General features: G+C 31.9%; 104 protein-coding genes, 6 tRNA genes and 1 pseudogene (2 of these 111 running past the window's edge). 58 read left to right on the top strand and 53 right to left on the bottom strand.

Translation table 11 applies throughout. From position 1 onward, the window contains the following. The 5 genes from murG to lpxC all read left to right on the top strand — a co-directional run. Window positions 1-488 carry the final stretch of an undecaprenyldiphospho-muramoylpentapeptide beta-N-acetylglucosaminyltransferase gene (gene murG / locus ST1E_RS02945; RefSeq protein ID WP_015389757.1) on the top strand. Its footprint begins 577 nt before the window's first position, so only the last 488 of its 1,065 coding nucleotides appear in the window; its start codon lies off the left edge, out of view; its stop codon occupies window positions 486-488. Continuing rightward, window positions 478-1,890, top strand: coding sequence for a UDP-N-acetylmuramate--L-alanine ligase (gene murC / locus ST1E_RS02940; protein ID WP_015389756.1), 1,413 nt, complete (start codon window positions 478-480; stop codon window positions 1,888-1,890). The genes murG and murC overlap by 11 nt, the downstream gene beginning before the upstream one ends. Then, a complete protein-coding gene (locus tag ST1E_RS02935) occupies window positions 1,890-2,828 on the top strand; it encodes a D-alanine--D-alanine ligase (RefSeq protein ID WP_015389755.1) in 939 nt (312 codons plus the stop codon). The genes murC and ST1E_RS02935 overlap by 1 nt, the downstream gene beginning before the upstream one ends. Before the next feature lie 266 nt (window positions 2,829-3,094). After that, window positions 3,095-4,249 (top strand): cell division protein FtsZ, encoded by a 1,155-nt coding sequence (gene ftsZ, locus ST1E_RS02930; RefSeq protein ID WP_015389754.1) that lies wholly within the window; start codon window positions 3,095-3,097, stop codon window positions 4,247-4,249. Between the two features lie 87 nt (window positions 4,250-4,336). Then, entirely contained in the window at window positions 4,337-5,230 is an 894-nt protein-coding gene (gene lpxC / locus ST1E_RS02925) for a UDP-3-O-acyl-N-acetylglucosamine deacetylase (protein WP_015389753.1), read from the top strand. Window positions 5,231-5,262: 32 nt separating this feature from the next. Here the strand turns inward: lpxC and ST1E_RS02920 are convergent, their stop codons facing one another. Beyond that, complete coding sequence (locus ST1E_RS02920; protein ID WP_015389752.1) at window positions 5,263-5,727, bottom strand: hypothetical protein; 465 nt, start codon at window positions 5,725-5,727, stop codon at window positions 5,263-5,265. Between the two features lie 207 nt (window positions 5,728-5,934). On the opposite strand from ST1E_RS02920, the gene secA reads away from it, so the two are divergent. Continuing rightward, entirely contained in the window at window positions 5,935-8,583 is a 2,649-nt protein-coding gene (secA, locus tag ST1E_RS02915; protein ID WP_041186023.1) for a preprotein translocase subunit SecA, read from the top strand. On the opposite strand, the gene ST1E_RS02910 is transcribed toward secA, so the two are convergent. The 7 genes from ST1E_RS02910 to ST1E_RS02880 form a co-directional block, all read right to left on the bottom strand. Continuing rightward, complete coding sequence (locus ST1E_RS02910; RefSeq protein ID WP_015389750.1) at window positions 8,580-9,320, bottom strand: lysophospholipid acyltransferase family protein; 741 nt, start codon at window positions 9,318-9,320, stop codon at window positions 8,580-8,582. The genes secA and ST1E_RS02910 overlap by 4 nt on opposite strands. Before the next feature lie 173 nt (window positions 9,321-9,493). Then, window positions 9,494-11,620, bottom strand: a complete 2,127-nt coding sequence (glyS, locus tag ST1E_RS02905) for a glycine--tRNA ligase subunit beta (RefSeq protein ID WP_015389749.1) — start codon at window positions 11,618-11,620, stop codon at window positions 9,494-9,496. Between the two features lie 18 nt (window positions 11,621-11,638). Next, window positions 11,639-12,526 (bottom strand): glycine--tRNA ligase subunit alpha, encoded by an 888-nt coding sequence (gene glyQ / locus ST1E_RS02900; RefSeq protein ID WP_015389748.1) that lies wholly within the window; start codon window positions 12,524-12,526, stop codon window positions 11,639-11,641. A 9-nt stretch (window positions 12,527-12,535) separates the two neighbouring features. After that, entirely contained in the window at window positions 12,536-13,024 is a 489-nt protein-coding gene (gene folK, locus ST1E_RS02895) for a 2-amino-4-hydroxy-6-hydroxymethyldihydropteridine diphosphokinase (protein WP_015389747.1), read from the bottom strand. 17 nt (window positions 13,025-13,041) lie between these two features. Further along, window positions 13,042-14,310, bottom strand: coding sequence for a polynucleotide adenylyltransferase PcnB (gene pcnB, locus ST1E_RS02890; protein WP_015389746.1), 1,269 nt, complete (start codon window positions 14,308-14,310; stop codon window positions 13,042-13,044). Beyond that, window positions 14,310-15,011 (bottom strand): HAD family hydrolase, encoded by a 702-nt coding sequence (locus tag ST1E_RS02885; protein WP_015389745.1) that lies wholly within the window; start codon window positions 15,009-15,011, stop codon window positions 14,310-14,312. Before ST1E_RS02885 ends, pcnB begins: the two co-directional genes overlap by 1 nt. A gap of 6 nt (window positions 15,012-15,017) precedes the next feature. Next, window positions 15,018-15,710, bottom strand: a complete 693-nt coding sequence (locus tag ST1E_RS02880) for an HdaA/DnaA family protein (RefSeq protein ID WP_015389744.1) — start codon at window positions 15,708-15,710, stop codon at window positions 15,018-15,020. Between the two features lie 179 nt (window positions 15,711-15,889). On the opposite strand from ST1E_RS02880, the gene purM reads away from it, so the two are divergent. Continuing rightward, complete coding sequence (purM, locus tag ST1E_RS02875; RefSeq protein WP_015389743.1) at window positions 15,890-16,939, top strand: phosphoribosylformylglycinamidine cyclo-ligase; 1,050 nt, start codon at window positions 15,890-15,892, stop codon at window positions 16,937-16,939. Between the two features lie 11 nt (window positions 16,940-16,950). On the opposite strand, the gene miaA is transcribed toward purM, so the two are convergent. The 6 genes from miaA to pdxH are packed head-to-tail and all read right to left on the bottom strand — an operon-like array spanning window position 16,951 to window position 22,566. Beyond that, window positions 16,951-17,895 carry a tRNA (adenosine(37)-N6)-dimethylallyltransferase MiaA gene (gene miaA, locus ST1E_RS02870; protein WP_015389742.1) on the bottom strand — a complete coding sequence of 315 codons (945 nt, stop codon included), beginning with the start codon at window positions 17,893-17,895 and terminating at the stop codon, window positions 16,951-16,953. Then, entirely contained in the window at window positions 17,892-19,613 is a 1,722-nt protein-coding gene (gene mutL / locus ST1E_RS02865) for a DNA mismatch repair endonuclease MutL (protein ID WP_015389741.1), read from the bottom strand. The genes miaA and mutL overlap by 4 nt, the downstream gene beginning before the upstream one ends. A gap of 47 nt (window positions 19,614-19,660) precedes the next feature. Further along, a complete protein-coding gene (locus tag ST1E_RS02860; protein WP_148283603.1) occupies window positions 19,661-20,914 on the bottom strand; it encodes an N-acetylmuramoyl-L-alanine amidase in 1,254 nt (417 codons plus the stop codon). Then, on the bottom strand, window positions 20,863-21,372 hold the full coding sequence (gene tsaE / locus ST1E_RS02855; RefSeq protein WP_015389739.1) for a tRNA (adenosine(37)-N6)-threonylcarbamoyltransferase complex ATPase subunit type 1 TsaE: 510 nt from the start codon (window positions 21,370-21,372) through the stop codon (window positions 20,863-20,865). The genes ST1E_RS02860 and tsaE overlap by 52 nt, the downstream gene beginning before the upstream one ends. A gap of 23 nt (window positions 21,373-21,395) precedes the next feature. Then, a complete protein-coding gene (locus ST1E_RS02850; protein ID WP_235043580.1) occupies window positions 21,396-21,884 on the bottom strand; it encodes a flavin reductase family protein in 489 nt (162 codons plus the stop codon). A gap of 46 nt (window positions 21,885-21,930) precedes the next feature. Next, window positions 21,931-22,566, bottom strand: coding sequence for a pyridoxamine 5'-phosphate oxidase (gene pdxH, locus ST1E_RS02845; RefSeq protein ID WP_015389737.1), 636 nt, complete (start codon window positions 22,564-22,566; stop codon window positions 21,931-21,933). A gap of 179 nt (window positions 22,567-22,745) precedes the next feature. Between pdxH and ST1E_RS02840 the strand changes: the two genes are divergently transcribed. Continuing rightward, window positions 22,746-23,528: a tRNA threonylcarbamoyladenosine dehydratase gene (locus ST1E_RS02840; protein WP_015389736.1), complete on the top strand. Its 783-nt coding sequence runs from the start codon at window positions 22,746-22,748 to the stop codon at window positions 23,526-23,528. Here the strand turns inward: ST1E_RS02840 and uvrA are convergent. Further along, window positions 23,517-29,075: an excinuclease ABC subunit UvrA gene (uvrA, locus tag ST1E_RS02835; RefSeq protein ID WP_015389735.1), complete on the bottom strand. Its 5,559-nt coding sequence runs from the start codon at window positions 29,073-29,075 to the stop codon at window positions 23,517-23,519. The genes ST1E_RS02840 and uvrA overlap by 12 nt on opposite strands. 148 nt (window positions 29,076-29,223) lie before the next feature. On the opposite strand from uvrA, the gene ST1E_RS03985 reads away from it, so the two are divergent. Both ST1E_RS03985 and ettA read left to right on the top strand, forming a co-directional pair. Then, on the top strand, window positions 29,224-29,352 hold the full coding sequence (locus tag ST1E_RS03985) for a hypothetical protein (protein ID WP_015389734.1): 129 nt from the start codon (window positions 29,224-29,226) through the stop codon (window positions 29,350-29,352). Between the two features lie 220 nt (window positions 29,353-29,572). Beyond that, a complete protein-coding gene (gene ettA, locus ST1E_RS02830) occupies window positions 29,573-31,240 on the top strand; it encodes an energy-dependent translational throttle protein EttA (RefSeq protein ID WP_015389733.1) in 1,668 nt (555 codons plus the stop codon). A gap of 45 nt (window positions 31,241-31,285) precedes the next feature. On the opposite strand, the gene minE is transcribed toward ettA, so the two are convergent. From minE to ST1E_RS03935, 13 genes are all read right to left on the bottom strand, one after another. Continuing rightward, window positions 31,286-31,546: a cell division topological specificity factor MinE gene (gene minE, locus ST1E_RS02825; protein WP_015389732.1), complete on the bottom strand. Its 261-nt coding sequence runs from the start codon at window positions 31,544-31,546 to the stop codon at window positions 31,286-31,288. 1 nt (window position 31,547) lies between these two features. Further along, window positions 31,548-32,363 carry a septum site-determining protein MinD gene (gene minD / locus ST1E_RS02820; RefSeq protein WP_041186020.1) on the bottom strand — a complete coding sequence of 272 codons (816 nt, stop codon included), beginning with the start codon at window positions 32,361-32,363 and terminating at the stop codon, window positions 31,548-31,550. A 96-nt stretch (window positions 32,364-32,459) separates the two neighbouring features. Beyond that, complete coding sequence (gene minC, locus ST1E_RS02815; RefSeq protein WP_015389730.1) at window positions 32,460-33,149, bottom strand: septum site-determining protein MinC; 690 nt, start codon at window positions 33,147-33,149, stop codon at window positions 32,460-32,462. Beyond that, a complete protein-coding gene (locus ST1E_RS02810; protein WP_015389729.1) occupies window positions 33,150-34,913 on the bottom strand; it encodes a glutamine--tRNA ligase/YqeY domain fusion protein in 1,764 nt (587 codons plus the stop codon). 60 nt (window positions 34,914-34,973) lie between these two features. Further along, a complete protein-coding gene (gene ruvB, locus ST1E_RS02805) occupies window positions 34,974-36,035 on the bottom strand; it encodes a Holliday junction branch migration DNA helicase RuvB (RefSeq protein ID WP_015389728.1) in 1,062 nt (353 codons plus the stop codon). Between the two features lie 54 nt (window positions 36,036-36,089). After that, on the bottom strand, window positions 36,090-36,668 hold the full coding sequence (gene ruvA, locus ST1E_RS02800; protein WP_015389727.1) for a Holliday junction branch migration protein RuvA: 579 nt from the start codon (window positions 36,666-36,668) through the stop codon (window positions 36,090-36,092). Between the two features lie 11 nt (window positions 36,669-36,679). Further along, window positions 36,680-37,225, bottom strand: a complete 546-nt coding sequence (gene ruvC / locus ST1E_RS02795; protein WP_015389726.1) for a crossover junction endodeoxyribonuclease RuvC — start codon at window positions 37,223-37,225, stop codon at window positions 36,680-36,682. Then, the gene (gene purH / locus ST1E_RS02790; protein WP_015389725.1) at window positions 37,225-38,817 is read right to left on the bottom strand and encodes a bifunctional phosphoribosylaminoimidazolecarboxamide formyltransferase/IMP cyclohydrolase; all 1,593 of its coding nucleotides are present in this window, start codon (window positions 38,815-38,817) and stop codon (window positions 37,225-37,227) included. Before purH ends, ruvC begins: the two co-directional genes overlap by 1 nt. 97 nt (window positions 38,818-38,914) lie before the next feature. After that, window positions 38,915-39,130, bottom strand: a complete 216-nt coding sequence (locus ST1E_RS02785) for a helix-turn-helix domain-containing protein (protein ID WP_015389724.1) — start codon at window positions 39,128-39,130, stop codon at window positions 38,915-38,917. 224 nt (window positions 39,131-39,354) lie between these two features. After that, window positions 39,355-40,512, bottom strand: coding sequence for an FAD-dependent monooxygenase (locus ST1E_RS02780; protein ID WP_015389723.1), 1,158 nt, complete (start codon window positions 40,510-40,512; stop codon window positions 39,355-39,357). Between the two features lie 33 nt (window positions 40,513-40,545). Beyond that, entirely contained in the window at window positions 40,546-40,725 is a 180-nt protein-coding gene (locus ST1E_RS03990; RefSeq protein ID WP_407636390.1) for a hypothetical protein, read from the bottom strand. A gap of 28 nt (window positions 40,726-40,753) precedes the next feature. Further along, on the bottom strand, window positions 40,754-41,293 hold the full coding sequence (locus ST1E_RS03940) for a M24 family metallopeptidase (RefSeq protein WP_148283601.1): 540 nt from the start codon (window positions 41,291-41,293) through the stop codon (window positions 40,754-40,756). A 146-nt stretch (window positions 41,294-41,439) separates the two neighbouring features. Then, window positions 41,440-41,661, bottom strand: coding sequence for an aminopeptidase P N-terminal domain-containing protein (locus ST1E_RS03935; protein WP_148283600.1), 222 nt, complete (start codon window positions 41,659-41,661; stop codon window positions 41,440-41,442). A gap of 641 nt (window positions 41,662-42,302) precedes the next feature. On the opposite strand from ST1E_RS03935, the gene ST1E_RS02770 reads away from it, so the two are divergent. After that, entirely contained in the window at window positions 42,303-43,637 is a 1,335-nt protein-coding gene (locus ST1E_RS02770; protein ID WP_015389722.1) for a DEAD/DEAH box helicase, read from the top strand. Between the two features lie 11 nt (window positions 43,638-43,648). Here the strand turns inward: ST1E_RS02770 and ST1E_RS02765 are convergent, their stop codons facing one another. The 4 genes from ST1E_RS02765 to ST1E_RS02750 form a co-directional block, all read right to left on the bottom strand. Further along, the gene (locus tag ST1E_RS02765; protein WP_015389721.1) at window positions 43,649-44,014 is read right to left on the bottom strand and encodes a thioredoxin family protein; all 366 of its coding nucleotides are present in this window, start codon (window positions 44,012-44,014) and stop codon (window positions 43,649-43,651) included. Window positions 44,015-44,079: 65 nt separating this feature from the next. Further along, window positions 44,080-45,123: a quinone-dependent dihydroorotate dehydrogenase gene (locus tag ST1E_RS02760; protein ID WP_015389720.1), complete on the bottom strand. Its 1,044-nt coding sequence runs from the start codon at window positions 45,121-45,123 to the stop codon at window positions 44,080-44,082. Between the two features lie 86 nt (window positions 45,124-45,209). Next, window positions 45,210-45,283: transfer RNA gene (locus tag ST1E_RS02755), tRNA-Cys, on the bottom strand. Window positions 45,284-45,315: 32 nt separating this feature from the next. After that, window positions 45,316-45,391, bottom strand: a tRNA-Gly gene (locus ST1E_RS02750). A 128-nt stretch (window positions 45,392-45,519) separates the two neighbouring features. Between ST1E_RS02750 and murB the strand changes: the two genes are divergently transcribed. Then, window positions 45,520-46,539, top strand: a complete 1,020-nt coding sequence (gene murB, locus ST1E_RS02745; protein WP_015389719.1) for a UDP-N-acetylmuramate dehydrogenase — start codon at window positions 45,520-45,522, stop codon at window positions 46,537-46,539. Between the two features lie 10 nt (window positions 46,540-46,549). On the opposite strand, the gene dapB is transcribed toward murB, so the two are convergent. From dapB to ST1E_RS02725, 4 genes are all read right to left on the bottom strand, one after another. Then, window positions 46,550-47,326 (bottom strand): 4-hydroxy-tetrahydrodipicolinate reductase, encoded by a 777-nt coding sequence (gene dapB, locus ST1E_RS02740; protein WP_015389718.1) that lies wholly within the window; start codon window positions 47,324-47,326, stop codon window positions 46,550-46,552. Between the two features lie 47 nt (window positions 47,327-47,373). Continuing rightward, entirely contained in the window at window positions 47,374-47,709 is a 336-nt protein-coding gene (locus tag ST1E_RS02735) for an outer membrane protein assembly factor BamE (protein ID WP_015389717.1), read from the bottom strand. An 82-nt stretch (window positions 47,710-47,791) separates the two neighbouring features. Next, window positions 47,792-49,453 (bottom strand): DNA repair protein RecN, encoded by a 1,662-nt coding sequence (recN, locus tag ST1E_RS02730; RefSeq protein ID WP_015389716.1) that lies wholly within the window; start codon window positions 49,451-49,453, stop codon window positions 47,792-47,794. Window positions 49,454-49,458: 5 nt separating this feature from the next. Then, window positions 49,459-50,358 carry an NAD kinase gene (locus ST1E_RS02725; RefSeq protein WP_015389715.1) on the bottom strand — a complete coding sequence of 300 codons (900 nt, stop codon included), beginning with the start codon at window positions 50,356-50,358 and terminating at the stop codon, window positions 49,459-49,461. Between the two features lie 287 nt (window positions 50,359-50,645). Between ST1E_RS02725 and hemH the strand changes: the two genes are divergently transcribed. From hemH to dnaJ, 4 genes are all read left to right on the top strand, one after another. Then, window positions 50,646-51,716 (top strand): ferrochelatase, encoded by a 1,071-nt coding sequence (gene hemH / locus ST1E_RS02720; protein ID WP_235043579.1) that lies wholly within the window; start codon window positions 50,646-50,648, stop codon window positions 51,714-51,716. An 85-nt stretch (window positions 51,717-51,801) separates the two neighbouring features. Further along, window positions 51,802-52,344: a nucleotide exchange factor GrpE gene (gene grpE, locus ST1E_RS02715; protein WP_407636389.1), complete on the top strand. Its 543-nt coding sequence runs from the start codon at window positions 51,802-51,804 to the stop codon at window positions 52,342-52,344. 104 nt (window positions 52,345-52,448) lie between these two features. Beyond that, window positions 52,449-54,377 carry a molecular chaperone DnaK gene (gene dnaK, locus ST1E_RS02710; RefSeq protein ID WP_015389712.1) on the top strand — a complete coding sequence of 643 codons (1,929 nt, stop codon included), beginning with the start codon at window positions 52,449-52,451 and terminating at the stop codon, window positions 54,375-54,377. A 109-nt stretch (window positions 54,378-54,486) separates the two neighbouring features. After that, a complete protein-coding gene (dnaJ, locus tag ST1E_RS02705) occupies window positions 54,487-55,611 on the top strand; it encodes a molecular chaperone DnaJ (protein ID WP_015389711.1) in 1,125 nt (374 codons plus the stop codon). Window positions 55,612-55,615: 4 nt separating this feature from the next. On the opposite strand, the gene ST1E_RS02700 is transcribed toward dnaJ, so the two are convergent. Further along, a complete protein-coding gene (locus ST1E_RS02700) occupies window positions 55,616-56,035 on the bottom strand; it encodes a DUF1841 family protein (protein WP_015389710.1) in 420 nt (139 codons plus the stop codon). Between the two features lie 254 nt (window positions 56,036-56,289). Between ST1E_RS02700 and ST1E_RS02695 the strand changes: the two genes are divergently transcribed. Next, window positions 56,290-57,723 (top strand): basic amino acid/polyamine antiporter, encoded by a 1,434-nt coding sequence (locus ST1E_RS02695; protein ID WP_015389709.1) that lies wholly within the window; start codon window positions 56,290-56,292, stop codon window positions 57,721-57,723. A gap of 65 nt (window positions 57,724-57,788) precedes the next feature. Here the strand turns inward: ST1E_RS02695 and ST1E_RS02690 are convergent, their stop codons facing one another. Genes ST1E_RS02690 through trxB form a run of 3 tightly spaced genes read right to left on the bottom strand, consistent with a single transcriptional unit; the run spans window position 57,789 to window position 59,710 of the window. Further along, entirely contained in the window at window positions 57,789-58,121 is a 333-nt protein-coding gene (locus ST1E_RS02690) for a DMT family transporter (RefSeq protein WP_041186019.1), read from the bottom strand. A 4-nt stretch (window positions 58,122-58,125) separates the two neighbouring features. Beyond that, window positions 58,126-58,761, bottom strand: a complete 636-nt coding sequence (locus ST1E_RS02685; RefSeq protein ID WP_148283599.1) for a Smr/MutS family protein — start codon at window positions 58,759-58,761, stop codon at window positions 58,126-58,128. Beyond that, window positions 58,751-59,710, bottom strand: a complete 960-nt coding sequence (trxB, locus tag ST1E_RS02680) for a thioredoxin-disulfide reductase (RefSeq protein ID WP_015389706.1) — start codon at window positions 59,708-59,710, stop codon at window positions 58,751-58,753. The genes ST1E_RS02685 and trxB overlap by 11 nt, the downstream gene beginning before the upstream one ends. Window positions 59,711-59,760: 50 nt before the next feature. On the opposite strand from trxB, the gene ST1E_RS02675 reads away from it, so the two are divergent. Genes ST1E_RS02675 through serS form a run of 4 tightly spaced genes read left to right on the top strand, consistent with a single transcriptional unit; the run spans window position 59,761 to window position 65,576 of the window. Beyond that, window positions 59,761-62,226: an FtsK/SpoIIIE family DNA translocase gene (locus ST1E_RS02675; RefSeq protein WP_015389705.1), complete on the top strand. Its 2,466-nt coding sequence runs from the start codon at window positions 59,761-59,763 to the stop codon at window positions 62,224-62,226. Continuing rightward, window positions 62,219-62,833: an outer membrane lipoprotein periplasmic chaperone LolA gene (gene lolA, locus ST1E_RS02670; protein ID WP_015389704.1), complete on the top strand. Its 615-nt coding sequence runs from the start codon at window positions 62,219-62,221 to the stop codon at window positions 62,831-62,833. The genes ST1E_RS02675 and lolA overlap by 8 nt, the downstream gene beginning before the upstream one ends. Window positions 62,834-62,842: 9 nt before the next feature. Continuing rightward, the gene (locus tag ST1E_RS02665) at window positions 62,843-64,183 is read left to right on the top strand and encodes a replication-associated recombination protein A (protein ID WP_015389703.1); all 1,341 of its coding nucleotides are present in this window, start codon (window positions 62,843-62,845) and stop codon (window positions 64,181-64,183) included. 43 nt (window positions 64,184-64,226) lie between these two features. Next, window positions 64,227-65,576: a serine--tRNA ligase gene (serS, locus tag ST1E_RS02660; protein ID WP_015389702.1), complete on the top strand. Its 1,350-nt coding sequence runs from the start codon at window positions 64,227-64,229 to the stop codon at window positions 65,574-65,576. A 6-nt stretch (window positions 65,577-65,582) separates the two neighbouring features. On the opposite strand, the gene ST1E_RS02655 is transcribed toward serS, so the two are convergent. Next, window positions 65,583-65,672, bottom strand: a tRNA-Ser gene (locus ST1E_RS02655). Window positions 65,673-65,823: 151 nt separating this feature from the next. On the opposite strand from ST1E_RS02655, the gene ST1E_RS02650 reads away from it, so the two are divergent. The 6 genes from ST1E_RS02650 (at window position 65,824) to pnp (ending at window position 73,023) form a co-directional block, all read left to right on the top strand. Then, window positions 65,824-66,591: a YaaA family protein gene (locus tag ST1E_RS02650; protein WP_015389701.1), complete on the top strand. Its 768-nt coding sequence runs from the start codon at window positions 65,824-65,826 to the stop codon at window positions 66,589-66,591. Between the two features lie 391 nt (window positions 66,592-66,982). Beyond that, window positions 66,983-68,701, top strand: coding sequence for a biosynthetic-type acetolactate synthase large subunit (ilvB, locus tag ST1E_RS02645; protein WP_015389700.1), 1,719 nt, complete (start codon window positions 66,983-66,985; stop codon window positions 68,699-68,701). A gap of 12 nt (window positions 68,702-68,713) precedes the next feature. Beyond that, window positions 68,714-69,205, top strand: coding sequence for an acetolactate synthase small subunit (gene ilvN, locus ST1E_RS02640; protein ID WP_015389699.1), 492 nt, complete (start codon window positions 68,714-68,716; stop codon window positions 69,203-69,205). A 53-nt stretch (window positions 69,206-69,258) separates the two neighbouring features. Beyond that, entirely contained in the window at window positions 69,259-70,275 is a 1,017-nt protein-coding gene (ilvC, locus tag ST1E_RS02635; protein ID WP_015389698.1) for a ketol-acid reductoisomerase, read from the top strand. A 309-nt stretch (window positions 70,276-70,584) separates the two neighbouring features. Then, window positions 70,585-70,854, top strand: coding sequence for a 30S ribosomal protein S15 (rpsO, locus tag ST1E_RS02630; protein WP_015389697.1), 270 nt, complete (start codon window positions 70,585-70,587; stop codon window positions 70,852-70,854). 63 nt (window positions 70,855-70,917) lie between these two features. Then, window positions 70,918-73,023, top strand: coding sequence for a polyribonucleotide nucleotidyltransferase (gene pnp / locus ST1E_RS02625; RefSeq protein ID WP_041185973.1), 2,106 nt, complete (start codon window positions 70,918-70,920; stop codon window positions 73,021-73,023). Window positions 73,024-73,026: 3 nt separating this feature from the next. Here pnp and ST1E_RS02620 read toward each other — a convergent pair. Further along, window positions 73,027-73,111 (bottom strand) — tRNA-Leu (locus ST1E_RS02620). Window positions 73,112-73,285: 174 nt separating this feature from the next. Between ST1E_RS02620 and ST1E_RS02615 the strand changes: the two genes are divergently transcribed. From ST1E_RS02615 to ST1E_RS02520, 20 genes and pseudogenes are all read left to right on the top strand, one after another. Continuing rightward, window positions 73,286-73,373, top strand: a tRNA-Ser gene (locus ST1E_RS02615). 93 nt (window positions 73,374-73,466) lie between these two features. Further along, window positions 73,467-74,444, top strand: coding sequence for an NAD(P)H-quinone oxidoreductase (locus ST1E_RS02610; protein ID WP_015389695.1), 978 nt, complete (start codon window positions 73,467-73,469; stop codon window positions 74,442-74,444). A 37-nt stretch (window positions 74,445-74,481) separates the two neighbouring features. After that, window positions 74,482-75,225, top strand: coding sequence for a triose-phosphate isomerase (tpiA, locus tag ST1E_RS02605; protein WP_015389694.1), 744 nt, complete (start codon window positions 74,482-74,484; stop codon window positions 75,223-75,225). Window positions 75,226-75,246: 21 nt separating this feature from the next. Next, window positions 75,247-75,579, top strand: coding sequence for a preprotein translocase subunit SecG (gene secG, locus ST1E_RS02600; RefSeq protein WP_015389693.1), 333 nt, complete (start codon window positions 75,247-75,249; stop codon window positions 75,577-75,579). 77 nt (window positions 75,580-75,656) lie between these two features. Further along, window positions 75,657-75,741 (top strand) — tRNA-Leu (locus ST1E_RS02595). Window positions 75,742-76,103: 362 nt separating this feature from the next. Then, window positions 76,104-77,291 (top strand): porin, encoded by a 1,188-nt coding sequence (locus ST1E_RS02590; RefSeq protein ID WP_015389692.1) that lies wholly within the window; start codon window positions 76,104-76,106, stop codon window positions 77,289-77,291. 150 nt (window positions 77,292-77,441) lie between these two features. Then, window positions 77,442-77,800, top strand: a pseudogene (ndhC, locus tag ST1E_RS02585) (NADH-quinone oxidoreductase subunit A). A 38-nt stretch (window positions 77,801-77,838) separates the two neighbouring features. Then, the gene (locus tag ST1E_RS02580; protein ID WP_015389690.1) at window positions 77,839-78,312 is read left to right on the top strand and encodes a NuoB/complex I 20 kDa subunit family protein; all 474 of its coding nucleotides are present in this window, start codon (window positions 77,839-77,841) and stop codon (window positions 78,310-78,312) included. 41 nt (window positions 78,313-78,353) lie between these two features. Further along, a complete protein-coding gene (locus ST1E_RS02575; RefSeq protein ID WP_015389689.1) occupies window positions 78,354-78,986 on the top strand; it encodes an NADH-quinone oxidoreductase subunit C in 633 nt (210 codons plus the stop codon). Window positions 78,987-78,995: 9 nt separating this feature from the next. Then, window positions 78,996-80,255, top strand: a complete 1,260-nt coding sequence (locus ST1E_RS02570) for an NADH-quinone oxidoreductase subunit D (RefSeq protein WP_041185972.1) — start codon at window positions 78,996-78,998, stop codon at window positions 80,253-80,255. A gap of 39 nt (window positions 80,256-80,294) precedes the next feature. Beyond that, the gene (gene nuoE, locus ST1E_RS02565; protein WP_015389687.1) at window positions 80,295-80,786 is read left to right on the top strand and encodes an NADH-quinone oxidoreductase subunit NuoE; all 492 of its coding nucleotides are present in this window, start codon (window positions 80,295-80,297) and stop codon (window positions 80,784-80,786) included. A 5-nt stretch (window positions 80,787-80,791) separates the two neighbouring features. After that, complete coding sequence (gene nuoF / locus ST1E_RS02560) at window positions 80,792-82,159, top strand: NADH-quinone oxidoreductase subunit NuoF (protein ID WP_015389686.1); 1,368 nt, start codon at window positions 80,792-80,794, stop codon at window positions 82,157-82,159. A 15-nt stretch (window positions 82,160-82,174) separates the two neighbouring features. Continuing rightward, window positions 82,175-84,511 carry an NADH-quinone oxidoreductase subunit NuoG gene (nuoG, locus tag ST1E_RS02555; protein ID WP_015389685.1) on the top strand — a complete coding sequence of 779 codons (2,337 nt, stop codon included), beginning with the start codon at window positions 82,175-82,177 and terminating at the stop codon, window positions 84,509-84,511. Between the two features lie 35 nt (window positions 84,512-84,546). After that, a complete protein-coding gene (gene nuoH / locus ST1E_RS02550) occupies window positions 84,547-85,587 on the top strand; it encodes an NADH-quinone oxidoreductase subunit NuoH (protein ID WP_407636388.1) in 1,041 nt (346 codons plus the stop codon). Between the two features lie 25 nt (window positions 85,588-85,612). Then, entirely contained in the window at window positions 85,613-86,101 is a 489-nt protein-coding gene (nuoI, locus tag ST1E_RS02545; protein WP_015389683.1) for an NADH-quinone oxidoreductase subunit NuoI, read from the top strand. Window positions 86,102-86,119: 18 nt separating this feature from the next. Continuing rightward, window positions 86,120-86,761 (top strand): NADH-quinone oxidoreductase subunit J, encoded by a 642-nt coding sequence (locus ST1E_RS02540; RefSeq protein WP_015389682.1) that lies wholly within the window; start codon window positions 86,120-86,122, stop codon window positions 86,759-86,761. Then, window positions 86,758-87,063, top strand: a complete 306-nt coding sequence (gene nuoK, locus ST1E_RS02535) for an NADH-quinone oxidoreductase subunit NuoK (RefSeq protein ID WP_015389681.1) — start codon at window positions 86,758-86,760, stop codon at window positions 87,061-87,063. The genes ST1E_RS02540 and nuoK overlap by 4 nt, the downstream gene beginning before the upstream one ends. A 5-nt stretch (window positions 87,064-87,068) precedes the next feature. Further along, window positions 87,069-89,063 carry an NADH-quinone oxidoreductase subunit L gene (gene nuoL / locus ST1E_RS02530; RefSeq protein ID WP_015389680.1) on the top strand — a complete coding sequence of 665 codons (1,995 nt, stop codon included), beginning with the start codon at window positions 87,069-87,071 and terminating at the stop codon, window positions 89,061-89,063. Between the two features lie 7 nt (window positions 89,064-89,070). Continuing rightward, a complete protein-coding gene (locus tag ST1E_RS02525; RefSeq protein ID WP_015389679.1) occupies window positions 89,071-90,561 on the top strand; it encodes an NADH-quinone oxidoreductase subunit M in 1,491 nt (496 codons plus the stop codon). A 13-nt stretch (window positions 90,562-90,574) separates the two neighbouring features. Next, on the top strand, window positions 90,575-92,050 hold the full coding sequence (locus ST1E_RS02520) for an NADH-quinone oxidoreductase subunit N (protein ID WP_015389678.1): 1,476 nt from the start codon (window positions 90,575-90,577) through the stop codon (window positions 92,048-92,050). Window positions 92,051-92,073: 23 nt separating this feature from the next. Here ST1E_RS02520 and mfd read toward each other — a convergent pair whose 3' ends face one another. Then, complete coding sequence (gene mfd / locus ST1E_RS02515) at window positions 92,074-95,535, bottom strand: transcription-repair coupling factor (protein WP_015389677.1); 3,462 nt, start codon at window positions 95,533-95,535, stop codon at window positions 92,074-92,076. 47 nt (window positions 95,536-95,582) lie between these two features. On the opposite strand from mfd, the gene ispD reads away from it, so the two are divergent. Both ispD and ispF read left to right on the top strand, forming a co-directional pair. Beyond that, entirely contained in the window at window positions 95,583-96,272 is a 690-nt protein-coding gene (gene ispD, locus ST1E_RS02510) for a 2-C-methyl-D-erythritol 4-phosphate cytidylyltransferase (protein ID WP_015389676.1), read from the top strand. Then, entirely contained in the window at window positions 96,269-96,784 is a 516-nt protein-coding gene (ispF, locus tag ST1E_RS02505; protein WP_015389675.1) for a 2-C-methyl-D-erythritol 2,4-cyclodiphosphate synthase, read from the top strand. The genes ispD and ispF overlap by 4 nt, the downstream gene beginning before the upstream one ends. 86 nt (window positions 96,785-96,870) lie before the next feature. Here the strand turns inward: ispF and ST1E_RS02500 are convergent, their stop codons facing one another. Further along, window positions 96,871-97,419 carry a peroxiredoxin gene (locus ST1E_RS02500; protein WP_015389674.1) on the bottom strand — a complete coding sequence of 183 codons (549 nt, stop codon included), beginning with the start codon at window positions 97,417-97,419 and terminating at the stop codon, window positions 96,871-96,873. A 210-nt stretch (window positions 97,420-97,629) separates the two neighbouring features. Between ST1E_RS02500 and ST1E_RS02495 the strand changes: the two genes are divergently transcribed. Together ST1E_RS02495 and ST1E_RS02490 are read left to right on the top strand one after the other, a co-directional pair. Beyond that, a complete protein-coding gene (locus ST1E_RS02495) occupies window positions 97,630-98,874 on the top strand; it encodes a bifunctional tRNA (adenosine(37)-N6)-threonylcarbamoyltransferase complex dimerization subunit type 1 TsaB/ribosomal protein alanine acetyltransferase RimI (protein ID WP_015389673.1) in 1,245 nt (414 codons plus the stop codon). A 50-nt stretch (window positions 98,875-98,924) separates the two neighbouring features. Then, window positions 98,925-99,719, top strand: a complete 795-nt coding sequence (locus ST1E_RS02490; protein ID WP_015389672.1) for a uracil-DNA glycosylase — start codon at window positions 98,925-98,927, stop codon at window positions 99,717-99,719. Window positions 99,720-99,747: 28 nt separating this feature from the next. Here the strand turns inward: ST1E_RS02490 and lplT are convergent, their stop codons facing one another. Beyond that, window positions 99,748-100,998, bottom strand: coding sequence for a lysophospholipid transporter LplT (gene lplT, locus ST1E_RS02485; RefSeq protein WP_041185971.1), 1,251 nt, complete (start codon window positions 100,996-100,998; stop codon window positions 99,748-99,750). 366 nt (window positions 100,999-101,364) lie between these two features. Here lplT and ST1E_RS02480 point away from each other — a divergent pair, with 366 nt between their 5' ends. Both ST1E_RS02480 and ligA read left to right on the top strand, forming a co-directional pair. Continuing rightward, window positions 101,365-102,312: a hypothetical protein gene (locus tag ST1E_RS02480; protein ID WP_015389670.1), complete on the top strand. Its 948-nt coding sequence runs from the start codon at window positions 101,365-101,367 to the stop codon at window positions 102,310-102,312. Then, window positions 102,312-104,366 carry an NAD-dependent DNA ligase LigA gene (ligA, locus tag ST1E_RS02475; protein ID WP_015389669.1) on the top strand — a complete coding sequence of 685 codons (2,055 nt, stop codon included), beginning with the start codon at window positions 102,312-102,314 and terminating at the stop codon, window positions 104,364-104,366. The genes ST1E_RS02480 and ligA overlap by 1 nt, the downstream gene beginning before the upstream one ends. A gap of 10 nt (window positions 104,367-104,376) precedes the next feature. Here the strand turns inward: ligA and ST1E_RS02470 are convergent, their stop codons facing one another. From ST1E_RS02470 to fdxA, 7 genes are read right to left on the bottom strand one after another with little or no spacing between them, the layout of a single operon-like run. Continuing rightward, complete coding sequence (locus ST1E_RS02470; RefSeq protein ID WP_041185970.1) at window positions 104,377-105,153, bottom strand: peptidylprolyl isomerase; 777 nt, start codon at window positions 105,151-105,153, stop codon at window positions 104,377-104,379. 17 nt (window positions 105,154-105,170) lie between these two features. Further along, a complete protein-coding gene (locus ST1E_RS02465) occupies window positions 105,171-105,440 on the bottom strand; it encodes a BolA family protein (protein WP_015389667.1) in 270 nt (89 codons plus the stop codon). Further along, window positions 105,440-105,976, bottom strand: coding sequence for an inner membrane-spanning protein YciB (locus tag ST1E_RS02460; protein WP_015389666.1), 537 nt, complete (start codon window positions 105,974-105,976; stop codon window positions 105,440-105,442). The genes ST1E_RS02465 and ST1E_RS02460 overlap by 1 nt, the downstream gene beginning before the upstream one ends. A gap of 35 nt (window positions 105,977-106,011) precedes the next feature. Beyond that, on the bottom strand, window positions 106,012-106,644 hold the full coding sequence (gene nth / locus ST1E_RS02455; protein WP_015389665.1) for an endonuclease III: 633 nt from the start codon (window positions 106,642-106,644) through the stop codon (window positions 106,012-106,014). Window positions 106,645-106,660: 16 nt separating this feature from the next. Further along, window positions 106,661-107,287 (bottom strand): RnfABCDGE type electron transport complex subunit B, encoded by a 627-nt coding sequence (locus tag ST1E_RS02450; RefSeq protein WP_015389664.1) that lies wholly within the window; start codon window positions 107,285-107,287, stop codon window positions 106,661-106,663. 45 nt (window positions 107,288-107,332) lie between these two features. Further along, on the bottom strand, window positions 107,333-108,130 hold the full coding sequence (locus ST1E_RS02445) for a ferredoxin--NADP reductase (protein WP_015389663.1): 798 nt from the start codon (window positions 108,128-108,130) through the stop codon (window positions 107,333-107,335). An 11-nt stretch (window positions 108,131-108,141) separates the two neighbouring features. Further along, a complete protein-coding gene (gene fdxA / locus ST1E_RS02440) occupies window positions 108,142-108,465 on the bottom strand; it encodes a ferredoxin FdxA (protein ID WP_015389662.1) in 324 nt (107 codons plus the stop codon). Between the two features lie 141 nt (window positions 108,466-108,606). Between fdxA and pncB the strand changes: the two genes are divergently transcribed. The 5 genes from pncB to accD all read left to right on the top strand — a co-directional run bounded on the left by pncB (window position 108,607) and on the right by accD (window position 113,995). After that, complete coding sequence (gene pncB, locus ST1E_RS02435; RefSeq protein WP_015389661.1) at window positions 108,607-109,776, top strand: nicotinate phosphoribosyltransferase; 1,170 nt, start codon at window positions 108,607-108,609, stop codon at window positions 109,774-109,776. 82 nt (window positions 109,777-109,858) lie between these two features. Then, window positions 109,859-110,851 carry an HD domain-containing protein gene (locus ST1E_RS02430; RefSeq protein ID WP_015389660.1) on the top strand — a complete coding sequence of 331 codons (993 nt, stop codon included), beginning with the start codon at window positions 109,859-109,861 and terminating at the stop codon, window positions 110,849-110,851. A 203-nt stretch (window positions 110,852-111,054) separates the two neighbouring features. Beyond that, window positions 111,055-112,251: a tryptophan synthase subunit beta gene (trpB, locus tag ST1E_RS02425; RefSeq protein ID WP_015389659.1), complete on the top strand. Its 1,197-nt coding sequence runs from the start codon at window positions 111,055-111,057 to the stop codon at window positions 112,249-112,251. A 10-nt stretch (window positions 112,252-112,261) separates the two neighbouring features. Continuing rightward, the gene (gene trpA / locus ST1E_RS02420; protein WP_015389658.1) at window positions 112,262-113,089 is read left to right on the top strand and encodes a tryptophan synthase subunit alpha; all 828 of its coding nucleotides are present in this window, start codon (window positions 112,262-112,264) and stop codon (window positions 113,087-113,089) included. A gap of 48 nt (window positions 113,090-113,137) precedes the next feature. Then, window positions 113,138-113,995, top strand: coding sequence for an acetyl-CoA carboxylase, carboxyltransferase subunit beta (gene accD, locus ST1E_RS02415; protein ID WP_015389657.1), 858 nt, complete (start codon window positions 113,138-113,140; stop codon window positions 113,993-113,995). 37 nt (window positions 113,996-114,032) lie between these two features. Here the strand turns inward: accD and ST1E_RS02410 are convergent, their stop codons facing one another. Continuing rightward, window positions 114,033-115,343: the 3' portion of an Rne/Rng family ribonuclease gene (locus ST1E_RS02410; RefSeq protein ID WP_015389656.1), read on the bottom strand. The gene runs 1,275 nt beyond the window's last position; 1,311 of the gene's 2,586 nt are visible here — the last part of the coding sequence; its start codon lies off the right edge, out of view; its stop codon occupies window positions 114,033-114,035.

Here is a 115,343-nt window from a genome sequence, read left to right as displayed (position 1 = left end):
TAGTGCCTTCTGCTTTATCTTTATTACCAATAGAAGAAAGACCTTGTGTGATACACCAGTCAGGAGAAAAACATATAAAGCAGCTTTGCCAAAATTACAGTAAATTAGGCGTTATAGCAGATTGTATAGATTATATAGAAGATGTGGCAAGAGTTTTGTCAGATGTAGATTTTGTTATATGTAGGGCTGGGGCAATTACAGTTTCAGAAATAGTTGCCATAGGAGTAGCTGCTCTTTTTATTCCTTTTCCTTATGCAGTTGATAACCACCAGATGGAAAATGTAAAATTTCTTATTGATTCTGATGCTGCTTGGGTGGTTCATCAGGATAATGTCAGCCCAGAATGGTTAGCATCTTGGTTGAAACAAAGATCACGTAGCGAATTGTGTAAAATTGCTATGAAAGCTAATCAATTTGTTAATCCATATACACTAGATCAGATTATTGATACTTGTGAATCGTTTAAAAAAAGTATTTATGAAGCATAGAATAAAAAATATACATTTTATCGGGATCGGTGGTTCTGGGATGAGTGGTATAGCTACTGTTCTCCTTAATTTGGGATATTGTATAAGTGGTTCTGATATAAGAGAATCTGAAGTTATTGTCCAGCTACGCTCGATGGGTGCTATGATAAATATAGGCCATAAGTCTTCTAACGTTTCCTCAGCTGAAGTTGTCGTTGTATCTACTGCTATAAATGATAATAACCCTGAGATTTTGACTGCTCGTGCTCTTAATATACCCATAGTCTCTAGATCTATCATGCTAACTGAGTTAATGCGATTAAAAAAGGGTATTGCCGTAGCAGGAACTCATGGAAAAACCACTACTACTAGTTTAATAGCAAGTGTACTTGGACTAGGTGGACTAGATCCTACTTTTGTGATAGGAGGAGTTTTAAATTCTATAGGATCAAATGCAGCATTAGGAAAGGGGGACTATATTGTAGTTGAGGCAGATGAATCAGATGGTTCCTTCTTGAATTTGTTACCAGTAATGGCGGTTATAACTAATATTGATTCTGATCACATGGATACTTATGGTCATGATGTAAGTAAGTTGAGAGCGGCATTTTTGGAATTTACTCAGAGATTACCTTTCTATGGTAGTGCTTTTTTATGTATAGATGATGCTAATATTCGTGAAATTATGCCTTATATATCAAGACCTATAACAACCTATGGTTTAGATGTCAGTGCTAACGTTAAAGCGTGTAACGTAAGAGTTAATGGCATGAAAATGTTATTTGATGTTAATAGACATTATCAAGATGATAATATTTTAAAGCCGATTAGCATAGAATTAAATTTACCTGGAATACATAATATTAGGAATGCCTTAGCAGCAGTTGCTATCGCGACTGAGTTAGGCATATCTGATGATGATATTTGTAGTTCGCTTAACTCATTTCGTGGAGTTGGTAGACGGTTTTCATATATAGATGATTTCTATGTTTTAGATAAGAATGGTGGAGGTAAATTTATATTAATAGATGATTATGGACATCATCCCAGAGAGATAGAAGCTACAATATTGGCCGCACGAGGTGTATGGCCAAAAAGAAGAATAGTATTAGTTTTTCAGCCTCATAGATATACCCGTACTAGAGACTGTTTTGAAGATTTCGTAAAAGTTTTAAGTGATTCTGATATATTATTACTAACTGAAGTTTATGATGCAGGCGAGGATCATATAGTAGAAGCAGACGGATTAGCTTTATCAAAAGCAATTAGATTATTCGGTAAGATTGATCCTATTTTTATAAATGATGTTTCAACTTTACCTAAAATGATTTTTAATTTAGCCTGTGATGGCGATATAGTAATTTTGATGGGAGCCGGTTCCATAGGGAAAATAGCCTCCCAATTCAGAGAATTAGGAAAATAATGAATTTTGGTAAAGTAGGAGTATTATATGGCGGATGCTCTTCAGAAAGAGAAATTTCGCTGATTTCTGGAATGACTATTTATAATTCTCTTTTAGAATCAGGAGTTGATGCTCATTTGTTTGATACAGGAAGAACTGCACTAATATCTCTTCCTGAATTGAATTTTGATAGAGTTTTCATAGCTCTCCATGGTAGGTTTGGCGAAGATGGAATTATCCAGGGTGTTTTAGAATTATTAGGTATACCATATACTGGTAGTGGACATTTGGCATCTGGTATTGCTATGAATAAGGTCTTGTCTAAGCAAATTTGGACGCAAAAATGTTTGCCAACATCAAAATTTGAGCATATTAGCGACATTAGTAGTTTAACTATCGCTGCTAATAACCTAGGATTTCCGTTAATGATTAAGCCAGTTCATGAAGGATCTACTGTTGGTATTAGCAAAGTAGATGTTTTTGAGAATATTGAGGCTGCTTATTATAATGCTATAAATTTTGATAATGAGGTTTTTGCAGAAAAATTTATCGATGGTAGAGAGTTGACAGTATCTATTATGAGGTCTAGAAGTGGCATGAGAATTTTGCCGATTATAGAGATAATTACGCCAAATGGAAACTATGATTACGAGCATAAATATTTTTCAGATGAAACTAAATATGTATGTCCAGCAATTCTTTCTAATCGCGTAATAGATATTATTAGTGATATTTCTATTAAGGCATATAATGCAATTGGATGTGATGGCTTGGCTCGTGTAGATTTTATACTAGACAGGGATGATAATCCTTGGTTATTAGAAATTAATACCTCTCCTGGTATGACTGATCACTCACTTGTTCCAACAGCGGCAAAAGCTGCGGGAATAGATTATAGCGAACTATGTTTATTTATATTGTCAGAAGCATCTTGTAAGATAAGAAATAGAAAATTCTAGATTTATTGTCATAATAGATTAAATTAAATCATTCTTATATCTTACATAGATGTTTATCTTCTGACATGAATAATGAGATATATAGTTATTTTTTATAGAACCATCATCAAGTAGTTTACGTATCAAATTTAGATCAGTCCTATACTCGAAATATATAGTGATTTTATTAATTAATAAAGATAAATTACTTGTTGTAGTAGGAAAATAAATAAATATTTATATAATGATCTATTGATACTACATCTTAAAAATTCTTAGGGGACTATATGAAATTTGAAATTTTAGATAGCAATTCTAAAGGCACAATAATAAAAGTGATAGGGGTGGGAGGAGCTGGTGGTAACGCAGTTGCTCATATGATACGTAGTGGCGTCAAGGGTGTTGATTTTATATGTGCTAATACTGATGCACAAGCACTTGCAGCTACAAATTCCCCTGTACAAATTAGTCTTGGACATACAGGTTTAGGTGCAGGAGCAAAACCTGAGCAAGGTAGATCTTATGCTGAAACAGCTAGAGAAGAGATTCGTTTAGCATTATCAGGTGCGCACATGGTATTTATCACAGCAGGAATGGGCGGTGGCACTGGGACAGGAGCAAGTCCAGTAGTAGCAGAGATTGCCAAAGAATTAGGTATTTTAACAGTAGGAGTTGTCACTAAACCTTTTTCGTTTGAAGGCAATAAACGTTTGCGCGTTGCAGAAGAAGGAATAGCTGAACTTGCTAAACATGTACATTCTTTAATTGTTATATTAAACGAAAATTTGTATTCATTTATGAATGAAGAAGCTACGCAAGAAGATTGTTTTAAATCAGCAGATAGTGTATTGAATAATGCTTGTGCTGGCATAGCAGAGATAATAAATGTAGAAGGGAATGTGAACGTTGATTTTGAAGATGTACGTACAATCATGGGCGAGCAAGGACAAGCTATGATGGGTACTGCTGCTGCTAATGGTACAGATAGAGCTAAGTTGGCAGCAGAGCAGGCCATTGCTTGCCCATTATTAGAAGGAATAGATTTGCACGGAGCTAGGGGGTTACTGGTAAATATAACATCTAGTAGATCTTTAAAGATGCGGGAGACTCGAGAAATTATGGAAACTATTCGAGGCTATGCTTCAGAAGACGCAACTGTTATTTTTGGAAATGCATATGATGATTCAATGGGAGATGAGCTCAGAGTTACTGTTGTTGCAACTGGGTTAGGAAAATCATTGTCAAGTACGTCTGTCAAACGGGATACTATAGATCGTAAAGAAATGACCAAGCAATCTAATTTAAATAAGAATGATCATAATAAAATAAACTCTCCATCTGTAATACACAATCCTCGTACAAGAAATCATGGTTTTGAGGAGAAGCAAACAGAGTCTGATAACTTTGATATACCTTCTTTTTTGAGAAAGAAGGTGGATTAGTTGTATATTATTGATAATTTTTTCTTTGTTTCATGTGTTGTGCTTATAGAACTTATCTAATGTCATGATATTAACAAAGAGCGCGTTATGTTTAAACAATGTACTATTAGTGTACCAGTTAGTGTTACAGGTATATGTTTACATTCTGGCAAAATGGCTAGAATTGTATTACGTCCAGCAGAGGTAAATACTGGAGTTATTTTTCATAGAGTTGATCTTCATGATATCGTAGATATACCAGCAAAAGCTGAATATATTAGTGATATGCGTCTTGCTACTGTATTGCAAAAAGGCAGTGTTAGAATATCAACAATAGAGCATCTAATGTCAGCTTTACATGGATTAGGTATTGATAACATACATATAGACGTAAATTCTGAAGAAATTCCTATCTTAGATGGCAGCTCAGATTGTTTTGTTGATCTATTGGAGCGTGCTCATATTAAGGAGCAAGAATTTTTTAAAGATTTTATTAGAATTACGGATGTTGTAGAGATATCTGAAGGAGGAGGGGATAACAAGAAATGGGCTAGACTAGAACCTTATAACGGATTTGTTATAGCTTTTTCAATTGATTTCAAACACCCTGTGATTTCTTCCACAGCTAACTATATAGAAATAGATATATCTAAGGACTCTTATATTAAAGATATTGCAAAAGCTCGTACGTTCGGATTTATTAATGAGCTAAAATCATTAAATTCAATTGGACTTGCTTGTGGTGGTAGCTTCGATAATGCCATAGTAATGGATGATTTTAGGATCTTAAATCAGAATGGTTTGCGATATAAAGATGAGTTTGTTAAACATAAAGTTCTAGATGCCATAGGAGATTTATATTTATTAGGTAAACCTTTATTAGGTCGTTTTGTAGCTCATAGATCGGGACATTCTTTGAATGCTAAGCTTGTTAATCTACTATTAAGCAAAAGTGATTCTTGGGAGGTTGTGAGGAATAACTATGAAACACCTCTATATTGACATTATTTATGCAGTATTGTATTAATTAACTTTTATGATTTATGATGTTCTATCAATCTACGGATAGCATCTTTTAGTGGTCCAGGTTTGGAATTTTCTTGTAATTGTTCAAAAGATCTTATCCCTTTGTTTGGTATACGGTTCTTTTGTTTATTGATGGTTTTTGTTTTTAATGGCACATAATCATTGATTATTTTGATTTTTATAGTTTCTATGTTTTTGTTATAAGTAATTTTTGCCTCATTTACTATTGATAATGATAATTGACGTACTCGAGTAGCGTAAATCGCACTCTCTACTGCTATGGTTATGCTGCTTTTCTCAGTTTTTATTATATGAAATGAGTTTTTTAAGTAATCAGGTAGTACTTTTGATATTAATTGTTTTATTTGTATATAGTTATATGCGACAGACAGCGTTTCATTGATTTGATTGTTTGAGCTTAGCCAATCAATTACTTTGCAGTTATAACTCTTAGTTTGTTTTGAAATGTCCATAGTACTATAATTACAATTTGTAGGAATATATTTTTTAAATTGGTTATAAATAACATTTTTATACAGATTGCTTTTCTTTACCAATTTATTCTTTATTTATCAAACAAACAATTTTTACTGTTTTATTTCTATTAGGTTAGTATAAAAATTTAGTATTAATTGTTAAAATTTTATAAAAAATGGGGTCTTATCATTTTGTTTTCTAATATATTCAATTTATTGAAAAAAATTTTTGGTAGTCGCAATGATAGATTGTTAAAACAATATCAGGTCTTGGTTAATATTATTAATAATATTGAATATAGGATATCAGAATTATCCGATAGCGAGTTACGTAGCAAAACAGAAAAATTTCGTGATGATTATGCTTTGGGTAAGAGTTTAGATGATTTATTACCAGAGGCTTTTGCTGTTGTTAGAGAGGCTAGCAAAAGAGTTTATGGTATGCGTCATTTTGATGTTCAGATCCTTGGAGGAATTGCTTTACATAATGGGAAGATTGCTGAGATGCGTACTGGAGAAGGTAAGACCTTGACAGCAACCTTACCTGTATATCTTAATGCAATTACTGGTAAAGGAGTACATGTTGTGACTGTAAATGACTATTTAGCTCGTAGAGACGCTGAATGGATGGGTAAACTATATAATTTTTTAGGATTATCTACTGGGGTTATTTTATCGCAACAAACTTCTAAAGAAAAAAAAGAAGCTTATTTAGCAGATATAACATATGGAACTAATAATGAATTTGGGTTTGATTATTTGCGCGACAATATGGAGTATTCGCTAGATAATAGACGTCAACGTTCACTAAATTATGCAATAGTAGACGAGGTAGATTCTATCTTAATAGATGAAGCTCGTACTCCATTGATAATTTCAGGTTCTTTTGAAGATAGTAGTGATTTATATATTAAAATAAACGAAATTCCTTCATTATTGATGCGTATGGAGAATGAGCCCGATCAACAAGGGAATGAACTCAATGGAGATTTCTGGGTAGACGAGAAAAATCAGCAAGTTTATTTATCTGAACGCGGTCATGAAAAAATCGAAGATATATTAAAAAAGAAGGGGTTATTAAAACAAGGTGTTTCTTTATATGATCACAATAATGTTTATCTTATAAATCATGTTCTTTCTGCATTAAGGGCTTGGAATCTATTCTTTCGTGATCGTCATTATGTGGTACAAGGAGATGAGGTTATAATAGTAGATGAGTTTACTGGTAGACTCATGACAGGAAGACGCTGGTCAGATGGTTTACATCAAGCGATTGAAGCTAAGGAAGGTGTTAGTGTACAGAGTGAAAATCAAACTTTAGCCTCTATAACATTTCAAAATTATTTTAGAATGTATAATAAGCTGTCTGGCATGACTGGTACAGCAGATACAGAGGCTTTTGAATTTCAGGAAATATATAATCTAGAGACTATTGTTATTCCTACAAATAAGCCGATGATACGTAAAGATGAAAATGATCATATATATAAAACTGATAAAGAGAAGTATGAAGCTATTATCAATGATATATTAGATTGTTATAAAAGAAGTCAGCCTGTATTAGTTGGAACTCCAAATATTGAAAGTTCTGAATATCTATCTAGATTATTGAAAAAACAAGGCTTGCAACATAATGTCTTGAATGCTAAGCATCACGCTGATGAAGCTATAATTGTTGCTGAGGCTGGTAAACCAGGATCCATAACTATTGCAACAAATATGGCAGGCCGAGGAACAGATATTGTTCTCGGTGGAAACATAGATAGACTAATAAGTGATATTTTAAAGAATGTTAAATTAGAAGATTTTAAAAAAAATAAAGCTATATCTGATATACGTGAGGAATGGAAATCTAAAAATGAACTAGTAAAGCAATCTGGTGGCTTGAGGGTAATTGGAACAGAGAGACATGAATCTAGAAGAATTGATAATCAATTGAGGGGAAGATCAGGCAGGCAGGGTGATCCTGGATCATCTTGTTTTTATCTATCTTTAGATGACCAATTAATGCGTATCTTTGCTGGAGATAAATTGCGTTATATTATTGATCATTTAAAATTACCATACGGTGAAGCTATAAAATCAGGTATGGTAGATCGTGCTATAGAGTCAGCGCAACATAAAGTTGAAAGTCGTAATTTTGATATAAGAAAACAATTGTTAGAGTATGATAATATATCAAATGAACAGAGAAATATAATATACAGCCAACGAAATGAAGTACTAGAAAGTAACTCATTGATAGAATTTATAGATGAAATGTTTAAGGATGTTATTTCTGGAATATTTCGTGAATATGTTCCAATTAATTCAGTTTCAGACCAATGGAACATTGCAGATTTGCAGAAAAGACTCGAGTCAGAGTTTCAGATTAGTATAAATATTTTAGATTTATTAAGTAATTCTGGTTCTAATGACTTTGATTTATTGAATTCATTAAATAAAAAAGTATTTTTTATCTATAGTCAAAAAAGAAATCTTATAAAAGAATCATATACAGGTGTAGAGAAGTTGTTTTTGTTGCAATCAATAGATTATCATTGGAGAGAGCATCTATCTATGTTGGAATATTTGCGACAAGGTATTCATTTAAGAGGTTATGCTCAAAAGAATCCTAAACAAGAATATAAAAGGGAAGCGTTTGAGTATTTTTCAGTTATGTTAGATAAGATTCGTCACGATATTGTACGTAACTTAATGATTATAGATATAAAATTAAATAATAAGTCAGACAATGATGTTTTTGCTAACAATGATGATTTTAATAAGAAATTTAGTAAGACTAAAAGAAATGAAACGTGTCCATGTGGTAGTGGCAAGAAATATAAACACTGTCACGGCGCCTTGAATTAAATATTCTTGCTATCAGTCTTTAAAATTTCATCTTTAATCCATTCGTATGATGCCTTATTAACTTCTTCTGCGTTTTTATATTTTTTTACTTGTATCATTGGCCCAATAGAAATGCTAATATTTCCAGGGTATATAGCCATGCTGTTAATTTTCCAAAAAGTGCCGGAGTTATGAGCTACAGGAATTATGTTGCTTTTTGTTTCTGTAGCAAGAATAGCTCCACCTAGCTTAAATTGCCCAATTTTATTGCTAGGTTTTCTGGATCCTTCTGGAAAAATCACAAGGCAGCATTTCCCATCCAATTTTTCTTTCCATTTTTTCATCATTTCTCTTAGAGCAGTACTACTTTTTGATCTGTTGATAGGAATCATATCTAGTAGAGCTAACCCCCATCCAAAGAAAGGTATCCAATGCAACTCTTTTTTATAAACATAGCAAATATTTTTTGGTAGTTCTGAAATAAAAAATAAAGTTTCCCAAACAGATTGATGATTTGATAAGATTATAAAATTTCCATTTAGCGGTATATTTTCAATTCCTTTAATAGTCCAATTAAGGCCACATATAAATTTTGCACCATGTAATACTATCTTAGGCCACCAAGATAGTATCTTATATCTGTATCTTGCTGGTAAAAAAATAAGGAATATGTATGTAAAAGAACATATAATAATAGTAGTTGATATGAATATCCGATAAATCATAGAGCGAAAGTATACAATACCTGTTTTAATCATTTATTAAGATTTTCCATATTGAAATTAGTAAAAACTATATCTCATCGTTGGATAGCAAATCATTTGCTATTTTAAGTAGTAGATAGTAGTATTGACGGAATTTTGTAAAGAATTAAATATTCGATTACTTTTTAAAAAATATTATAGGTATTATAATTATATTATTCATACAATCATGTACTTATAATTGACAAGTCTCCTATAGTATTTATAACATTTTTCAATAGATTCAATAATAATATTCTATTATCTCTAACAGCTTTATCTTCTGTAATTATCATTACTTCTTTAAAGAAAGTATCTGTAAGATTATCTATACTGGCTAAATTATTTAAACATTCTGTAAAATTCTCACTGCTTAATAGCTCTTCATTTTTCTTCTCAATGTTTTTTATACATGAAAAAAGTAATTTTTCGCTTTTTTCTATTAGTAAGCTTTCATCAACTATTTCTGACTCAACAACATTTTTCTTCAGAATATTAACTATACGTTTGTTAACAGAAAATATTTTTGAAGATAATTCAAGTTTAGATTTAAATAGGGTAAGAGCTTCTATTCTAGATAAAACCTGATGTAATGGTGGTTTTATGTATATAACTGATTCTACAATATCTTTTTCAAACTTATTAAACAATTGGTATCGATATCTTTCATAAATAAAATCTATAGATTTTTTAATAGTGTCTTTTTCCATGATGTTATCAAAACTAGATAATGTGATTTCCATTAATTTATATATATCTAGATTATTAAATAACTTATGAGATTGTTTTATTTTTTCAAAAACGCTAATTATCCCTATAGCAGCTCTACGCAAACCGAAAGGATCACTTTCTCCTGTCGGATATATTTCAATACCAAAAAAGCCAATTATCATTTCCACTCTTTCGCTTAAGAACAATATAGCAGATGTTACGCTTCTAGCATCTAGAGGCATATTAAATCTATTCAAATATTGGTTCTTTATAGCTAATACAACTTCCTCAGGTTCTTCAAAATTTCTCGCATAATATGCACCCATAATTCCTTGCAATTCTGGAAATTCTCCTACCATTAATGATTCTAAATCTGTTTTTGATAATAAAGCCGCTCTATCTGCTAAATATTCGTCTGAGTGTATAGTATTTGCTATGTATTTTGATATAAATCTGAGTCTATCGACTCTATCAAGCTGAGTTCCTAGTTTATTGTAATAAATTATACTTTTTAGCTTGCCAACATTTTCTATAGGTGATTTTTTTTTATCAAAGTTATAAAAAAATTGTGCATCTTCCAACCTTGGCTGTATAACTTTTTGATTTCCATTTATTATATTATTAGGATTTGAGGTTTTTATATTGCTAACTATTAAGAATTTGTTTGTTATAAGACCAGATGTTTTGTTAAATAAAGGAAAATATTTTTGATGTATACGCATGGTCAACACAAGACATTCTTTTGGCAATTCTAGAAATTTTTTATCAAAAGATCCCATATAAACTACTGGATATTCTACTAATGCAGTTACTTCTTCTAACAAAGAGTTGAAGTTATCTTCATCTCCTAAAGAGTATTCTAAATTACTAGAGGATTGTAGCAATTGTTGTTTAATGTATTCTTTGCGCTTACAAAATGATGGTATTACTTTCCCTATATTTTCTAGTACAGATTCATATTGTTTGGCATACTCTATTTTAATCAAATTATTTGATAGAAATCTATGACCAAATGTTTCATATGTTGATTTTATTCCCAACAAGTTAATTTCTAGTTTATCATTCCCCCAAACCGCTAATAAGTTGTGTGCTGGTCTGATAAATTTAACTGTAATATTTGAATCTGTCTGGTATCTCATTGTTACATTGCTATTTGAGATTTTAATAATTGCTTCTTGTAAAGATTGTTGTAATATCTCATATAGATCTTTACCAGGATTTGTATAATTAATTATTATGTAGTCTTGTTTTCCATAATTTTCTATTTTAATTTTTTCCTGATAGTTCTTAGCATCTATTCCTTTCAAGGATAATTTTTTAAGTAAAACTTTAGTAGGTGTGCCGTCATCTGAAAAACCTATTTTTTTAGGCATTAACTTTTCTGTGAACATTTCCTCAGAAGATCTACCAGATACTTCTGAAAAATAGACAGCCAATCTCCTAGGGGTAGAAAAACTGTTTATCTGACAATGTGGTTTAATTAATTTATATTTTTCTAGAAAGGATTTTATAGTATTTGCGAAAGTTTTTTCCAATTCTTGTAATTTTTTAGGTGGTAACTCTTCAGTAAGCAACTCTATAATTAATGGAAGCATTGTATTCATTTATTGAGATCTATAATCTTATTTTATTAGCATAGGAAACCCTAGTTTTTCTCTAGAGTTGTAATATATGGCGGCAACAGATTTTGATAGACTACGAATTCTACCTATATATGAAGATCTTTCAGTAACACTTATTGCGCCACGGGCATCTAATATATTAAATATATGTGCGGCCTTTAACAGTTTTTCATATGCTGGCAAAGCTAGTGGTATTGATATAAGTTTCTTGGCTTCTAGCTCATGATCATTGAAATGCTTAGTCAGTAAATCAATATCAGCATATTCAAAATTAAAGGCAGATTGCTCAACTTCATTCTGATGATATATATCTTTATACGATATATCTTTATCATTTCTATCTTTTGTCCATACAAGGTCGTAAACAACATCAACATTCTGAAGATACATTGCTAGTCTTTCGAGTCCATATGTAATTTCTCCAGTTGTAGGGTTACAGTCCAGGCCACCTATTTGTTGGAAATACGTAAATTGAGTTATTTCCATTCCATTTAACCAGACCTCCCATCCTAACCCCCATGCTCCTAGAGTCGGGTTTTCCCAGTTGTCTTCTATGAATCTTATATCATGTTCAGCCGGATTTATACCTAACTCCAGTAGTGAGCCAATATACAGATCTATTATATTAATTGGAGCTGGTTTCAAAACTACTTGAAACTGATAATAGTGCTGTAAACGATTTGGATTTTCTCCATAACGACCATCCTTAGGTCTTCTAGATGGTTGTACATACGCAGCACTCCATGGCTCTGGTCCTATTGATCTTAGAAATGTTGCAGTATGAGAAGTGCCAGCACCGATTTCCATATCATAAGGCTGTAATATGGCGCAACCTTGCTTGCCCCAATAATTTTGTAGTTTAATAATGATTTGCTGAAATGTTAACATCTTAAAATATCACTCATCAATTTCTTTAATATATTGATCTCTTATGTTATTCAATAGCTCTTGAGCATTACCATAATAAGGTATTTCTATATGTGAATCTATATCGGTTATTGGTTTTAAAACAAATGCACGATCTTTCATTCTAGGATGTGGTATTGTAAGAATTTTAGAATATATCACTTTGTGATCATATAATAAAATATCCAGATCTAGTGTTCTTGGAGAGTTTTTATAGATTCTTTTTCTGCCATATTTTTTCTCTAAATCCTGTAGTATACCTAATAGCTCTAAAGGGGTTTTTTGTGTAAATATCTTCACTACAGCATTGATGAAATTTGGACCATCAGCTTGTACTGGAGCGCTAATATATAGCTTAGATTTTATACTGTTGCTTCCAAAGATCAAAAATAAATCAGATATTGCCTTGTCTATTATTGATATACTATCACCCTGATTTGAACCAAGACCTATATAAGATTCTACGATTTTATCAATCACATTTATCTTCCTGCCTTTTATTTTTTTGTTTTGTTTATTATTTTTAACATATTTTCTTTCTCTTCTTCGTTAGATTCTAGCCACTTTGTCCACCATTGCGCAATAGATTTATCGAAATCATTTGATTTTGCTCTTAGTAGAATAAAATCATAGGCTGCTTTAAATTTGGGGTTTTGTAGCAAATTAAAAGAAGCTTTATTTTTTCTAGTTTCAAATTTTGGCTGCATAAACCAAATTGTTTTCATGTCTGATATTATTCTCTTATGTATAGCCAAAACTTTTAGCTGATCTTCTATTACAGAATCAGATGCGGACACCATAGAAATATATACATTTTTGTTTTTTTTATAATTCTTTTCGTATTCTTCTTGTACTTGAGGCCATAAAATGATAGCTAGTAAAAAGCTAGGACTAACTGATTTGCCATTCAAAACTCTCTGATCTGTGTTTTCTAGAGATGTTTTTAGAAAATTAATGGAGTCTGTTTTTTGTAATGTTTCTTCTAGTGTTGGTAATAGAAAAATATGTAACTTATTTGATTTGATTTCCATCAGACACTTAAATGCATTACCACATGTTAATATTTTAATTAATTCATCAAATAACCTTGATTGTGGTATGTTAGCTATTAATTGTTTCTGTCTTGCTATATATTTAAGCGTATCATGACCAATAGATCCATTTATTTTAGAAGCAAATCTTATTGCCCTTAAAATCCTTACAGGATCTTCCTTGTACCTAATACTAGCTTCTCCTATTATGTTTATTTGTTTTTTCTTTAAGTCATATATTCCATTATGATAATCTATTACCGTCTCTTCTCTAGCATCATAATATAAGGAGTTTATTGTAAAATCTCTTCTTGTTGAGTCTTCTGATTGTGAGCCGAAGTAGTTATCAGTTAATATTCTACCGAATTTATCTTGTTTTATATCTATTGGAGAGGATCTAAATGTAGATATCTCAATTATTTCCTTATGGAAAATAACATGTACTAATCTAAATCTTCTTCCTATAATCCTAGCTCTTTTAAAAATGTATTTTATTTGTTCTGGAGTAGCATTAGTAGCAATATCAAAATCTTTTGGCTTCAAACCTAATATAAGGTCTCTAATGGCCCCACCTACTATATATGCCTCGAAACCATTCTTATGCAAAGTTTCACATACTTTTATAGCATTCTCGGAGATGTTAAGTTTATTAATACCATGTTTGCTCTTATCGATATAAGATAGTTTAGGCTTCATAAAAAACATACGTAATTTTTTAATTATTTTATTAAACATTAAGATTTAAAATCTTCAAAATTATCAAAAATATCTAGTATTTCCCATTTTCTATCTGCTGCTAAAGAACGTAGTTTATTACTTGGGTTTGTAGCTATAGGGTTAGTAACTAATTCCATTAAAGGTAAATCGTTTATAGAATCACTGTAAAAGAACGAATTATGGAAATCCTGAATTTTATAACCAATATTGGATAACCATTTGTTTACTCGAATAACTTTACCTTCCCTGAAACTAGGTGTTCCAAGAATTCGACCTGTAAATCGTCCCATAGTGTATTCTGCTTCTGTTGCAATTAAATTTTTTATTCCAAAAGCTCTTGCTATAGGCTCTGTGACAAAATTATTAGTAGCGGTAACTATTGCGCAGACAGCACCTGATTCTAAATGCTCTTGTACTAGCTTTACTGCTGATTCTGTAATATTAGGTCTTACTATATTTCTCATAAATTCTTCATGCCATAAAGCTAAATTATACGTTGAATTTATAGATAATAGTTTAAGCATAAATTCTGCAGATTGATTTGCTGTAAGTGTTCCTTTGTTATATTGATCCATTAAGTCGTCATTTATCTTTATTGCTTCCTCTGGACTAGTTCCAGCGCGACCGGTTTTGGCTAGAAAACTTGCCCACTGATAATCACTATCTATAGGTAGTAAAGTATGATCTAGATCAAAAAGCACGAGGTTTTTATAATTCATAAAATATTAAAACTCCAAGTTTCCTATCATTTCCTTTAGTAATGGTATTGTAATAGGTCTTTTAGTAGATAGTGAGTAACGGTCTAAAGCTATTAATGTTGCTGTTAATTTACGCATATCACGTTCATGATGGTGAATCATCCAAGTAATAACATTATCTATACCAAATATTCCTAGTTTACCAGATAGTTTTTTTAACACATTAGTTTTATCTTGATCAGATAATGGTTCCAATTTAAAAACTAGGTCCCATCCCAATCTAGTTCGTAAGTCTTCTCTGATTTTTAATGATATTGGAGGTTGATTTCCAGACAGTATCATAGAAAATGATTTTTTTGTTAATGATAACTCCCGCCAGGTATTGTATAGTTTAAATACTTTTGATTGTTGCGATGAATTTAGTAAATGAACATCATCTATGGTTATTAAATTAGGAAGATCATCTACATCATCCCTATATAGTTTATTTATGATAGCATCAAGCTGATTATTGTTTATATAAATAGCCTTATCTTTATTAGACAAAGCTCTTAATAAGTGAGTACGTCCACAACCATCTGGTCCCCAGAAATATATAGCTCTTCCAGTAGGCAAATACATTGCTGAATATAAAGCTTCATCATTCAGTCCTACCACATAATTTTCAATTGTTGGTTCCAATATAGGTGATACATTAAGGAGAAGTTGATGACGTCTCATGAAGGTTTTTTATCTATTAAATGGGATATCTTTGTTCTTAATTATAATGAAAAACTTAAATTTTGTTTGTGTTTATTAATTAATAAATCAATTTGGTCGAAAAATTTGTAGTTTTAGTGGATTCAACGTAGAATTCAAAAGTGAAGCTTTACCTTTACTTAACTCAACCTAAATTATATATGATTACTTCAAACATTAAATCTCTTAATTATTTAGATTCTGGTGTAGATATCGATGCAGGTGAAAACTTAGTTAATAGAATAAAACCCTTAGCTGCGCGCACCAAACGTAAGGAGGTGCTTAAGGGCATTGGTGGATTCGGAGCTTTATTTGAAATCTCCAAAAACTTTAAAGAACCGGTATTAGTTTCCGGTACAGACGGTGTAGGAACAAAATTACGATTGGCATTTGAATGGAATCGTCATAATACTGTTGGTATAGATTTAGTAGCAATGAGCGTTAATGACATACTAGTACAAGGAGCAGAGCCATTATTTTTCTTAGACTATTTTGCCTGTGGTAAGCTATCGGTTGATATAGCAGCTTCAGTGATAGAAGGTATTGCTAAGGGATGTGAATTAGCAGGATGTGCTCTAATCGGTGGAGAAACAGCAGAAATGCCAGGCATGTATCCAGTTGGTGAATATGATTTAGCTGGTTTTGCTGTTGGCGCTGTTGAGAAAGATAAAATAATAAATGGTGAGTCCATAAGTGAGGGGGATGCTATTCTTGGCTTGGCATCAAGCGGGGCTCATTCTAATGGATATTCTTTGATTCGAAAAGTATTGGAGCACACTGGAGCAAGTCCTGAGCAAGATTTCCATGGGAAATCATTATCAGATGTTATAATGGCTCCAACTCGTATATATGTTAAGCAGATCTTGTCACTAATATCTGAATACGGTAATTCTATAAAAGGTTTAGCTCATATTACCGGAGGCGGTCTGTTGGATAATATTCCACGTGTATTAAGTCCAGACTTGTCTGCGAAATTGTTTAGAGATTCTTGGAATATGCCTAACTTATTTAGTTGGCTGCAAAAAAATGGAAATATATCTGACGAAGAGATGTACAGGGTATTCAATTGTGGTATAGGTATGGTTATTGTAGTACCCAATAGCGATGCTGATGATATTATAAAAACTTTAATTTCTTATGGTGAAAAAGTTAGCAGAATAGGTGAGGTTGTTAGAACTAAAAAAGATCTTCCACAGACTTATGTTCTGTAAAACAGATTGAGTTAGTGTTTATCTAATGTAGCATGTATGATGTCTGTTACATTTTCTATCAATTTTTTAGAAGAACAGTCTATGATTGTTCTTTCTTTTTGTGATCTAAGCCAGGTCAGTTGTCTCTTGGCAAGTTTTCTGGTGGCTATTATACTTCTTTCTATTGCTGTATTTAAAGACACTTTATTTTCAAAAAATTCCCATATTTGTTTATAACCAACACATTTTATTGAGGGCATATCTTTGTTTAGGTCTTTACGTGAGTAAAGTGAATAAACTTCGTCGACTAGTCCATTTTCAATCATATAGTTGAATCTTTCTATTATTTTTTTGTGTAAGCATTGTCTTTCTATTGGTTCAAGACTCACTGTAATATACTTGTTCGTTTGTTCTTGTTTTTTTTTCCTAATATTTAGTAGACTGGACATCGGATTACCAGTTATTGTGTATATTTCTATTGCTCTTTGTATTCTTTGTTTATCATTATGATGGATTCTTGATGCTGATTCTGGATCTATTTTTGTTAAATATTTGTGAAGCTCTATCCATCCAATTGTATTTGCTTTTGATTCTATTTCTTGCCGTATTTCCTTGTTTGCTTTAGGTAAATTATCAAGACTAAACCTCAGTGAGTTATAGTACATCATTGTCCCGCCAACTATAACTGGTATATTTCCTCTATCTATAATTTCTTGTATAAGTGAATTTGTGTCGTAACAGAAATCAGCAGCGGAATATGTTTGATAAGGTTCTCTTATATCAATCAAATGTTGAGTTGTAATTGATCTACTGTATAAAGATGGTTTCGCTGTTCCTATATCCATGCCGCGGTATATTGTTGCAGAATCCATATTAATAATTTCTATAGGCCATTTTCTTGCAAGTTCCGTTGCTACAGAGCTTTTACCTGTAGCGGTAGGTCCTGTAATACAAATAATTTTTTTAGCATATTTCATTGTCCACGCAAAAACATTTTATCAATATGTTTTAAAGACCAATATAACCACGTTGGCCTGCCATGATTACATTGATTAGATCTTCTTGTAGTTTCCATTTTTCTGAGCAAGGCATTCATTTCATTTATATGTAATTTTCTATTGGCTCTTACTGAACAATGACAAGCTATTGTAGATATTATTCTATTGCTATATTCTTCGATAAGTATAGAATGTCCCATAGAGCTTAATTCTTCTAGCATATCAATTGCTAAATTATCAACATCATGTCCAGATAATAATGATGGTATACAGTATATTGCAATCGAGTCAGGAGTATATGGTTTTATTTCGAATCCAAGCATGTTAAACCATTCTTCATATTCTTCTAATAGTTGAACAAGTTTTTCTTTTGTCCTGGAGATTATTGGTGATAAAAGTTTTTGAGTTTGAATTTTTCTTGATTTGAAAGAATCTTTTAATTCTTCGTAGATTATACGTTCATGAGCAGCATGCATATCAACAATTATTAATCCACTACTATTTTGAGCTAGTATATAAGTTCCGTGCAATTGTGCTATGGCTAATCCAAGTGGGTGTTCTTTATTATCATTTACATCCTCAGAAACAGTTAATAATTCTAGAGATTCTGTATTACTATATGTGTAATCCATGCTAACTTGTTCTGGCACTCGATTAATAGATTCTTCTTGATTGTCAGATTTTTCTTTGTGAGCCACAATATCTTTAATACTAAAACTAGAAATTGCATTATTTATTGCTTTCAAAACAAATTGGTATACCACATTGCCAGTTAAGAAACGAATCTCATTTTTAGTAGGATGCACATTAATATCAATACTATCTGGATCTACATTTAGAAAGATAATAAAAGAAGGTGGCTGTCGGCCATAACTTATATCAGAATAAGCAGTCTTGATTGCATGAGTTATAATTCGGTCATGAATATACCTTTTATTTACATATAAGTATCTGTAATTATGTTTATGATTAATATCAGCATTATTAGACAAGATTCCACTTATTTCCATGATTTCATTAGACATAGAAACTTTTATGGAGTTTTCTTGAATTTTTTTTCCTAAAATATCGTATATACGTTGTTCGTAATCTGTTTTTAGAAATTGTTTTACAATCTGATTTTTATTGTAAATCTTAAACGATATTTTAGGATGAGCTAAAGCAATGTTTTCTACTGCAGTAATGCAATGAGCAAGTTCAGTATATTCAGAACGTAGAAACTTACGACGTGCAGGAATATTATCAAAGATTTGATTAGCACTGACTATTGTTCCTACTTTCCCTTGCCAAGGTTTTACTAAAAAGTCTGTATTGCTAACTTGCCATGCGTGATTATCTTTTTTAGTTCGTGAAATTATTTCCAATCTAGTTATAGATGAAATTGATGCTAAAGCTTCTCCTCTAAATCCCATAGATGTTATATTTCTAAGATCAGATAGGTTATATATTTTATTAGTTGTATGTCTTTGTAATGATAAACTAAGTTCATTATGAGGTATGCCCATACCATCATCTATTACAGTTATATTTTTAATCCCTCCACCATCTATGTATATCTCTATATTCATAGAATTCGCATCAATAGAATTTTCCAATAATTCTTTAATTATTGATGAGGGGCGCTCAATAATTTCTCCTGCTGCTATTTGATTTATTAAATAATCAGGAAGTTGTAAGATTGGACGGTTATTGTACATATTTATATAAACTCATTTATGAATTACGATTTTATTTTTTAGGATAGTTAAATATCACTACTATTTATCTTAAAGTATGAATTTATGCTTCTTATAATAGCTTCTGCAAATTTCTTTTGATATGCATCTGATTTTAACAGTTCTTCTTCTTTTGGGTTGCTTATAAATGCGGTTTCTATAAGAACAGATGGTATGTCTGGAGCTCTTAGTATTGCAAAATCGGCTTGTTCTATATTACTTTTGTGCAAAAAATTGACTTTTTCTATTTCGTCTAGTAACAATTTCCCTATTTTTATAGAACTTTTTATTTGAGCGGTTGTAGATAAATCTAGTATCACTTTTACTAAGTTTTTGTCATGTGAATGTAAATTTATTCCTCCAATCAGATCTGATTCGTTTTCTTTATCAGCTATCCATTTTGCTAATGCGCTAGATGCTTTATATGAAGATAATGTGAATACGGAAGATCCTCTAGCATTTCTATTAATCCATGAGTCAGCGTGGATGGATACTAGAAGATCTGCCTTTAAATCTCTTGCCTTTTGTACTCGTGCTAATAATGGCACAAAATAATCTTGGTCACGTGTTAAATATACATCAATGTTGTTTTGCGTATCCATTAGTTCTTTTATTTTTTTGGCAATACTTAAGACAATGTTTTTTTCCAGAAGTCCATTTTCTCCTATTGCCCCAGGATCCTCACCACCGTGTCCAGGATCTATTACTAGAACTAGTTTCTTTTCATTTTTATGTGTATCCTCTGATAAGAATGTGTGATTATTATATTCTGTTTTGTTATTATCTTTTTTGTATTTATTCTTATTAATAATAGCCATTATAGGGTCTCTTGTAGACAAGTCTATTACTGTCCTATATTTATAAGAATGTATTGGTTCTAATGAGAATATTTTGTGATCAATTGCTTGTTTTAAGTCAAATACTATTCTCATGCTATCAGATGATTTTTTTGCTAAACGAATATTCTTTATATAAGGATCGTTATGTCTGTAGTAATTTAATAAGCCATAAAAGCTTGAAACATTAGCAACTCTTTTCACATCTAATACTAGACGTTCTGGGCAATTGAGAGAGAAACTATTGAAATCAAGTTCTTCCTTAGACTCTATTGTTACTCTTGTGTATTCATCTGAAGGCCAAATACGTATGTCTAAGATTTCAGAAGCAAAAGAAAAATTGGCTGTATAAAATATAAGTGCTAGTAACAATAAGTTTTTATTTAAAAATTTTTTTATATATGATCTGACATTTTTTCGTAAGAATTTATTATATTTGTTAACCATTTTCCTTCTTTATTCTTCTGTGTAGATAAAGTAGCGTAGCGTTCCACGTTATTCTCTATATCTGAGCATGATAGAAATATTTCTAAATCAGGTTTAGGTAAGAATTCCATGGCTTTTTCTGGCCACTCAATCAATATAATGGTATTTTTATTATCTAGCTCTTCAAGCCCTATACTCAACACCTCTGATTGGTAATCAAATCTATAAAAATCAAAGTGATAGAACTGAAGTCCATTAATATGATATTGCTCCATTATGGAAAAACTAGGACTTTTAACATTATCTGATACGCCAAAGTTTTGCAAAAAATATCTTACAAAAGTAGTTTTTCCGGTTCCAAGATCACCATATAAATAAATCACTTTGCTATTCAATAATTTTTCTTTATCTATCGACTTAGCTATAGATTTAGCCAAAATTATAGTCTCACTTAATTTGCTAATTTTTATTGTATACATTTGAAAAGTCTTTTGAGATGATACTAAATATGTGAAATTTTTTCATAAAAATCACCGTTATAGAACATCAAAGGTTCTGAATCGGAATATTTGTAATATTGTACCTTTCCTATCATTATTATGTGATCTCCTTCTACATATTGCCTGTGATTTTTACAATCTATCCAGGCTTTATGTTCTGTGTCTAGCATTGTAGTTCCACTAGGAGAAAATTTTGTTCTTATGTTTTTAAATCTATCAGATGAATTTTTTCTTGCAAAAGAATTTGCCATTTCGATTTGTTCACTAGAAAGGATGTGTATTACATAGTTACTACAATTTAGAAAAATATTCTTATTGGTGGAGTTAATTGATAAGCTCCAAAGAATTAATGGTGGATCTAATGAGAGAGAATTAAAAGAATTAACAGTTAGTCCACATGGTTTGTTTGTAAAGCCATGCGTAGTGATAATTGTTACTCCTGTAACAAAGTTACCTAATAGTTTTCTAAATTCTTTATGTTGAACTTGCATTTCATATTCCATACGTTCGCACTTTTGTTAAATGTGCTTATTGTTTTTATGGATATAATCTTTCTATCTTCCATTTATCTTCGTAATCTTTAGTGTAAATGACTCTATCATGTAAGCGTGATGATCTACCTTGCCAGAATTCAAATAATTTAGGTTCTAGTATATAGCCTCCCCAGTATTCTGGCCTTTGTGGATTGTTGCCAAATTTTTCTTTATAGAAACTAACGCGGTTCTCCAGTTCGTTCCTGTCACTCATTACTTTGCTTTGTATAGATGCCCAGGCACCTATACGGGATTCCAATGGTCTGCTTTCATAATACAAGTCAGATTCCTTAGAGTCGTTTTTTCTTATTAATCCATCTATTCTGACTTGACGTTCTAGCTTTTGCCAGAAAAATAATAAACATGCCTTTGCATTATATTCCAAGTCTTGACCTTTACGAGAATTGTAGTTTGTGTAGAAAACAAATCCATTACTGTCAAAATCTTTTAATAATACTATTCTTGAAGAAGGTTCTTCTTTAGCATTAACAGTACTTAAAACCATAGCATTAGGGTCTGGGATTTTCTCTATTAGTGCATCATTAAACCATGATGTGAATTGATCAAAAGGTGATGATTTTAATTCTTTTTCTGTAAGATTACCTTTTTTATAGTCTTGTCGTAAATTTGATAGTAACATATGATAGCTTAATCCATTTTAAGTGTAAGAAAATAATTTTATAGCAAGATAACAATTTGTGTAATAATTATAGCGTTTTCTTGAAAAGTCTAACAATAAATAGTGAAAGTACTGTATTACTTTAGGTATTTATTGTTCATGTTATTTCAGAAAATTTTTTATTTATATCAAAAATTATTATGAATAATACAAGAATAGAAAGAAAATTTAGTGGAATCATCAAGCTGTATGGTTATGAAAATTATCAAAAACTTCAAAACTCTCATGTAGTTATTGTTGGTATAGGTGGTGTTGGTTCTTGGGCAGCAGAGGCCTTAGCAAGATCCGGTATAGGTTCTTTAACATTAGTTGATCTAGACAATATAGCCGAGTCAAATATAAATAGGCAAGTACATTCCTTAATTTCAACTATAGGAAAGTCAAAGGTCGAAGTAATGGCAGATAGGATTGCAGAAATAAATCCAGATTGTAACATTCACATAGTTGAAGATTTCTTATCTCTTGATAATATTAGCAGCACAATAAACATCAAATGTAACTCAATAATTGATTGTATTGATAATGTTAATATTAAGGTAGCGCTATCTTTGTATTCAATACAAAATAATTTGCCTTTGATAGTTTGTGGTAGCGCAGGAGGCAAGACTGATGTTTTAAAATTATTATCTGGTGATATTTCGATGGCAACTCATGATCCTATTTTATCTAAAATGAGAAACATTCTTAGACGTAGCTATGGTTTCCCTACACACATAATTAATAAAAAAAGAAAGAAATCTATACCTACTATGGGTATTACAGCTATATGGTTTAATCAACAGATAAGAATACCTTTATTAGGATGTGAAAAAGAATTTACCCATAACCTATCGTGTTCTGGATATGGGTCTATTGTTACAGTAACAGCAACAATGGGTTTTGTTAGTGCCAATATTGCTTTAAAAAACATATTAGAATGCTAAAAGGATAATACTTTTCCTACTGTTTTTTTGTAAGAAATTCTGTACAGCTTCTTGTGTTAATGTTAATTTGTAAGCTTTCTCTAATAGAGATTTGAGTGTTCCTTGAAAAACTATATTACCTCCACAAGATCCACCAGCTGGACCAACATCAACTATCCAGTCAGCACGAGATATAAAATCTAGATTGTGTTCTATCGCAACAATAGAGTTGCCGGAGTTTATGAGTTCTTGCAACATTATTGTAAGACGATCTACATCTGACATAGACAACCCAGTAGTTGGTTCGTCCATAATGTATAGCGTATGTTGCTTTATATTATTATGATTTTTATTTATTAAAGCATCATTTTTTATAAGCTCTGATATAATTTTAATCCTCTGAGATTCACCTCCTGATAATGTAGAAGATGATTGACCTATAGAAAGATATCCAAGTCCTATATCATGTAAAAATTTTAGAGGTTTATGTATTAGTGGGAAATTTGCAAAATGTTCCATGGCCTGATCTACCTCCATCATTAACGTTTCTCCTATATTTTTACCAAGAAATTCAACCATTAGTGTTTCTTTGTTGAATCTTAATCCATCACAACATTCGCACATTATCTTAACATCAGGCATGAAATTCATTTCTATTGTTTTGGTACCAAGGCCATTACATTCTTTGCACCTTCCATCTTTTGAATTAAATGAAAATCTTGAGTTGCTCCATCCTTTTATTTTTGATCCTGTAGTATTTGCAAATTTCTTGCGGATTTCATCCCAAAAGCCAATATAAGTTGCAGGACATGATCTTGGAGTTTTACCTATAGGATTCTGATCTATTGATACTATTCTATGAATGTTAGCTATTCCTTCTATACTTTCACAATTAATGAAATTTTTATTATTAATATTTTCAAGTGCATAATGTATGTTTTTAAATAAAATTTCTTGTATAAGCGTAGATTTTCCAGAGCCAGATACACCAGTCACAACACTTAAGCAGTTTAATGGGAATTTAGCACAAACACTGTTAAGGTTATGCATACTTGCATTTTTTATTTGTATAAATTTTGTTTTATTGTCTATTACTCTTCTTTCATAAAGATTATTTGTTTTGTCACTTGTTAAAAATTTAGCTGTTACTGAGTCTTTGGATTTTAATATATCACTTAATTTGCCTTGTGCTACAATTCTACCTCCCTGACGTCCTGCGCCAGGACCAATGTCGATTATATATGAAGCTTCTTTTATCATGTCGTAATCGTGTTCAACTACTATTACAGTATTACCATTATTTCTTAGAGATACTAGTGATCTTATCAATTTTTTATTATCTGTAGGGTGTAGTCCAATTGTTGGCTCATCTAGAATATAGCATGCCCCTTGGGTATTAGATCCTAGTTGTGCTGCTAAATGTACCCTTTGAGATTCTCCACCAGATAAGGTAGGTTCTGGCCTATTTAACTCTAAATAACCTAAACCCACTTCTTTCATGAAATCTAATCTGTTTGAGATTTCTTCTAAACTGCTTTTCACTATTAAAGCTTCTCTATTTGTAATTTTTATTTCTTTAAAAAAATTAATGGCCTCGTTAACCGACATAGAAAGAATATTTGCTATATTGTAACCCTGCCAAAGTACTGAAAGTGCCGCTTCATTAAGTCTTTTACCACTACATTTGTTGCATAAATTTATGTCTTCTGAGTAAAATTTATCTTTTATACTACTCCCATTAGTTATGATCCCTGTTCCTTTACAAGCAATACAATATCCGTTCTTAGAATTATGAGAAAATAATAATGGCTCTAATATCGGTAATACCTTATTACAATTAACACATGACGATTTTGAATTAAATAATTTTTCATAAACTGGTTTTTTAGATAATAGTTCTGATATGTATCTAGCATCGAATACACTATTACTTATATCGTTTATTGATACTATTTTTATAAAACCATCGCCATTATCGATAGCATAATTTACTAATTCTCTAAGCTTATCTTCCTCATTATTGTTGATTATTATATTTCCGATTAGAATATCTACCACAATAAGATTAGTGTTGGATAAAGATTCTAATTCCTGTTTAGTTATAGATTTATTATTAATAAATAAAAGTTCGATATCTTTTTTTTCTATATGTTTTCTAAAATTATTACTCTTTGTATTTATAGGTGAGAATATTATTACATTTTGTTTATAAAAATTATTTAATATTTTGGCTACAATTTGATCAACTGTATTTGTTTCAATAGTAGCATTGCATGAAGGACAGTGTTGTTCACCTAGTTTGGCATATATTAGTCTTAGAAAATTATTTATTTCTGATATATTTGAGACTGTTGATTTGTAATTCCCGAATTCTTTATGTTGTTTTATAGCTATAGTAGGCGGTAGGTTTACAACTTTACCTATGTTAGCTCTTCTTGATGGCTGAATAATTGATTTGGCATGAGCGTTTAGCGTGAGAAGATATCTTCTTTGTCCTTCATTAAACAAAATATCGAATGCAATTGTAGATTTTCCTGATCCAGAAACTCCTGTAATTACTATAAATTGATTTAATGGTATTTTGATGTCGATATTTTGTAGATTGTTCTCTTTAGCATTATATATTTCTATATATTTTTCACTTGTTAAATTATTGTTCTTTTTTTGTAGATTATTTTTACTACAAGATCTGATTTCTTTGCTATCATAAATTAGTGCTTTCCCAGTATAAGACGAGTTATTATTAGCCAGTGATTCTGGATAGCCTTCTGCTACAATGTAGCCCCCGTTATCACCACCTTCCGGGCCTAAATCTATAATCCAGTCTGATTCTCTTATAACCTCTAAATTATGTTCTATTAGTATTATGGAATATCCTATATCTATAAGTTTATGTAAAAAAACTATTAGAGCGTATATTTCATTTACATGTAAGCCTAGCGTAGGTTCATCTATTAAAAGCAGATGACTATTTTGTTTTTTTAAGTTATTATTAAACGTGTTTATAACATTGTATACTAGTTTTATTCTTCTTAATTCCCCATTAGACATAGTTGCTAATGTTTGACCTAGTTTTAGGTAATCCAGTCCTATATCAATAAGCGTGGATAGTTTACTAGTTATTCCATCAATTTTACTAAAAAAATCAATAGATTCTGCTACAGTCATATCAAGTACTTGATCTATAGATGCTCTTTTATTATTTAATTCTAGATATATTTCTAATATCTCTTTTCTAAAACGCTTTCCGCCACAGTCTTTACAGCATAAATATATATCTGGCAAGAAATACATTTCCACATACTCTAAACCACTGCCACTACAGGTTGGACACCTTCCGTGGCCACTGTTAAAACTGAATGTAATAGGAGAATATTTTCTTTTTATAGACAAGGAGGTTCGAGAGAATAGTACTCTGATTTCTTCAAATATACCAATATAGCTAGCAACATTAGATCTATTGCTTCTAATGACTGGCGAATTATCAATTAGAGTCACTTCACCTTTATAGCCATCTATCTTTTCAAATAGTTTCCTATCATCACATGACTCAGAATTCTTTTTATTGTTTATTCCATTGAATATAATTTCTTTCAAAAGTGTCGTTTTGCCTGACCCAGATACTCCTGTAATACATACTAATTTATGAAGTGGGATTTTGACGGAAATATTTTTTAAATTGTTTGCGTGGGCTTTTGATATAATTAATGCATTTCTGCTAAGATCAATAGATTTTGTATAGAGTTTTTTCTTAAACTCTAATTTATTACTTGCATATCTTGCTGTTATTGTATCGGCCTCATATAATTCGCAAGGAGATCCATCAAATATTATATTACCACCATTCCTTCCTGATCCTGGTCCTAGTTCTAATATCCTATCTGCAGATAATATTAATTGAATACTATGTTCTATAGCTACTAAGCAATTTCCATACTGATTAAGTTTTCTTATTGATCTCACTAGTCTATGTATATCTTTATGGTGTAGGCCATTAGATGGTTCATCTAGGACAAACATTGTATTTATTAATGATGATCCTAAAGCAGTGGTTAGATTTATTCTTTGAATTTCTCCTCCAGATAGAGTTTTTCCCTTACGATCAAGTGTTAGATAGCCAAGCCCAATATCTATCAAAAAATTTAATCTGGTTTCTATTTCCTGAATTGCCTGATTATCCGATTTAATTAAGTCTTGATTTTTCTTTAATGCCTGGAATAATTTTAGTGCTTCATTAACCGACATCAGTAATACATCACTTATATTTACTGTACTATCATTTTTATATACGATGGAAGATCTTTTATTAGGGAAATTATTTTGAAGATTATTTTCTGTGTTTCCAATACGCCATAGCAATGATTTATGCTTAAATCTGCTACCGTTACATTCAGGACAGACTGAATACTTTCTGTATTTTGCTAGCAAAATTCTTATGTGCATCTTGTAAGTTTTTTTTTCTAAGCTAGAGAAAAATCTTTTTATGCCATACCATTTGCCTGGAGAGTATTCTTCATTATGATCACCGTATATTACCCAGTGTTGTTGATGTTTAGGTAAGTCCTTCCAAGGTGTTGATAAAGACACAGAGGCTATATTTGCATAAGTTACAAGATCATTTTGACATGATTTAAAGGTATTAGTTTGCCAAGGTTTTATTGCTCCTTCCATTAAGGTTTTATTCTTATCTGGTATCACGCGATCAATATCAATTTCTAATATATCGCCAAAACCACTGCAACTACTACAAGCACCCAGTGGAGAACTAAAAGAAAAGTTACCAGGGGAAACATCATCATATAATAAATTACAGTTGTTGCATTTTAAGTTGCTATTGTAACGTAATGTTACTTCATTATGTTCTTGATCATAGTAATAATATATAACTACTTCTCCACTACCCATGAACATAGCTGTCTCCAGTGCTTCATAGCAGCGATTTTGATTTTCTTCGCATAAGTTTATATTGTCTTGTGTTACAAAAATAGCTCTAATGTCAGTTTTATTATTATTGATATACTCTTCTTTATATATATCGAAATATCCTTTTTTCGAAAGAGATTCTAGTACATCATTCCTTATGTTTGAAGAGACAATTATTGGAAATGTTATCTTTATTTTTTGTTTTTTTGCTTTTAGTTTTTTATTTAAATCTTCCAATATAGATTCTGGCGTATGTTTTTTTATTATTTGGTTACATTTTTCGCAAAATAAATTAGAGTTATTGGCAAATATTATTTTTAGATAATCATTAATTTCTGTAAGAGAACCTACAGTACAACGTGAATTTTTTATATGATTTTTTTGATAGATTGCTATTGCTGGTAAGGATCCGCTTATATTTTTAACATCAGGTCTATCCATTTGATTTAGAAATTGTCTTGCATACGGAGAGAAGGTTTCTATGTATTTGCGTTGTCCTTCTGCATATATAGTATCAAAAACAAGTGAGCTTTTCCCAGAGCCAGATACTCCGGTTATTATTGTAAAGTCCTCAGTTCCTATTTCTAAGCTTAAATTCTTTAGATTATTCTGCTTGGCTCCAGTAACCTTTATATAAGATTTCATGATTTGCTATTAATTGTCCTGAAAAGAAATTATATAATTACAATATCGCTGTTTATATTTTCCAATGATTTTGCAAGAGTTTTTATTGTAAACAGGTTATAATAAAAGACCAGTATTAATTACAGTTTTTATATAAAAGGAGTTTATTATGGCGGAACGTAAACGTGTAAGAAGGAATACTCTCGAGCGCCGTTGTCTGGGTAAAGCTTATAAAAGATTATTTGCAGATTTGCCAAAAAATGTTTTTAAAATGTTAGAAAAAGTAAAACGTTCTTAGCTTAGAATGCTATTTAACTAGGATGATAGATTTTTTATAAAATTGAATGATAATAATAAGTGGGTTGTTTTGTTATGACTGATTTTATTAAAAAATAGTAAATTCTCCTACTTTAAAGCATATATAACCGTTAATATGCTTTAATTTACTAATTTTAATCAGTACTTTTGTACTGAGGGTTATTGTTTAATTTTTTCTTGAAGAGTATTTATAAATAGCCATGGCAAAATACGTATATACCATGAACCGTGTAAGCAAGATTGTGCCAGTGAATAAGTATATTTTGAGAGATATTTCTCTTTCTTTTTTCCCTGGTGCTAAAATTGGAGTTCTTGGTTTAAATGGATCTGGAAAATCAACATTGTTAAGAATAATGGCAGGTGTTGATAAAGAGATAGAAGGAGAAGCTTTGGCTCTGCCAGGGCTAAAAATAGGATATCTTCCTCAAGAACCGCTGATAGATAATGAATTAACAGTTAGGGAAGCTGTAGAATTAGGGATTAATGATATTTTAAAAGCAAAAAAGCGTCTAGAATTTATATATGCTGCTTATGCTGAAGAAGATGCTGATTTTGAAAGATTAGCTTCTGAGCAAGCTGAATTAGAATCTGTTATTTCTGCCGCTTCTACCAGTGGGTTTGATGATTCTGAATTACAGATGGAAGTTGCTGCTGATGCTTTGAGAATTCCACCTTGGGAAGCAAAGATTGGTAATTTATCAGGCGGAGAAAAAAGAAGAGTTGCTTTATGCAGAATGTTGTTGTCTAAACCAGATATATTACTACTAGATGAACCTACTAATCATTTAGATGCGGAAAGTGTAGAATGGTTAGAGCATTTCTTGCATGATTTCAAAGGTACGGTTGTTGCAGTAACTCATGATCGTTATTTCTTAGACAATGTTGCTGAATGGATATTAGAACTAGATAGGGGCCATGGTATTCCTTGGAAAGGTAATTATAGTTCTTGGTTGCTTCAGAAAGAAGTTCGTTTGAAAGTAGAAGAGGGTATCGAAAGTGCTCGTCAACGAACTATAAAAAAAGAAATAGAATGGATAAATCAAAACCCTAAAGGTAGACAAGCCAAGGCTAAGGCGCGATTGAATCGCTACGAAGAATTAGCATCATATGAGTATCAGAAAAGGAACGAAACACAGGAAATATTTATTCCAACTTGCGATAGATTAGGTAATGATGTAATTGATTTTATCGACGTGAGTAAGGCTTATGAAAATAGATTATTAATAGATGATTTAAGTTTTAAAATCCCTCCAGGTGCTATAGTGGGAATAATTGGTGCTAATGGAGCTGGTAAATCTACGTTATTTCGTATGATTATTGGCTCAGAGTCTCCAGATAGAGGGAAAATTATAGTAGGTAAAACTGTAAACATGGCTTTTGTTGATCAGTCTAGAGATTCTCTAGTTAATGACAGATCTGTTTTTGAAAATATTTCAGATGGAGCTGACGTTATAAATATTGGCAAATTCTCCATGTCTTCAAGAGCATATCTTAGTCGTTTTAACTTAAAGGGAAATGATCAGAGTAAGCGGGTTAGTGATTTGTCTGGAGGTGAACGTGGACGTTTACACTTAGCTAAAACACTCCTGACCGGTGGTAATGTTTTGCTACTAGATGAACCTTCAAATGATCTTGATGTTGAAACTATTAGAGCTCTAGAGGATGCATTGTTAGAATTCCCAGGAGTTATTCTTGTAATCAGCCATGATAGATGGTTTTTAGATAGAATAGCAACTCATATTATATCGTTTGAGGGTGATTCCGAAGTTGTATTTTTCAATGGGAATTATAACGAGTACGAGAATTATAAAAAATCTAAGAATAAGAATACAAGTCCTAAAAGATTAAAGTACAAATCACTGAGATAGAAAACAACACTACTACTTTATTAGGTGTAGTAGTGTTGTTTTAAATTAAGAATTTTCTTTCTTTTGCATTTCTATTTTTACTTCTAAAACATCAAGTGACCCATGTCTTTCTACATTGACCTTAATATCATCGAGATCTATGTTTACATACTTAGATAAAACAGTAATTAATTCTTGTTGAAGTTTAGGTAAATAATCTGGTGAGTTTTTTGTAGAGCGTTCATGCGCAAGTATTATTTGTAATCTTTCTTTTGCGACTACTGCTGATTTCTTTTTTTCTCCGAGAAGAAATGATAAAAATGACATTTTATCTGCCTCCGAACAGTCGTTTAAATAGGCTAGGTTTTTCTTGCTCTGTAAATTTCATAGCAACTTCTTTGCCTAAGTAACGAGAAACTAAGTCTTCATATGCTATAGAGACATTGGTATCTTTCATATGAATAGCAGGAAGTCCTTGATTTGATGCATGTAGCACAGATTCAGATTCTGGTATTACTCCGATAAGATTTATTCTTAGTATGTCCTCAATATCTGATATAGAAAGCATTTCCCCGGTCATTACTCTTTTAGGATTATATCTAGTAATTAGTAAATATTCTTTAATAGGTTCCTCACCATTAATAGCTCTTTTAGATTTTGAAGATAAAATACCCAATATCCTGTCTGAGTCTCTAACAGAAGAGATTTCAGGATTTGTAACAATGATTGCATCATCAGCAAAATATGCCGCCATTAAAGCACCAGTCTCAATACCTGCTGGTGAATCGCATATAATATACTCAAATCCCATTTTGCTAAGGTTTTTGAGTACTAATTCAACCCCATCTTTAGTTAATGCATCTTTATCACGAGTTTGGGAAGCAGGTAAAATGAAAAGATTTTCAACTTTTTTATCTTTTATTAACGCCTGATTTAAATTTGCTTCCTCTTGCACTACATTAATAAAATCATATACAACTCTTCTTTCACAGCCCATAATTAGATCAAGATTGCGCAACCCAACGTCAAAGTCTATTACAACAGTCTTGTGACCTCGCATAGCCAGACCAGCAGAAAAACTAGCACTACTGGTGGTCTTGCCAACGCCACCCTTACCAGAAGTTACAACAACGATACGTGTCACGACTTTTACATCCTTATTAAATGTTAATGCTGCCATGATACAACAGTCTACAGTATAAGTAGATAAAGTATAAGCAGATAAAATATTTTCTAGTTTTTATAATAACTTGATTGAAATTTTCTCATTATGTAGTTTGGCAAATAGCTTTTTATTATACATGTCACCATTAATGTTATTATCGAATATTTTATATATTCCAGCAATAGCTAATAGTTCAGCATCAAATTGTGTAGTGAATATACGAGAATCAGTATTTCCGTTAGCTCCAGCTATTGCTTTGCCTCGTAGAGGTCCATAAACATGAATATTACCATCTGCTATTATTTCTGCTCCAGGACTTACTACTCCAATTACAATAAGATCGGTATTATTCGCGTATATTTTCTGTCCTGATCTTAATGGTTTATCTACCAATAATGGTTCAAATTTCCTATTTTCTATTTTTTTATTAAAATCAGAGCCACTTGAATAATTTATACTTTCTCTGTTAGATGATAAATTTATTAATCCTATATTTAGAGCTGATAATAAATTATCTCCATTTGCCAGTACTCCTAGTATATTAATATTATGTTTTTTTAGTATATCTATCAAAACATTCCAATTTAATGATTCTGTTAATAGACTAACATCGATAATAATATATTCATTTTTGAAGAAATCTCCAGAATTCTCTAAATAAGTCTTGATAGAAATATACAAATCATCATTACTATCCTGTAATATCAGTTTTGGAGCTATGATATTGGCGCTTTTACAATCTATTTTAGATGGTTTTGTTATCATTTAATTTCTTATGTAAGAGTCTTTCAAAGTCACAATTCGATTGATTATTATATTTTCATTAGTACTATCTTTATCCATAATAAAATATCCAAGCCTTTCAAATTGCCATGTTTTGATATCTCGGTTTATTGTGTTTGGTTCTAATAAAGCCCTAATAGTTTTTTTGGAGTTGGGATTTATATAATTAATAAAATTACTTCCTTCATTATCTGGAACTGGTCTATTAAAAAGATGTTCATATAGATTGATTGTTACTTCTTTAGCTTCTGTTGAGGATAACCATGTTATGGTCCCTTTAACCTTAATCTTATTAGCACCGTCAGTTCCACTTTTTGTATCTGGCAAATATTCTGCATACACTTCTATAATATTTCCATCATTATCTTTTTTGTAACCAGTACATCTAACAATATATCCATATTTTAAACGCACTAGATTTCCAGGAAATAATCGAAAATAATTCTTTTGAGGTTCCTCTTGAAAATCATCCTTGTCTATCCATAGTTCTTTATGAAAAGAGAAGTTTCGATAACCAAGATTTTTATCATGATGATTGATAGGAGCATAACAGATTTCTGAATGATCATCTGGATAGTTTGCAATTATTAATTTTAAAGGATTCAGGATTGCTATAGCTCTGGTTGCTATCATATCTAGATCATCTCTTAAAGCTTGTTCTAAAACACTATAATCAATCAAAGAATCTGATTTTGATACAGATATTCTCTCACAAAATAGTCTTATTGATCTAGGAGTATATCCTCTTCGGCGCAGGCCAAATATTGTTGGCAGCCTAGGATCATCCCATCCGTCAACGTATCCTTCTTTTACAAGAGTTAACAATTTCCTTTTGCTAGTAACTACATAGCTTAAATTTAATCTTGAAAATTCGTATTGATGAGGAAGAGGATCTTCAAAAATTCCTATTTCTTTTAATTTTTCTAGGAACCAGTCATATAATGGTCTTTGATCTTCAAATTCTAATGTACATATACTATGAGTAATACCTTCCAAAGCATCTTCGACGGGATGCGCCCAACTATACATTGGGTAAATGCACCATTGAGAACCTGTTCTATGGTGAGATGAGTGACGTATCCTATACATAACAGGATCACGCATATTTATATTTGGCGATTTCATATCTATTTTTGCGCGCAATACAAGACTACCATTTGGATATTCTTGATTCCTCATTTTTCTAAACAATATTAGAGACTCATCAGAAGGTCTATTGCGCCAAGGAGATTCTATGCCTGGATTAGTTAATGTTCCTCTATTGTCCTTAATTTCATTTTCATTTTGTTCATCAATATAAGCATAGTTATTTTTTATTAATTCTTCTGCAAACTCATACATATAATTGAAATAATCACTTGCAAAGTATAAATTATTCTGATTATCACTGCTCCATTTAAAACCTAGCCATTTAACCGCCTCTATTATTGATTCTACATATTCATTATTTTCTTTATCAGGATTAGTATCATCAAATCTCAAATGACAAGATCCGTTATATTGTTCTGCTAATCCAAAATTTATACATATACTTTTTGCATGTCCTATATGTAAATAACCATTAGGTTCTGGAGGGAACCTTGTTCTGATTGATGAAGAATCAATTTTATTGATATTTTTTTGTAAACTATTTGGCCCAGGTATCCCTGACCATAGTCTTTTATCTAGTTTTCCTGAATTAATATCTTCTTCTATTATTCGACGCAAAAAATTCTGCGATGACATGTTATTTTCAATAGTAGTCATTTATTTAAATTTTATTAATTAGTAGTTAAGTTTGGTTAAGATTTACTGTTAAATGCTTAGTTAAAATATATTTTTTTGCTGAGAAGGGTTTAGCTGATGTAGTCCTAAATGATTCCAAGTTATGGATGTTGCTATCCTGCCACGTGGTGTTCTTTGTATATATCCATGTTGTATTAGATAAGGTTCTATGACATCTTCTATAGTATCTTTTTCTTCTCCTATAGATGCTGCAATACTGTCAATTCCGACAGGTCCTCCGTCAAATTTATAAACGATAGCTTCCAATAGTTTTCTATCCATAAGATCTAGTCCATTTGGATCAACTTCTAACATTGATAAAGCCTGGCTTGCCACAACATTATTTATAATACCTTCTGCTTTAACTTCAGCATAATCACGTACACGCCTTAACAGTCTATTTGCTATTCTTGGTGTACCTCGTGATCTTCGAGCAATTTCTTCCGACCCCTCCATGGTAACATTTGTTTTCAATAACTTAGCACTTCTAGAAATAATACTAGAAAGATCTTCTGGAGTATAAAACTCAAGTCTTGATACAATTCCGAATCTATCTCTCAGAGGATTTGTTAGCATGCCTGCTCTAGTGGTAGCTCCTATTAATGTAAATGGTTGAAGATCTAATTTAACACTTCTTGCAGATGGTCCTTCACCTATTAGAATATCTATTTGAAAGTCTTCTAAAGCAGGATAAAGAATTTCTTCTACAACTGAAGATAGCCTATGTATTTCATCAATAAATAAAACATCATTCTTCTCCATGTTTGTTAGTATTGCTGCTAGGTCTCCTGGTCTTTCCAACACAGGACCAGAAGTCTGCCTTAGCGTAGCTCCCATCTCATGTGCTATTATATGCGCAAGGGTAGTTTTCCCTAATCCAGGCGGTCCAAATAATAATGTGTGATCCAATGATTCTTTTCTATTGCGAGCAGCTTTTATAAATATTTCCAATTGATCGCAAGTTCTTCTTTGACCAATATATTCATAGAAATTTTTTGGTCTTAGTGCGCGCTCAATAGATTCTTCGCCACTAGGCGCTGTGGGCTCCAGTATTTTACTGTGCGTTTTAGTAGTATGAGCAAGATAGTCGGGCTTAATTGCCATGTTTAGTAATTAAAAATATCTATGGATTATAATGTGCTTTCATTCTAGACTGGATCAACCAGAGCTTAGTAATTTCAGCGCGTATTTTATGCTTTCAGATATAGTAAGATTCTCTGGAACAAAATTAATTATCTTCATTGTTTCTTTATATGAATATCCTAATGACACTAGTGCATTAATAAGGTCAGAATGATGTTGAGGAGGTGTTTGTAACGAGCTCATCCCAGGTTCTGATTTTATTTTATTCTTAAGTTCTAGAAGCAAACGCTCTGCTGTTCTTTGTCCTATACCTGGAACTTTAGTCAAAATTGATGGATCTTGCATCACTATAGAATTTAATAATTCGTCAACTGATAGGGTAGATAGAACTGATAAAGCAGTGCGAGCTCCTATTCCAGCTGTTTTAATTAGAAGACGAAAAGTATTCCTAGTACTATGATCGTTAAAGCCAAATAATATATGGGCATCCTCACGTATTAATAGGTGGGTGAATAAGGTTAATTTTTCATTAATATCTGGAAGAGAATTAATAGTGTTAGCAGTTGTTTCTATTTCATAACATATACCATTAACATCTATACAAATACTATTTGTGCTTTTGTCTAATAACTTGCCTGTGATTCTTTCTATCATATTGATATTTTTTAAATTAATCTTCCGTTTTTAATTGTTTTATCTTTATCATTAATATCCTTGTATTGTGAATTATTTGTAATTTTTCTAAATTGGTTTATGTTTGAGTGGCATAGAGCACATGATAGAGCATCAGCCGAATCAGGAGAAGGTAGTCCATTTAGAGATAGTAATCGTTGAACCATCATCTGAACTTGATTTTTCGCAGCTCTACCTGTTCCAACAACAGCTTTTTTTATTTGTAATGCAGTATATTCATAAACTTTTATATCATTATTAGCTATTGCACACAAAGCAGCACCTCTAGCCTGGCCTAGTAAAAGTGTTGTAGCTGGATTGGTATTCATGAAAATTATTTCCATAGCTGCTACTAAAGGATTGGTTTCCTCGATAACTTGATTCAAGTTATCGAAAATCACCTTAAGTCTTTCAGCTAGAGGTATATTAGTTGGTACTATTATGGTGCCACTAGTTATATACCTTACGCTTTGACCATTTTGATCTATTATACCAAACCCTGTTCTTCTAAGACCAGGATCAATACCAATAACTCTCATTAATGACGAAAATGCCTTATTCCAGTCATAGCCATGACTATACCATGTTCATTAGCAGCATCTATAACCTCATCATCTCTTACACTGCCGCCTGGTTGTATTACACAAGTACTACCTGATGCCACTATCACATCCAATCCATCACGAAAAGGAAAAAATGCATCTGAAGCTACAACAGAGTTTTTTAGATCTAATTTTGAATTAACTGCTTTTATAGATGCTATGCGAGCAGAATCTACACGACTCATTTGCCCAGCCCCGATACCTAATGTCATGCCTTTACTAGCAAAAACAATTGCATTTGATTTGACAAATTTCGCCACATTCCAGGCAAATACTAAGTCATCAATTTCTTCTTTTGTTGGTTTTCTTTTAGTAACAATGTTAATATCATCTATAAACAAATCATGACTATCAGGTGTCTGTAGCAACCATCCCCCACCAATCCTCTTTGCATCGAAATTATTTGTACTATTACCTATTGGTACTTTCAAAACTCTTATGTTTTGTTTTAATGATAATTCATTTATAGCATCATTATCAAAATCTGGGGCCAATAATACTTCTAAAAATTGATTGTTGATTACTTTTCTAGCAGTTTCTAGGTCAACTTTTTTATTAAATGCTACTATGCCTCCAAAAGCAGATGTTGGATCTGTTTTAAATGCTTTGTTATAAGCCTCTATTATATTATGACTAATAGCAACCCCACATGGATTTGCATGTTTCACAATTACACAAGCAGGTTTATCGAAGCTTCGAACACACTCCCATGCTGCATCTGCATCGGAAATATTATTAAAGGATAGCTCCTTGCCTTGTATTTGTTGATAATTACTTAGCAATCCTTGGCCAACATTTTCTTCAACATAGAATGATGCAGTTTGATGAGGGTTTTCCCCATATCTTAATGATTGTTGTTTTCTTGCTTGTATTGTTATAATTTCTGGCCATTTTTGTCTATTAGGAGCTTTATCATGTTTTGGTGTTTTCTCTGATAAGCTACTTAGATAGTTTGTTATCGATCCATCATATGCCGAAGTATGTGCAAAGGCTTTTGTAGCCAAAGCCAGACGTAGTTCATATGAAGTATTGCCTTTTTTGTCTATTTCATTAATTACTCTATCATAATCACTTGGATCAACTATTACTGTTACACCACCAATATCATTCCCATGATTTTTAGATGCAGCACGTAGCATTGCTGGACCACCAATGTCAATATTTTCTATTGCATTTGAGAACGAGCACCCTTCTTTGGATATAGCTTCATTGAATGGATACAGATTAACAGCAAGAATATCTATTTTACTTATACCATATTCTTTAATAGTATTGATATGTTCTTCTTTATCACGCCTAGCTAATAATCCACCATGAATCTTAGGATGCAGTGTTTTAACCCGACCATCTAAAATTTCGGGGAATCCTGTATATTCAGATACTTCTATAACTTCTAATCCAGCATCTCTTAATGTTTTGGATGTGCCTCCGGTTGAGAATACACGAATATTCCTAGATATTAAAGATTTAGCAAATTCAACGACTCCTGTTTTATTAGAAACAGATATAAGGGCAGTTTCAATTTTCATAGTATAGTGTCAAGTAGATTTAATAGAATAATTTCTCATGAGCTATAGTAACGCCCATAGAGATACTGAAAAAATTATATTTTTATTTGATGCAGAATTAATTTTTCCTTAAAGTACTCCTAGTAATTCCAAGCATCTTGGCTGCTTTAGATTGATTATTGTTAGATTTTTGTAAGACTACTTCTATAACTGGCTTTTCTACACATAAGATAACCATTTTTAACAAATCATTAGGTTTAGAGTCCCCCAAGTCACTCATATAGCGTGCTAAGCTTATACGTACACATTCTTCAAAAACATCTTGTTTATTCATTTAGTAAAAATTATGGTTAATATTACTGGCATTGGTCCTTAAGATTACAAATTATATTTGCCTTGCTAGTATACTTTATATTATCTTATTTTTAACGTGAGTAATTTATTGATTTAGTTAACAATAAAAACTTTCAATACTTAAACTACCATGTACAGAATATATCATATTTTAAATAATATATTTTCGCTGTAATAACTTAATAAATAATTCCAGTTAGCTAATTATATTTTTATACCCATTATAAGTTGCCTTATAATGGATCTTTTTAGAGGTTTTATTAAATCAATTACGGATAGTGAAATGCCAAACATTTTTTGTATTAAACTTATTCTGCTACTAAAGATATTAGTCAATATATCAGTAATACCTATTGTTACAATTCTATCTGGGAATCTTTGGTTATTAAATTTATTTAATATGGTAATAGTTTCTGCTTGATTATCTAGCCATCTATCAATACTTCTAGCGAGACATCCGACATCTCTTAGTCCCAAATTTAACCCTTGTCCTCCGATAGGATGTATAGTTTGAGCCGCATTCCCTATAGTAACTAAATTTAGATCATTTAGACTTTTCTTTATCTTTAAGGATAATGGTATAGTGTTTCTCTCGAAATCAGCTGATACATCCCCCAATAATCCTCCAAGGAATTTCTTTATTGATATTGAAAATTCTTTATGTGTCATATTATTTAAACATTCTATGTTTTTTATTTTGTCACACCAAACCACTGAATAGAGATCTAAATTTTGTGGTGTTGGTAATAGAGCTATGCAGCCAGTATCAGTAAAACGTTCCCATGCCCATCTGTTTTCATGATTATCTGATCTAACCTTGATCGTTGTTAATAAGGCTCTTTGATAGTATTTTTTCTCAATGTCATTACAGTTTATTCCATTAGCTTGTACTACAATTGTAGATTTTAATAATAACCCGTCTACTTGTGCTTGATATAGACCATTTCTTTTAATAATATCAATGTTATCACCATGTACCAGTGATACGCCACTTTCTATTACTAATTTATCTAGTGTTTTTTGAAGATTATCATAGCTAACTATACTTCCTAGTTGATCTACATTGATATCTGTATTTTTTAATAGTAATTTGCCAAATTTATTAAATTTAGAGATATGTACTGTTTTTATAACAGATGCTTCTTTTGGCCAAGCATCTATGCTCTCCAACAATAACTTGCTATCGTAGCTTAGAGCTAGGACATCTGGTATATTTTTTTTCTTAATTGGTTCATGTTTAATTTCAATCTTCTGTATTAAAGCTATTCTGGATGGATTTTTTGTTAATCTAGATAGCAATACAGCTAATGTGCTTCCAGTAATGCCAGATCCTACTATTGCTATGTCAAATTCTTTGTTCATTTTAGTTCTGAAAGTGTAGTTTTTGTGTAATTTCTAGCCATGCATTATGTTTTCTATTGAAACTGGATTAACTGGAGCGTTTTGTGAAATAATCTCGTTTCCTTCATTGTTTACTAATATAGTATCTTCTATTTTAATGCCTATATTCCAAAATATACTAGGTATTTTATCAGATGGCCTTATGTATATTCCAGGTTCTATTGTTAACAACATACCGGGATCTAATATTATCAATATTTTACTATCTCCATTTGATTTGTATAGATAGATTGCCAACATCATGTACATCTATACCTATCCAATGACTTGTACTGTGAGGGAAGATGTTTTTATATTCTTCTGTTTCTATGATTTCATCTAATCCCCCATTAAGAATTTTTTCATCAATTAATCCTTGAACTATAATTTTTAATGCTTCCTCATGAGGTTGTCTGAAATTATTTCCAGCTATAGCTTTCTCTATGGCTGCCTTTTGGGCTTCTAGTACTATTTCATATAGATTAAGTTGACACGAGCTAAATTTTCCATTAGCAGGGAATGTTCTGGTAATATCTGAAGCATAATTATCTAATTCACAGCCAGCATCAATCAGAACTAGATCTCCATTTCTAACAATTGAGTTATTTTTTGAATAATGTAGAGCACATGAATTTTCCGCTGAGACAACAATTGACTTATAAGATACTTCCCTGGCTCCATTCTTATTAAATTCATAAAGTAATTTAGCTTCTAGCTCATATTCATACATACCTACAGTACTGTAAAATTTCTTTGTGTGCATTTGCAGAAATTTTAGCAGATTGTTTCATTTTCTTTATCTCACTACTATCCTTGATCAATCTCATTTCAGATAGTGTATGCCTTATATCCATTAAGTTAATATATTTATTATTATTTTTTTGAGTGTTTTTTAAGACAAGAAAAAATTTAATTTTTTCCCACATAAAGACGACTTATCTCTAAAAATATTGATTTACATTCTTTTAGTAATTTAGGAAGAATATTTTCAAAATCATTTATGGAATATGCATGATTAAAATCAAATAATTGTTTTGTGGCTTCTGATCCAATTACTGATCCTTCACATAATTCTTTGTGCTTATCATTTGGCATACAGAAAAGTATACCCTTATCTGTATTTATTATCATGATTAAGCATGAATTTGGCTCATTGAATTCTGTTAAGCAAGTTAGATTGGTAATGGTAATATATATTACTATTTCGTATGTGTTCTGTGGAATTTGGTATAATGGCTACAGTATTTCCGTAATTCTGTAGTAATTTTTTAAAACTGCTTCTACGTTTGATAAACTGATACGAGTCACACATACATTAATTAAATCAAGTTATAAATATAGTCATTATGATAAACAGTCATGATTTATATGGCAAAATTTTAAACATCTAATTCTATTGCTACAAGGCTTATTGAAATTAATAACTATCTATCAACATTGAATTGTAATATTCAACCTGTTTTTTAATCAATAGTGTTTCATAGTAGTGATTTGTTGTTTTTCCTTAACAATTTTAATTTGTTATCATGTTTATGATCAAATTAAATATAATAATTTTCTATTTGTTTTTTTAGAATCATATAATTTAGTTATGTGAACTGAATTATATGATTTATTCAAATTAACTATACATTAGCTAGCTATTTTAAATTTTTTCATATTATTGAATAAGGTTTGCTTGTAGAAGCATATTTTGTTTGTATGCATTATGATGATGCATCATAGCAACTGTTTATAATTTTTATTATTTTGTTTATATATTAAGTATTTTAATGAATCAAATTAGTATTTTTGATAAAGATGTGCAATTAAACTCATTTAGGAGTTTTGGATTAGATAATTCTATATTGAGAGTTCTTGATGAGATAGGTTATATAAAACCAACTTTAATTCAGGAATCTGCTATTCCTAATATTCTATCAGGTTCTGACTTTATTGGTGCGGCTCAAACGGGAACTGGGAAAACGGCGGCTTTTGTTTTACCAATAATTAATAGACTAATACCTTTTGCAAACAATAGTGTTTCTCCAGCGCGTCATTTATTACGCTCGCTCATATTAGTTCCTACTAGAGAGTTGGCTGACCAAGTTTATGAATGTGTAAAACTTTATAGCAAGAATACTGAGTTACGTAGCTTAGTATTGTTTGGAGGAGTTGATCTGGAGCAACAAAAAGTTTTGTTGCATAGAGGATGTGAAATATTGATAGCAACTCCTGGAAGATTAATTGCGCATATGAGCCAGAAGAATGTTTCTTTAATTAATGTTGACATATTGGTTTTAGATGAAGCAGATCGTATGCTTGATATGGGGTTCATGCCAGATGTTGACAGAATAGTTGGAATGCTCCCTAGGAAAAGACAAAGTCTATTGTTTTCTGCTACATTTAATGAAGATGTGCGCAAATTAGTTTTAACATATTTAAAAAACCCAGTCGAGGCTGATGTTACTGTTCCAAATTCTATAGCAGATACAGTTAAGCAGATTTCTTATAAAATAGCTAATAATGATAAATATGCAGCCATACTATTCTTAATACATAGTGTCAAAATGAAACATGCTATAGTGTTTACTAATACTAAGATTGCTACAAACAAGTTAGCTAGCTATTTAATATCGAATAATGTCAGAGCTGATTCTATTCATGGAGATAAAAATCAAAAAGAGAGAATAAGAATTCTTAACGATTTTAAATTAGGTGAATTAGATATTTTGGTTGCTACTGATGTTGTTGCTCGCGGATTAGATATAGCTTGTATTTCTTGTGTCATAAATTTCGATATACCTCATAATCCTGAAGACTATGTTCATAGAATAGGTCGTACAGGAAGAGCTAACAAGGAAGGGAGTGCTATTTCTTTATACTATCCAGAAGAAGAGATTCATTTATTAGGAATAGAAAAGTTCACTAGAAGCATTATACCCAGGTTAGATCTTTTTTATAATAGTAAGAATATCTCTAATAATAGATATGCGAAGCCAATTATTCTTGATGTTAACGAAACAAAAAAAATCGGCCTTTCGCATGATTATAATAAGTCAGATGTTCATGCCACTAAGAATGCAAATAAAATAGCATTACTACTTGGAGGAACTGGGAGGTTATAAATGATTAGAGTTTATAATTCAAGCATTTTCCATACATTTGGCAATTTTGTCTTAATATGATTACTATCAATACTTATTGTTTTTATTACCATGCTTAAATGATCAATATTGGAATCTATATTTCCATAAAATACAGTTTTCTTATCTATTTGTACTAGCAGAGTTGGGAAATTTATTATATCTTCATCACCTATAAATTCGTAATTATCTTCTATATCTATCCAATAAAACATATGCCGTTTAAGCTGATCTGATAGTATTGATAGTTTTTGTTTATATTGTCTACATGTGTTGCACCAGTCAGCACAGAAACAAAGTATTAGATAACAGTCTTTTTCTTTATTAAGTAACTTATCTTTATTTGGATAAAGTAGCATTTGGTTAAATAAAATATTGTACTTAGATCTTAAAATAAAGAACTAAGTTTTCTGTTGTAATTATATTAAAGATCTTTAATTGCGTTTATACATTGCTCGATTAATATCGGCCCTTTATATATAAGGCCTGTATATATTTGAACTGCATCAGCCCCAGAGCTTATTTTCTCTATGGCCTGTTTTGCTGATAGTATTCCACCAGTACCAATAATTGTTATTTCATCACCTACATTTTTCTTAATTCGATTTAGAACACTCAGTGATAATTCATGTAAAGGATATCCAGATAGGCCTCCTTTTTCTTCTGAAAAAACATCATTACCTATGTTTTTTCGTGATACAGTGGTATTAGTTGTTATTACTCCTTCGATTTTATGCCTAATAAGGGCATCTGATATCATATCAATATCACACAAGTCCAAGTCAGGAGATATCTTTAATGCTAGTGGAGTATTTTTTTGATAAATATCAGATAATGATTTACGTGTTTCTACAAGTCTATATAATAATTTATCTAGATTTTCCTTTTCTTGCAATGATCTTAATTTCTCAGTATTAGGCGAAGATATATTTATAGCTATATAGTCAGCATAGTTATATGCACTACTCAGGCACTTTAAATAATCTTCTACGGAAGACTCTATTGGAGTCATTGCATTTTTCCCAATATTAATACCTAAAATACCACCATTTTTACGCCAGTTACTTCTTCTTACGTTATATATCAGTTTATTTATACCATTATTATTAAATCCTAGCCTGTTTATTATAGCTTCTGATTTAGGGAGACGAAACATCCTTGGTTTTTGATTTCCTGACTGTGGGTAAGGAGTTACTGTTCCTATCTCCATAAAACCAAATCCCAAATTACCTAATGGATCTATATACTCTCCATTTTTATCTAGACCAGCAGCTAGACCAATAGGATTTTTTACTTTCATTCCCATGATTCTCTTCGGTAAAGAAGGAGAGTAACTAAGAATTTTTCTGGTTAACGAACACTTGTATGCGAAATCAAGGCTCTTAAGAGTTATTTCATGAGCCTTCTCTGGGTCCAAAGAAAATAGTATTTTTCGTATAATTGGGTATGATCGAAATAGTAATGACATATTGCACAAATTAAAGTTATTTAAGATAACTAATTATACAATGTGATTCATTGTTTTTGTTTTAATAATCAATTAAATATATTATATGGAGGCGCAAGGCGGAATCGAACCGCCGTACACGGATTTGCAGTCCGCTGCATAACCACTCTGCCATCGCGCCTTAATTTTTTGTTGTATTTTAGACTAACTTGATGGAGCGGGAAACGAGTCTCGAACTCGCGACCTCAACCTTGGCAAGGTTGCGCTCTACCAACTGAGCTATTCCCGCAAATACTAATAACATCCAACTTTTTTAAGTATAGCATATCATTAGCATCTTATACAAGATATCATCTTGTTATAATTAGCAATTAATTGTATTGTGAAACACAATATTTTATCTATATAGTGTAATACATGAAATCAGAATTAAAACATCAGAATCTTAAATACTTTAATACATTCAAACTTAACTCCTATACAGACCATTTTTTTATAGTGCGTAGCTTTAAAGATCTAAAATTCACAACTAATATTTTTAGTGATTATAAAGATACTATTGTAATAGGAGGTGGTAGTAATATAATTCTACCAGAATATATAGCTTCACTTGTTATTAAAGTTGATTTTTCAGGTATTAGAATGATCTCTAATTTTGAAAACACCGTTTTGATAGAAGCTTATGCTGGAGAATCTTGGCATGATTTTGTAATGTATTGTATCAATAAAGGATGGTATGGATTAGAAAATTTAGCTTTTATACCTGGTACAGTAGGAGCCGCTCCAGTACAAAATATAGGGGCTTATGGAGTAGAGTTTTCAAATTGTTGCCATAGCGTGGTAGCATGGAGTTTGTCAGACGGAAAAGTAATAGAAATACCAGTCAAAGAATGTTTTTTTTCATACAGAAGTAGTATTTTTAAACAAGAATTAAATAGAAATCTTATCATTTTGTCAGTACGTGTTCTCTTGTCAAGGAAATGGAATCCTAATTTAGAGTACTTCAAACGAAATGATTTTTTATCTAAAACACCAGAGCATACAGATAGTATAAATGACTTTATTGATACAATCTGTAGCATGCGTAAATCAAAGTTACCAAATATTAAAGAATTTGGCAATGTAGGTAGTTTTTTTAAAAATCCTATAGTCACAAAGGAAATTTTTCTAAATGCTCTTAATTTCTTTCCAAGTTTAGTTTTTTGGAAGCAAGGAGAAGATTCTTACAAGTTATCAGCTGGTTGGTTAATAGATAACTGTGGGTGGAAAGGTAAGAAATATGGTTCAGTTGCTGTATATGATAAAAATGCCTTGATTTTATTAAACCAAGGCTCAGCTAAATTTGATGATGTTATGAACCTTGCTGCATTAATTGCTAGTGATGTTTATTGCAAGAGCGGAGTTATATTAGAAATTGAACCCAAGGTTTACTATTAAATGATATTTTTCACAGAGACAATACGTCATTCATAGTGAATTTGCCGTTTTTCTTATTTTTAAGGAAAATCGCCGCTTGAATTGCTCCATTGACATAATTCTCTCTACTGTTTGATCTATGAGTAATTTCTATTCGTTCTCCATGACCACAAAAATAAACTGAATGATCTCCCACAATATCACCACCTCTCATTACTGAGAAGCCAATTGTTCCTGGTTTCCTAGGTCCTGTATGACCATGTCTTGCCCATGTTGCAACTTCAGGAAGAGAGACTCCCCATGCTTTTGCTATAGTCTCTCCCATTGTAATAGAAGTTCCAGATGGACTGTCAACTTTCTCGCTATGGTGAGCTTCAAATATCTCAACATCATAGCCAGATTTTAATATTTTCGATGCTAATTCTATAAGCTTTAATGTTGCATTTACACCAATACTTGTATTTGAGGCGTGTATTATGGCTATATTTTTTGATGCTTGTTCTATTAGATTTAGCTCGTCTTCGCTAAATCCAGTGGTGCCTATAACCATATTTACATTATATTTCAAACAATATGACAAATTTTTTATTGTGCCTTCTGGTCTAGTAAAATCTATAAGACAATCAGCATTTTTCAATGAATCTAAGTCATCTGTTAATGAAATATTAGATCCTTCTATCTTCTGTCCCAAGTATTTACTACTTGAAGAGTCTAAAGCTGTTACCAGTTGTAAATCTGGATTTTTTAATAATGTTTTAATTATAGATGATCCCATTCTTCCACTGGATCCAGATACAGCTAAACGCATAAGATTTCCTCAGTTTTTGATAATTTGCTTCAATACTTTTAAGATAATTATGGTTTTTTATACCATATTTTCAGTTTATTTTCTACAAATTCTAATGTAAGCTTTGTGATCTTAGGTTCTTCATTAGGTTTACAGCAATAGTGGAAATATTCCCAATTACCATCTTTAATAATTGTTGGTTTTCCAAGTAATATTCTAACCTGATCAGATGTCAGGTTTTCTCTAAGCATTTTGATCTTTTCTATATCAATTACCCTTCCTTGGTCTATATCTGCAGAATATGGTAAACATAGTAATTTTGGTCCTTTATACTGGCACCCACTTGCTAATGCAACTATTATTAAAGCAAATGTAAATTTGCTAACTTTAATATATGAATACATAAATCAGCCACCATAAGTTCTGTATAGAAAAATATAATTCATAATATTTTATTATTATAGAATCCACTAAACATGATTAATATTAATTCTCGCTAGAATTATAATTCTTAATATTTTCCAACATTTCTTTTGCATGAATTACAGTTGTATTTGTTATTTTTGCACCTCCCAGCATTCTTGCTATTTCTTTAGTCCTTTCATTGCTTGATAGTAAATTGATTCTTGAAAAAATTGCTCTATTTTCTTTATACTTAGTTACTAGGAAATGATTATCGCCATATGAAGCTACTTGTGGCAAATGAGTTATGACTAATATCTGATGAGATTTGCTAATTTTTTTTAAAAGTTTGCCTATGTTTTCTGCCACCGACCCACCTATGCCATTATCAATCTCATCAAATACTAAAGTAGGGGTATTGTTATAATTAGTCGTCACAGATATTGACAAGTAAATTCTTGATATTTCTCCTCCGGAAGCTATTTTCATGATTGGCTTTGGAGTAGAAAATTGATCATAAATTAGAAATCTCACATCATCTATTCCAGAAGATGATTCGTTTACATTCGTCACCTCTATTTTAAAAATTTTGTCATTCATAGCTAGTGTTTTTATTATATCCGTGACTTTTTTGCTTAATTCAATAGCAGTTTTTTTCCTTTGCTCTGATAACTTAGTTGCATAATCTATGTATTGCTCCTTAGTTAATTTTTCTTGTTTTTTTAAAAAATCGATATTTGTGTTTTTTATTTCATTAATCCTAATTTGTATTTTTTCATACAGACTATTAATATCACAAGGTTTTGTTTTTAGCTTCTTTGATAATGTTTCTATATCAGAAATTTTAGATTCCAATAATTTAATATAATTAGGATCAATATCTATTTTACTCATGTAGTTATTTAGATCAGATACTACTTCTTTTATAGTTATTTGAGCTGAAATTAATTCTTCATATATTTTTAAAAGTGATGGATCAGACTCTATGATTTGTTGAAGTAAATTTATGCTTTTATTAGTTAATCTATATGCTGATGCGTGATTACCATCAAGATGCTCAACGATAGAGTTACAAGTCTCGACTATACTCTCTATATTAGATAATTTCTTGTAGTCTGAATATATACTAGCTAAATCACTGTCTGAGAATTTAATTAACTCTATTTCACTTGTTTTCCAATGTAATTGCTCTAATTCATTTTGTAAATCAGATTCATGTTGTATAGAATTCTCTAAATTTTTCTTAGCGGATCGCCATAACTCCCAGTAATGTTTAGTTTGTTGTATTAAAAATTTGTACCCACCGTAGGAATCTAAGATTATGCGTTGTGATTCAGCATTAAGTAAATCTTGATAGGCATACTGACTATATATTTTCACAAGCATAGACCCTATCGATCTAATACTAGCCATCGTGGATCTATAGTTATTTATATACCCTTTACTGCGTGATTGTTTATCAATTATTCTTCTAATTGTTATTTCTGGCTTAATATCTATATTATATTTCTCTAGCCATGACGATGATTGATCATTGTTATCGAATACTGCTATGATCTCGGTATAAGAAGCACCTTCTCTTAATACAGTGGTTTCCGGTCTATTTCCTAGTACTAGTGATAATGCATCTATAATGATAGATTTACCCGCTCCCGTCTCACCAGAAAATACTGCAAAGCCATTATCAAAACGAACTTCTACTTCTTTCACAATTATAAAATCTTTAATAAATAGTGTTTTTAACATAATACTTATTCAATATTGTCCAGTGATTTTGGCATAACATTCCAATTAAGCTTTCTACGTAGGGTGGAGAAAAAATTATATCCATTTGGATGGATGAATTTTGCAGCATGTTTTGACTTTTGTATATTTATGCAATCACCTGGTTGCAATTCAGACCATGTTTGCATATCAAAGTGTACATTTGCCTCTATTTCTTTTCTACCAACTGTCAGTAGTGTCATTGTTAGAGAACCACTAGAGGGTACTACTATGGGTCTATTAGATAGAGTTTGAGGTGCTATTGGTACTAGAACTATTGCATTAAGTTTAGGATGTATAATAGGACCATTTGAAGCTAGAGCATATGCTGTTGAACCAGTTGGTGTTGCTACTATTAAACCATCTGATCTTATTGTATACATAAAAACATCATTAAGTTCTACTTTGACTTCTATCATTCCACCGATGCCAGCGCGGTGTATAACAATATCATTTAGAGCAAAATCTGAGTACATCTTTTTGTTATCTCGACATATGCTACCTTCTATTACTAATCTTTCTTCTAAAGTATAAAACCCATCCATTACATTAATTAATGCATTATATGTTTCATCGATAGAAATATCAGCAATAAATCCTAATCTGCCATGATTTATTCCTAAAATAGGCAAACTGTAAGGCGATAAATATCTTGCTGCTCCTAGCACTGTTCCATCACCTCCTGTTACTATTGCCAGAGATGCTGTTTTTCCTATAGTATCAATGTTGGCTACTGTGTAGTCATATATATTAGTATTAGATGCGGTAGCAGATTCTATAATTACTTTTCTACCTGTCCTTGAAAGCATTTCGGCTATAGCTCTTAGAGGTTCATCTAGCCTAGCATCTTGGTATCTGCCTATTAGAGCAATTATTGGGAAATTCATATATTGTCTTTCGTTAATTTTAAATATCACTTAAAGCCATACTGCATCGTCGAATATATCTTATATATAAATCTTAGTAAGTATTACAAATCATATGTTTTATTCTATCATTTTTTAAAATAGTTCTGACCAATATGGATATATGTGATTTTGTTTTCTTGTTTTTTTATTATTAACACATAACTAGATATTATCGTTTATTTATTCTGTGATAGATATTACTTTTTCATTAATACCTTAAATGTTATTAAATTAATTAAATAGAATTGTTAATAATGGAGGATTTCATGATTTTTAGCTTTTTTTCTAATAGGAGAGATAAAAGTGAAAAAATATTAATAGATAGTGATAATGTGAGATTAAAAAATACAAATAATAAAAATATTGTCGGTGTTTTATTAGTAAATCTAGGCACACCTAAAACATTCTGCATAGGTGATATTCGTCGTTACCTAAGAGAATTTTTATCAGATAATAGAGTTATTGAAATATCAAGGTATTTTTGGATTCCTATTTTGTACTGTTTTATATTAGTATTCAGACCATTCAAGCTAAAGAATCTTTATAAGGAAATATGGACTAAAGATGGATCACCTATGCTTGTTTATAGCAACAATCAGGTTATAAAGCTTAAAAAAATCATAGAAGATAGTGGTCTTAGTATTGAAATTGAACTTGGTATGAGATATGGAGATCCTTCCATAAAAAGTGCTATTAATTCATTAATTAGTGATAAAAAATGTTCAAGAATATTAATAATTCCATTGTACCCACAGTACTCTTCTAGTACTACAGGTAGTTCTATAAGTCTTGTTACTAATTATTTAACAAGACTTAGAAATATACCTGAGTTTCGTTTTTTGAAGAGATTTAATACTGCTAGTTTTTACATAGACTCTTTAGTTAATAGCATTAATAATTTTTGGAAAGAGAAAGGCAAGTCAGAAATGTTAATTGTTAGTTTTCATGGAATACCATGTAGCTCAGTAACGCTTGGAGACCCTTATTACAGTGATTGTTTGGAAACATATTTAGAATTGAAAAAGAAATTGGATATTAATGAAAGTCAAATTGAGATGACATTTCAGAGCCGTTTTGGCTATTCTAGATGGCTTAGTCCTTATACTTCAGATAGATTAAAGTGTTTAGCTAAAGATGGATTGTCAAGGGTTGATATTATATGCCCTGGTTTTGTTGCTGATTGTTTGGAAACCCTTGAGGAAGTCAATTGTATCTATCGTCAATTATTTATAGATTCTGGCGGTAAAGAATTTAACATGATCCCTTCTTTAAATGATAATTCTTTCTGGATAAATAAATTATCAGAAATGGTAAGATTAAATTTACATAACTGGTGATAATTTATTTTGATTTATTTATATAATATGCTTTAACTTTTAGTTATTTACAAACAAGATTATTAAGGAGTTCACAATGACAGACATAAATATTCCTGATGAAATGGTTTCTCAAGAGACAAAGGAAACTAGCTCAGAAAATATTATTGAAGATATCGCTGATCTTAGTAAAAAGTTAGAAGATGCTAATTTAACTATAAAAGAACAGAATGAGAAAATTCTACGTAGCTATGCCGAAATTGAAAATATTAAGAGGCGTTCCAATGATGATATTTCCAAGGTTAGAAAATTTGGTATTGAATCATTTGCTGAAGGTTTAGTACCAGTAAAGGATAGTTTGGAGGCTGCATTACTGCAATCAAACCAGACAATTGATTCTTTAATAGAAGGTGTGGAGATAACTTTAAAGCAACTTGAGGCTGTTTTTGAAAGAAATTTCCTAAAAGAAATTAATCCATTAGTTGGTGATAAGTTTGATCCTAAAATACACCAAGCCATCTCATCAATTAAATCTGACAAACAAGCAAACACTGTTTTGGAATTGTTACAGAAAGGATACACTCTTTCCGATCGGATTTTGAGGCCAGCTTTAGTGGTTGTGTCTGCCGGAAATACAGATACCGAATAATATCAATGTTTATTATTAGTGGTCTTGAAAAGCATTTGTTAGACCCCAATATTATGTTAAAGAGAAATTATTTACATTATACAATTTATTAAGGCAAGTATATTATGGGAAAAACTATTGGTATCGATCTTGGTACTACTAATAGCTGCGTTGCTGTTATGGATGGTAGCCAGATAAGAATTATAGAAAATTCTGAAGGAGCTAGAACAACTCCTTCGATAGTAGCATACATGGAAGATGGAGAGGTTCTGGTTGGGACTTCTGCAAAAAGACAGGCTGTTACAAACTCTAAGAATACTATTTATGCTAGCAAGCGCTTAATTGGACGCAAATTCTCTGAAAAAGAGGTGCAGAAAGATATAGATCTTATGCCTTACTCTATAGTTAAGGCTGATAATGATGATGCTTGGATAGATGTTAGGGGCAACAAAATAGCTCCTCCGCAAGTTTCTGCTGAAATATTGCGTAAAATGAAAAAGACAGCAGAAGATTATTTGGGTGAAGAAGTAACGGATGCTGTTATAACAGTGCCAGCATATTTTAACGACAGTCAGAGACAGGCTACAAAGGATGCTGGGAGAATAGCTGGGCTTAATGTTAAGAGAATCATAAATGAGCCAACTGCAGCGGCATTGGCTTTTGGTTTAGATAAATCTGAGAAATCTGATAGAAAAATAGTAGTGTATGATCTCGGCGGTGGTACTTTTGATGTATCGGTAATTGAAATAGCTGAGATAGATGGTGACAAACAATTCGAAGTTCTTTCTACTAATGGAGATACATTTTTAGGAGGTGAAGATTTTGACCAACGAATTATACAGTATATAATAGGCGAGTTTAAAAAGGATCAAGGATTAGATTTGTCTCAAGATATTCTTGCTCTACAGAGACTCAAGGAAGCTGCCGAAAAATGTAAGATAGAGCTGTCTTCATCACAACAAACAGAGATTAATTTACCATATATAACCGCTGATTCTTCAGGTCCTAAGCATTTAAACATGAAGGTTTCTCGTTCTAAGCTGGAGTCTTTAGTAGAAGACTTGATAAATAGAACAATAGATCCTTGTAAAACAGCAATTAAAGATGCTGGTATATCAACTTCAGATATAGATGACGTGATCTTGGTTGGCGGAATGACTCGCATGCCTAAGGTTCAAGATAAAGTTAAAGAGTTTTTTGGCAAAGATCCTAGAAAGGATGTAAATCCTGATGAGGCAGTTGCTGCTGGTGCTGCTATACAAGGGGCTGTATTATCTGGAGAGCGTAAGGATGTTTTATTGCTTGATGTTACGCCGCTATCTCTTGGCATAGAGACTCTTGGTGGGGTTATGACAAAAATGATACAGAAAAATACAACTATCCCAACAAGATTTTCTCAAGTGTTTTCTACAGCTGAAGATAACCAGCCTTCTGTCACAATAAAAGTTTATCAAGGAGAAAGAGAAATAGCTTCTGGCAATAAAGCTCTTGGAGAGTTCAATTTGGAGGGTATTCCACCGTCTTCAAGAGGTATACCACAGATAGAAGTGACTTTTGATATTGATGCTAATGGTATTCTACATGTTTCAGCAAAAGATAAAGGCACTGGAAAAGAAAATAAGATTACGATAAAAGCTAATTCCGGATTATCCGAACAGGAAATTCAAAAAATGATAAAAGAGGCAGAAATAAATGCTGAAGAGGATCATCGTATTGCTGAATTAGCTTTAGTTAGAAATCAGGCTGATAGCTTGATACATTCCACTAGAAAAGCATTAGATGATCATGGAGACAAGATAGATGCTTCTGAAAAGGATAATATAGATAACGCTATTAAAGAGCTAGAGGTTGCGTTGAAAGATTCTGATAAGTCTGTCATTGAATCAAAAATATCAGCTCTAGCTGCAGCTTCTCAAAAATTTAGTGAGAAAATGTATGCTAGTATGCAGCAAGATGGTGCTCAGAATCAGCAATCTACAAATGTAGATGATAATTCATCTAAAGATGAAGATGTTGTTGACGCAGATTTTAAAGAAGTAAAACGAGATCAGTAGTTTTCTGTGTATGAATTTGGTTGCCCGATAGTTGGTTTTAATTGTCGGGCTTTTTTAATTTTTAATTAATTTCCGAATATTTCTTATGTAAGAAATATTGTAAAGACATATGGCAAAAAAAGATTTTTATGATATTTTAGGTGTGACAAGAGATGCATCTGATCAGGATATAAAAAAGGCATACAGAAAGTTAGCCATGAAATACCATCCTGACCGCAACCCAAACAATAAAGATGCCGAAGAAAAGTTTAAGGAGCTTAAAGAGGCATATGAAGTTTTAGAGGATAAAGAAAAACGTGCTGCATATGATCGTTTTGGTCATTCTTGGTCAGAACAGCAGAGTATGAATCATGCTTATAGCAATAGCGGCGGATTCGCTGATGCTTTTGGAGATATATTCGGAGATATATTTGGGTCCTCTGGGATGAGGGGGAGTAGTAATAGCAGGAATAGAGGTTCAGATCTTAAATATAAGCTTGATATTACTTTAGAACAAGCATCTGCAGGATTAAATACAGATATTAATATCCCAGGCTGGGATATTTGCGGAAAGTGTGAAGGGAAACGTGTCAAAGAAGGTTCTAGCATTAAGAAATGCAGAGCATGCAATGGTAATGGTTCTGTACGTATGCAGCAGGGATTTTTTAGCGTACAGCAAACATGTAGCGTTTGTCATGGTAGCGGTGAAGAGATTACAGATCCTTGTTCCGCTTGTAAAGGAGTTGGTAGAGTACGATGTAATAAAACTTTACAAGTGTCAATTCCTGTCGGTATTGATGATGGAATGAGGATACGTCTTTCTGGGAATGGCGATATCGGTATTAATGGTGGAGAGCCAGGTGATTTATATGTCGAGATACATATAAAGCCGCATAAGATTTTCAAGAGAGATGGCGACGACCTTCATTGTGAATTAACGATTCCATTTACTTGTGCTGCTTTAGGTGGATCTATACAAGTTCCCACATTAAATGGTAAAGCAGAGATATCAATACCAGAAGGTACTCAATCAGGTAAGACTTTTAGATTAAAAGGAAAGGGAATACGTAATGTCCGTTCCTCTTCTCATTATGGAGATTTATATTGTCATGTTGCTGTAGAGATTCCTGTTAAATTAAAAGAGGAGCAGAAAAATATTCTTCGACAATTTGAGCAATCTTTAAGAGATGAAGGCGGGCATCATTCACCACAAAGCAAATCTTGGACAGATAGAGTAAAAGAATTTTTTAGTTAGCATCTTATATTAGATCTTTAATCAGATTCATGTATTTGTTGGAATCCAATTCTAATCTATGTGTTTGACTGTATTGTATTGTTAAGGTTAGGCACTTTATTATTTTATGAATTGCAGTATGTGGATCGTTACTAGTAATTAATTTGTTATAAGCTGCTTTTATACCACAAGGCTGATCTATAAGTAATTGTTCAGATATTGCCAAGTGCATTGATAAATGAAGAAACGGATTAGATTCTGGGAAATTAGAATTATAACTATTTTTTATCGATTCTTTATTGTCAAGATCTTTGTAGAATTGAGGGTGCTCTAGTATACATGCTATTGTTGTCTTCTCTATTGGAGTCAAAGTTTTTGATAGCTTATGCTTATTCCATACTTCTATGAAAAAATATCTTGCTTGATCTAATGATGGGTTAAACATAATCTCATTGATTCTCCTAGTATTTTATAAGGTTGTGATATCTAATAAAAATTTGTTAAAACTGGTATTTTGGGCATTTAAATGGTATACACTTCTGTACATTGTTACAAATTATTTTTTATATTTATTTATTAATAGAATAATAAATCAATAATATACAGGAACATTATAATAGGATTAATTAGCAAGATTTGTATATTGTATATTATGAGTGTGATTATTAATAAGAATATTGTTATACGCGGAGTGTTTATATGAGTAATTCCAATACCCAGAAACTTTCTGTCATGACCTTAACCGCTATGGTCGTTGGTTCTATGATTGGAGCTGGGATTTTTTCTTTGCCTCAAAACTTTGCCCAAGTTACTGGAGTGTTTGGCGCTTTGGTAGCTTGGACTATTTCAGGGCTTGGGATGTTGATGTTAGCATTTGTATTTCAGTCGTTGTCTTGCAGAAAACCGAACATAGACTCTGGTGTTCATGCTTATGCTCAGGCTGGATTTGGTGATTACTTAGGATTTTCTTCTGCGTTAGGGTATTGGGCTGGAACTTGTTTGGGAAATGTAACTTATTTGTTAATAATAAACTCAACAATAGGCTCTGTTTTTTCCATTTTTGGTGATGGTACTACACTAGCAGCTGTTATTTTGTCTTCTAGTATACTGTGGTCATTCCATTTTTTAGTATTGCGTGGAATAAAAGAGGCTGACTTTATTAACAATATAGTTACTATATCTAAGCTTATTCCAATAGTTATATTCATAGTTTTAGTATGTTTTGGTTTTAGATCAGAAATCTTTATTAATAATATGTGGGGCGGAGGAGCCTTTAGTTTAAGCAGTATTTTTGAACAGGTTCGTGGAACCATGTTAATAACTGTTTTTGTATTCTTGGGTATAGAAGGAGCTAGTGTTTATTCTCGTTATGCTAAAAATAGAAAAGATGTTGGTGTGGCTACCTTATTGGGTTTTCTTGGTGTTTTATTACTACTAGTCCTAATTACCATATTATCATATGGTGTTATGGAAAGATCTGATTTAGCTTCATTACGTAATCCATCAATGGCAGGTGTTTTACAGGCTGTTGTCGGTGAATGGGGAGCTGTCCTTATAGGAATTGGACTTTTAGTTGCTGTTTTAGGAGCTTATCTTTCTTGGTCACTTCTTGCAGCTGAGGTTTTATATACAGCCGCAGTGTCAGGAACTATGCCTGCGTTTTTAAAAAAAGAAAATGAGAACAACGTCCCATCTGCATCACTATGGATGACTAATATAACTATACAGGTTTTTTTAATAGTTACGATGCTTGCAAGAGAAGCATTTACCCTGGCTATAGAATTAACTAGTTCTATGAATCTAATACCATATTTATTAGTAGCAGCTTATGGTCTTAAGCTAGCGACCACAGGAGAGTCTTATAGCATTTCAGAGAAAAAACAGAGAACATTCGATTTGTTCTGTGGTTTTATGGCGACTATTTTCGCCACGTGGCTACTATACGCAGGTGGTCTAAAATACTTGCTGCTATCTTCTGTTTTGTATGGTCCGGGAACAGCTTTATTTGTAATGACCAAATCAGAGCAATCCAAAAAAGTTTTTAATAAATTAGAATGGTTAGTTTTTATTATAGCTATGATTGGTGCGGCTGTGGCCATTTACTATTTAGTTACCGGTCATATAGTTATATAATAGACTCATAATGTGATAATACTAGTAATTTTTAAGACTAAGGTTAGTATGGAAATGAAATTTTTCTAGTCTTCTATATTAACCTTAGAGAAAACATTCATTATAACCACCCCTAATACAATTAAAACTATCCCTATTATAGCTGGAGTGTCTAATGTTTGTTTAAAGAAAAAAACTCCTATTAAAGATACTAGTATAATTCCAACGCCACACCATATTGCATAAGCAATACCTACAGGTATTTCTTCTAATGTTAAAGATAAAAAATACGTAGAAACTATGTAGAAAAAACATGTGAACAATGATGGCCATAGGCGAGTAAAACCAATAGAATTTTTCAATGCTACTGTTGCAAATAGTTCGGTTATTATCGCTATAGTTAAGTAAGTGAATTTCATTATATCAACTTTCATTTTTAATTTTACGCAAAAGCACAATCAAAGCACCAGATCCACCATTACGTTCTGCCGCCTCAGAAAATGCTCGAATTTCTTTTGTTTGAACTAACCAAGAGCGCACTTTACCTTTCAGTACTGGCCCGCTCTCTGGAGAAGATCCATATCCTTTGCCATGAATAATACAAACACATCTAATACCGTTTTCTATACAGCGATTCATGAAGCTTATAAACGATGATCTAGCTCTTTCTATGCATAGATTATGCAAATCAAGTTTAGCTTCTATCTTCCATTTTCCATTCCTTAAGAATCTTACTATATTTTGATTTAAATTTGGTCTTGTGTAAGATCTGCCGCTATCAGATAAAAGATGGTCTACTGATAACTCATCAGATAATTCGCCGTCGATTATATCATAATTATAAAAACAAGTATTTTTATGATTAGATTGCGATTTATTATTATCTTCAAATTTCAAATAATCTTGTATTTTTGTTTCTACAAATACATTACAATTTCTTATCTTAGTAATTTCTTTAAAATTTTTAGCAACTTGAAATTCATCGTTAGTAGCATTCATTTTTTTATGAAACTTGTAATGATTTTGAACAGTCGATAGTTTTATATATTTAGACATCATTTTTCTCAAGCCATCTTTGAGCATCTAGAGCAGCCATGCAACCCGTTCCAGAACTGGTTATAGCTTGCCTGTATATGTTGTCCTGTACATCTCCTGCTGCAAATATTCCTTCTATAGAAGTCATCGTTTGAAAATTCTTATCGTCCTTCCGAGTAATAATATATCCTTCTTTTGTTTTCATTAAATCATTAAATATATTTGTATTAGGATTATGACCTATAGCGATAAATACTCCGTCCGTTGCAATATTTTCTAATGAATTATTTTTAGAGCTAAGAAGAACTATATTTGTTAATTTATCTTCAGTTCCCTCTATTTTGTTAATGGTATAGAATGTTCTAATAGAAATTATGTTCTTTGACACCTTGTTATTAATTCTATCTAGTAGTATTGGTTCAGCTCTGAACTTATCGTGTCTGTGTACTAATGTTACATTCCGGCATATATTGGACAAATACAATGCATCTTCTATAGCTGTATTTCCGCCTCCAATTACTACTACATTTTTGTCTTTGTAAAACATCCCGTCACAAGTAGCACAATAAGATACTCCCTTGCCTAGAAATTCTTCCTCAGAGTCAAGGCCCAATTTCTTTGGAGATGATCCAGTAGCTATAATAACTGATTCGCAGATGTAATCAGTTCCACTATCTCCAGTAAGTATAAATGGTCTTTTTTTTAGATTGGCATTTATAATATTATCTATAATTATTTCTGTATTAAATTTCTTAACATTACTTAGAAAAAGTTCCATAAGATCAGACCCACTAATGTTACTATACGTAGTAGGCCAATTTTCTATTTCTGTTGTATTCATTAATTGACCGCCTTGATTTAGTCCGGTAATAATGATAGGGTCAAGATTAGCACGAGCTGCATATAGTGCGGCTGTATACCCAGCAGGCCCAGATCCAATTATTAAAATTTTGGTTTTTTTAGTTTTATTCATAAAACATCCCTTTATGCTAATCCAACATATATCAAATTAATATTATCAATATGTTTCGTTTATTTAATTTTATTTCTAAGAAAATACGAATTCTAACTAACATTAGATTACCATTTTTTATAAAAAATTCTGCATTATTTTGTGAAACCTTATTAATATTTCTTGTGGTTTCATTATCATGGTTAGTGCTTAGTCTATTATCTTGGGATTCTAATGATAATTTTGTCCTTCATGGTCAAATTTTACATAATGCTATAAATAATAATGGCGGATTTTTTGGTGCTTATGTGTCAGAGATATTGCTTCATTTATTTGGATTTTCATCTTTTTGGTTCGTTTATTTGTTAATTAGTTGGATATTTGTTATTTATTCTAGATTGGCCAATTATTTTCGTAATAATGACTATTCATCCAGATTTTTTGCAATTTGTTTTTATTTTGAGAGCATAATGGGTTTTTTATTATTGCTTTCCGGAACATTAGGTCTAGAAGCAATATTTTCTGATTTTATAGAAAATCATATTAGCCAAGGATTTTCAGAAATATGTAGATCAGGCTGTATTATAGGTAAATTTTTCTCCGGTTATTTAGTATTTTTGATAGGGATGGCTGGATCTATCCTTCTTTTAGCAGTAATGGTGTTAACCGGTTTTAGTTTGTTTTTTTGTTTTTCTTGGCTGTTGTTTTTCGAAAAGATTTTGTTTTTTATTGATACCTTAATTAAAAAAATAAATTATCTATCTATATCTTTTTTTAGTTTTTTAAGTAAAACCGTTCAAAAATGTATGAATTACACTCATAAGCCTTTTAATAAAAAAAGAGATATAAGTAATAATAGATTTAAGAATTTAAGTTTAGATATTGAAGATAAGTTATTAGTAACAAATGCTCATAAAGATACTGTTTGCAATAAAAACTCATTAAATAATTTGATCAACAGAAAGGATGTTGATATAAGGAAGAAATCCAATTTTTCTGAAAAAATTATGATTAATAATCAAGAAGAGAAATCTAATAATCAAGAAGAGAAATTGCCATCATTAAATTTACTGGATTCATTGCAACATCATGATACAAGTATTACATCTGAGGATGTAAAATTAGTATCTAAATTAATAGAACAAAAACTAGCAGATTTTGGGGTAACTGTAACTGTAATATCAGCAAAATCTGGTCCTGTAATTACTAGGTATGAGATTGAACCAGCAATTGGAGTCAAGGGTAGTCAGATAGTTGGTTTGGCTAGGGATTTAGCCAGGGCATTGAGTGTTGCTAGTATAAGAGTAGTGGAAACCATCCCTGGTAAAAATCTTATGGGTCTAGAATTACCAAACAGAAATCGTCAATCTGTATGTTTATCGGAAATATTAAATTCTTCTGTGTACAATTCAGCAAAATCTACTTTAACCATGGCTCTTGGTAAAGATATTGCTGGTAATCCTGTGGTAGCTGATTTAGCTAGAATGCCTCACCTTCTAGTAGCCGGTACTACCGGCTCAGGTAAATCAGTTGGTATAAATGCTATGTTAATATCTCTATTGTATAAATATAGTTCTTCAACTATTAGATTAATCTTGATAGATCCTAAGATGTTGGAAATGAGTGTTTATGAAGGTATACCACATCTTTTGACTAATGTTGTTACTGATATGAAAAAAGCAGCGAATGCCCTTCGTTGGTGTGTTAGTGAAATGGACAAAAGATATCACTTAATGAGCAAAATGGGAGTTCGTAATATATTTGGTTATAATGAAAAAATAAGGGAGGCATCTCTTTCTAATGAATTTATTTATAATCCTTTATCTATTAATAAGGATGATCCAGAACCTTTGCAGCTAATGCCGTCTATAATCGTTGTTATAGATGAGTTGGCTGATCTTATGATGACATCCGGAAAAAAAATAGAAGAATTAATAGCAAGGCTTGCCCAGAAGGCAAGAGCGGCAGGCATACATCTAATATTAGCCACACAACGTCCTAGTGTCGATGTTATTACTGGTCTTATAAAAGCTAATATACCAACACGTATAGCATTTCAAGTTTCTTCAAAAATAGACTCTCGTACAATTTTAGATCAATCAGGAGCAGAAAATTTATTAGGTCAAGGCGATATGTTATACTTGCCACCAGGAGTTGGTTTTCCTGTTCGCATACATGGAGCTTTTGTAAGTGATAATGAGGTGCATAGAGTAGTAGAATCGTTAAAGTCTCATGGGGAGACAAACTATATAGACGAGATTCTTAATTATGGAGAATCCTTAACAGAGTCAGATGGTATAAATTCTGTAACTGGGATAGAAGGTTATGAAAATGATCCTATGTATGATAAAGCTTGTGATATAGTATTAAAAAATCGTAGAGCATCTATTTCCTTGGTGCAACGTCATTTAAGAATTGGTTATAATAGAGCTGCACGTTTGTTGGAGCAAATGGAGAAATCTGGTATTGTTTCTTCTATGCATTCTAATGGTAATCGTGAGATTTTAGTAAATTTATCAGATCAGAAAGATGAATAATTTAATTAGACTTTTATATATTTTTGCTATCGTTTTTTGCTGCCAAGTGAGATCTGAAAATACAGATAATGGATTAGATTTCTTAAAAGACGTAAAAAGTTTCTCATGTGAATTTAGGCAGTCTATATCTGATCCTGAAGGTGCTATCAAATCATCTAATAATGGTTTCTTAAGATTTAAAAAACCAGGTAAGTTTCGATGGGAAATTGTTAGTAACAGCAGGCAATTGGTTGTGTCTGATGGCAAAAAAATATATCAGTATGATTCTGATTTGGGGCAGGCAATAGCAAGAAACATAGATAGCACACCATTGGCTTTTTTTATGGATATGCTGTCTTCTGATAATTTAGGTAAATTTGTCGATGTCAAGTACTCTTACAATCGAGATGGGTTATATTGGTTATCGGTTACAACAAATGATTTAAGTAGTGGTTTTAGAGTTATAGATTTTGGATTTGATGATAGATTCATATCTAAGATTCATTTGTTTGATGTTTTTGATCAGAAATTTGTAATAGAGTTATCAAATATTCTAATCAATGATGAATTGCCAGAAGACTTGTTCAGATTCATTCTTCCTCAGAATGTAGATTTAGTTGAAATGTAGATAATATCTATGGATTTTGATACAACCAATCTTGACAAGCAATACAATAGTGTTCCTTTATATGAAAGGCTGAGGCCAAGAAATTTAGATGATATTATTGGTCAGTCTCATCTTGTAGGTCTAAATAAACCACTAAGAATTGCGATGGATAGCGGTAAATTATATTCAATGATTCTTTGGGGCCCCCCAGGTGTAGGAAAGACTACTATAGCAAAATTGCTATCTCATAATATTAATTATAAATTTTTATCGATCTCTGCTGTTTTGAGCGGGGTTAAAGACATAAGAGATGCCATTATTTCTGCCAAAAATACTCAATGTACTGGCAAAAGAACTATTTTATTTATAGATGAAATACATGATTTTAATAAATCCCAGCAGGATGCATTTCTTCCATATGTAGAAAATGGTTTGTTCATTCTTATAGGAGCTACTACCGAGAACCCTTCTTTTAATATTAATTCTGCTTTACTGTCAAGGCTGAAAGTCTATGCTTTGAATCAACTTGACCAGGATGATTTATCTAAATTATTATCTAAGGTGCTTTTAATATTAAACAAAGAATGCACAGAGAGTAAAGAAGTTGATATTGATATAAATGCTTGTGCCCTTATTATATCAATGGCCGATGGTGATGCTAGACGCCTTATAAGCCTTGTGGAGATTATTTTTGGATTGGCATTATCTTCTAATATAGACGTTATCACTGTTCCTTGGTTAAAAATCAACTTCTCGAAAGATTGTAGAATGTTTGATAAATGCGGAGGGTTGTTTTACGATCAGATTAGTGCTTTGCATAAATCTATAAGGGGTTCTGACCCGGATGCTGCTTTGTATTGGTTAGCTAGTTTGTTATCTTCCGGCACAGATCCCATATATATTTCTAGACGTCTAATGCGTATTGCTACAGAAGACATAGGTTTAGCAGATCCTAGAGCAATCGATCTTAGTGTAAACTGCGCAATGGTATATCAGTCTCTAGGTTCTCCAGAAGGAGAACTTGCATTGGCAAATGCTGTTGTTTATATGTCTTGTGCTGCCAAGTCAAACTCCGTATATAATGCATTTAATTCAGCCTGTAAATATGTAAATACTGACTCTAGTAGGTCAGTACCGACTCACTTACGTAATTCTTCAAAAGAGTTTATGAAGAAAATAGGTTTGTATCGAGATTATAAGTATGTGCATGAATTTCCTAATGCTTATGTTCCATCAGAGCAGTATTTTCCTGATGGTATTAAAGAACAATTTTATTTCCCAACTAGTTATGGTTTAGAGCAGAAGATAAAACAAAAAATGTCTTTATTGAAGGGTTTAGACATAGAAGAAGATAGCAATAAATCTTGTTAGAAATATTTTTTAATTTTTTTATTATTTTTATTTATAGAACAAAATGTTAGATATTAGTCTTTTACGTAAAGAATTAGGAAGAATAGCTTGTTTATTAAAAACACGTGGATTCTGCCTAGATATTCCAAAATTTGAATATTTAGATAATAGTCGTAAAAATATTCAGCAAGAAACCGAAATGTTGCAAGCTAAAAGAAATTATTTGGCAAAGCAGGTTGGTCAACTAAAAGCTCAAGGATTAGGAACTGAGGATCTTATGTCAGAGTCTCAATCTATACCTAAAGCTCTAAAAAATCTTGAAGATAAACTGTCTTCCTTGAGTAATGATATAAATGATTTTTTGTATTCAATACCTAATATTCCTCATCCTAGTGTTCCTATAGGATTAGATTCTGAAGATAATATAGAGATACGTAGATGGTTTCCTGAGGGAATGTCTATAAAAAATGAGCCGAAGCCCTTTGATTTTGTTCCTAGGGATCATGTGACTTTAGGAGAATCACTTGGTTTAGATCTTGATCTAGCATCAAGGATGTCTGGTTCTCGCTTTTTGTTTATGAAAGGTAAGATAGCATTATTGCATAGAGCTCTATCACAATTCATGTTAGATTTACACACTAAAAGTCATGGGTATGAGGAATGTTACACCCCATACGTAGTTAATGCTGCCACTCTTTATGGAACAGGTCAATTGCCAAAATTTAAGGAGGATATGTTTGCAGTTGTGCAAGGTGTTTTAAAACAAGATAGTGGATTAGATAGTGATAAACTTAACGAAGAGCAACAATATCTTATATCAACATCAGAGATAACATTAGTTAGTGCTGTTTCTGGATCTATCCTATCAGAGGATAATCTTCCAATTAAGCTAACAGCACATACTCCATGTTTTAGATCTGAAGCTGGTAGTGGTGGACGAGATGTTAGAGGATTAATTCGTCAACATCAGTTTGATAAGGTAGAATTAGTACAAATAGTACATCCAGATTTTTCGTACGATGCTCTAGAAATGGTATTAATTCATGCGGAAAAAGTTCTACAGCTTTTGAATATACCTTACAGGGTTGTGCTGCTTTGTTCTGGAGATATGGGGTTCTGTGCTGCAAAAACCTATGATTTAGAAGTATGGTTACCTTCACAAAACAATTGGAGAGAGATTTCTTCTGTTTCAAATTGCGAGGCTTTTCAAGCTAGAAGAATGAAATCTCGTTTTCGTGATAAAAATGGGAAGATTAACTATCTGCACACTATAAACGGATCTGGTTTGGCAATAGGGAGAGCTTTAGTTGCTGTCTTGGAAAATTATCAACAACCAGATGGAAGTATAGTTGTACCAAAAGTCCTACGCCCATACATGGATAACATGGAGATCCTGTATCCATCATCGCGATAACATGAATGGCGGAGAGGGTGGGATTTGAACCCACGGTACACGATAGCGTACTCCTGATTTCGAGTCAGGTGCATTAGGCCGCTCTGCCACCTCTCCTATATATATAGAAGAAATCATTTTAATGTAATATTTCGCCTATTGATACTAATATGTTGTTTATATAGTCAATTAGATTTTTTGCAATTTTTAATCCTAAATTAAAATATAGTATTTTGATTTTAAAATTATTTAATAAGGAAGCTAGTGATTGTTACTTTTACTTTCCCCTTCTAAATCTCTAAGTCTAACCAATATTAAGACTGCGATAAATAAAAGAACAAGCCCATTTTTTTTAAAAGAAAGTCTTTTAATAGTAAAAGAATTAAGGGGGAAATCCTTGTTCGAGTTAGCTAAAATTTTAAAAATAAATGTAAGTTTAGCTAAAGTTAGTTTTGATTATTATGCAAATTGGGATAAATTATCAGAGTTTAATGCATTGTCTATTTTTAAAGGTAATGTTTATAGAGCATTGGATATATCTAGCTTTACTTCGGAAGACATTCTTTGGTCCCAAGATAATTTATTGATATTAAGTGGATTATTCGGTATTTTGCGTCCTTTGGATTTTATAAAACCATATAGATTAGAAATGAGTTCAAGTTTACAAATTTTAGGTTTTAAAAACCTGTATGCATTTTGGCGTAATTTTGTTACAGATTTTATTAATAATGAAATAAAGAAAAAGAATCTTAAGTTTTTAGTAAATTTATCATCTAATGAATATTTCAATGTTATAGATTTAAATGAAATAAAGGCAAATGTAGTAAATTGCGTGTTTCAAGAATATAGAGTTGATAAATGGAAAGTTATTGGGGTGACTGCAAAGACGTTGAGAGGATTGATGGCTAGGTATATTATAACAAACAAATTAGATAATATAAATGATTTGAAAAAGTTCTCTTATCATGGTTATGAATATGATGGTTATATTTCTAATAATGAATGTCTTTTTTTCAGGAAAAAACAGCATAAGTGAAAATTTTTTAATAAATTGTCTTATTCATTTTTAGGAAATAGTTTATAATCTAGCCTGATGCAACGAATCGTTGCTGGTTTTTCATATATTCCTGTTTTTTTATCATAAGACAGTGTATTAATTTGTGGAATTTTGTATATCATTACAATAGTTGCTTTTGGTTATGTCATAAGCATTTGCCGGAGCTTTCATTTCGATCTTGTACGTCATTGACGGTTGTTCGGTGTTCCAAGATAAACTGGTGTTTGTTTGTTATCCCGAAGTTGTTGAGTGATTTTACGATTTTCATGAAAACATTCGGTGTTTTAAGGAACAATTCCTGTTTAGTTATCTTTGTTTCAAGATATAAAAATCTTTTGGGGCAGAACTTGTATTGAAGGGAAAATAAATAATGGAAATGAATGGCGCTGATGTACTTGTGCATTGTTTGTCCGAGCATGGGGTTGAACATGTTTTTGGTTATCCTGGCGGAGCAGTTCTGTACATTTACGATGCAATTTTTAAGCAAGATAAATTTCAACATATTCTAGTAAGGCATGAACAAGCTGCAGTGCACGCCGCTGATGCTTATTCTCGATCATCTCAGAAAATTGGTGTCTGTATTGTTACTAGTGGCCCAGGAGCTACTAATGCCATCACAGGTATAGCTACAGCATATATGGATTCTATACCAATGATAATTATCAGCGGTCAGGTCTCTAGTGATGTAATTGGAGAAGATGCTTTTCAGGAGTGTGACACTATAGGCATTACTCGCCCTTGTGTTAAGCATAATTTCTTAGTTAGAGATGTAAAAAATCTTGCTGATACTATACGACGTGCTTTTTATATAGCAACAACAGGGAGACCTGGTCCGGTTTTAATAGATATCCCTAAGAATGTTACTGCGGCTAAGTGCAAGTATACTCCTGCTAAAGAAGCAGTTGTGATGAGATCATATGCTCCTGTAACTAAGGGACATCAAGGCCAAGTAAGAAAAGCTGCTCAGATTCTTCTATCAGCAGAACGCCCTATAGTTTATGTTGGTGGTGGAGTTGTTTTATCCAATGCATCTAGCGAGTTGAGGGAATTATTGGTGAAGCTAGGAGCTCCTTGTGTTAATACCTTAATGGGTTTAGGAGGAGTAGCTTTTGATGATCCTCAGTGTCTTGGAATGCCTGGCATGCATGGGTCCTATGAAGCTAATTTTGCTTTGCAGTATAGCGATGTGGTACTTGCTGTTGGCACACGTTTTGATGATAGAGTTGTTGGTAATGTAAAGCATTTTAACCAAACATCTAGGAAAATAATTCATATAGATATAGATCCATCTTCTATCTCTAAACGTGTAAAAGTTGATGTTCCTATTGTTGGTGATGTTAAGGATGTTTTGGTTGATATCAGCGAGCAAATTGATTCTTTAAGGTCTATTGCTACTAAACAAGTATCAACGAAAAAATGGTGGGATCAGATTAAAGAATGGCGTAGCAAAAATAGCAAGAAATATTTTAATTCTGACAGTGTTATTAAGCCACAGTTTGTAATTGAGAAATTATGGGAAGTGACTAATGGCAATGCCATTATAACATCGGATGTAGGCCAACATCAAATGTGGACTGCTCAGTATTATGGTTTCCGAAATCCTAGATGCTGGATAAATTCAGGAGGATTGGGTACTATGGGCGTTGGTCTTCCATATGCTATGGGTGTTCAAAAGGCTAATCCTAATGCTGATATAGCTGTTGTAACTGGAGAGGCGTCTATTCAAATGAATATACAAGAAATGTCTACTTGCTTACAATATAATTTAACTCCAAAAATAATTTGCCTTAATAATCGTTTCCTTGGAATGGTTCGTCAATGGCAAGAAATTGATTACGGTTCTAGGTATTCACAGTCTTATATGGAATCTTTGCCAGATTTTGTTAAACTTGCTGAATCTTATGGTCATGTAGGTATTCGCATTGAAAAACCATCTGATGTAGAGCCTGCATTGAAAGAGGCGTTTACTAAGCATAAAAATCGTTTAGTATTTATGGATTTTATTACTGATCGCACAGAAAATGTTTGGCCTATGGTAAAAGCTGGGCGTGGGTTAACCGAAATGCTGCTCGGTACTGAAGATTTATAGGGTGGATTGTATATGAAACATGTTATTTCTGTGCTTATGGAGAATGAGCCTGGTGCATTATCCCGCGTAGTCGGTTTATTTTCTGCCAGAGGGTACAACATTGAGTCGCTAACTGTTGCTCCTACTGAAGATTCAACCCTATCACGTTTGACCGTTGTTACTATTGGATCTGATGATATTATAGAGCAGATAACCAAACATTTAAATAGATTAGTAGATGTTGTTAAAGTGGTTGATTTTAAGGATGGAGCGCATATTGAGAGAGAGCTGCTTCTTATAAAAGTTCGTGCAGTTGGTAAGGAACGTGAAGAAATAAAAAGGATGGTTGATATTTTTCGTGGTCACATTATTGATGTTACTTACAAATCATATACAATCGAACTCACGGGCACGCAGAGTAAAATACAAGCTTTTATAGATAGTTTGGATCGTAGTGCTATTTTAGAGACGGTGCGTACTGGTCTATCTGGAATAGGTCGCGGGGAAAGAATCCTAAAGGTATAGCTTTTAAAGTAGTCCTTTAAGGGTTTGTTATTTAAATGACGGAGTGTTTTTTTATGAAAGTTTTTTATGATAAAGATTGTGATCTATCATTATTAAAAGGTAAAACTGTAGCCATCCTGGGTTATGGTTCTCAAGGACATGCGCATGCCTTGAATTTGCATGATTCAGGTGTTAATGTAGTCGTCGGTTTGCGTAAAAATGGGTCTTCTTGGAACAAGGCAATTAATGCTGGGTTACAGGTTAAAGAAGTAATTGATGCCGTAAAATCAGCTGATATTGTTATGATGTTGCTTCCAGACGAAAATATAGCTTCTGTTTATAATGATGCTGTACATGCTAATATTAAGAGCGGCGCTGTATTAGCTTTTGCACATGGTTTTAATGTTCATTACGGTCAAGTTATACCTCGTAACGATATAGATGTTATAATGGTTGCTCCTAAGGCTCCTGGACATACTGTTCGTGGAACATATAGCAATGGAGGAGGTGTTCCTCATTTGATCGCTGTTTACCAAGATAAATCAGGCGTGGCTCGTGATATAGCATTGTCGTATGCGAGTGCTAATGGTGGTGGTAGAGCAGGCATAATAGAGACCACATTCCGTGAGGAAACAGAGACAGACCTGTTTGGTGAGCAAGCTGTTCTATGTGGTGGTACAGTAGAGCTGATAAAAGCTGGTTTTAGTACATTAGTAGAAGCTGGATATGCTCCTGAAATGGCTTATTTTGAATGTCTTCATGAACTTAAATTAATTGTAGACTTGATTTATGAGGGCGGCATAGCCAATATGAATTATTCTGTTTCTAACAATGCAGAATTTGGTGAATATGAGATTGGTCCTAAAGTAGTAACAGATGACACACGTAAAGCTATGCGTCAATGTTTAACTGATATTCAAACTGGTGAATATGCTAAGAAGTTCATTCTTGAAAATCAGGCTGGTGCTCCAACATTGATATCTCGTCGTCGTATTAATTCAGAGTCTCAAATTGAGCAGGTTGGTGCAAAACTCAGATCAATGATGCCTTGGATTACAGCTAATAAATTAGTAGACAAAACCAAGAACTAGAATTTAATTCTGTTATTTTTTGTTTTTTACGGCACATGTCCCATGTTCGGGTATGTGCCGTCTCTTTTTCAATAATGTTAATTATTATGGTGTTTTTAACTATTGATCAATTATTATATATATAATATTTTTTAGTTTTTGATTTAAATTATTTAATACATTCCTTATAAATATTTACAATAAAGTATGGATTTTAGATTATTTTATAGTTTGTTATTTGATAAATTGTATATAATAAAAAGTTGGGGTTATTTTTTTAATCACTTTAAAACACCTCGGTTTTAAAGCAAGTTCATTGAAGAGGTATAAATGTCTGTATCAGATATAAAAAAGAGCGATATAGTAGCTCAATTTCAGCGTTGTAATGGTGATACTGGGTCTCCAGAAGTTCAAGTTGCTCTATTAACGGCGCGTATTAATGATCTAACCAATCATTTTAAAAAGCACATTAAAGACCATCATTCGCGTCGTGGTCTATTAAAAATGGTTAGTAGACGAAGAAAGTTATTGGTTTATTTGAAAGGACGTAATCCTGATTCATACCGTTCTTTGATAGATAAGTTAAATTTACGTAAATAATTATTATATTAAAGTACTGTGGTTAGCAAAACTAGCCGCAGTTTTTTTTAAGGAATATTTGTCATGTTTAATAAAGTGACTAAAACATTCCAATATGGACAACATAAAGTTACTATTGAGACTGGCGAGATAGCTCGACAAGCATCTGGATCTGTATTGGTTTCGATGGGTGAGACTGTAATTCTAGCTACGGTTGTTGCTAGTAGAGAAGTTAAGGATGGACAGAATTTTTTTCCATTAACTGTGGACTATATTGAAAAATCTTATGCTGCTGGAAAAATTCCAGGAGGGTTCTTTAAAAGAGAAGGGAAGTCATCAGAAAAGGAGATATTAATCTCAAGGTTGATTGACAGACCACTGAGGCCTTTATTTCCTGATGGTTTTTATAATGATGTGCACGTTGTCGTACATGTTTTATCAGTTGATCCTGATATAGATCCTGATATTCCTTCCATAATAGGATCTTCTGCTGCCTTATCCATTTCTGGAGTGCCTTTCCACGGCCCTGTTGGCGCTGCTCGTGTTGGGTTTATAGATGGTGTTTATTCTCTAAATCCTACTAAAAGTCAGATAAAATCATCTAAATTGGATCTAATAGTAGCAGGAACTGCAGATGCTGTTTTAATGGTTGAGTCAAGTGCAAATGAACTGTCAGAGGATATTATCTTAGAAGCCATTATGTTTGGTCATAAAAATATGCAGATTGTTATTGATAATATTAATGATCTTGTTTCAATGGCCGGTAAAAATAGTATAGAATGGAATTCTACAGTAAAAGATAGTGATTTAATTGATTATATTTCAAAAATTTCTCTAGAAAAATTATCATTAGCATATAGTCATCGTGAAAAACAAGAAAGACACTTAAGGCTAGAAGAAATAAGATCTTTTGTTAAGAGCTCCATTAAGAATGGTTATCCAAACCCCAGGAATGCTATACCAAGTGATGCAGAGATAGATGGCTTATTGTTTGATCTTGAATCAAAAATTGTTAGAGAAAAGATACTAAATGGTGAGCCGAGAATTGATGGCAGAGATACCCGTACTGTTCGTCCTATAAACATAAAACTAGGTATTTTACCACGCGCTCATGGCAGTGCTCTATTTACTAGAGGAGAAACACAGGCGCTTGTAGTTGTTGCTTTAGGAACAAAGCAAGATGAGCAGATAGTTGAATCTTTGAATGAAGAGTATCGCGATAGGTTTATATTTCACTATAATATGCCACCTTTTGCAACCGGAGAAATTGGTAGGATAGGTGTTCCTAAGAGAAGAGAAATAGGACATGGTTACTTAGCAAAAAGAGCTTTATCATCTTTACTGCCTGATTCTAAAGAATTTCAATATACTATAAGATTAGTCTCTGAGATAACAGAATCTAACGGGTCTTCGTCGATGGCCTCAGTGTGTGGTGGATCTTTAGCAATGATGGATGCAGGAGTGCCTTTTAGCAGTCATGTTGCTGGAGTAGCAATGGGATTGATACTAGAAGATGGTAAATTTGCTATATTGACTGATATACTTGGAGATGAAGATCATCTTGGTGATATGGATTTTAAGGTTGCAGGCACAGTAAATGGTATTACTGCTCTACAAATGGATATTAAAATTCACGGAATCACTAAAGATATCATGAAAGTAGCTTTAGATCAGGCTAAAGATGGTAGACTTCACATTTTAAGAAAAATGAAGGAAAGTATACAAGGTTCTCGTGCTGAGTTATCTTCTTTTTCTCCTAAAGTGTTGAATATTCGTATTAATCCAGAAAAAATTAGAGATGTTATTGGTAAGGGTGGAGCAACCATACGTTCTATAACTGAAGAAACATCTACACAAATTGATATTTCTGACGATGGTTTAGTTACCATATCTGGAGTTAACGATAACGATGTTCAAGAAGCTCAAAGAAGAGTAGCTGAACTAACTACAGAAGTGGAGACGGGCGGTGTTTATGATGGTAAAGTTAATCGTATACTAGATTTTGGAGCTATAATACAACTCTTTCCTGGGAAAGATGGTCTTTTGCATATTTCAGAAATAGCAAATCATCGCATTCAAAACATCAATGAAGTACTGTCTGTAGGTCAAAAAATAAGAGTTAAAGTGATAGAATCTGACGATAAGGGAAGACTTAGACTGTCAGCAAAATCATTAAATGATTCTGAATAAGTCTGGTGCACCCAGCCGGAGTCGAACCGGCATGCCTTGCGGCGAGGGATTTTAAGTCCCTTGCGTCTACCAATTTCGCCATGGGTGCAACGCGCTAAACCATAGAACAATGCTTATATATTATTCTAAGAATTTTAAATATATCACTGCTTTATAATATATCCAAGAAAATTTAATACATATGCAAAAAATATTGTTTTTTATATATAAATAAGCTGTTATATAACAACATTGTATAATTATATTATATAATGCATACTTCGGAAGTTTGGCAGAGTGGTCGATTGCACTGGTCTTGAAAACCAGAGATCTGAAAGGATCCCAGGGTTCGAATCCCTGAGCTTCCGCCAGTTTATTTTATTCTGTGGTTGTCTTATTACATTTTAGTGAATTTGGATATTTGTATCCAAGCACTGTTTTTATAAGCTTATTTTATTTCTAAAATGAAAGCGATAGAGATTACTAAATTTGGTGGACCTGATGTTCTTTCTATAGTCGATCGTTCTATCCCGGAAGTTAGGAATGGTGAAGTTCTCATTAAAGTTTCTGCGGCTGGCATTAATAGACCAGATATTTTTCAGCGTCAAGGTCTTTACAAACCTCCTGCTGGGGCTTCTGATATTCCTGGGCTTGAGGTGTCTGGAGAAATTGTAAGAGGTGATGCTCACTTAGGTGGTTTTTCTATCGGAGACAAAGTTTGTGCTCTGGTATCTGGTGGTGGTTATGCTCAGTATTGTGTTGCTAATATCGGACATTGTTTGCCTATCCCTCTTAATATTAGTCTAGAGGACTCTGCTGGCTTACCAGAAGCATTGTTTACCTCTTGGAGTAATTTAGTAGATAAAGGAAACATCAGGGAAGGAGAATCCTTGCTAATACATGGTGGATCTAGCGGTATAGGTGTTATGGCTATACAACTAGCTAATTCATTAGGTTGCAATGTTTATTCTACTGCCGGCAGCTCTAGAAAAGTTGATTTTGTAGAGTCCATAGGCGCAATAAAATGCATTAACTACAGAACAGAAGATTTTGTGTCTGAAATTAATAAAATAACTGAAGGTGATGGTGTTAATTTAATTCTAGATATGGTTTCTGGAGATTATTTAGACCGTAATTTAAGCATCCTTTCTAAGAATGGCAGATTGCTAATCATAGCATTACTGGGCGGATCATTTAGTACTATAAATACTGGGTATATCTTAAAGAAGAATCTTATTATTTCTGGTTCTATGTTAAGGCCACAATCTGTTCTGTTTAAAAATATGATTGCTAGATCATTACGTGAATTTGTCTGGCCTTTGTTATCTAGTGGAAAAATAAAACCAATTACTTATTCTATGATTCCATTTGAGAGAGTTATTGAATCTCATGAACTAATGGAATCTGGAAATCATATTGGCAAGATAGTTCTAGTTATGTGACATATTTTTATTAATTCTATAAACAAACATTTTATTTATGATAATTAAAAATTCCAATCGTCTTGTTTTAGGTAACTGGAAAATGAATGGCAGCGTCTTAGATAATGCTATTTTACTTAGCGGATTAAAAAATGTAGATTGCTCTTTGCATTGTGATTTTGGAGTTCTGGTTCCTTTCCCTTATTTATCACAAGCTCTATCTGTGTTGCATGGCACTAAAATTTACTGGGGCGCGCAAAACCTTAGCGAACACAATTCCGGCGCTTATACTGGAGAGGTTTCAGCCTCTATGTTAAAAGAGTTTGGATGTAGCTTAGTTTTAGTAGGACATTCGGAACGTAGGATTTTATACAAAGAGACTAATTCTGATATTGCCAGAAAAGCTTTTGCTGCTATATCCCTAGGAATTACTCCAGTAGTTTGTTTTGGTGAAACTCTTGATGAATATAAATCTAAAAAAACATTTAATGTTATTGAAAATCAAGTATCCAGCATACTTAAACTAGGTAAAGAAAAAGTATCTAGAATGATTTTTTCATACGAGCCTGTTTGGGCTATAGGATCAGGATCTGCAGCTAGTCCTGAATATGCCCAAGATATACATGCTTTTATAAGAGGAATGTTAGATAAAATAGGGGCTGGCAATATTAGGATACTATATGGTGGAAGTGTTAAAGCAAGTAATGCTGCAAGTTTTTTTATGATGCCTGACATAGATGGAGCTTTGGTAGGTAATGCCTCGCTAATAATTGATGATTTCTTAGGTATTACAAAGTTGTAGTTGTTGAATCTGGAGTTATGGATGTCTTTATTTCATTTTTTTATCATTGTTTTACAGATTGTCTCTGCATTGGCTGTTATATTGTTTATTTTGCTTCAAAATGGAAATGGATCTGATGTAGGTAGTTCGTTTGGAGCAGGTTCTGCACTCAGTGTTTTTGGAGCTTCTGGGTCGGCAAATTTTTTATCTAAGAGCACTAAATGGTTTGCGATAATATTTTTTGTTAGTACGCTTAGTTTGGCTTACGTAAATCATAATTCTTCGAATAATGCTACTACTTCAAGTATAATGGAAAATGCAAATCATGAAAGCGTATTTCCTAATGTAGATGATTTATTAGGTAAAATTGATTAAATATAATCATATTAATGTGGATAATTTGATTATTGAATAATCCTGATTGTGGTAGAATTTGTACATCTATTTATTAAGCCGACGTGGTGGAATTGGTAGACACGCTATCTTGAGGGGGTAGTGGCGAAAGCCTTGCGAGTTCGATTCTCGCCGTCGGCACCAGAAATGATTGGAGAACATGTATACATTGTTTCTTCATTGGGATATTTGTTGTTTTGTTGTTTTTTTGTAAAGAGTTTAGAATCTATAAATTTGTAATTTGCATTATTTCGTATAGACTGACTAAGGTTGGCTAGTTTTTAATTAACTTGGTCTGTACATTGTGAGTGAAAGTTTATAGTGTTTCATGATGTTGTGTTGTTACAACATACATTGTGTTGCTCTTTGATTTTTGTGTTGCACATTTTGGCCAGTCTAGCTAAATTTTGATGCAATATTTCTGAATTCAACTTACTGGATTTGGGATTTGTGTTGTGTGTAATTATGTGTCACTCTTGTCACTCAAATTATTGGAGATTTTTTATATGAAAAAAACTCTGCTCGCTGCTGCTTTAGTTACTAGTTTTGCTAGTGTTGCTCAGGCAGAAACATCTGTGAACTTATACGGAACAGTTGATACAGGCATAAATGTAAATTCTGTTGAAGTCCGTGATTTTCGTGGAGTAAGGCATGAGATTAGTCGTGTTGGTCCAGTATCAGGCGCCCAAAGTGGATCTCATTGGGGTCTTAAAGGTTCTGAGGATCTGTCATCCGGGCTTCGTGCTGAATTCGTTTTGGAAGGTGGTTTTAACTCTGGGAATGGTGATGGTTTACAAACACGTCGTGTTTTCGGAAGACAAGCTACAGTTGGTCTAGCCAGCGATTCCTGGGGTCGAATTGACTTAGGACGCCAGACAAATGTATCTAGTAAATATTTTTCTAGTATAGATCCTTTCCATTCTGGATTTGAGCAAGCTAGCATGGGTATGGGGATAGGTCCTACCAATGCTCTTCGCTACGATAACATGGTTATGTATCAAACTCCTTCTTATAATGGATTTGATTTCGGTATCGGTTATTCTTTCTGTGTAGATACTAGAATTGCTGATACTAATTGTGTTACAGTTAACAATGCATTTTCTGCAGAAGAAGCTTCTAATTGGAGAACTGCAGAAAACGATAGAGCTATAACTGCTGGTGTGCGTTATAGTAATGGTCCTTTGACAGCTGCTTTTTCTTATGATGGTGTGAATGGTTCTAAAAGACGCGTAGCTCGTGATACTTACTTTGATGTAAGTCCTCGTTCTTATGTTATCGGTGGATCATATGATTTTGAAGTAGCTAAAGTTTCTATGGCATATGCAAGAACCATAGATGGATGGATGGGTGCTCTTAATGTAGCTGGTTACCGTGATTTAATTGGCCTAAGTCGTCTAGTCACAGAGTTTGCTAATGGTTTCTGTGCTAACTCATATATGGTTGGATTGAGTGCCCCTGTAGGAAACTCTAGTAATGTATTTGGTTCATGGCAGTGTGTAGCAGCCAATCCAAAACCAAATGGAGCAAGATTGACTGGTGATAATGATACTATGAATGTGTATAGTATTGGTTACACTTATGATCTTTCTAAACGTACCAATCTTTATGCTTATGGATCTTATGCGTCAGACTATGCATTTTTGTATAGCGCAAAGAGCAAAGTAGTAGGTGTAGGTTTGCGTCATCGTTTCTAGTTCTCATGAGCTAATCGTTGATTAAAACAAAGACCACCCTTTTTGGGTGGTCTTTGTTTTGTGTTTATTTTATCTCTAGTATTATCTTTTTAGGAAAAAAATAATTGTAAATGTTACAATCGTAGAACTGGATAACTAAAAGTGATTTTTATGAACTTACAACAATATTTTTCGGTTTTGCTATTCATTTTAGTATCTATAATTATAGGTCTTGGTTTACTTCTTGTTGGTTATCTATTAAGCCCTAAAAAATATACTGAGGAAAAGTCGTCTCCATATGAGTGTGGTTTTGAGAACTTTGGAGATGCAAGAATGCAGTTTGATATACGGTACTATCTAGTTGCTATTCTTTTTATTTTGTTTGATTTGGAAATTGCTTTCTTATTTCCGTGGGCTATAGTGCAAGATTTAATAGGTATGGAAGGATTTATAGCTGTAATGTTATTTCTGTTTATATTATTTATAGGTTTTTTTATGAATGGAAGAAAGGTGCTATAGATTGGGAATAGTTTTAATGTAGTGCAATTGCTTAGAGATTATTACAGCTATGGAAGAAGGTATTTTAAAGAAAGGTTTTATAACTACTAGTGCAGATAAGGTATTAAAATGGGCTAATACAAGTTCAATTTGGCCTATGACCTTTGGATTAGCATGTTGTGCTGTTGAGATGATGCATGCTAGCGCTGCTCGTTATGATTTAGATCAATTCGGAACATTTTATAGGCCAAGTCCTCGTCAATCTGATTTGATGATAGTTGCTGGCACTCTTTGCAATAAGATGGCTCCAGCTCTTAGGAAGGTCTATGATCAGATGCCTGAGCCAAAGTGGGTTATTTCAATGGGTTCATGCGCTAATGGCGGTGGTTATTATCATTATTCGTATTCTGTAGTTAGAGGATGTGATAGAATAGTCCCTGTTGATGTTTATGTGCCTGGATGTCCGCCAACCGCGGAGGCTTTGATTTACGGTATTTTGCAGCTGCAGAATAAAATTAGAGCAGGAAACAGGATAGATAGATAGTTCCCTAAGTATATTTTAGGTCATTTTTAATTATTGAGAGTATGTTTGATAATATGAACAAAATGGATGTTCTTAAGAACTCTTTGATAGAAGTTTTTGATGAACGCGTTAATTTAGTCTGTGAACATAATGAATTAACTATGAATATCCTCGATGAGGATTGGTTGTCTATTTGTAAACTCCTAAAGAATGATGATAGGTTCTGTTTCGATTCATGCATAGATTTATGCGGGATTGATTATCTTTCTTGGGGGAAGTCTAATTTGAATGATGCTTATAGTGTTGTCCCTAGAGAAAGCAAAAAACGTTTTGCTGTAGTTGCTCATGTTCTGTCTATAAAAAATAATTTGCGTTTACGAATTAGAACTTGGGCTTCTAGTGACGATCGTCCTTCTGTACAATCACTAGTCAGTTGTTGGCCTGGTTTCTTATGGTTTGAGCGTGAGGCGTTTGATTTGTTTGGTATTGTTTTTAGTGGACATCCTGATTTACGTAGAATATTAACTGATTATGGATTTATAGGTCATCCTTTTAGAAAAGATTTTCCATTGTCTGGAAACGTCGAAATGCGTTATGACAATGAGAAAAAGAAGGTCATATATCAAAGGTTAACTATAGAAGAGAGAGAAATAACACCTAGGATTATTCGTGAAGCATCATACTATAATGAGTAATATGAAAATATAATGGATATTAAAACTTATACATTGAACTTTGGTCCTCAGCATCCTGCTGCTCATGGTGTTTTGCGCTTAATTTTAGAGCTGGATGGCGAGGTTGTCTGTCGAGCTGATCCTCATATAGGATTGTTACACAGAGCGACTGAAAAACTAATGGAAAGCAAAACGTATATTCAGGGACTGCCTTATATGGATAGGCTTGATTACGTGTCTATGATGTGTAATGAACATGCTTATGTTATGGCAATAGAGAAAATGTTAGGTATTGATGTTCCCTTGAGAGCTAAATATATCCGTGTAATGTTTGATGAAATTACCAGAATACTGAATCATTTAATGTCGTTAGGATCTCATGCTCTTGATGTTGGGGCTATGGCTGTATTTCTTTATGCTTTTCGTGAAAGAGAAGATTTGATGGATTGTTATGAGGCTGTTTCAGGGGCAAGAATGCATGCTGCCTACTATAGACCTGGTGGGGTTTATAGAGATTTACCTGATAATATGCCTAAATATCAGAAATCATCAAAAAAGGTGCGTAGCAATAAAGATTTTCTTTATATGAATAAGAATAGGGAAGGATCTTTGCTTGATTTTATAGAAGATTTTACAGTTAGATTTCCTGTGTGTATTGATGAATACGAGACTCTATTGACAGATAATCGCATATGGAAACAACGTCTTGTTGGTATAGGGGTTGTGAGTCCAGAAAGAGCTAAGGAATTAGGTTTTTCAGGGCCAATGCTACGCGGGTCTGGGGTTGAGTGGGATATAAGAAAGACTCAGCCATATGAGGTTTATTCTGAATTAGATTTTGATGTGCCAATAGGACTCAATGGTGATTGTTATGATCGTTATTTGGTCAGGATTGCAGAAATGAGAGAGAGTAATAAAATTATAAGTCAATGTATTCAATGGCTTAGAAATAATCCTGGTCCAGTTATGATAGATAGTTGTAAGTTCTCTCCGCCTAAGCGATCAGAAATAAAATCAGGAATGGAGGAATTAATCCATCATTTTAAGTTTTTTAGTGAGGGATTTCATTTACCTGTTGGTGAAGTGTATTCAGCAGTCGAGCATCCTAAAGGCGAGTTTGGTATATATATATTATCAGATGGCGCTAACAAACCTTACAGGATTAAAATTCGAGCTCCTGGGTTCTCTCATCTACAGTCGTTAGAAGAAATGTCCAGTGGTCATATGCTTGCTGATGTTGTTACTATTATTGGAACTCAGGATATTGTGTTTGGCGAAATAGATCGTTGATTCTAATATTTTTATCTTTATTAAATAAATATACAGCTTATGTTGCTTTCAGAACAATCTTATCAGAAAATTGACTCGGAATTGTCTAAATATCCAGAAGATAAACGTCAATCATCATTAATAGCAGCCCTAGCTATAGCTCAAGAAGAAAACTCTTGGTTATCTCCAGAAATTATAGAGGAGGTTGCATCGTATATAGGCATACCTCCTATTGTAGCTCAAGAAGTAGCTACCTTCTATAATATGTTCAATACAGAACATAAATGCAAAAACAAAATTTCAATTTGTACGAATTTGCCATGTGCTCTTCGTGGTAGTGTGATAGTAGCAAATTATTTAAAAAATAAGCTAGGTATAGATTTTCATGAGACTACTCCTGATCATAGTTTTACTTTGTTAGAAAGTGAGTGTGCAGGAGCTTGTGGTGATGCTCCTGTCATATTAATAAATAATAAGCATATGTGTATTAAAATGACAGAAGAAAAAGTTGATCTTCTTATAGATACTCTTAAAAAAGAATCTGGAGAGTAATTTTTATGATCGTATCTGATTTTCTAAAAAACTTTGACAATGGTTTAACTCCTTACTTAGGAGAGAATGCTTCCAGTTCTACTTGTTTGCACGATAGACATATTTCCCCTCAAATTTTTAATGGAATTAGCGGTGATAATTGGAAATTGTGTGACTATCTAAATCGAGGTGGTTACAAAGCTCTTGAAAAAATACTAAAAAACAAAATATCTCCAGAAGATGTTATAAAGGAAATAAAATCTTCTGGATTACGTGGTCGTGGTGGTGCTGGTTTTCCTACGGGCTTGAAATGGAGTTTTATGCCATCTGGTATTAATGATCAAAAATATCTTGTATGCAATTCTGATGAGGGTGAACCAGGTACATTTAAGGATCGTGATATATTGAGATTCAATCCTCATATAGTTATAGAAGGCATGATAATAGCAGCTTATTCTATGAGAATAAGCGTTGGTTATAACTATATACATGGTGAGATTTTCGACGTTTACAAGCGTTTTGAATTTGCTATTGATGAGGCTATGAGAGCTGGATTTCTAGGTGAGCATATCTTAAATCAAAATTTCAGTTTCCACTTGTATGCGGCTCATGGCTATGGTGCTTATATATGTGGTGAAGAAACAGCACTATTAGAATCTTTGGAGGGTAAGAAGGGTCAGCCTCGTTTTAAACCTCCTTTTCCTGCTAATAATGGTTTATATGGTAAACCTACTACTATAAATAATACAGAAACATTTGCGGCTGTCCCTTGGATAATATTAAATGGTGGTGATAAGTATCTAGAAATAGGAAAACCAAATAATGGTGGCACTAAAATATTCTCTATTAGCGGAGATGTTATATTGCCAGGAAATTACGAGGTTCCTTTGGGTACGCCTTTTGCAAAAATTTTAGAATTGGCTGGTGGTGTTAGTAATAGTAATAAATTAAAGGCTGTTATCCCTGGCGGATCTAGTTCACCTGTACTGCCTGCTGATATCATAATGAATTTAGATATGGACTATGATTCCATCTCTAAGGCTGGATCTATGTTAGGGTCTGGAGCGATAATTGTATTAGATGATACACGTTGTATGGTCAAGTCTTTGCTAAGATTATCTTACTTTTATTATGAAGAAAGTTGTGGGCAGTGCACTCCTTGTAGGGAAGGTACTGGTTGGATTTATAGAGTATTAGATCGTATAGAAAACGGTAAAGGTAATTCTGAAGATTTAGAGTTGCTTGATTCGATTGCTAATAATATCATGGGTCGCACTATTTGTGCTTTGGGTGATGCTGCTGCTATGCCCGTAATCAGTTTTTTAAAACATTTTAAACCTGAGTTTGAGCATCACATTAAACATAAATCATGTTTGGTGTCAAAATATTTGTAGGTTATGGAAAAGCAAATGGTTGATATAATTGTCGATGGTAAGAAGGTAAGTGTTCCAAAGGGTAGCAAATTAATACAAGCTACGCAAAGTGTAGGTTGTTATGTGCCGCATTTTTGCTATCACAAGAAATTGTCAATTGCAGCTAATTGTCGTATGTGTTTGGTAGAAGTAGAAAAAGCTCCTAAGGCTTTACCAGCATGTTCTACTGTTGTTACTGATGGAATGGTTGTTCATACCAATTCAAAGAAAGTAAAAGATGCGCAAAAATCTGTTATGGAATTTTTATTGATTAATCACCCACTTGATTGTCCAGTATGTGATAAAGGTGGTGAGTGTCAATTGCAGGATTTGGCTGTTGGTTATGGATCATCACATTCAAGGTATAAAGAAGAAAAACGAGTTGTTTTTCAAAAAAATTTAGGTCCATTAATATCTGCTTCAGAAATGAGTAGATGTATACATTGTACAAGATGTGTCCGTTTTGGAGAAGAAATTGCAGGTGTAGTTGAACTTGGAATGATAAATCGTGGTGAAAAATCAGAAATAACATCTTTTCTTGGTCGGTCTATAGAATCAGAATTATCAGGAAATATGATAGATATTTGTCCTGTAGGAGCTTTAACATCTAAACCATTTAGATTTTCTGCAAGAAACTGGGAACTGGCTCGTCGCAAGTCAATTAGTCCGCACGATAGCTTAGGAACTAATCTAATTATTCAAGTTAAAAGAGATAAGGTTATGCGTGTTGTCCCTTTTGAAGTTGAAAATATTAATGAATGTTGGATAAGTGATAGGGATCGTTTTTCATATGATGGTTTAAATAGTAATGATAGACTATCAGCTCCTATGATAAAGGATGATAGTGGAAATTGGCATGAGATATCTTGGCAAGATGCTTTGGTTAAAGTGTCTAAAGAGCTAATTAGAATTAAGGAGTCTTATGGTGCTCATGAGATTGGAGCTTTAACTTCAGAGTATTCTACATTAGAAGAATACTTTCTGTTTGGAGAAATGCTAAGAATGCTTGGTTCTAATAATACAGATTTTAGACTTAGGCAAACAGATTTCAATTTTGACAATTCTTTAGATGGTATTCCTTGGCTTGGTTTATCCATGAAAGAGATAGAAGAATTGGATGTTGTAGTTATAATTGGTTCTTTTTTAAGAAAAGATCATCCTTTGCTTGCTCAAAGGTTTAGACAAATTTCCAAGAATGGATCTAAGATTTTTATTATAGATAGTTATGCTTCTGATCAATTAATGAATGTTAGTGGTAGGATTAGCGTTAAACCTTCTGAAATAACATTTACTATAGCAAAGTTGTATGTAGCAATTTCCAGAATTCAAGGAAAAAAAATACCTGAAGAGTTTATTGGATTAAAAGACTATATTATAGATAATGAAATTGAAAACATAGCAAATAGCCTTGTTTGTAGCGGTAAACATGCTATATTTTTGGGTAACACTACCGTTTCTATGCCAGATGCCTCTACAGCATTTGCAAACTCATATGGGGTTTCAAGATTAGTAGGAGCAAAGTTAGGTTTTTTAACATTTGGAGCTAACGCATTAGGTGGCTACTTAGCTGGTTTTATACCTAAAAATGGTGGTAAAAATGTTTTGCAGATGTTTGAAAAACCTCTTAAGTCATATTTAATAATGCATTTTGATCCATTGTTAGATACAGACAACGGACCATTATCTATGAAATCTTTATCTGAGGCTGAGTTCAATGTAGCTTTTGTATCATATGCTTCTCAGGCAATGAAATGGGCTGATTTAATGTTGCCAATATCTCCTTTTACAGAAACATCAGGTTCATTTATTAACTCTCAAGGTATTTTTCAAAGTTTTAAAAGTGTTGTTCCTCCTTTAGGATTAACAAGACCAGCATGGAAAGTAATTGGTGAATTATCATCCCTATTAGGGTTTCCAGTATTAAAGCACAAAGATTTTGATTCATTAAAAAATTCTATATTGGACGAGAATTTTAACAACAGATTATCAAATTCTACAAATTCAAGTCTTGGCTTAGGTAATCCAAAACAAAGTTTTGAAAGATTGGCAGATATTCCCATTTATAGATCTGATTGTATAGTCAGGCACTCTATACCTTTGCAAGAAACATCTTCATCTAAAGAACCGTTTCTTAGGATGAATACGAGATCTATGAGTTTATTGAGTTTGAATGAGAATGAAGAGGTTATGGTTTCAAGTAATTCTGGAAAATTAAAGATAAAAATATTAATCGATAATTGTGTTCCAGATGGTGTTTTGCATATTTCTGCTGGATTTGAGAGCACTTCTTCATTAGGTAGTTCGTTCTGTACTCTTAATGTGGAGCGTTTATAATGTCAAATCTGTGGTCATTCATAGAAAATAAAGGAATGGAGTTTCTTGGTGATAATTTGTTTATAGCTTTCAGCACTCTTATAAAGATAATATGTATAGTTCTTCCACTTATTCTTTGTGTTGCCTATCTCACATATTGGGAAAGGAAGATGATTGGTGCTATGCATGTGCGTCTAGGACCTACACGTGTTGGTTTTAAGGGTCTTCTACAACCATTTGCAGATGTAATTAAATTAATTACTAAAGAAATAGTTATACCTTCTCAGTCTAATAAAATCTTATTTCTTGTATCACCGGTTATAACTCTAATGCCTGCTCTGGCTGCTTGGGCTGTTATCCCTTTTGGACCTGAAATTGTTTTAGCAAATATTAATGCTGGTCTTTTGTATGTTATGGCTATTACTTCTATAGGTGTTTATGGCGTAGTGATAGCAGGATGGGCTTCGAATTCTAAATATGCTTTGTTAGGCTCATTAAGAGCATCAGCACAGATGATATCATATGAGCTAGCTGTAAGTTTTATAATGGTTGTCGTTTTAATGGTTTCTAAAAGTTTAAACATGACTGATATAGTTATTTCTCAGAATAAAGGTTGGTTTTTTGATAAAGGACTTGCTTTTCTATCTTGGAACTGGTTGCCTTTATTTCCTTTGTTCATAGTATATGTTATATCTGCTGTTGCTGAGACAAACAGACATCCATTTGATGTTGTAGAAGGTGAGTCCGAGATTGTTGCAGGGCATATGGTCGAATATTCTGGTGTTGCATTTGCAATATTTTTTCTTGCAGAATATGCAAATATGATTCTTTTGTCTAGTCTGGCTTCCATAATGTTTTTAGGAGGGTGGTTGTCACCACTGAATTTTATTCCATTTACACTCATACCTGGATGGGTATGGTTATGGCTGAAGACTTTTTTTATAGTTTCATTATTTATTTGGTTTAGATCTACTTTTCCTAGGTATAGATATGATCAAATAATGAGATTGGGATGGAAAATATTTATACCAGTGACTGGTATTTGGTTGATTTTTGTAGCTATATGGATTAGAACACCTTGGAATATTTGGTATTGATTTATATTATATCTAGAGCAATTATATGTCATCTATTAAGAATTTTTTCAGTAGTTTCTTGTTGTATGAATTTTTTAAAGGTATGCTACTTACAGGGAAGTATTTTTTTAGGCGTAAGGTTACTTTAATATATCCTTATGAAAAGACACCTAAATCTCCAAGATTTAGGGGTCTTCATGCACTTAGACGTTACGAAGATGGTGAAGAACGCTGCATAGCTTGTAAACTGTGTGAGGCTGTTTGTCCTGCCATGGCTATTAGTATAGAGTCTGAGCAACGATCTGATGGTTCTCGTCGTACCACTAGGTATGATATAGACTTAACAAAGTGTATTTTTTGTGGTTTTTGTGAAGAAAGTTGTCCAGTGGATTCAATAGTTGAAACTCATATTCATGAGTATCATGGAGAAAAACAAGGTGATTTATATTTCACAAAAGAGATGTTGTTAGCTATAGGTGATAAATACGAATCTGATATAGCTATTAGAATAGCTGAAGATGCTTCCTATCGATGATTTATTCTGGATTTTAAGATGACTTTTACTACATTTCTTTTTTATTCGTTATCTTCTATAACTTTAATAGCATCACTATGTGTTGTTTTTGCTAGTAACCCTGTAGTTTCTGTATTGTATTTAATATTGGTTTTTGTGAATGTTGCAATGCTATGGATGATGTTGGGAGCAGAGTTTCTTTCTCTGTTGCTTATATTGGTCTATGTTGGTGCTGTTATGGTTTTGTTTCTATTTGTAGTTATGATGATAGATAGTAAATATAAAGACAGCAATAAAGAAAATATATTTAAACCTTATGTTTTTTCTGGGGTTTTGATAGGTATTTTAATTATAATAGAGATTTCTGTAGTATTTTATGGAAAGTGGGGAAGTTGTAGTTCATGTTTTCATGAAAGCACTGGTACACCTATGGCTATAGGATTATCGATTTATAGGGACTATATTTTTGCAATAGAAATATGTGCTTTAATATTACTGGTAGGTATGATTGCAGCTATTGTATTGAACTTAAGAAATAGAGAAGATAAAAAAGTACAGAATAATATAAATATTGCATTATTAGCTGATAGTAAAGATCGTTTGGTATTTGCTAAATTTCCCAAAAATAGTGATAATTCTTCAGTATATAAAGCGATTTTGAAAGATGGGGACAATAAGTGATAACAATATCTCATTATTTAATATTAAGTTCATGTATTTTTTCAATTGGAATCTTGGGTGTATTTGTTAACAGACATAACATAATTGTTATGTTAATGTCTATAGAACTAATATTGTTATCAGCTAATTTAAACTTAGTTGTTTTTTCAGAATGGAACCAAAACATCTCCGGTCAGGTTTTTGTTTTTTTTGTTATGACAGTTGCTGCTGCTGAATCAGCAATAGGTTTGGCTATTTTAGTTTTGTTGTTTAGGAATCTAGATGCAATGAATGTTAATAAAATTAGTCAGTTAAAAGGATAGTAAACATGAATAGTTATAATCCTTATAACTTGTGTATGGTAATAGTTTTCTCTCCTCTGATTGGAGCTTTAATATCTGGTTTTTTAGGATCTAGTTTTTTATCTACACGTCCTATCATTAGCCGCTCAGCATCTAGTTTGATTTCAATATTTTGCATATTGATTTCATTTTTGTCTGCAATAGTACTATTGTACAATGTCATACAGTATAGGTGTTCTTGTAACATTACTTTATATACCTGGAGCATTATTGACACATTAAAATTAGATCTCGGTTTTTTAATAGATTTTCTTTCAACTGTAATGATTCTAGTAGTGACATCTGTATCTTTAATGGTTCATATATATACAATAGGTTATATGGCTGATGATTCTGGGTATCAAAGATTCTTCTCATATATATCACTGTTTACTTTCGCAATGTTAATGTTGGTAATGTCAAACAATATGTTGCAATTATTTTTTGGATGGGAGGCTGTAGGTCTAGTTTCTTATTTATTGATAGGATTTTGGTATACAAAAGAAAGTGCTGTAACAGCTAATATGAAAGCTTTTATAGTCAATAGAGTTGGTGATTTTGGTTTTATATTAGGTATAGGTTTATTGTTTTTTAGTACTGGAAGTATAAGCTACCAAGATATTCTTAGCAACATAGATTTTATCCAAGCAAAACAGGTTCCAGGGGGAAGTATTTTGCAAGGATTAGATTTAATTCCAATAGCTTGCTTGTGTCTTTTTATAGGAGCTATGGGGAAATCAGCCCAGGTTCCATTGCATGCATGGCTGCCAGATTCGATGGAAGGACCAACTCCAATTTCTGCTCTTATACATGCAGCTACCATGGTTACTGCTGGCATATTTATGGTTGTTCGGTTTTCTGGATTGTTTGAACTATCATCCTTTGTATTATCATTTATAATTATAACTGGTTCTGTCGGGGCTTTATTTTTAGGTATTTTAGGTGTTATTCAAACGGATATAAAACGTGTAGTAGCTTATTCTACGCTTTCTCAGTTAGGTTATATGACAGTAGCCCTAGGAGTCTCCGCATACTCAGTCGCAGTATTTCATTTGGTTACTCATGCTTTTTTTAAAGCGTTACTTTTTTTAGGCGCTGGATCTGTCATAATTGGTACTCACCATAATCAGGATATAAGATCTATGGGAGGTATATATAAATACATGCCTGTAACATGGATAACTTTTTTACTAGCTACTCTTTCTTTAGTGGGATTCCCTTTTTTTTCAGGTTTTTATTCTAAAGAATTGATAATAGAATCTGTTAAATATTCTAATATCTTTGGATCAGGATTTGCTTACTTCTCTGTTCTGACTGGTGTTTTTATTACATCATTATACTCGTTTCGCTTATATTTCTTAGTTTTTCATGGTAAAGAAAGGTTTAGAGAAAATTCTAAATTTCACGGAGTACCACATGAACCAGGGTATACTATTTTGTTTCCACTTATTTTTTTATCAATTCCTTCGGTTTTCTTGGGTTTATTAGTTGTTGATCGTTTTGTGTTTGGTCAATTCTTCGATTCTATAATAACAGTTATGCCTATTCATGACACTGTTTATAAAGTATCAGAAGAGTGGCATGGATGGTTGAGTTTTGCTCAGCATGCATTATTTAGTATACCTTTTTTACTAGTTTTATCTGGAGCCTTTGTATCTTGGTATTGCTATATTATAAATGATAATATAGCAAATTCAATGAGATCTAAATTTTCATTAATATTTAATATTCTCAATAATAAATACTACTTCGACATTATTTACTATGGAGTTGCTAAGTTTTGTCTTAAACTTGGTTCTTTTTTATGGAAATGCTGCGATCAAATGTTAATTGATAAGATTTTAGTTAATGGTAGTGCTAATCTTGTAAATTTTATGTCTCGGATAACCCAGTATCTTCAATCTGGTTTTATTTATCATTATGTCGTTTCTATGATTATAGGTATTGTATCCATGGTAACGATTTTTGTATTTATTTTTTAGTATAATAATGTCTATCTATATATATAATTCGTGTCTCAGTTTAGCGGTATTCTTGCCTATACTGTTTGGTTTTTTTATCTTAATCTTTGGCAATGATAGTAAAGCTTATTGCGTTAAAGTTATTTCATTGGCAGTATCTATAATTTGCTTCTTAATAACTTGTTATATCTATAATTCTTTCGACTCCAGTTGTGTTAATACACAGTTTGAAGAAAATTATAGTTGGATAAGTAGTCTTAATATAAATTATCATATCGGAATAGACGGCATATCTCTGTTGTTTTTGCTTTTAACTTCTTTTATTACTGTTATTGTAATATTGGCGGGCTGGGAATCTATAAAAAATAGAGTTTCTGAATACATGGCAGCTTTCCTAATATTATCTGGTTTAATGAATGGTGTTTTTGTTTCTTTAGATGCGATCCTGTTTTATGTTTTTTTTGAATCAACCCTTATTCCTATGTATATAATAATAGGAGTATGGGGTGGTCCTAATCGTTTTTACGCTGCGTTTAAGTTTTTTCTTTATACGCTGTTGGGATCACTGTTAATGTTCATAGCTTTTGTTTATTTGTATAAAATGTCAGGATCTTTTGATATTTTCACTTGGCATAAAATAAAAATTAGTTATACAGAACAGTTTTTTATATTTATAGCTTTTATGGCTGCTTTTGCTGTTAAAATACCAATGTGGCCTTTTCATACTTGGTTGCCAGATGCCCATGTAGAGGCGCCTACAGGTGGCTCCATAATTCTAGCTGCTATTATGCTGAAATTAGGAGCTTATGGTTTCTTGCGACTGTCCCTGCCAATATTGCCGGACGCTTCTATTAGTTTGTCAGGGCTAATGATCACTTTATCTTTAATAGCTATTATCTACATAGGATTTATTGCTATAGTTCAAGATGATATGAAAAAACTTGTAGCTTATTCTTCAATAGCTCATATGGGATTCGTTACTCTGGGTTTATTCGTTTTTAATTTAATAGGCATCGAAGGCGCTATCATACAAATGATATCACATGGTTTTATATCAGCAGCTATGTTTTTTTCTATAGGTGTATTGTATGATAGAGCCCATTCTAGGATTATTTCTGACTATAATGGTCTAGTCAGTGTTATGCCACGTTTCATAACATTTTTTGTTTTTTTCTCAATGGCTAATTGTGGATTGCCAGCCACTAGTGGTTTCGTTGGTGAATTTTTAGTAATAATGGGAAGTATGGAGTATAGCTTCCCCGTAGCTCTTTTTGCAGCAACCTCTCTTATTTTAAGCGCTTCTTATTCTTTATGGATGCTGAAGCGCATTTCCTTTGGTGAACTTAAAGTTAGCCAAGATATTCAGAATTTTGTTGATCTTGATAAAAGAGAGTTCTTAATTCTTGGATTACTTGCTTTAGTAGTTTTATTTATGGGTGTATATCCTAAACCATTCACAGATGTTATTAATTTACCAGCTAAGTGTTTATTAGAGCATTTATCAATTACAAAACTTTAGATAGATAAATAATATGCAAGATAATAATTTCTTTTTAATTGCTCCAGAAATAACATTGCTTTTTTTAAGTTTGGTTATTCTAGTTATTGATATTTTTAGTATTGATAAGGATAGATTCCTAACATTCACAGCAAGCTTATTAACTCTTCTTATACTAAGTATAATATCTCTTTTTCAGTTTAAATATTGTCCATCTGGATCTATTTTTGGGTCTTTATTAATTGTTGACATTTTTTCTCAGTTTTTAAAAATTATCTCATATCTTATTACATTTTTAATACTTATATACAGTAAATCCTACGTGAAAGAATTTAACATGATAGGAAATGGTGGAGAGCTTTATGTATTATTGCTACTATCTCTGCTTGGCCAAATGGTAATGATTTCCTCGGGTAATTTTATTTCTCTTTACCTTGGTATAGAACTGATGTCACTACCATTGTACGCTATTATAGCTATACGTAGGAATATACTCATTAATATTGAAGCTTCAATCAAGTATTTTGTTTTAGGATCAGTAGCTTCTGGGGTTTTTTTATATGGTATATCTGTAGTATACGGAGTTACAAATTCATTGGATTTTCCTGGTGAAATTTCTATTAATTCAAATGAAATTGTAAATATTAGGGTATTAATATTAGGATTTATGCTTTTAGTATCTGGTTTAATTTTTAAGCTCGGTATAGTCCCATTTCACATGTGGCTCCCTGATGTTTATCAGGGTTCTCCTACGGCAGTTACATTGTTTCTTGGTACTGTTCCCAAGATTGCTGTTTTTGCTGTTATAGCTCGCTTGTTTATGAATTCATTTGAGTGTTTTAGTATTATAAATTGGAATTATTTATTGATTTCTTTTGCTTTGTTATCTCTATGCATAGGTAATATTACAGCTATTATGCAGAAAGATCTAAAAAGAATGTTGGCATACTCAGCAATCTCTCACATGGGATTTGTGCTTTTGGGTTTAGTCAGTAAAGACCATTTCTCCGGTAATATTGCATGCTCTTCATCAATGTACTACATTATAGTATATGCATTAAATACTTTAGCTATTTTCGGATCTATTTTATTACTATCTAAAGGTAAGGAGTGTGTATATATCAATGATTTAATAGGTTTAAAGAAACATAATTCTTTGCTGGCCTTTGTAGTATTGGTATCCATGCTTTCATTAGCAGGAATACCTCCGTTTATAGGTTTTTATGCCAAGCTTTCCATCTTTAATGTCTTGATAAGTTCAGGATACATAATTGTATCAGTTATAGCTGTAATATTTTCATTAATTGGTGCATTTTACTACCTGAGAGTGATAAAAGTTTCCTACTTCGATGATTCCAAAGCTAGTCAGAATTGTTTAGTTAAATCAGAGAACGATCATGATTTTGCTTTATATTTTTTGTTGATTAATTTATCGATAATAATTATTCTAAGTTTATTTCCTGATATTTTATTAAATTTATGTACAGAAATATCAAATAGATCTTTTTAAAAAATATATTAAAATAATGTTTATTAATTTTGATTTATACATTTAAGTATTTTTAATACTTCATTTGTTCTGTCTCTTATATTTGGTATGCTTAAATTTATAGATATTTTGTTGTTTTGTTGAAATTTAAGTTCTTTTGAATTCTTGTATATTTCTACTAACTTAATTGGATTGATGTTAGATTTCTCATTAAATTTAATTATTATTTTTTTATCTGACATATCAATCTCATCTATATTTGAGAATTGAGCAGTTATTCTAATCTTATGAATTAAAATGAGATTCTCTGTTTGTATAGGTAATTTCCCAAATCTATCTATTAGTTCGTTTTTAATAATTATTAAATCATCTATGCAAGATGCAAGGGATAAGCGTTTGTAAATTTCTAATCTTGATGGAATATCAGAACAGTATTTATTTGGCAATAGTGCTGCTTCATGTATATTAACTTCGCAATATTGTGAGTTTTTGTTAGTAGTTTTACAATCAACTCCATTCTTTATGGCTTCAATAGAGTTTTTTAGTATTTCATTATACATAGAATAGCCAATTTCATGTATATTATTACCAGATTGAGACTCTCCTAATATTTCTCCTGCTCCTCTTATTTCCAAATCATGCATGGCTAAATAAAATCCAGATCCAAGGTCTTCCATTGCTTGTATTGCATCTAATCTTTTCTTTGCTTGATTAGTAATGAATTCTTCATCTTGGATTAATAAATAAGCATAGGCTTGATGATGTGACCTACCAACCCTACCTCTAAGCTGATGTAATTGGGCTAAACCAAAATTATTTGCATTATCGATAATTATAGTATTTGCGTTTGGAATATCTATACCTGTTTCTATAATTGTCGTACATAACAATATATCGTATTGACCCTTGTAAAATGCCTTCATAACACTTTCAAGATCTCTCTCGTGCATTTGACCATGTGCTATTGCGATTTTTGCTTCTGGAATTATATCTTCTATATATTGTCTTTTGTTTTCAATAGTATTTACCTCATTATGCAGATAATATATTTGTCCCCCACGTCTAAATTCTCTTGTTATGGCTTCTCTTACAATATTTTTATTATGTTTACGTACGAATGTTTTTATAGGCAACCTTTTTTTAGGAGCTGTTGCTATTATAGAAAAATCTCTAATTCCTTCTAGAGACATTCCTAGTGTTCTTGGAATCGGTGTCGCGCTTAATGTTAGTACATCAACATTTGGTTTTATTTTTCTTAATAATTCTTTTTGTCTTACGCCAAATCTATGTTCTTCATCTATTATAATAAGTCCTAGATTTTTAAATTTTACATCTTTAGATAAAATTTTATGCGTTCCTATAACTATATCTATATTGCCATTATTTATATCGTAAATATTTTGCAAAATTTCTTTTTTTGTTTTAAATCTAGATAATTCTGCTATACGAATAGGCCAATTATCAAATCTATTTATAAACGTCTGAGTATGTTGCTCTGAAAGTAACGTTGTTGGGCATAAAATAGATACTTGTTTGTTGTTGGATACTGCAATAAATGCAGCTCTTAATGCTATCTCTGTTTTACCAAAACCAACATCCCCACATATTAATCTGTCCATTGATTTTTCAGATGTCATATCATTTATCACGTCATTAATAGCATTTGTTTGATCATTAGTTTCTTCAAAACCAAATTCATCTGAGAATCTTATATATTCATCTTCCAGAATCTTAAAACTAAATCCATGCTTATTACTGCTGCGTTGTGTATATAAATCTAGTAGTTCAGTAGCTGTATCATGAATTTGTTTTATAGCTTTTTTATATTTTTTTTCCCATTGGTCAGATCCTAGTTGATGTAATGGTGCTGATTCCGCATCAGTTCCTATATACTTAGAAATAACATGCATATGAGAAATAGGCACATACAAAGATGCTTTATTAGCATATTCTATTTGCAAAAATTCCATTTCAGTGCCATTAGTTTGCATATGTATTAAACCATTGTATCTTCCTATACCATGTTGGTTATGTACAATAGGATCTCCTATACTCATATCTGAAATATCTTTCACCACAGTATCTATATTGTGTGGTTTTTTACTATCTAGTTTTGTTGTATGGCTATTATAGTTATCACTACGAAAACTATTTTCAGTAATAAAAATTAAATTACTTGGTATAAACTTAAAACCTGTATTTATTTGTGCGGATATTATTCCACATTTTTCATCATTGTTAATAAATTCCTGAACTGAAGATGGATAACTTGCTGTAAATTTAGTATATGAATTAATCATATTTTGCAATATGTCAATTCTTTTCTCTGAATTTATAAATATAAGTATTTTCCATTCACTATTAGAATTCATAATTTCAATTATTTTATCTAGTGAGTTTATCTGCAAAGTAGGATTATTTATGCTTTCCACATTTGTAAAATAATTGTTATTTGATAATTTTAGTGATAATTGTTTAAAAGCCTTAGCCTTTTTATGAAACAATTCTTTAGTTAAGAAAAGATTATCTGGAGAAAGTACAGGTCTCTCTATATCATGTTTTAAAAAGTTGTACCTTTCGTTTATTTCTGAATGATATTTACTTATAACTTCATCTGCATTATCTGTTGTTATACATATGCTGTCATCTGGTAGATATTCAAAAATAGTTGCTGTTTCTTCTAAAAATAAAGGTAGATAATATTCTATACCTGGAAATATATATCCTTTTCCTATTTCTTTATATATTAAATATTTTGATGGATCACCATCAAAATATTCTCTAAATTTAGCTCTAAATAGTTTTTTTGCTTTATCATCCAGTGGAAATTCTTTCACTGGTAAAATTTCTATTTTTTCAACGAATCCAGTGCTACATTGTGTTTCAGGATCGAATGATCTTATTGATTCTATAGTATCATCATACAAATCAATTCTATATGGAGTTAGAGATCCCATAGGAAAAAGATCTATAATATTTCCTCTTATACAAAATTCTGCAAAATTTCTTACTTGAGTAACATGTTTATAGTTTGCTATTTCTAATTGTTTTTTTAAGTTTTGTTCATTTATTACATCATTCTTATTAAAATGAAAACTGTATGAAGCTATAAATTCTGGTGGAGAGATCTTGTGTAAAGAAGTTGTAATAGATATAGTTAATACATCAATATTATTATTTAATAAGTCATATAGGATTTTTATCCTATCAGATATTATTATATTATTTGGTGAGAATTCATCATAAGGCAATATTTCCCAATCAGGCATTGTAGCTACACGTAAATCTGGGGAAAATACTTTTATATCAGATGATATTTGTTTTGCTTCTAGAAAACTGCTTGTAAATATTATAGTTAATTTTTTGCTGTTAACCGCTATATTAGATATTAACATAGGTGTCCCAGAACCAAATGGTCTTTCATAAGAATATTTACTGCCTTTCTTCAGCTTTTGTAATAAATTTTTAGTTAAGGTAGATATGCATGATTTATTTAAAAAATTCATATGATTCTGTGTCTTGGTTCTTAATATTATCAATACTTCTTTAAAAAATGAAAAACTCTTTAATTGCTATAATCCCAGCAGCAGGAACAGGAACTAGAGCATGTAAAAATTCAATTAATGAGCTACCTAAACAATATCGCAATATTTCTGGTAAGCCAATGTTGATTCATAGCATCATGTCCTTATTATCTGACTCAAGGGTCAAACACATAATAGTAGCCGTATCTCCACAAGATACTTTAGCAGAAGATCTATTATCAGGAGTATCAAAAGTTACGGTGAGAAAATATGGTGGATCTACTCGTTTTGAAACTGTTAGAAACACAATCAACAGTATAGATGTTTTTGATAACGAATGGGTCATGATCCATGATGCTGCCCGTCCTGGTCTACCTGTTTCATGTTTAAGTTTGCTTATAGATAAGTGTTTAAAGGGTAATGTTGTTGGAGGATTGTTAGCTATACCTGTATCAAATACGCTAAAGAGAAGTACAGATGATACAGTTAATTGTACAATAGATAGACATGACTTATGGTTAGCTCAAACTCCACAGATGTTCAGAGTTTCTTTCTTGCGTAAGGCCTTGAAAATCGTATCAGATAGTGGTTTATTTACAACTGATGAATCATCTGCATTAGAATTTATGGGATTGCATCCAATTATAGTTAGAGGGTCTCTATATAACATGAAAGTTACTTGGCCAGAAGATTTTGAGATAATGGAAAAATTAATATGAATTTCCCATTTTATATAGGACAGGGATTCGATATACATCAGTTAGTTTTTGGTTATCAATTAAAAATAGGTGGAGTTAATATTCCTTATAGTTTCGGACTTAAGGGACATTCTGATGCAGATGTCCTTATACATGCAATAATAGATGCACTTTTAGGGGCATCTGGGTTAGGTGATATAGGTAGAAATTTTCCTGATGATGATATCAAGTATAAAGGTATAGATAGTAGGGTGCTTTTAAGGGAAACTGTTGAGAAGGTAAATTTTAATGGTTTAAGTATTGTAAATTTAGATACAACAATACATGCCCAGTCTCCCAAGATGTCCCCTTACATAGAGTCTATGATATGCAATATATCAGAAGACTTAAGAATTGATACTAAATTTATAAATATAAAAGCAAAGACTAACGAAAACTTAGGACATATAGGAAGAGGAGATGGCATATCAGCTAATGCTATTGTTCTTTTATCTAAGAAAGATCTTATCATTAGCAACGAAATTACAAGATAAAACCGATGTTTTTACGCACAACACATCAGTTTTATCTTTTATTTTATAAATATAATATTTCTATGAACAACTCTAATTATATGAATCTACAATGTTTCGCCATCGATTTCACGATTGCATGGGCACAGTTCCCCGGTTTGGAAACTGTCTAATAATCTCAAAACTTCTTCTGGATTTCGACCTACACTAAGGTTGTTTACAGAAACATGTTGTATAACATTATCAGGATCTACTATAAAAGTTGCTCTAAGAGCAACTCCTGAATTTTCATCACGCACGCCCAGTTGATCAATCAAAGAACCAGATGTGTCTCCGAATTGATAATGTTTTAGTTTACTTAACCCAGGATGTTCTCTGCGCCATGCAAGCTTAACAAATTCATTGTCTACAGATCCTCCCATAAGAATTGCATCTCTATCTTCAAATTCTTTTGATAGATTATCAAAACCAATAATCTCTGTAGGACACACAAAAGTAAAATCTTTTGGATAAAAGTAGATTACTTTCCATTTTCCAGGGAAAGAGCTCTCTGTAATCTCCTCGAATGCAGAAACTCCATTTTCCTCATAATTATTAAATCCTGGTTTTACTCCTGTGATTCTAAAAGATTCTAATTTTTCTCCAACTGTTTTCATGTCAAATCCTTATTTAAAGTAATTTTTTGAAACAAAATACATTGCTGATTAATAAAGCTAATGTATTCTTACATACTAACAATGTTCAATGAACGTAACAACAAGTATATTTTGAAGATTAATTACTTTATTATATACCTATTAATTTTAGGAATTTTTTTGATTATCATAATCTGATTTCAGTATTTAAATCATTATAGTTTTTGTTATATGGATAAAAAAAATATCAATTTATTGGCTTTCGAAACATCATCATTCTACTCTGGCGTGGCTTTATTAATATTCAGTCGTACAGGTTCTGTTCTGGCTTATTCTTGTTTTGAATATGAAGACTCGAAATTGTATTCTGAGTTACTTATGATTAAATCAGGTGTTTTATTATCTAAACATCATCTTCATCCACATGACTTAGATGTTGTTGCATTTGGATCAGGTCCTGGTAAGTTTACTGGTTTAAGAATATCATGCAGTCAAGCTAAAGGTATAGGGCTATCTTTGAATATACCAGTAATACCAATTGTATCTTCATATGCCTTGGCTAATAGTTTAAATTATAATATTAAAAATAATAGAATAGTTGTAGTTGCTACAGATGCCCGTATGGGAGAACTATATGTTTCGGTGTATTTGCTTAAATATAATTATTCATGTAATGATAATTGTATAGTATTGCAATCACCAATATTAATACCAACAACTAGTTTAATAGATTGGATAAAATATAACTCTATTAAATGGGAAGTTAATATTAATTCAGAAACTGACTATTTATTAGCTGGAGATGCCTGGAAAGAATATTCTTCTTTAGAAGTTCCTAATGGATGGATAAATTCTGAAACATATTACCCAAGCGTGGAAAATGTTGCATATTTAGCTAAAAATGATTTTTTAAATAATAAAACTTTATCACCAGATGTTGTTAGCCCTTTATATGTTAGAAACAAAATAGCATTCACCTCATTAGAAAGATCAAAAGGAATGGGTGGTAATCCAAAGGTAGGAGTTTTTGATTATTTGGAGCCTTCGGACATGATAATGAGTGATATTGAGGAAGTATCCAAATTAGAACAGAAAATTCAGACATCTCCTTGGACACCTGGTAATTTTAAAGATTCATTGGAGTTTGGTTATAAGTCTTATATTATTAAGAATAATGGTATTATATTAGGTTATTGTATATTCATGTTAGCCCCGGATGCGGTTCATGTACTAAGAATTGGAGTGGATAATGATTTTCGTTGTAAGGGATTAGGATCAAAATTATTAAAATTGTGTTTTGAAATCTGTAATGATCATTCGATAGGAATTATTTTATTAGAGGTAGATGAATCCAATGCAATAGCAATTGATTTTTATAAGAAACATGGTTTCTATAAAATAGGAAATCGCAAGGGGTATTATTTATCAAAAGATGGTAAAATTAGCAGTGCTGTAGTAATGCAGAAAAATATCTGAATGTATATTTTAATATATGTCAATCAATATAATAAATAATCTTTTGGTATATGTCTTTAAATAAATTTCAATGTTTGACTTTAAAAGAGATAGGTGTAGATTTTTCTATCTACTCTAAATTTATCAATAAAAAAATAAATGTCAGTGATCAAAAAGTATCTCTTTCAGAAGATAAAGTTGTAGATAGAACTAGAGTTTTATTTAGTAATGAATTGGTTAATAATGATATTAATACTAAAAAAGATTCACAAAATGAATTAAATTCATCTATTAAACATTTGTCTGATATTTCTACATTAAAAAAAGAAATCGCAAACTGTAAAAAGTGTTTTTTATGTAATCATAGAAAAAATGTTGTATTTGGAAAAGGTGTTTTAACTAATGTCGCTTGTATGATAATAGGTGAAGCTCCTGGTGAATATGAGGATATAGAAGGTAAGCCTTTTGTTGGAAAATCAGGAAAACTTCTAGATTTAATGCTTGATTCTATTTCTATAAGTAGAACCTCCAATGCATTTATTTCGAATATTGTAAAGTGTCGTCCTCCTGGAAATCGTAATCCAAGATTTGAAGAAATATCTTCTTGTCGTCCTTATTTGATTGAACAAATAGATTTAATAAATCCTAAAACAATTTTAGCTTTAGGGAAGTTTGCCGCTAATGCACTTCTATGTAAGGATGAAAGCATAAGAAATATGCGGGGTAAGATTCATAGTTTCAACACTAGAAAATCTAATATACCAGTTGTTGTTAGTTATCATCCTGCTTACCTCTTAAGGAGGCCTGAGGAAAAACCACTATCTTGGAATGATCTTTGTTTAATATCTTCTTTACTTGAAAAATAACTTCTAAATTTATATATTAAGTTCTTTCTTAGGGAATATTCCTATGGTTCCAATATGTAAATAAAGACATAGATACAATAACGAATAGACCGTATGCAACTATGATATAGTCTATTTTTACTTGTGCCCATACAAGTAGTGTATAAATGCTTACCATTAATAATACATTTAATTGTTCATTGAAATTTTGTACGGCAATAGAGTTGCCAGCTGATAAAAGTATACGACCTCTGTACTGTAATATTGCATTTAGTGGAACAACAAAAAAACCAGCTAATGTCCCTATGATTAAGAGTAATATATATGCATGTAAAAGTTCATTTATTAAAGGCATGAATAACATCATAACTCCAATCAATATACCTATTGGTAGAACATTTAGGGCTTTTTGTAATGTTACAATCTTAGCTACTAATATTGCCCCTATAATAGTACCTATAGCTACTATTCCTATTAAAATATAAGTTTGATCCAAGGAATATCTTAGGTGTTTTTGACTCCAGTCAAGGACTATTATTTGTAAGCTTGTACTTACTCCCCAGAATACTGTGGTTACAGAAAGTGATATTTTACCTATTTTGTCATTCCATAAAGTAAACACATTTTTATAGAAATTGATGGTTAGATTATTAAAACTGATACTTGATTCTGGATATTGGATATTGGTTTTCTTTATTAGAATATTAAATATTGAAGATAGTAAATATATTATGAGTATAACTGCAATAGCCGCTTCTGATTTAGTTTTAGCAAATCCTGATATAAATTGATTTTGTAACAAACAATAGGATATTTTAGGTGATAAAAGATAACTTCCTAGACATGTCCCCATTATTATTGATAGAACTGTTAGGCCTTCTATCCAACTATTGCCTTTTACTAGTAAATTTGGTTCTAATATTTCAGTGACAATACCATATTTTGCGGGCGAATAGATAGCGGCACCAACTCCAACTAAACCATATGAAGTAATAACTATAAAACACTCGCTAAAGTTTACATGGCTCCAGAAGTTGCAAAAAAGCATTATAAAACAGCCTAAGAATTTAATAGAGTTAGCGACCAACATTACTTGACCTTTTGGAAATCTATCTGAAAGTATTCCAGCAAATGGCGCAAGTACAACGTATGCAAGAGCAAAAAACCATTTCATAAACGGAATTGCCCAAACTGGTCCAGAATTATCTATAATCATTGCTATAGCAGCAATAAATAATGCATTATCTGCGAGTGATGATAACGATTGGGCAGCCATTATAATATAGAATTCATTTTTCAAAAATGGTCCCCTTTAGTAATCATGTTAGGATTGTTCATTAAGTAATCATGTAAATTATGTAATTGTCATAAAAGTTTGTAGCAATAAAATTACCGCAATAATACTAAACTTTTTTATTTCTTATTTATTAAAAAATATTTTAGTATATATACCGTTTATACATTCGCATGGCGTTTCGTTTCAGGCATGTCGTTTTTTTCTATATTTGCCGACATTAGTTGTTTAATGACTATTCTCTAAATATGACCTCACGAATCTAATTATTACGACAGTACATTATACCCTCCTTATATTTTTAGTGATATATTTGATTTGTAAGTCATGAAAATATATTATTTTATTAAATCAATATTATAAAACCCAAAGATGATAAATAATTTTTTTAAATACTTTATTAATATAATAGACAGATTAAAGTCTAATTATTTTTACAAAAAGCATGATTTCTATGTAAACAAAACAGTTTCACTGTTATCAGAGAACTGCAAACATACTAGCTTGAATAGTAGCGAAGGTCATGATTTTCATGATCTTGATCCTTTCATAGAAGTAGGTATTTTAGTAAATTTAAAACCAAATGTTAAAGGTATTGAATTATCATGTCATTTAGAAGAGTTTAGAAAAATAAGTGATTCTTTGGTAAGAGTTGTTTTCGAAGATAGTATTGGTAAAAGAAGTGAGATTTTATATAACAATAACAGTTACGTATCTGTTAATGTTTTTGTTACTTTGGCTAATCGTAGTGGTCCTATAGATTCTGAACAATGGGATAAAATAGTAAGTATTTCTAGAAAGCTTGCTAATAGTTTTAACGCTACAATTACAGTTCCTGATAAACAAATAGTAATCAATAAAGCTAAAAATCTAGATCATTTATGTGCATCTTTAGATGCACATATAAAGTTTAGAATTTTAGCTAATCATTATTTTTCAAAAGAAGAATTGACAGAAATTATTTGTGATTTTGGTTTCAATAAATTCAATGATGTTTATATATTAAGATCTGATAACATTAAAGTTTATTTATCGGATGATTCAGCACATTTAAACAGTAAAAGTAATAACAAGTGTGAATTAAGTATTATAATGGATATACCTTGTTCAGTACAAGATAAAAATATTTTAAATGTTTTTTTTGATTTATCAAATAGTATTGCAAAAAAGTTAGATGCTAAGTTAGTCGACAGTAATGGCTTCATTTTAAATAATGATTCTAAAGAAATTATCAGTAGTCAGTTAAATAGACTATTTAAAAAATTGGATGATTCTGGTTTTACATCAGGAAATTACAGATCTAGAAGAGTTTTTAAATAATGTTTAAAGATATTGATTTTATAAAAGATAAAATAGAAGATTTGCGTAGGACTATAGAAGAACATAATATACATTATTATTGTTATGACAGTCCTATTATAAGTGATTTAGAATATGATCGTTTAATGTCTGAATTATCAAATCTAGAGTCCATGTATCCGAATTTAATTACTGAATACTCTCCCACGCAAAGGGTTGGCTCTAGTCCTCTTATGTCTTTTAATAAAGTTAAACATTCAGTTCCCATGTTATCCCTTTCTAATGCATTTACATCAGAAGATGTTAATTTATTTAACAAAAAAGTTATTTCTTCACTATGTAAGAAAATTGATATCAAAGATGATATTGAGTATTTTTGTGATCTAAAACTAGATGGTCTTGCTGTAAATCTTAGATATGAGAATGGTGTTTTAGTTCATGGATCTACACGCGGTGATGGCTATATTGGTGAGGATGTTACTTCTAATGTGCGCGCAATAAAATCTATACCGTTAAGATTAATTGGAGATGTACCTAAAATATTGGATGTAAGGGGAGAGGTCCTCATGTACAATAAGGATTTCGATGATCTTAACAATAAAAATATAAAAAAAGGAGAAAGAGTTTTTGTAAATCCTCGTAATGCTGCAGCTGGAAGTCTAAGAAATCTTGATTCCAAGATAAGTTCTATGCGCAAGTTAAGATTTTTTGCTTATGGTTGGGGTAATATTAATGATAATAATGAGATCAATGAAATATCTAAATTTGAACATAAGACTCATGAATCAGTGCTTAATTGGTTTGTTTTATTAGGATTGCCGGTTAATAAAAAATATCATAAGGTTGTATCAGGAATTAGTGGAATATTGAGTTACTATGATTCAATAGTTAATAATCGTAATTCTTTACCTTATGGTATAGATGGTGTGGTCTACAAAGTCAATTCTTTAGATAAGCAGAAAATCCTTGGATATTCTTCAAGAGCTCCAAGATTTGCTCTAGCTCATAAGTTTTTAGCAGAAGAGGCAATAACACAGATTGTCGGCATAGATGTTCAGGTTGGTAGAACAGGAGCTATAACTCCGGTAGCTCGTTTAAAGCCTGTTTTTGTTGGTGGTGTTACTGTTTCTAATGCAACACTACATAATGAGAACGAAATAAAACGTAAAGATATACGTATAGGAGATTTTGTCATAATCAGAAGAGCTGGTGATGTAATTCCAGAGGTTGTTTCTACGGTTATAGACTTGAGACCTAATAATACGATACAGTTCATAATGGCAGATCGTTGTCCAGTTTGCAATTCTTCCATTAAAAGAATTGATAATGAGATTGTATATCGCTGCACAGGCGGTTTATATTGTCCCGCGCAATTAAAACAAAGTTTAAAGCATGCTTTAAGCCGTAAAGCTCTAAATATTGTTGGTTTTGGAGAGAAGTTGATTGAAAAGTTAGTTGATAATGGATATTTAAGGTCTTTGGTTGATATTTTTAGATTAACCATTTCTGATCTAATGAATATCGATTTAGTGGCAGAAAAATCTGCTACTAATCTATTAAAGTCTATAAATAGTGCACGTAAACCAAGTCTTAGTAGCTTTTTATTTGCAATGGGGATAAGGCATGTGGGAGAAACTACTGCTGCTGATATAGCTAAAAAATTCAAGACAATTGATAATATAATTATTGCTAGTTTTGATGAGTTGCTATCAGTTAATGACATAGGATATAGGACAGCTAACTCCATAAAACTATTTTTTTCCGAAAAACATAATCTTGATGTTATATATTCTCTGAGATCTATAGATGTATATCCTATATCTGAAGAATATGAGAAAGTTAGTGAAAAATTAAAAGGAAAATCTTTTGCGGTAACAGGCAAGTTCCAAGATTATTCTAGGGAAGAAATTATAAAATATATAGAAAGTAATGGTGGAAAAGTAACAAGCAATATATCTAAGAAAAATGATTATTTAATAACAGGGGAAAATTCTGGAAAGAAATTGAACTTTGCAGAAAATAATGGAATACAAATAATAGATCAACAGGAATTTATAAAACTTGTTGATCTATAGTTTCTAATTTTTACATATTAATCTTCGACTTACTTCGCAAATCACTTTGATATTCGGATACAAGTTTTTGTTTCAAAATATCTTCTATTTGTGATTTAATCTGATCTAGCTCAGGAAATTGTACAGATCTTATATCATCAAGTTGTATTATGTGCCATCCAAATTGAGTTTTTATCGGTTTTTGTACAATTTCTCCTATATTAAGATCTTTGATTGAATCTGAGAAAGGTTTAACGTAGTTATCCAGTGATCCCCATCCAAGATCTCCGCCATTTACTGCACTTGCTGTATCTTTAGAATTTTCTTTAGCTAATTTTTTAAATTGACTAGCATCCATCTTGATAATATTAAGCAATTCATTAGCTTGTTTTTCTGTATCAACTAGTATGTGACTTAATTTAAATTCCCTCTTTGTGGATTGCTCTTTTTTTAATCTGTTATATTCATTTTTTATGCTTGTTTCTGATATAGGATGTTTTTTTATATATTCAGTTAAAAAAGTTCTAACTATAATGCTATTTTTAGCCAAATCTATTTCAGTTTTTACATCCGTTCTTTCAGAAATACCAGATTTTTCTGCTTCTCTTAGTAGTACTTGTCTATTTATCAATTCTTGTTTTACTTGTTCTCTAAGCTGATCAGATTCTTGAGCTCCTTGAGCAACAAGTAGTTCTACAAATTGTTCCATGCTATTTTTAGTAATTGGTATTCCATCAACTGTTGCTATATTTTTAGAGAATGCTGGTGTTGTTAATAATATAAATAACATTATTATTAGCTTTTTCATTATTATCCTTTTATATTTTACGGTTTAGTATTTATAGCAAGAGCATGAATCGGGAATGGAATTAAGTCTCTTAAGCATTTATATACAAGCCTATGTTGTTCTATAGTAGACAGATTTATAAATTTATCTGACATTATTGTTATATAGTAATGTCCAGCTGAATTATTATTGTGATTTTCGTGCATGCTAGAATCATCTCTTATACTAAGATATGTTGGTTCTAGACAGGCTAATCTACTTTCTATGATCTCTGTAATTGTATCTGATTGAATATTATTAATTGTCATTATTTTATATGTTTCTTAAAAAACATGAATTGTATTACAAAAAATATTGTAAATACTATCGGGAATCCTATGGTCTTGAATATTACCCATTCTTTTTCACTAAAAAGATCAGAAAATGCTATTAGTATGTTTATGAAACCCATTGTTATGAAAAAACATATCCAGAATTTATTTATATAATTCCATATTTTTTGTGAGAGCTTGATTTTATTTTCTAATGAAGAACGTATGATATCTTTTTTAAAATTATCCTGTAAAAAAAGTATTGTAAGTCCCATCATCCAGTAAACTATTGTTGGTTTAGATTTTATAAATATGTCGCTCTCAAGAAAAATAGTAGTACTACCGAGTAGTATAATTATGACATTGCTAATTACATTTATTTTTTTAATTTTAAATTGAAAAAATTTTGTATAAGCTAATTGAAATATGCATGATAATACAATTACCTTTGTGGCTATATATATATTATTTGTATACATATAAGCAGAGAAAAATAGAGCTATTGGCAATAGATCGGATATAATTCTTTTCATTTGATTTTGTTTCTAGATCGATATTCTATTAGCAATTAAATATTATTATAATATTCACACAAATCTTTTATGATGCATTGATTGCATTTAGGTTTACGTTTTATACATATATATCTCCCGAATAAAATCAGTAAATGATGGGCATTGTGTAAGTATTTTTCTGGCACATTCTTAACAAGTTCTTTTTCAACATCAAGAGGATTTTTGCCTTTTGCTATGCCGGTTCTATTTGATACTCTAAAAACATGTGTATCAACAGCTATAGTCGGCTGATTAAATGCAATATTTAGAACAACATTAGATGTTTTTCTTCCAACTCCTGGCAAAGATTCTAACTCCTCTCTGGTATTTGGTACTTTGCCTCCGAATTCATTAACTATTAAATCACAAGTTTTTAAAATATTACGAGCTTTCGTATGATACAATCCTACCTTTTTTATGAGATTTTCCATTTTCAATATTCCAATACTTAACATTAATTCTGGAGTTCCATAATCAGAAAATAATATTTTTGTAGCGGAATTAACAGATTTATCAGTGGATTGGGCAGACAACATAACAGCTATCAATAGTTGAAAGTCTGTGTAGTATATAAGTCCAGTCTTTGGTGCAGGATTAATTCTTTCTAATCGGTCAAAAATTTTCTCGCATGCATTATTAATGTTCATAGGATTTATAATAATTTTAGCTAGTTCTTATATTTCTTGCTTTATTCAATATTCTTTCAATTAATAATTTCTTTTTATCTTCCTCATGACAATCAATATCTTTGTCTTGATATTCATTCCCAGAATTATCATTCATCAGGCTATGTTTATTGATTGAGTTCTTGTTCATTCTATTTTTCGTGTCTTCATAGTGTTTACGTGCTATTTTTGCGTCTTTTTTCCCCCATATCTTATCTGAAGATTTCATCTTTATACAATCAACTGGGCAAACTGGTAAACATAACTCACACCCAGTACACCAATCTTGTACTATAGAATGCATTAATTTATTGGATCCAATTATGGCGCTTACAGGGCATGCTCTTACGCACAATGTGCATCCTATACATTCATCTTCTTCTATATAAGCAACCATTAATTGTTTTTTATGGTCCTCAATATTCGGTTGATCAATTTTTTCTAATTTTAACTTGTAAGCAATCTCTTCTGTAACAGATTTCCCACCTGGATCACACAGACTTATATTAGCATTTTCAATAACTATTGCACTAGCATAAGATATACAATCCTCATAACCACATTTTCTGCATTGAGTTTGTGGTAAAGAATCATCTATTATTCTAATTAATTCCTTAGTTGACATATTTTTTATAGAAGATCTCTAAATTGATTTGATTTCTAAAATTAATTACCAATAATTTTCCATTACCAGATTTTTAACATTATCAGAAGTTTTTGTTGTGAATCCTCTCTCAATTAATATTTCACGCATATCTGATAACATTTCTGGATTTCCACAAAGCATAACACTAGAACACTTGCAATCCAATGTTTCTTTGGCTGTCTTTTCTAAAATCCCATTTCTCGTGATTATAGGTAAACGGTCGTGTAGGTATTGTGTGTTTTCTTTTGTTATTATTGGCACATAAGTTAATGTATTTCCAATATCATACTGTTCTGTCTTTATTTTGTTTATTATTGTCTGATAGGTTAATTCCTCTACTTTTCTAACGCTGTGTACAAGTATAATTTTTCTAAAATGACTCCAGGTTTTTTTATCTTTTATTATGGATATGTAAGCAGATATTCCGGTACCAGTTGCCATTAGCCATAAGTTGTCATTATTTCCTTGAAACTGGTCTATTGTTAAGAAACCAAAAGATTGCTTTCTGACAAATACCTCCTGACCAATTTCTAATTTTGATAAAATCTTGCTAAATTGCCCATTCGGCACAATGACATAATAAAATTCCAGTTCATCCTCATCTGGAGAGCTAACCATTGAATATGCTCTCCATAGTATGTTCTTATCTTTGCTATCATTTTCAATATTAAATCCAATGCGTGTAAATTGCCCTGCTTTGAAGACAAAATTTTCATCTTTGGTTATCGTTATAGAAAATAATTTTTTATTAACCCATTCATTTATATTTTTTATCTTTTGGATAGAGTAACTATGATTATTATTTAACAAATTTACTATCATGTAGTGCGTACCTATTTTTTTAAAAATTTGAGTTTATTTGGTATTCCATTCCATTTATCAGCATCGTAGTATGCTTCTTTGGATCTTGATATGTTATTAAATTTTTTTGATAACTCACTATTTATTAATATGAATATCTTTTGTTCTTCTGGCAAATCTTCTTCATATAAAATGGCATTAGCCGGACATTCAGAAACACATACAGCACAATCAATACACTCATCAGGATCTATTACTAAGAAATTTTCTCCTTCTCGAAAACAATCAACAGGGCAGACATCCACGCAGTCTGTATATTTACAGTTTATGCAGTTCTCAGTAACAACATGCGTCATCCTATAGCCTTTAATTAGTAGAATATACAATAAAAAAAGATAATAATGTATCATTAAAAACTTGTTTGTTTTTATATTTTTAATTATTCCTTTTATAAATTTAAAATTGCATCGTTTTTTTGCTGGAAAAGTTTACTCCTTATGATAATAACTTCTTTGCTTGATACAGATTTGTATAAATTTACTATGATGCAAGTTGTATTGCATCATTTTCCTTCTGCGCAGGTTGTTTATCGTTTTAAATGCCGCAGTATTGGAGTAGATTTAGCTTCTCATATTGAAGAAATAGAGAAGGAAATAAGTCACTTGTGTACTTTAAGATTCACCGATGAGGAACTAAATTATCTGGAGAGATTTAGATTCATAAAGAGTGATTTTATAGATTTTTTAAGACTATTCTATTTACCAGAAAGATGTGTCTCTATATCCAACGGTAGTAATGATGGAGAGATAAGTATTACGGTAAATGGCCCTTGGTTGCATACAATATTATTTGAAATATTCATCTTAGCTATAGTGAATGAAGTTTACTTCCGTAATAAAAACATAAGCTTAGAAGAGGGCAGGAAACGTTTAAGATCTAAGATTAATTTAGTACTAAAAGATTCGGATTTAATAGATTTTAGAATTGCTGAATATGGTACTAGACGTAGATTTTCTAAGTTATGGCATGATGAGGTTGTTTCCACGATGAAACAGTGCATGGGCAAAAACTTTATTGGCACGAGTAACGTTATGCTCGCAAAACGTTATGATGTCTCTCCATTAGGAACTATGGGTCATGAGTATTTACAAGCTTGTCAAGCTCTTGGACCTAGGCTTAGAGATTCTCAGGTATTTGCCTTTGATACATGGGCAAAAGAGTATAGAGGGGACCTAGGAATTGTTTTATCAGATGTATATGGAATGGAAGCTTTTTTAAGAGATTTTGATACTTATTTTTGCAAGTTATTTGATGGGGTTCGTCATGATTCAGGTGATCCATTTGTATGGGGAGATCGTTTGCTAGATCACTACTCAAAAAATAGAGTGGATTGCAGAAACAAAACTTTGGTTTTCTCTGATTCTTTAACATTTCCATTAGCTATAAAATTATTACACCATTTCTCTGGTAGATGCAGAGTTACTTTTGGAATAGGCACTAATCTAACTAACGATATGGGTAATAACCCTTTACAAATAGTAATGAAAATGGTTCGTTGCAATGATCAGCCAGTGGCTAAAGTTTCAGACTCTTCTGAGAAAATAATATGTGAAGATCCTGAATATTTATCTTATCTAAGGAAAGTTTTTAATTTACCATTAATTTAGGAAATTTTATTATAATTGTGATTTTATTATTTAATGAATATTAAGATCTTGTTCTATCTGTAAATATATTTTCGGATCTTTAATGCTATTGCTACCTATATCAAAAATTATTTCAATAGATAATGATTTATTAGTTAAGGCTTGTAGCTGTTTTTATGTAAAAAACAATGAATTTAATAAAATGTTTGATATTATTTTTCCAACTTTCCTAAACTTTAGTAATCTAAAAAAGACTATAACAGCCAAGTCAGTTATTAATGATAGCAGAAATCTAAATATTCCTATTTTATCATCTAACATAGTTTATGATTCTTTGGTGACTCGAATAAGGAATAACTTAAGTCTTTTAAATTTTTTTGATGTTAGTAACAATAAAATTATTTCAACATACGAATCTAGGAGTATTAAATATATTTTTAATAAGAATTTAATGATAAAAAACATGTTGTCAGCTATGACATTAGATCTAAGAACTATCTTATCAAGGATATTATCAAGGCTGCAGCTTTTAAGTTATAGTATTTCAAAGCCAGGTTATAAGTTAATATATGATATGGAAGATACGGCTTTTAAGATGCTGTATCCTGATCAATACGGTAAAATTGCTCTATTATTTGATGATCAAAAGGCAGATCGAGAGATTTTTATAGAGAGTACCTTGAGCAAAATTAAATCTATCCTTAATAGATATGGGATTAAAGCAGAGATTAGTGGTAGATTAAAACACATATATAGCATATGGAATAAGATGTGTTTTAAGAATATTGATTTTTCCAGGCTATATGATTTAAGTGCTTTGAGAGTTGTAGTTGATGATGTAAAAACGTGTTACATGGTACTAGATATTGTTCACAAATTATGGGACCATATTCCCGAAGAATTTGATGACTATATATCTAGACCAAAACCAAATGGTTATCAATCGCTACATACAGTTGTAATAGACAAAGATAATTATTTAATAGAGATTCAAATAAGAACTTGTGATATGCATAATTTTGCAGAATATGGTCTGGCATCACATTGGTTTTATAAAAAGTTTAGAAATGTTGGTATAGATAATTTTATAGAATAAAAACAAGTAGCTTTTAATGAGTAATTTTTATCCATAATATCGTGTTCTAAGCAATCAATCATTATAGTTAATGTTTATGCAAGAGATAATATGCAAATTTTAGGACATATGTGAACATTTTGCCTAAATATTAGGTTATAATCAGCCATAGCTGGATATTTTATTAGTATTTGTCTATTTCACGTTAGCGGAGAATATTTTTCGTGAGTTATAACTATCCTGATAGTGCTGGACATTTTGGTCCGTATGGTGGAGTTTTTGTAGCTGAGACTCTTATACATGCATTGAGCGATCTGCGTTTTTCCTATGATAAATATAGATTTGATCCTGAGTTTAAAAAAGAATTTGAGAACGAGCTCAAGCATTTCGTTGGTAGACCTAGCCCTGTCTACCATGCTAGACGTTTATCAGAGTCTGTTGGCGGAGCTCAGATATGGTTTAAGAGGGAAGATTTAAATCATACCGGTGCTCATAAAGTTAATAATTGTGTTGGACAGGCTTTATTAGCACAAAGAATGGGTAAGCGTCGCATAATAGCAGAAACTGGAGCTGGTCAACATGGTGTGGCAACAGCTGCTGTGGCAGCGAGATATGGTATGGAATGCATAGTTTATATGGGTAGTGAGGATATACGAAGACAAGCTTCCAATGTTTATCGTATGAAATTATTTGGAGCCAGTGTCGTACCTGTCACATCTGGGTCCTGCACTCTTAAAGACGCTCTAAATGAAGCTATGCGTGACTGGGTTACAAATATAGACAGTACTTTTTATATTATTGGTACTGTTGCTGGTCCCGATCCTTATCCTCGTATGGTTAGAGATTTTCAAGCTATCATAGGCGAAGAATGTTTGTTTCAAATGCCTGAGTGCGCAGGTAAACAGCCAGATTATGTTGTTGCTGCCGTTGGAGGCGGATCTAATGCTATAGGTATATTTTATCCATATATTCCTTATGAAAATGTTCATTTGATAGGAGTTGAAGCTGCTGGTGATGGAATTGAAACTGGTAGACATTCAGCTTCTCTAAATGCAGGTAATGTCGGTGTTTTGCATGGTAACCGTACGTACGTAATTCAAGATAAGAATGGTCAAATTCAAGAAACTCACTCTGTTTCTGCAGGTTTGGACTATCCAGGAGTTGGTCCAGAGCATGCTTGGTTGAAAGAAATAGGGAGAGCTGACTATGTCAGCATTAAGGACGATGAAGCTATAAAGGCTTTTCATGATTGTTGTTTAATAGAGGGCATAATGCCTGCTTTAGAGTCTTCTCATGCTATTGCTCATGCTATGAAAATAGCGACAGACCTACCTAAAGATTCTATTGTGTTAGTAAATTTGTCAGGACGAGGAGATAAGGATATGCATACTGTAGCTGAACGTTCTGATATCATTCTATAGATTAAAAAACATGAAAATAAATCGAATTAAGAACGCATTTTCTAGAGTGAGAGATAGTGGTCGCAAGGCTGCTTTGATTCCTTATGTTACTGTTGGTGATCCATCTATTAGTGTAACTGTGCCATTAATGCATTCTTTAGTTAAATCTGGTGCAGATATTATAGAGTTAGGTATACCATTTTCAGATCCAATGGCAGATGGTCCTGTTATACAAAGATCTTCAGAGAGGGCGATATCTAGAAATGTTAGTATAATGGATGTCTTGAATTTTGTGGAAAAATTCCGCAATGATGATATTGAAACTCCAATTGTATTAATGGGGTATGCAAATCCTATTGAATGTATAGGGCAGGAAAATTTCGTCAACTTAGCTAAGAAAAGTGGTGTTGATGGCGTCCTTGTGGTTGATTCTCCACCTGAAGAGTCTGTTTATTTTTCTGGACTGTTAGAGAAAAATAATATGCATCAAATTTTCTTGTTATCTCCTACTTCGACAGAGGAAAGAATCAATTCTATTGCTAAAATAGCTAGTGGTTATATATATTATGTTTCTCTTAAAGGAGTTACTGGTTCTAGTAGCTTGGATGCAAGTGATGTTAATAGACGTTTAGAAATAATTCGTAAATATATAAAGATACCGGTTGGTGTAGGTTTCGGTGTTAGAGATGCAGATACAGCAAAGAAAATTTCTGTTTCAGCTGATGCTATAGTTATTGGTAGTAGAATTATAGAATTAATGGAGCAAGCATACAATTGTGCAAATGATAGAGAAAAAGATGCTTATGCTATAGAAGCTGCTGTAAACTTTATATCTACAATTAGTGATGCATTGAGGTAGTATTGTTTAGTTTGTTATTATTTTGTTTTATTATTGAGAAGATCTCAAATGAGCTGGCTGGGTAAGCTTTTACCACGAATAAATAAATCTAATGATAGTGGCACTAGGCGTGTTCCTGAGGGGCTATGGGTTAAGTGTTGCTCTTGTGAGTCTGTTCTGTATAGTGATGATTTAGTTGATAGTCTGCAAGTTTGTCCAAAATGTGATTATCACATGAGGGTATGCGCTAGAACTCGTGTCAATTATATGTTAGATGCTGAAAACAGAGTTGAGATATCTTCTAACATTAGATCAGTTGATGTATTAAAATTTAAAGATAAAAAAAAATACACTGATAGGCTAAGTGAGGCTATTAAATCTACAGGTGAATCTGATGCACTGATTGTTTTTAGTGGTTTTATGTTTGGTATTCCTGTTGTTTTGGCTTGTTTTGAATTTGAGTTTATGGGTGGGTCCATGGGATCTGTTGTAGGAGAGAGGTTTAAGGATGCTGTTCAGCATTCTATAAATAACAATATACCTTTTGTGTGTGTATCAGCATCTGGTGGTGCTCGCATGCAAGAGAGCTTATTCTCCTTGATGCAAATGGCTAAGACTAATGCTATGTTGACACTACTTTCATCTTCTAGGTTGCCATTTATTAGTATATTAACAGATCCTACTATGGGTGGGGTATCCGCTAGTTTTGCTTTTATGGGAGATGTTGTGATTGCAGAGCCAAAAGCTTTAATAGGTTTTGCAGGACCAAGAGTAATAGAGCAAACAGTTCGTGAGAAACTTCCAGATGGGTTTCAAAGGTCTGAATTTCTACTGCAAAAAGGGGCAATAGATATGGTTGTCGATAGAAGGCATTTAAAAAGGAAGATTGCCGACATATTGTCGGTCTTAATGCCTTATCATAAATAAATATTTACTGGTATTATTTGCTAAAAAACACCCATTATTATAGTAAATAATGGGTGTTTTTATTTTTATTTTTTGTTTCTACCTGTATTAAGATTTTTCTATTATTTTCTATATCATGATTACTTATATATGGTTTTCTTCCTAATTTTATAGGTGCAATGTCTTCTTCTACATTAACCTGAGGTTTTGTTTCTACCATTTTCAAGATACCTAAATGCATTCCTTGATTATTATCGGATATTTTTCTAAAAGTTTTAATTTTATCTTCCAGTGGAAGATTATCTGTTTTATCTGATGCAATACTTGGTAATTTTAATTTCAATAACTGACTATCATTATCATCTATTGTTTTTGCAATATTAATTTCAGGATTATTGTTTAACTTGTTTTTCTCTAAATCCTTATCTTGATTTATACTATCATCTGTATTTATATGTTCAGAAAAGGAATTATCTATTTTCTCTGTAGTTTTTATTAAAGAACTGTTAAAATCACGATTCTTCTTATTATGACGTCTACGGTTAGCATACTTACGTTCACTTTTTTCTGGTATTGAAATACTACTAATCTCTGAGTTTATAATAGAGCTATCTTGTGTGATTTGCTTAGATATCTTTTCTTCGTTTAGTACAACAGATTGATCATTGAAATTAATTCTTTTATTTTTTATGTAATCTTTCTTGTTATTGACTATTGGATTTATAGTTTTATCTTCATTCAAAATATCTGATTGTTTATTCACATGATTTGTCTGAAATTCTGTTTTATTATTATTTTGTATACTATTGATTTCGTTATTTGAGGTTTGTTTTCGATTTTGTGGAATTCTATTTTGTTGTTTGTTTTTATATTTGTTTTTCCTATCATTCTTTACTAGCCTATTATTTTCTGTATTTGATATATTCTCAATATTGTCGCTATTTTTTGTGTTATTTTTCCATATCCAAGATATTATTTTTTTAAAGATACTATTTACCTTAATTTTATTTATACCTCTTTTAGTTGTTGGTTTAGGTGCTGGCTGAGAAGGAGTAGCTGTTTTTACTATAGCCTCTGGACGTACTTTATCTTCTGAGTCAGAGTTATTAAATATAATGTTATCAATAGGTGCATCTATCAGTCTAAAGCTTGTCTTGTTTTCCTCAAGCTTTTGATCATCTTGTTTTAGTCTTTCAATATTATAATTTGGTGTTTCTAAATATTTATTTGGTATTAATATTAGTTTGATTTTTTGTTGATTCTCTATGTTGTTTATATCATTACGTTTTTCATTAAGCAAATAAGTAGCTACATCTACAGGAACTTGCGCATGTATGATATAAGTTCCTTCTTTCATTGCTTCTTCTTG

Origin of the sequence: Candidatus Kinetoplastibacterium galatii TCC219 (assembly GCF_000340905.1) — a bacterium.
GTDB lineage: Bacteria > Pseudomonadota > Gammaproteobacteria > Burkholderiales > Burkholderiaceae_B > Kinetoplastidibacterium > Kinetoplastidibacterium galati.
This window is presented reverse-complemented; position numbering and strand designations above follow the sequence as displayed.

What these genes read in the sequence shown, in the direction of transcription:
- ligA (WP_015389669.1), top strand. Translation starts at nt 102,312, where the DNA reads ATGTTTAAAGATATTGATTTTATAAAAGATAAAATAGAAGATTTGCGT.
- mutL (WP_015389741.1), bottom strand. Translation starts at nt 19,613, where the DNA reads ATGTACAATAACCGTCCAATCTTACAACTTCCTGATTATTTAATAAAT.
- recN (WP_015389716.1), bottom strand. Translation starts at nt 49,453, where the DNA reads ATGTTAAAAACACTATTTATTAAAGATTTTATAATTGTGAAAGAAGTA.
- ST1E_RS02520 (WP_015389678.1), top strand. Translation starts at nt 90,575, where the DNA reads ATGCAAGATAATAATTTCTTTTTAATTGCTCCAGAAATAACATTGCTT.
- ST1E_RS02675 (WP_015389705.1), top strand. Translation starts at nt 59,761, where the DNA reads ATGTTTCGTTTATTTAATTTTATTTCTAAGAAAATACGAATTCTAACT.
- purH (WP_015389725.1), bottom strand. Translation starts at nt 38,817, where the DNA reads ATGAAAATTGAAACTGCCCTTATATCTGTTTCTAATAAAACAGGAGTC.
- ST1E_RS02725 (WP_015389715.1), bottom strand. Translation starts at nt 50,358, where the DNA reads ATGAATTTCCCAATAATTGCTCTAATAGGCAGATACCAAGATGCTAGG.
- ST1E_RS02935 (WP_015389755.1), top strand. Translation starts at nt 1,890, where the DNA reads ATGAATTTTGGTAAAGTAGGAGTATTATATGGCGGATGCTCTTCAGAA.
- mfd (WP_015389677.1), bottom strand. Translation starts at nt 95,535, where the DNA reads ATGAATTTTTTAAATAAATCATGCATATCTACCTTAACTAAAAATTTA.
- ilvB (WP_015389700.1), top strand. Translation starts at nt 66,983, where the DNA reads ATGGAAATGAATGGCGCTGATGTACTTGTGCATTGTTTGTCCGAGCAT.
- ruvA (WP_015389727.1), bottom strand. Translation starts at nt 36,668, where the DNA reads ATGATAGAAAGAATCACAGGCAAGTTATTAGACAAAAGCACAAATAGT.
- ST1E_RS02785 (WP_015389724.1), bottom strand. Translation starts at nt 39,130, where the DNA reads ATGAATAAACAAGATGTTTTTGAAGAATGTGTACGTATAAGCTTAGCA.
- lpxC (WP_015389753.1), top strand. Translation starts at nt 4,337, where the DNA reads ATGTTTAAACAATGTACTATTAGTGTACCAGTTAGTGTTACAGGTATA.
- ST1E_RS02810 (WP_015389729.1), bottom strand. Translation starts at nt 34,913, where the DNA reads ATGACTACTATTGAAAATAACATGTCATCGCAGAATTTTTTGCGTCGA.
- ST1E_RS03940 (WP_148283601.1), bottom strand. Translation starts at nt 41,293, where the DNA reads ATGCACACAAAGAAATTTTACAGTACTGTAGGTATGTATGAATATGAG.
- ST1E_RS02770 (WP_015389722.1), top strand. Translation starts at nt 42,303, where the DNA reads ATGAATCAAATTAGTATTTTTGATAAAGATGTGCAATTAAACTCATTT.
- ST1E_RS02700 (WP_015389710.1), bottom strand. Translation starts at nt 56,035, where the DNA reads ATGTTTAACCCATCATTAGATCAAGCAAGATATTTTTTCATAGAAGTA.
- glyQ (WP_015389748.1), bottom strand. Translation starts at nt 12,526, where the DNA reads ATGTTAACATTTCAGCAAATCATTATTAAACTACAAAATTATTGGGGC.
- ST1E_RS02760 (WP_015389720.1), bottom strand. Translation starts at nt 45,123, where the DNA reads ATGTCATTACTATTTCGATCATACCCAATTATACGAAAAATACTATTT.
- nuoF (WP_015389686.1), top strand. Translation starts at nt 80,792, where the DNA reads ATGATCGTATCTGATTTTCTAAAAAACTTTGACAATGGTTTAACTCCT.
- ST1E_RS03985 (WP_015389734.1), top strand. Translation starts at nt 29,224, where the DNA reads ATGGCGGAACGTAAACGTGTAAGAAGGAATACTCTCGAGCGCCGTTGT.
- pdxH (WP_015389737.1), bottom strand. Translation starts at nt 22,566, where the DNA reads ATGTTACTATCAAATTTACGACAAGACTATAAAAAAGGTAATCTTACA.
- murB (WP_015389719.1), top strand. Translation starts at nt 45,520, where the DNA reads ATGAAATCAGAATTAAAACATCAGAATCTTAAATACTTTAATACATTC.
- accD (WP_015389657.1), top strand. Translation starts at nt 113,138, where the DNA reads ATGAGCTGGCTGGGTAAGCTTTTACCACGAATAAATAAATCTAATGAT.
- ST1E_RS02430 (WP_015389660.1), top strand. Translation starts at nt 109,859, where the DNA reads ATGCTATTGCTACCTATATCAAAAATTATTTCAATAGATAATGATTTA.
- glyS (WP_015389749.1), bottom strand. Translation starts at nt 11,620, where the DNA reads ATGAATACAATGCTTCCATTAATTATAGAGTTGCTTACTGAAGAGTTA.
- ST1E_RS02690 (WP_041186019.1), bottom strand. Translation starts at nt 58,121, where the DNA reads ATGAAATTCACTTACTTAACTATAGCGATAATAACCGAACTATTTGCA.
- ruvB (WP_015389728.1), bottom strand. Translation starts at nt 36,035, where the DNA reads ATGGCAATTAAGCCCGACTATCTTGCTCATACTACTAAAACGCACAGT.
- minC (WP_015389730.1), bottom strand. Translation starts at nt 33,149, where the DNA reads ATGATAACAAAACCATCTAAAATAGATTGTAAAAGCGCCAATATCATA.
- ST1E_RS02590 (WP_015389692.1), top strand. Translation starts at nt 76,104, where the DNA reads ATGAAAAAAACTCTGCTCGCTGCTGCTTTAGTTACTAGTTTTGCTAGT.
- ST1E_RS02465 (WP_015389667.1), bottom strand. Translation starts at nt 105,440, where the DNA reads ATGACAATTAATAATATTCAATCAGATACAATTACAGAGATCATAGAA.
- ST1E_RS02575 (WP_015389689.1), top strand. Translation starts at nt 78,354, where the DNA reads ATGTTTGATAATATGAACAAAATGGATGTTCTTAAGAACTCTTTGATA.
- ST1E_RS02780 (WP_015389723.1), bottom strand. Translation starts at nt 40,512, where the DNA reads ATGAACAAAGAATTTGACATAGCAATAGTAGGATCTGGCATTACTGGA.
- pnp (WP_041185973.1), top strand. Translation starts at nt 70,918, where the DNA reads ATGTTTAATAAAGTGACTAAAACATTCCAATATGGACAACATAAAGTT.
- ST1E_RS02610 (WP_015389695.1), top strand. Translation starts at nt 73,467, where the DNA reads ATGAAAGCGATAGAGATTACTAAATTTGGTGGACCTGATGTTCTTTCT.
- nuoH (WP_407636388.1), top strand. Translation starts at nt 84,547, where the DNA reads ATGGAGTTTCTTGGTGATAATTTGTTTATAGCTTTCAGCACTCTTATA.
- ST1E_RS02695 (WP_015389709.1), top strand. Translation starts at nt 56,290, where the DNA reads ATGAGTAATTCCAATACCCAGAAACTTTCTGTCATGACCTTAACCGCT.
- pcnB (WP_015389746.1), bottom strand. Translation starts at nt 14,310, where the DNA reads ATGTTTAATAAAATAATTAAAAAATTACGTATGTTTTTTATGAAGCCT.
- lolA (WP_015389704.1), top strand. Translation starts at nt 62,219, where the DNA reads ATGAATAATTTAATTAGACTTTTATATATTTTTGCTATCGTTTTTTGC.
- dapB (WP_015389718.1), bottom strand. Translation starts at nt 47,326, where the DNA reads ATGCGTTTAGCTGTATCTGGATCCAGTGGAAGAATGGGATCATCTATA.
- ST1E_RS02885 (WP_015389745.1), bottom strand. Translation starts at nt 15,011, where the DNA reads ATGAATTATAAAAACCTCGTGCTTTTTGATCTAGATCATACTTTACTA.
- ST1E_RS02910 (WP_015389750.1), bottom strand. Translation starts at nt 9,320, where the DNA reads ATGATTAAAACAGGTATTGTATACTTTCGCTCTATGATTTATCGGATA.
- nth (WP_015389665.1), bottom strand. Translation starts at nt 106,644, where the DNA reads ATGAACATTAATAATGCATGCGAGAAAATTTTTGACCGATTAGAAAGA.
- nuoG (WP_015389685.1), top strand. Translation starts at nt 82,175, where the DNA reads ATGGTTGATATAATTGTCGATGGTAAGAAGGTAAGTGTTCCAAAGGGT.
- ST1E_RS02480 (WP_015389670.1), top strand. Translation starts at nt 101,365, where the DNA reads ATGATAAATAATTTTTTTAAATACTTTATTAATATAATAGACAGATTA.
- nuoE (WP_015389687.1), top strand. Translation starts at nt 80,295, where the DNA reads ATGTTGCTTTCAGAACAATCTTATCAGAAAATTGACTCGGAATTGTCT.
- murC (WP_015389756.1), top strand. Translation starts at nt 478, where the DNA reads ATGAAGCATAGAATAAAAAATATACATTTTATCGGGATCGGTGGTTCT.
- ST1E_RS02765 (WP_015389721.1), bottom strand. Translation starts at nt 44,014, where the DNA reads ATGCTACTTTATCCAAATAAAGATAAGTTACTTAATAAAGAAAAAGAC.
- ST1E_RS03935 (WP_148283600.1), bottom strand. Translation starts at nt 41,661, where the DNA reads ATGATAATAAATACAGATAAGGGTATACTTTTCTGTATGCCAAATGAT.
- ftsZ (WP_015389754.1), top strand. Translation starts at nt 3,095, where the DNA reads ATGAAATTTGAAATTTTAGATAGCAATTCTAAAGGCACAATAATAAAA.
- ilvC (WP_015389698.1), top strand. Translation starts at nt 69,259, where the DNA reads ATGAAAGTTTTTTATGATAAAGATTGTGATCTATCATTATTAAAAGGT.
- ST1E_RS02580 (WP_015389690.1), top strand. Translation starts at nt 77,839, where the DNA reads ATGGAAGAAGGTATTTTAAAGAAAGGTTTTATAACTACTAGTGCAGAT.
- rpsO (WP_015389697.1), top strand. Translation starts at nt 70,585, where the DNA reads ATGTCTGTATCAGATATAAAAAAGAGCGATATAGTAGCTCAATTTCAG.
- fdxA (WP_015389662.1), bottom strand. Translation starts at nt 108,465, where the DNA reads ATGACGCATGTTGTTACTGAGAACTGCATAAACTGTAAATATACAGAC.
- tsaE (WP_015389739.1), bottom strand. Translation starts at nt 21,372, where the DNA reads ATGTATACAATAAAAATTAGCAAATTAAGTGAGACTATAATTTTGGCT.
- ST1E_RS02525 (WP_015389679.1), top strand. Translation starts at nt 89,071, where the DNA reads ATGTCTATCTATATATATAATTCGTGTCTCAGTTTAGCGGTATTCTTG.
- minE (WP_015389732.1), bottom strand. Translation starts at nt 31,546, where the DNA reads ATGTCATTTTTATCATTTCTTCTCGGAGAAAAAAAGAAATCAGCAGTA.
- dnaK (WP_015389712.1), top strand. Translation starts at nt 52,449, where the DNA reads ATGGGAAAAACTATTGGTATCGATCTTGGTACTACTAATAGCTGCGTT.
- ST1E_RS02540 (WP_015389682.1), top strand. Translation starts at nt 86,120, where the DNA reads ATGACTTTTACTACATTTCTTTTTTATTCGTTATCTTCTATAACTTTA.
- dnaJ (WP_015389711.1), top strand. Translation starts at nt 54,487, where the DNA reads ATGGCAAAAAAAGATTTTTATGATATTTTAGGTGTGACAAGAGATGCA.
- trxB (WP_015389706.1), bottom strand. Translation starts at nt 59,710, where the DNA reads ATGAATAAAACTAAAAAAACCAAAATTTTAATAATTGGATCTGGGCCT.
- tpiA (WP_015389694.1), top strand. Translation starts at nt 74,482, where the DNA reads ATGATAATTAAAAATTCCAATCGTCTTGTTTTAGGTAACTGGAAAATG.
- nuoI (WP_015389683.1), top strand. Translation starts at nt 85,613, where the DNA reads ATGTCATCTATTAAGAATTTTTTCAGTAGTTTCTTGTTGTATGAATTT.
- purM (WP_015389743.1), top strand. Translation starts at nt 15,890, where the DNA reads ATGATTACTTCAAACATTAAATCTCTTAATTATTTAGATTCTGGTGTA.
- ST1E_RS02665 (WP_015389703.1), top strand. Translation starts at nt 62,843, where the DNA reads ATGGATTTTGATACAACCAATCTTGACAAGCAATACAATAGTGTTCCT.
- ruvC (WP_015389726.1), bottom strand. Translation starts at nt 37,225, where the DNA reads ATGAGAGTTATTGGTATTGATCCTGGTCTTAGAAGAACAGGGTTTGGT.
- ST1E_RS02685 (WP_148283599.1), bottom strand. Translation starts at nt 58,761, where the DNA reads ATGATGTCTAAATATATAAAACTATCGACTGTTCAAAATCATTACAAG.
- miaA (WP_015389742.1), bottom strand. Translation starts at nt 17,895, where the DNA reads ATGAAATATGCTAAAAAAATTATTTGTATTACAGGACCTACCGCTACA.
- ST1E_RS02490 (WP_015389672.1), top strand. Translation starts at nt 98,925, where the DNA reads ATGTCTTTAAATAAATTTCAATGTTTGACTTTAAAAGAGATAGGTGTA.
- ST1E_RS02920 (WP_015389752.1), bottom strand. Translation starts at nt 5,727, where the DNA reads ATGGACATTTCAAAACAAACTAAGAGTTATAACTGCAAAGTAATTGAT.
- uvrA (WP_015389735.1), bottom strand. Translation starts at nt 29,075, where the DNA reads ATGAAATCTTATATAAAGGTTACTGGAGCCAAGCAGAATAATCTAAAG.
- ST1E_RS02450 (WP_015389664.1), bottom strand. Translation starts at nt 107,287, where the DNA reads ATGTCAACTAAGGAATTAATTAGAATAATAGATGATTCTTTACCACAA.
- ilvN (WP_015389699.1), top strand. Translation starts at nt 68,714, where the DNA reads ATGAAACATGTTATTTCTGTGCTTATGGAGAATGAGCCTGGTGCATTA.
- pncB (WP_015389661.1), top strand. Translation starts at nt 108,607, where the DNA reads ATGATAATAACTTCTTTGCTTGATACAGATTTGTATAAATTTACTATG.
- secG (WP_015389693.1), top strand. Translation starts at nt 75,247, where the DNA reads ATGTCTTTATTTCATTTTTTTATCATTGTTTTACAGATTGTCTCTGCA.
- ST1E_RS02460 (WP_015389666.1), bottom strand. Translation starts at nt 105,976, where the DNA reads ATGAAAAGAATTATATCCGATCTATTGCCAATAGCTCTATTTTTCTCT.
- trpA (WP_015389658.1), top strand. Translation starts at nt 112,262, where the DNA reads ATGAAAATAAATCGAATTAAGAACGCATTTTCTAGAGTGAGAGATAGT.
- ST1E_RS02445 (WP_015389663.1), bottom strand. Translation starts at nt 108,130, where the DNA reads ATGATAGTAAATTTGTTAAATAATAATCATAGTTACTCTATCCAAAAG.
- ST1E_RS02495 (WP_015389673.1), top strand. Translation starts at nt 97,630, where the DNA reads ATGGATAAAAAAAATATCAATTTATTGGCTTTCGAAACATCATCATTC.
- nuoL (WP_015389680.1), top strand. Translation starts at nt 87,069, where the DNA reads ATGAATAGTTATAATCCTTATAACTTGTGTATGGTAATAGTTTTCTCT.
- ispF (WP_015389675.1), top strand. Translation starts at nt 96,269, where the DNA reads ATGAATTTCCCATTTTATATAGGACAGGGATTCGATATACATCAGTTA.
- ST1E_RS02500 (WP_015389674.1), bottom strand. Translation starts at nt 97,419, where the DNA reads ATGAAAACAGTTGGAGAAAAATTAGAATCTTTTAGAATCACAGGAGTA.
- hemH (WP_235043579.1), top strand. Translation starts at nt 50,646, where the DNA reads ATGATTTTTAGCTTTTTTTCTAATAGGAGAGATAAAAGTGAAAAAATA.
- ispD (WP_015389676.1), top strand. Translation starts at nt 95,583, where the DNA reads ATGAAAAACTCTTTAATTGCTATAATCCCAGCAGCAGGAACAGGAACT.
- ST1E_RS02470 (WP_041185970.1), bottom strand. Translation starts at nt 105,153, where the DNA reads ATGAAAAAGCTAATAATAATGTTATTTATATTATTAACAACACCAGCA.
- ST1E_RS02735 (WP_015389717.1), bottom strand. Translation starts at nt 47,709, where the DNA reads ATGTATTCATATATTAAAGTTAGCAAATTTACATTTGCTTTAATAATA.
- ST1E_RS02860 (WP_148283603.1), bottom strand. Translation starts at nt 20,914, where the DNA reads ATGGTTAACAAATATAATAAATTCTTACGAAAAAATGTCAGATCATAT.
- ST1E_RS02850 (WP_235043580.1), bottom strand. Translation starts at nt 21,884, where the DNA reads ATGCAAGTTCAACATAAAGAATTTAGAAAACTATTAGGTAACTTTGTT.
- ettA (WP_015389733.1), top strand. Translation starts at nt 29,573, where the DNA reads ATGGCAAAATACGTATATACCATGAACCGTGTAAGCAAGATTGTGCCA.
- serS (WP_015389702.1), top strand. Translation starts at nt 64,227, where the DNA reads ATGTTAGATATTAGTCTTTTACGTAAAGAATTAGGAAGAATAGCTTGT.
- ST1E_RS02880 (WP_015389744.1), bottom strand. Translation starts at nt 15,710, where the DNA reads ATGAGACGTCATCAACTTCTCCTTAATGTATCACCTATATTGGAACCA.
- ST1E_RS03990 (WP_407636390.1), bottom strand. Translation starts at nt 40,725, where the DNA reads ATGTTGTTAACAATAGAACCTGGAATATACATAAGGCCATCTGATAAA.
- ST1E_RS02840 (WP_015389736.1), top strand. Translation starts at nt 22,746, where the DNA reads ATGAATAATACAAGAATAGAAAGAAAATTTAGTGGAATCATCAAGCTG.